Here is a 115,343-nt window from a genome sequence, read left to right on the forward strand (position 1 = left end):
AGCCCAGATAGCGGTCGATGTTTGCCGAAGCCACGCGACCGGCATTGATGGCGCGGATGACGGTGGCGGGGCCGGTCTGGCAGTCGCCGCCGCTAAAGAGGCCATCGAAGTTGGGCACGGCGCCGTCCGAATCGGTGACGACGCGACCCCACTTGCAGGCGATGCCCATGTCCTCAAACGGCTTGGAGTCGATGTCCTGACCAATGGCCACGAACACGCGCTCGCAGGGAATGACCTGCTCGGACGTGGCGGCGGCACGCGGGGCCGGGCGCCCGCGGCGGGGCTCGCCGATAATCTGCGGCTGTACGCGCAGGCCGCTCACGCGACCATCTTCGCCCGTCTCGATGGCGAACGGCGCCGTGAGTTCCAGAACCTCGCAACCCTCGGCCTGGGCGCCGGCAATCTCAGCGTCCTGAGCCGTCATATCGCAGATGCGACGGCGGTAGACGATGCTTACCTTTTCGGCACCGCAGCGCACGGCAGAGCGCGCCACGTCCATGGCCACGTTGCCGCCGCCGATGACGCACACGCGCTGGCCGCTCAGGTCGGGTAGCTCGTCGTCTCCAATGGCACGCAGCATCTTGACGGCCGACTCCACGCCGGGCGCCTCTTCGCCCGGAAGGCCGAGCTTCTTGTCGCTATGGGCACCGATGGCCAGGTAGACGGCATCGAACTCGTCACGCAGGCGGGCAAGCTCCTCGCCGTTCACGGAGTGGTCGAGTTCCACGTCGATGCCGGCGCTCAAGATCCAGTCGATCTCGGCCTGCAGGCGCTCGCGCGGCAGACGGTAGCTGGGAATGCCATAGCGCAGCATGCCGCCCAGGTGGTGGCGCTGCTCAAAGATGGTCACCTTGTGGCCCATCACGGCCAGGTAGTAGGCGCAGGAAAGGCCGGCCGGGCCGCCGCCGATCACGGCGATGCGCTTGCCGGTGTTGTCCACTACATGCGGCTTGTGGTCGTTGAGGTCACTGTGCTCAACGGCAAAACGCTTGAGGGCGAGGATGTTCATGGGGTCGTCGACCATGCCACGGCGACAGTGCATCTCGCAGGGATGCTCGCACACCAGGCCGCAGACGAGCGGCAGCGGGTTGTTCTTGCGGATGACCTTGACGGCATCAGCATAGCGGCCGGCCTCGACGAGCGAAATGTAACCGGGAATGTCGACGTGCGCCGGGCAGCCCGAGACGCACGGAACGCGGGCCTCGCGATCAAAGCCGCAGGAATGCTCACGGATGTGGTGCTCAAAGTCATCACGGAAGCCACGAATAGCTGTGAGCGCCATGGCGCCGGCTTCGTAACCGATGGCGCAGTCGCTCGAAAGATAAATGGTGCGGGCCGTGCGCTCAATCAAGTTGAGCGTGGACTCGTCGGCGCGGCCCTCGAGCACATCGGCGAGCAGATCGCTCAGCGCGCTCAGGCCCACGCGGCAGGGCGTGCACTTGCCGCAGCTCTGCGTCGAACACAGGTTGACGAGCGCTGCCGTAAACTCAACGGGACACGGGGCGAGCGAGCTCACCGCCAGACGGCGTCCGAGCGCATCGTGCAGGTCGTCCATGACGGCCTGAGCGTGGCTGCGTTCCATTACATGCAGTCGAGCCATAAGATCCCCTCTCACATGGCAGCCCGGAGGCGAGGCCGGGCGAAATTGCTACACGCACAACACTGACCTAAAAAGTTGTTAGGTCTCCACGCAGTTCGGCAGGCGGCATGAAATGTCACCCTCAGCGGTGAAATAGAACATTACCGCAGATAAATGCCATATTTGATAAAACGCGTTACCAAATGACAATGCCCCGTCCACGCAATCACGTGGACGGGGCGTTGGTCAAGTTTTACGGTCAGCGGCTCTTTTGTGCCAGCAACCTTCTGTCTTTAGCTAAGCTCGGGCCAGTAACCCTTGTTGGCCTCGATCATGTCGTCGAGGACCTCCTTGGCGACCTTCATCGACGGCACGGTCTTGTTCAGCGTAAAGGCCTTGAGCGCCTTCTCATACGAACCCTCGATCGTAGCCTCGACCACGAGCTTCTCGGAGTTCAGCTGCTGCATCATGAGGCCCTGCTGGAACAAAGGAATGTTGTCGCGGCTGATGACCTCGGGGCCGTTCTTGCCAATGTAGGCAGGCAGCTCGACCATAGCGTCGTAGGGCATATTGGGGATAGCGCCCTTGTTCTCGCAAATGACCAGGAAGCGCTGCTTGGTGTCGTTCTTCAGAGCGATAGCCAGGTCAGCAATCCAGTCGCCGTGGCTGCCCGCATAGAACGTGCTCTCGTCGATCTCGCCCGTCTTCTCGTAGTGGTCGATGCCGTCGAAGAGGTTCTTCTCGCGCGTCTCCTCAACCTCATTCGCACGGGTGCGCTCGGGGTTGGAATGCTCGACGAACTCCTTCTGCTGCAGGTAGTAGTTCAGATACGTGTTAGGCAGGTACTCCGGGAAGCACTCCATGATCTCGTACTCGCCCTTCCAGACGTAGTACCAGCTGCCCTTGGTGTGGCGGTTCTGCTCGGGGTGCTCGTCAGTGGCCTCCTCGGGCTTCTTTGCCATGAGCGAGCCCATGCCCTTGAGGTAGGAGTCGGGCAGCAGGATCTGGTGCTCCTTGATGTACTCGCGCAGCTGCGGGAGCACCTCCTCGCCCTTGTGGCGGATCGAGGTGAACCAGCCAAAGTGGTTGAGGCCAAAGTAATCGTACTCGACATCCTTCTTGTCGATATCGAGCGCGGCGCAAACCACGTCGATGATCGCGATCGGCATGTCGCAGATGTTGATGATGCGAGCGTTGGGACGCAGCACGCGGCAGCCCTCGGAGACGATGGCGGCAGGGTTGGAGTAGTTGAGAATCCAGTAGTCCTTCTTGGCGTACTTCTCAACGTCATCGATCAGCTCGACCATGGGGAAGATGGTGCGCATGCCGTAGGCAAGGCCGCCGCAACCGCAGGTCTCCTGACCAACGCAGCCGTGACGCAGCGGAATCTTCTCGTCCTGCTCGCGCATGGCGTAGCCGCCCACGCGCATCTGGGCAAACACGAAGCTCGCGTCGGTAAAAGCCGTCTCTTTGTCGGTGGTCACCGTGAGCTTGATGTCCAGGCCGAGGTCCTCGTGCAAAATCCAGTCCACGAGCACGCCGATCTTGCGCTGGCGCTCCTCGTTGATGTCGTACAGACGAATCTCGTCAACGTCGAGCTCGTCCTTGCGCAGGGCGATGGACTTGACGATGCCGGGGGTAAAGGTGGATCCGCCACCACACAGAGTAATGATCATTGTTTACTGCTCCTTCTCAATTGCGTTTTCGACCTTGTCGCGCATCTCGGCGACCTTCATGCCAAAGATAATCTGGATATTGTTGCCGTTGCGGTTGATGCCGCTGTTGGGCACGTGGTTGATGAGGTTCTCATCGATGAGGTCCGGGTTCTTAACGTTCACACGAAGACGCGTAAAGCAGTTCTCGAGCTCCTCGATGTTGTCCTTGCCACCAAGACCCGCGACCAGGTCGGCAATACCTGCATCGACGCCCTCTGCGGGAGCTGCGGCAACAGCGCCCTGCTTCACCGCGACAGACGCGGCGGCCTCGCCCTCGGCAACGGACTCAGCAAGCTCGGACTCTTCCTCGCGACCAGGGGTGTGAAGGTTGAGCTTCTTAATAAGGAAGGTGAAGAGGAAGAAGTACAGAGCGGCGTTGACGACTCCAAGCACCAGCATAACCGGCCAGTTGGTCTTATCGACACCGAGAACCAGGTTGGAAACCACGATGTTGATGATGCCGCCTGCAGTCGAAGCGGGCACGGAGAGAACCTTGAGCAGGACCAGGAAGATGCCGGAAAGAACCGAGTGAACGACAAAGAGCACGGGAGCGGCAAAGACAAAGAGGAAGTCCATGGGCTCGGTCACGCAGGAGAGCACGGCGGTGATGATCAGCGGGATAATGACAGCCTTGGTCTTGTCCTTGTTTCCCTTGTAAGCAGTGAAGATAAAGGCGAGGCCGATGCCGATGTAGGGCCACAGGTTGTTGAAGGTGTAGCTGTTGAAGTAGGTGCTATCGGAGAAGGGCTGGCCCGTCATTGCCATCTCGGCAACACGGATGGGATAGGCACCGGCGATAACCTGATCACCCAGCGTAAGGGTGCCGCCCACATCGGAGAACTGGAACGGGGTGTAGATGAGGTGGTGCAGACCGGTGGGAACGAGCAGCTTGTTGAGCATGCCGTAGATAAACAGACCGATGTTGCCCGACTCCTTAATGATGCCGGCGACGGAGGAGATGGCACCCTGAACCGGAGGCCAAACGATGCAGAAGCCAGCGCCCATGATCCAGGAGATGATGATCATGATCAGGAACGGGAAGCGAACGCCCGAGAACATCGAAAGGGCAATGGGGAACTGCTTGTTCGAGTACTTGTTGAACACGGCAACGGTGATGCAACCAAGGATGATGCCGCCAAACACGCCGGTATCGAGCACCTGAATGCCCATAACGGTGGCCTGGCCGGTTCCGGTAAGGCCGAGCATGCCGCTCGCATCGGCAAGAGAGCCGGTGGCGTTGAGCACGATGTTGTTAGCCTGCAGGAACAGGAAGAACGACATCAGGGCGATCAGCGAAGCATGGCCCTTGTTCTTCTTTGCCATGGCGCCGGCGATGCCAACGCAGAACAGAATCGAGAGGTTGTTGATGATAAACATCAGCGACTGATAGACAACGGCGCCCACAAGCTGGAACGGACCGGAGCCCAGTACGGGGACCAAAGCGCAGATGGTCTTGTTGGTCAGAATGATGCCCACGATGAGCAGGATGCCGGCAACCGAGAGATACATCATCGGCTGGACGATCGACTTCGCGAACACCTCCAACGGCGCTTTGAAATTGAACTTCTTTTTTGCGGTCATAGCGGTACTCCCCTTCCTTTTCCGCAAATTAAGACAGATGTGCCCTAGACAAGACTGTGAGCCTTGCCTTATATCAATCGATGTGTGGGCACGTTATGCCTAGAGACCAGGTTCTCCAAGCAGGTTAACAATGTGATATGCGAGATAACTCTTCTCGGCATTGGTAACGACAACGTTATAGGTAGACGACAAGTGAGCGGCTATGGCATCCGCGCACGAGAATGCGCACGGATACGCCGTTTCGTCGATTCGGAACAGCGCGTCGCCACTGATTTGCCCGGCCGTAGGATCGAGTGCTCGCTGTGCGAAAAACTGCAGGTGACGAACGAAGCGTTCGTAAGGCAGCGAGGTGTCATCGAGGGTCGTGGCATAGCGCTCGGAAACAATCGCGAGCACGTCGCGAACAAGCTGGACCGAGATGATTAGACGGTCGGAGCGTTGCGGCATGGTGGCGTTGACGATATGCAGCGTAATAAAACCCTGCTCTTCTTCGCTCATCTGGATGCCCAAATAGTCCTTGATAATCTGAAGGGCACGGCCCGCAAGCGCGTACTCCTTGCGATAGAACTGCTGGATCTCGAGCAGCAGCGGATTCTCGCACGGAACGCCCTTGCGCTCGCGCTCCAAAGCAAGGCTGATATGGTCTGCGAGAGCAATGAGGATCTTATCGTTGATGTCGACATTGAGCTCTCGACGAAGCATCTGAACGATGTCCTCGGAAATCACGAGGTTGACGGTGGGGATGGACTCTAAAAGATGTGCCAAGCGGTCTATCGTACGCGAATCCTGAGAAGTTCCCTCCTGCAACGCGTAGGTCTTTTCGATCGACGCCTCGTCGATGGCATCGCCGGCATGACGGCCAAAGCAGAGGCCTCGACCGATGACGATGAGCTCGGAGCCATCGTCCGAAGTGACCATTGCGACGTTGTTGTTAAAAACTCGCTTGATAACCACGGTACCCACCACAAGTATTTACTCGGAAAGCCAGACGACAGGCTCTTTAACAGCAACAGGGCCGGAAGCATGCTCACGAAGAGTCGAGTTCTCCGAACGCTCGCACACGATAACGAAGACCGTGGGATCGAAGCCGGCGGCGCGGACTGCGTCGAAATCGACCTCGACGAGAGGCTGACCTGCGTCGACATGGTCACCCTGGGCAACAAGCGCATGGAAACCCTTGCCCTCAAGTTTAACAGTGTCGATTCCGATGTGCAGCATCACCTGAGCAGAGCTGTCGTCGGACATAATGCCCAGCGCGTGCTCAGTCGGAAACAGCGCCGCGACGGTACCGGAAACAGGAGCGCACACCGTTCCCTCTTGGGGAACCACGGCAACGCCATCGCCCACGGCACGGCTGCTAAAAGCAGGGTCATTGGTATTTTCTAGATAAACAAGCTCGCCGGAAACGGGAGCGAGGATTTCGAACTCGGAAGCTGCAGTCTTCTGCTCATCCGAACCGCCCATCAGGCGAGAAAAGAAACCCATGGTGGCATGTCCCTTCATAAATATAGCCCAACCAAAATCAAGCGAATGCATCCATAGAGACACACCCGTTCAAAGACTTTGGTTAGGCCCACGTCCGAGGGACTCGGTAACCTTCCGCATTTCTTTTTACGGGAGCTATTGTAGGCAACAGCAAAGCCGGAATAGTCATCATGACCGGTGAGCGGTATTTTTTCTTCGATAAACGGTATTTAGGCGGCACTTAGGGACGTTCCTTTCCCGCCGGCACCCAGGGGCACTCCTTGCAGCAATTTCGTATGCGCTAGATGAAGAGCTCGCATTCCTTCCGCACGACGCAAACCTTGCTCAACATCTGGGAAACAGCGGATAGCTTGTTGGGATCAAGCTTGCGAGCGCCTCGCGGACATACGGCGATGCAGCGCATGCAGGAGATGCACGCCTCGCCAGCTGCTCGCTTGGGGTCGCCCTTGTCGATAGCACAAACGGGGCACGCCGCGGCGCATGCACCGCAGGAGGCGCAATCCTCTGTTGCCTCGGGTGCCATGCGATGACCTCCAGCTTGTTTATAAGGACGATTGCCGGGAATAGAGGGCTCGGATGCGTCCTCAGCCAACAGCTTTTGCTGAATTTGCTGCGCAAACTCTGCGAGCTGCGCCGCATCCTGCGCATCCGGTCGCCCAGCAGCAAACTGACGAGCAACGGAATGCTCAGCAATAGCAGAAACCGCTGCAACCACCCTAAATCCGGCGCGCTTCGCAACGTCCTCCAGCTCTACGAGCGTGTCCTCAAACGCGCGGTTTCCGTATACACAAACCAAAACAGTCCGAGCCCCGTTGCCGCGCACCATGCCCAACCGGTCAGCCACCACAGCCGGGATTCTACCGGCATACGCCGGCGCAGAGATTACGGCCACGTCGTCCTTAGTCATCGAGACAGCGCTGAAATCTAGCCCGCTATCGGTCAAATCGACGGTAACGGTATTCTTGTCCAGCGCCCCGGCCACAAGGCCAGACACCTTCCGCGTTCCGCCCGTCGGACTAAACACAATTTCGAATACGCTCATCGAGGCACCCTCTCCCTACGCCAGGCAACACGTCAAGCCGTTTTCACATTCAGACAGAGTATACGGCGCATGGGGGGGAGCTCCCCGTTTTGGTGCGCTAGGCAGCCCGATACACCAACCCATACTGCCCGCCTTTTCGGTTTGCATAATTCCCGGTACAGATTGCATATATTTACTGGATACCGCCGCGTTCTCCTGAGGTACCCCATCCTGGCCCGTGCAAAAAACGGAGTATTCTGCAACGTGACCGCGCCAGCACCGCCGCGGGCGGGCAAAACTGTAGGGCGCTGCGTCATTTAGGGTTCCGACATAGCGAGAATGACGTACCTTTGCTTCGAAAAACGGCGAAATCTAACTCAAACGCTCATAGGAGATATCTGAAGGCTGCCATTGGCAATACCGAATCGTATGCAGCCAGCTAGAGCTGCTGAATACTCCAAAAAATGCACGGCGCACCCCATAGGACTCATTGTTGCATGGCGGAAAATAGGTCCTCAGCATCCCCCAGATGCATTCCCGAGAAAATCACGTTTGAATTAGCGATGGACACGGCAAACAAAAGGGCCCGAGCGTTGTTTGCTCGGGCCCTTAGCTTGTCTCACGCTAGCGCGCGATGCGCATCTTACTTGCGCTTGCCGCCGCCGTCGCCGGGGCGACGGGAGCTGCCACCGCGCTTGCCGCCACGGCTGTTGCCGTAGCTGCCACGGTTATCGCGACCGCCGGCACGGCCGCCACGGGAGCCGGCCTGGTTGCCGCCACGACCACCACGATAGCCGCCGCGACGCTCTTCGCGGGTATCGTCGTAGTTGCGCCAGTCATCGCGACGATCGCGGCTGGCACGCGGGTCACGACGATCGCGCGACTCGTTAGAACGACCAGCGCCGCCGCGGCCGCCATTGCCGCGAGCGCCCTCGCGACGCTCGCCGCCGCGGCTACCGCGCTCTTCAAAGCGCTTGCCGCCACGGGACTCACCGCCACGGGCAGTACGCTCACCGCGACCCTCGCCGCCGCGACGCTCATCACGGCCACCGCGCTCGTCATCACGACCGGAACGACGGCGGTCGCCCGAACCGCGCTTGCCACCGCGCGAACCGCGGCCCTCGTCCTCGCGCTCGACACGACGACGGCCACCGCGATCCTCATCCTCGCGACGGCGGCGATGTGCCTCGCCCTGGAACTGCTTGGCACGACGCTCGGCACGGTTGCCGCGCGCAGGCTGCTCAGCGGCACCAGCACCAGCGCGCTCCTCGGCAGCCACCTCGCGAGCCACGCTCTCAACAGCCTCGTCCACGCGAGCCTGAACGCCCTCGCGCACGCGGGTCTTCCCGCCGCGCTTGGGACGGCTCGGACGCTCGCCGTCGCCGCGGCGCTCGTCGCGACCGCGGTTGGAACGACCAGCCACGTCGCCGTAATCGTCGCCGTTGCGCTTGCCGTCGCGACGTGCCTGTTCAAGCTTCTTCTTGCTCTTGGACTTGCCACGCTTGGTCTTCTTCTTCACCTTAAAGGCGGCAGGGTCGCGCTCGGGGTCAACCGCGGGCGGGTTGGGACCCACATGCAGGTCGCCGGCCTCGTAGATGTCGGCCGTCTTGTCCATGAGCTTCTCGATCTCGTAGAACTCGTCGACGTCCTGCTCGGTCACAAACGTAATGGCCCAGCCCAGCTCGCCGGCGCGGCCCGTGCGGCCAATGCGGTGGATGTAGTCGGTCGGCTCTGCCGGCACGTCAAAGTTCACGACGTAGCGCACGTCGCTAATGTCGATGCCGCGGGCGAGAACATCGGTCGCCACCAGTACGTCGACGGTGCCGTCGCGGAAGGCCGAAAGTGCGCGCTCGCGCTGAGCCTGGCTGCGGTTGCCGTGGATCGCGGCGGCCTTGATGCCCTTACGCTCCAGACGACGGCAGCAGCTGTCGGCGCGGTGCTTGGTGCGCATAAAGACGATAGTGCGCTCCGGGCCCTCCTTCTTGAGGAACTCGGGCAGCAGGTTGTTCTTGGCCTCGATGGACACCGGGAACACAAACTGATCGATGGTGTCGGCGGTCGACGTGGCGGGCGCAATCTCCACGCGTGCCGGGTCGCTCACCAGGTCGGTGATCTCGCCCACGGCCTCCTCGTCGAGGGTCGCCGAGAACAGCAGCGTCTGACGCTCGGCCGGCGTCTCGCGCACAATGCGGCGGACGGCGGGCAAAAAGCCCATGTCGAGCATGCGGTCGGCCTCGTCGAGCACCAGCACCTTGACCTCGTTCAGGTGGCAGGCACCCTGCTCGATCAGATCGACCAGACGGCCCGGCGTGGCGACCAGGATGTCGCAGCCGTACTTGAGCGCCGCGGTCTGGGGCTTGTAGCTCACGCCGCCCACGACGGTCACGGCAACATGACCGGTGACGTCGGCGATTTTGCTCGCGACCTCGTCGATTTGCTGCGCGAGCTCGCGCGTGGGGGTGATGACGAGCATCACAGGGCCACGGCCGTTGCCCTCGGGCTTTTTAGCACCGCGACGACGGTTGCGACCGCCGCGCTCGCGCACGGGCTTGGGCGGAGCGATGTGCTCCAGGTTGTTCATGGTCGGCAGCAAAAAGGCGGCCGTCTTGCCGGTGCCAGTCTGAGCGGCGGCAAGCAGGTCGCGGCCTTCGAGCACCACGGGGATGGAGCCAGCCTGGACAGGCGTGGGCGCCGTGTAGCCTAGATTCTCGATGGCACGAAGCATCTCGTCCGAAAGTCCCAGCTCGTCAAAGGCGGGCAGACTCTCGGTAGCGGACTCGACGGCCTGGGCAGCATTGGCCTCGTCGGCGGCATCGAAGGCAGCCTGGGTCATGGCCTCGCGGGTCTCGTCCAGGATCTCGGCGTCCGTGACATCGGATACAGAATTACGCATATGTTGTTGTTCCTTATCTGCACGCGCAATGGGCACGGCATGCGGCCGCGCGGGCGTGCTTGGTAGTGCGCTAATACATACAAAAACGGGTGCGCACAGAGAGGACGTTGCTCAGCACGCTGGCGATCGCTTTGGCAGCCCTATCACGCGCCGTCCAGACGCAGCAGCTCTAAGCGATGGAGCAGATTCGCCGCCGGTTAGTATACCCGTACTCCGTATGCCCCCACGTAAACCACAGATGACGAGGCGGACGGGGCCGATCTGGGGCGATTGTCTCAATCTGTAACATCCACAGGGCAAATCTTCCTCTACGTGTTACAGATCGAGACAAACGGTCGACACGGTTCACAAACATCTCAATCCGTAACAGTTACCGAGTAAAATCGGTCCCAATTGTTATAGATCAAGACAGAGGGAGATTTCCGTCCAGTCCAAACCAAATCTCTCGGTCTTCCTGCAATTTCGGACATGTGGCCTATAATGTTGCTTTGGTTACGCTACATGTTGCGCAGCCATTTAATACGTCGCCCACCGGGGGCCATTAATTCCTATCGCCTTATTGGCTAGGAAGCAATCAAAGGAGGTATCCGTGGCAGCAGAGACGCCGTGCTCGGTCCTCTATAACGATATTCGCTCGTTCGGCGGTCTTAAACATCTCGAGATCGCCCGAATGCTCATCAATGGAAACTCTTATCTCGGCAGTACCCTGCTCGAGAAATGCTCTTCCAACCGCTCGTATCTCACCCGTTACATCGTCCATCGCGAGCCTGACCAGTGCGCGCCCGCCATCTACAGCGACTTTGCCGTCACCACGCTCAATCTTTCCGCGGCAATCTGCAGCAAGCTCGGCGGCGACGAGTCCGCCTATCAGGCAATCGCCGAGCACTATCGCGGCCCGGCCGCCAACGAAATGATGTCGGCTCTCGCCAGCTACAAGCTGGACAGCCGCCTATATGCAAATGCCCTCAATCACATCGACAACTTTGACGGCAATGCCGTGCGCGAGAAGAGTACGCTTTACCTTATGCTCTTTGTGGCAACGGGGGCGCTCGCCGACCCCATCCAAGGCGTGGCCACCGTCGAGCGCTTTTGCGACAGCAAGACAGGCGGGCACTTTGGCACCACCGAAACTACCGTCGGACGTGGCTTTATGAGCAGCCTGGAGCAGCCGCGCGCTGTCGCCCCCAACCTCGGTCTGCTCAGAACCCATGCCGACAACTGCGCCGACATGCAAATCCATCCCCTCACACGCGATCCGCGCGGCACGGTAATTGGGTCCTTGCCCAAAACCTCGCCCAGCATCACCGATGTGGGCGCTGATGCATCGCGCGAGCATCTCCGCATTTGGCTCGAAGGTGGACACTGGTACGCCCAGGGCCTTGGGTCGACCAACGGCACAGTGCTCGAATCGGGCGCGGGCGACGGCGATATTGTGATTGAGCCGCCGCGCGACCAACGCGAACCCGGCAAGATCTATCCCCCGGTGGCAATCGAAAACAGCGACAGGCTCCATCTGGGTCTCTACACGACATTCCTTGTCATTGTGGACTAGCGCGGACGGCGATCGAAAGACGGTCGCCGTCCGTCTTTCGTCTTCTACCTTCTGCGTCGTAAACGACAATACTCAGCGGTATACGTGGGCAGCGCGGCTATCATAGTACTTTATCGATATCCGCACTGCCCACGTATACGCGCGGCAACCCATGCCAGACAAAGGAACGCCATGGATACTACCGATAGCGCCTATGGCGACAAACTCATCCGTCTCGATACGTTCGACACCGCCGTGGCGGTCGACCCCAGCGCCGAGGACGACGCCAAGCGTCGGTTTATGACACTTATTCTTCAAACGACCCGTCGCAACAACGGCAACATCGGGCACGTACTGCGCGCGACCAACACGAGCGGCGAGGTCTTTGCCGTCAAGCTACTCAAGGACAACGCCATCCTTTCCGGCCAAGCCCCCGACCGCTCCGCCGAGCAATCGGCCGCGCACCTGGCCAACACCGCCGCGCTGTTCGAGGAGTACCGTCATCTGTGTACCGTCTCGCACCTGCGCGGATTTCCGCGCGTCTATGGCTACGGATCGTGCGAGGACGACCCGCTTATCCTCATGGAGTGGGTCGAGGGCACCTCGCTCAAGCAGGCGCTGCCTCTGCTTCCGCACGACGCCTCGGGCGGGCTGACCACCCAGATGGTGGCCGCCGTCGGAAACGCCGTGCTTCGCGCGCTCTTGATGACCCAAGGCCTCGTGAATCCGGTCGTCCATCGCGACCTTTCGCCTGCCAATATCATGTTCCGTACCGCTAGCCGAACGCTCGAGCAACAGATCGCCGATTGCTCCTTTGACCCCTGCCTCATCGACATGGGCTCCGCGACCATGGCCCTCGGTGACGACACAATCACCCGACGTGCCGACATTTGGCGCTTTGCCACGCCCGCATACGCCGCGCCCGAGATGCTCACGCAGGATATCGAAGGCATCGCGGCCCTTCGCCGCTCGCCCGCGATCGACGTCTATGCGCTTTCGAGCATTCTGTACCAGCTCTACAGCGGTCGCAAACCGTTCGATGTTAAGTCGACGGGTGCCGCGGCAACCGGCTCGTTCTACCTCATAAAGACCAAGGCCAGGCCGGTACCGCTCGAGCCGCGATGCAATGACGACGAGGCGCTCGTCCAGATCATCATGAAAGGCATCTCGGTCGAACAGGGCGATCGCCCTACCGAGCAGCAGATGCTCGAGGTGCTCTCGACATACCTCCCCACTGCAGAATCTGAGGACCGCGAGGGCGCAGGAGACGAGGCCGCGATTGATATCGATTCTGGCACGCACCTTAAGGTCGACGTCGCCGGCGAGCGCGCACGAGAGATCCTGGAGCAGGCCCGTCACGATGCCATGACCCGCCGTCGCTTTATTATCGGCGGCGTCGTTGCAGTCGTTGCGGGGCTCGGCGTCATTGGCGCGGCGACCCGTGGCTTTGGCATCCCCGACTACCTCAATGGCATCCGCAGCTCTCTTGACGACTACACTTGGGCTCAGCTGCAGGAGATTTCGCTTAAGATTAAGGCCGCCGGGACCCGTAGCGAGGCACGCGAGATTGCCAAGCGCTATCATCTGCTCGATGCCGATGGGCATATCCCCTATCCGTGCACCAAGCGCGTGAGGCTCGCCAACGGGCTGCACGTCGGCGCGCAGCTTGTGGGCATCCGTCACGACGAGCTTCTGGACGGGACGGGCAAGGCCGGACTGACGTTTATGTTCAATGCCGGCATTGCCGAGCGCGGTGCTGCGGCTGAACCGCCGAGCGCCGGCTGGGCAGATTGCGAGCTGCGGGAATGGCTCGACAGCGACGGCCTTAAGCTGCTGCCCAACGAGTTGCGCGCGCTCATCAAGTCTGTCAAAAAGATCTCGAATAACGTTGGCGCCGCCAGAAGCGCATCGTGTCTGAGCGAGTTGTCCGCAACCCTTTGGCTGCCCGCCATGGTCGAGCTGTGTGGTACGCAACCGCCCGATTCGTTTGCCGAGGACTTTCACTACCTGGCCGACATCTATAACGGCGAGGGCAAGGAGTACCAACTGTTCCGCGAGCTTAAAGTGAGTCCGTATTCCACGAACGAGACGTTGGTTCGCCAGTGGAAGGGCAAGGACATCTGTTGGTGGGAACGAACGGTGAGTCCCGACACATCGGAGAGCGAAGGCACACTCTATATAAATCGCGTGGGACACGACGGCGACGTCTTTACGTACGCAACGCCTGCGGACAGCCCCAAGAAGCAAACCTGCGTGATCCCCGGGTTCTGCATCTAGGCAGCGGGCACCTTGCCGCGGCGGGTCCCTCCCCGGCAAATGTCTTGATCTGTAACACTAGCTCGGCAGATACAGGTCTAGATGTTACAGAACGAGACAAACCCCAACCCCGCGAGACAACATCTCAATCTGTAACAGTAAGGGGTTAAAAACCGGCCCAGATGTTACAGATCAAGACATTTGAGTTGACCGCGGACGGTTTGTCTCGATCTGTAACAGTTAGAGGTCATATTTGCTGCTAGATGTTACAGATTGAGACATTGAGTTTCCCGCCAACTGTTTGTCTTGATCTGTAACAAATACTCGGTAAAACGGGGTCTAGTTGTTACAGATCGAGATGTTTGACATGAACTGCCAACGATTGAGCAGCCACCCCCATCTGTAGCGAAATGTCATACATTTCTTTCTGCACTGGACACCCCCAGGGGGTATGGGTGTATAGTATCAGCAGGCAAACCTTCTCACCACCGAATTACAGAAAGGAGAAGCCATGGCTCAAGATAAGTTCGACGTGGGCGGCATGACATGCGCCGCTTGCCAGGCGCACGTGGACCGCGCCGTCAGCAAGCTCGACGGCGTCCAAAGCGTCGCCGTCAACCTGCTCGCCGGTTCCATGATGGTCGACTATGACCCCACACAGGTCTCCCCCGACGATATCTGCACCGCCGTCGACCGCGCGGGTTATTCGGCCTCGCCCGTCAGTACGGGCACCGAAACCGCCCCAAACGGCAGCGCACAAGCCAGGTCCGGCGCCACCCATATGGAGTCACCTACCAAAAAGCTGGAGGCCACCGCCTCCGCCATGCGCACCCGTCTCATCATCTCAATCATCTTTCTCATTCCGCTGTTCTACATAGGCATGGGACATATGCTCGGCTGGCCGCTGCCCAGCGTCTTCACCGACCACACCCACAGCATGACGCTCGCCCTCACCGAGCTTGTCCTGCTCATCCCCATCGTCTACGTCAACGACGCGTACTTTATCAACGGCTTCAAGTCGCTCGTACACGGCGCGCCCACCATGGACGCGCTCATCGCCGTGGGCGCCACCGCTTCCATTGCCTGGTCGCTCTACGCCATGTTCATCATGGCCGACCAGCTAGCCGCAGGTCAGATCCACGAGGCCATGATGACGGGCATGGACAACCTGTACTTTGAGAGCGCCGGCACGATTCTGTCGCTCGTCACCGTGGGCAAATACCTCGAGACGCGCAGCAAATCCAAGACCGGCGGCGCCATCGAGGCGCTCATCGACTTGGCACCCAAGACCGCGACCGTCGTGGCCGATGACGGCACCGAGACCACTGTGGACGTCGACGCCATTCTGCCCGGTCAGGTCCTGCGCGTGCGCCCCGGCGAGTCTATCCCTGTCGACGGCGTGGTACTCGAGGGTAGCTCGGCCGTGGACGAGAGTGCGCTCACCGGCGAGTCCATCCCCGTGGAAAAGACTGCCGGCGACACCGTCAACGCCGCCACGGTCAACCGCACCGGATCGTTTACCTTCCGCGCCACGCGCGTGGGCGCCGACACGTCGCTCGCCAAAATCATCCAGCTCGTCGAGGACGCCAACGCCACCAAGGCGCCCATCGCCCGCATGGCCGATAAGGTCGCCGGCGTGTTTGTGCCCGTGGTGTTTGCGATCTCGGCCGTGACCTTTGTGGCGTGGATGGCGCTGACCGGCAGCGTAAACGAGGCGCTCACCTCCGCCGTGGCCGTACTGGTGATCAGCTGTCCGTGCGCGCTGGGCCTGGCCACGCCCGTCGCCATTATGGTTGGTACCGGCAAGGGCGCCGAGATGGGCATTCTGTTTAAGAGCGCCGAAGCGCTGGAGAATCTGCGCAACGTGGGCACCGTGGTGCTCGATAAGACCGGCACCGTCACCCGCGGCAAACCGGCTGTGACCGATATCGTGGTGGCCACGCGTGCCGACGGCTCGCCCGCCATGAGCGAAAAGGCGCTGCTCAAGCTGGCCGCCGCGCTGGAACGCCAGAGCGAACACCCACTGGCCGAGGCGATTATGGCCGAGTGCGAGACGCGCGGAATCGTCGCACGCATGGTCGAGGACTTTGCCGCCGTGCCCGGGCGAGGCGTCACGGCACGCGAGGGGCAGAATGTCATCGCAGCCGGCAACGTGCGCCTGATGAGCGAGCTGGGTATCACCGTACCCGCAGGACTTGCGGAGCGATTTGCTGCCGAGGGCAAGACGCCGCTGTTCTTTGCCAAAAACGGTGAGCTTGCCGGTATCGTCGCCGTGGCCGACGAGGTTAAGGAGACAAGTGCCGAGGCCGTTACCGCGTTGCGCTCGCTCGGCGTCGATGTGCGCATGCTCACCGGCGACAACCGCGTGACGGCCGAGGCCATCGCCCGCCGCGTGGGACTTACCAGCGAGCAGGTTATCGCCGACGTTCTTCCCGCCGACAAGGAACGCCACGTGCGCGAACTGCAGGATGCGGGCAGCAAGGTCGCCATGGTGGGCGACGGCATCAACGACTCCCCCGCCCTGGCGCGCGCCGATGTGGGCCTTGCCATCGGCACCGGCGCCGACATCGCCAAGGAGGGCGCCGACGTGGTGCTCATGCGCAGCGACCTCATGGACGTCGCCCACGCCATCGAGCTTTCGCGCGCCACGATTCGCAACATCAAGCAGGATCTGTTCTGGGCGCTGTTCTACAACGGCATCGGCATTCCACTCGCCGCGGGTGTGTTCTTCCCCCTCACCGGCTGGCAGCTCTCGCCGATGTTTGGCGCCGCGGCCATGAGCCTGTCGAGTGTCTGCGTCGTAAGCAATGCTCTGCGTTTGAAATCCTTTAAGCCTAAAGTGGCAAAATAGGCTCACCATTAAGTCCATTTAGAACGGGTTTTCCAAGTGCCCGAGATTGACCTGAAAGAGGAGCGACGCGTACTTTGGTACGCGAGCGACGGTTTGAAGGTCAAGGTCGGGTGCCTGGGAAAGCCGACACAACAGAGAGGAATACCCATGCGTTTCACAATTAAGACTTCCGGCCTTATGTGCGGCCACTGCGACGCCACCGTCGAGACCGCGCTGCTCAACGTTGCGGGCGTAACCGACGCCGACGCCGACCACGAGACTCAGACCGTCCAGGTGGAGTGCGCCGACACCGTGACCCCCGAGCAGCTCGCCGCCGCTGTCGAGGGCGCCGGCGAGAAGTTCCACGCCCTTTCGGTGACCGCCGCATAACGACCCGCACGTACCCCCGACCAGAAACGAGGACCCGCCATGATGGCAGACCATAAATCGGTGACCCGCATGCTCAAGACGGCACGCGGTCAGATCGACGGCATCCTGCGGATGGTCGAGGAGGACCGCTACTGCGTCGATATCTCCACGCAGCTCATGGCCACACAGGCGCTCCTCGCGCGCATTAACGCCGACGTGCTCAAGGCGCATATCGAGGGCTGCGTGACTTCGGCAATCGAATCGGGCGACGAAGACCTCAAAGCCGCCAAACTCGCCGAAATCGAACGCGTCGTCGACAAACTCTCCAAGTAATTGGGGCATTGGGGACAGGTACGTTTGCACCGTCTTGGTATTCCGGGGACAGGTATGTTTGCACCACATTGGTGCAGATTAACCTGTCCCCCTTGCTCTAAATCGGGTATAAAGGCGTGCAGCATATCGAACGAAAGGCAATTTGCATGAATGACTTTATGAAGGGTCGCAATGGTGCCGATGAACTCACCATCGTGATGGGTTTTGCCGGCATCGTCATCGCGATGATCGGATCGATAGCCCGCATCCAGTGGCTCAGCTGGATTGCCATCGCCGTAATCGTGATTGGCGTGCTGCGCGGCCTGTCCAAAAATATCGACGCACGTCACAAGGAGAACGAGGCCTTTGTCGCCGCGACTGCAAACGTACCCGGCTTGGGCAAGTTTGCAGCTAGCTTGGGCGGCGGAGCTGCAGCGGCCAACGCCTCGCGCGCAGCCAGTACTAGCAAGGAAGACTTTGAACGTGCCAAGCGCACAGCCAAGAAGATGTGGAAGGGCCGCAAGACCACGGCCTATCTTAAGTGCCCCAACTGCGGCCAGATGCTCTCCGTTCCCAAGGGCAAAGGCAAGATCCGCGTCACCTGCCCCAAGTGCCATGCCAAGATGGAGACGCGCTCATAGCTGCCATACCATGGGACAAATAAAAGCCGAGGCCTCGCACTGGGACCTCGGCTTTTTCTGATTATGACAAAAGGATTGTCCCTTTGTCGCATCGCCATATCGCGCGCTTACGCCACGCCATCGCGGGCAAGCTCCTCGGCCAACGCCTCGGCAGGCATGGCCATAATCGCGTCGAGCTCGGCGTCCACCTCGGGAATACGCTTCACCTTGAGCTTGCGCACCAGATCACCGCGACACATCACGTGCGTCGGATCACGCAGTGCGCACAGGTCATCGAGCGGGTTCTCGCGCGTCACCAGGATATCGGCGGCCTTGCCGCACTCGATTGTGCCGGTCTCGCCGCCCAGCCCCAGCAGCTCGGCATTGACCTGCGTGGCCGTATGCAGCGCGAAGGCGTTGCCCACGCCGACATACTTGGCAAAATAGGCCACCTCACGCCACATGTCGTACTGCGTCACGAACGGGCAGCTCGAGTCCGTGCCAAGGCCCACCTTAACGCCAGCTTCCAGTGCGGCACGGGCGCTCTCGATGATGCCCGAGCACACGATGTCACCGTTCTTCTTTTGTGTATCGGTCGAATGGGTCTTTTCCGGGTCGAGCAATACAAACGGCAGCGCCGGGCTGATAGTGCAGGTAACGCTGGGCGCACGCCCCTCGAGCTGCGTGCCCGCGGCGCCACGGTACAGTTCCATGATCTCGGGCGTCAACGGAGCGCCGTGCTCGATCGTATCGACGCCGGCCTGAAGCGCAGCCTTCACGCCTTCGGTGCTCTCGACATGGGCCATAACCGGCAGGCCCACCTCGTGCGCCGCCTTGCACGCCGCCGCGGCAACCTCGACCGGCATACGCAGCACACCCGGCTCGCCCACCTCGGTAGCGTCGAACACGCCGCCCGTCACGAACAGCTTGATGACGTCGGCACCGCGCGCATACAGGTCGCGCACCTGTTCGGCTGCCTCGGCGGGACTGTTGGCCACCTGGGCGAACAAACCCGCACCATGGCCGCCCGGCACCGTGACACCCGTTCCCGGCGCCACCAGGCGAGGACCTTGATACTTGCCGGCATCGATAGCATCGCGCACGGCAAGATCGGCAAACAGCGGGTCGCCCGCGCCGCGCACCGTGGTCACGCCACTTGCCAGTTGTTGTTGGGCGCTGCCCTTAAGAATATGGCGCACGATGGCGCGCCCCACGGGATTATCGAGCTTCTTCATCAGCGCGCCCGCATCGCCCGCCGAAACCGGCTTGCCCGAACCGCACAGATGCACATGCATATTGATGAGGCCTGGCATGAGATGCGCACCCGCCAGGTCGATAACCTCGGCACCCGCAGGCGCCTGCGCCACAGCACTCGGCCCCATCCACGTGATGACACCGCGCTCAACGGCCACGGCCATATCGGGTTGCGGCTCCATATGCTCCGAACCATCCAGAATGGTCGCATTGATAAACAACGTGGAACGATCGGCAGACGCCATATCGAGCTCCTCCCTCACGATTAACATGAACATTTGTCCATTATCACCTAATGCAGCGACCTAAAGTCGAGCATATCGGTTAACGGAGGGACGAGGGGATGTGGGGGACGGAATACGTTGCAGCCCCACCCCAGCAACATCAGGGGAATGTCTCGATCTGTAACAGGTACAGGGTTATTGGGCCCCTTGATGTTACAGATCGAGACATTCGGTCGACGTTTCACCGGTTTGTCTCGATCTGTAACAATTACGAACTCAAACAACTTCTAAACGTTACAGATCGAGACAAAACCTCTCAGCGCCCATACCACTGGCGTCTCCATTCCTCAGCCAGATCGGCCCGCTGTTGAATTCCCGCCAGTCTCATCTTTTCAGCCAGCTTCCCCGGGTTCTTGAGTTCATCAAACGTAAACCGAAGCACCTTGTGCCCGAGCATCGTCAGATGAGACTCTCGCTGACGTTCTGCCACGAATGGGTCGACCGACCCCCGATCCCCACCATCCTGCAGGGTATACTTTCCCTTCCCGTCGAGCTCGCCGATGACACATGTCCCATCCTCGAGCCTCCAGAAATAATCAACCCGAAACACCTGGCTCGAATCGAGCGGATCGCGAAACTCCACCTGCAGCTCCGGAACCGGAAAGCCGTACGCAATAAAGAACGCTCGGAACCGAGACTCGCCGCCGTTTTCGGACAGCCCGTCCGCATACGACGCAATCACCTGTGCCCTGCGATACCCTCGCCTGCCCTCGCAATCGGCGCGGAGGCGCTCGCACAAATCCCCACGTGATACGCCTTTCGCCCGCAGTACAGAATCGGCAATCGCCAATCCGTAGGAGAACGGCGCACGCAGCAAGCAATCATCCACCGTGCGCCAAAACGACGTCACCCGCACGCCATCGACACGCTCGAGCGCGCCCGCCATCTGCGGACGCAACAACCTGCACCCGCTGCTCAACGTCACCGAACAACCCGTCTTAACAAGATAACGCGGCCCGAGCAGATCATTCGGCACCTCCAAACCCCACAAAAGCGCCGCGTCATAGCCCCAAAACGCCCAATCGGGATGAAATTCCGCAAGCCCTTTGATAGTCCTCAGCGCTCGCTCCGCCGGCGTCAATGCATCCCAATCATGCTGAAAACAGAACAGGTACGGCTCGGGCTCCGCGATATCGTCGGTTCCAACATGGCGCCGCAGCCACATGAGCTCGGTGCTGTCATGCGTTGCAAGCAGCGCACCTTGCTCGGTCGTCTCCGTGAGCCGCGCGAGCATCCTATTCCGCGCCAACGTGTTGCGAGTCGTATGCTTGTGTTTGAAAACGGTATTAGACACTTTCATCACCACCACGTCAGACAAATGGACCATCGTCACCGTTGCCTCCGCTGACAAATGTCTTGATCTGTAACAGGAGGACTGTCTTTGAGCCTCTAGTTGTTACAGAACAAGATCTTTCGGCAGCCGCCAACCTTCCGTCTCAATCTGTAACAGTTACGGGCCCAAACAGCCGCCAAACGTTACAGATTGAGACAAAGTCAGGGCTGTAGGGCGGCACCAGTCACATCCCCTACTCCCATTCTTGTTCGTAGATGTTGAGGGACTTCACGTAGCGCCCCTGGGCGCCCATGATGTCGCGGACCAGGCGCAAAAAGAAGCTGACGCACGAGGTGTCAAAGCCGTCCTGCAGATCCTCGGGATGCACCGCACCCGGTCCATCGACCGCCGTGTCACTCAGGCGCGCGATGTCATACAGATAGAGCTGTCCCGCCGTCAGCCAGACATCGTCGACGCAGGCGAGGCGCACCGCGATCGCGCCGTCGCTCCAATGCTCCTTTTGCACGATATGCGGGTCGTAGACATCAAAGCGAAGGTCGGCGCGCGTATCCTTCAGCGCAACCATGCCGTTCGCAGGATCCTTGTCCAAAATGCCAAAGCGCGAGAAATACTGCGTGTCGCGCACCTGCTCGAGCCGCTTGAGCGAGGCAGGCGAAAGCGATGCCGGCGGCTCGTCAACATACAGCTCGAGCAGCGTCTTGCCATGGCGATAGGAGCGCTCGAAGAACAGCCAATCGGTAAATGCCATGTTGTAGGCCATGATTTCGTTTTGCGAAGGCTCGGTGCAATAGCTGAGCCATGGGTCGACAATGATCTCGAACTGCTCGCGTGCCGGCTCCAAAAACTGAAACTTCCGCAGCATCCAAAAATGGGCCATGTCGGCAATATCGTTGCCGACGGCTTCGGCCAGATGCGCTCGGTCTAAAACGTGGTCAGTCATGGCATCCTCCTCAAACTGATAGACCTCAATTTGAGCTTACGAGGAGGGTGGTCGGCCACGGCCAGCGCGGGCAAAATAGGCCTCCGGCTGCAAACCAGATGCTGACCAAACACTTGACGAAAAGCTTGACCGAAAATGCGCACCGCAACAAAACCGCAGGTAAACATAGACGGCCAACCCGCCCTTTTGAGCCAGATACCCACAGCCACCACAGAAACAACAGGTGACCACAGCCCAAGAAGTCGACAAATAAACACCCGTACGTCGACAAACGAGCAAATCGCTCGCAAAGAGTGTCCCCAACGACTAGACAAAAAAATGACTAGTCATTGGGGACGTTCTTAAATGACTACTTTACAGCTCCAGCGCATCGGCGACTTCGGCTGCGCAGGCCAGGGCATCGGCCATGGCGTTCACCACGAGCGAGCTGCCGTTGCGAGCGTCGCCGGCCACATACACCGGCGCGGCATCCGCGGCGACGCCGTCGACACGGGCCGCAAGGTGCGAGCCCTCGGCAGCCATCACCGGCAGCGGACGACCAGCGGTGGCAACAGGCACGCCAACGGCGTCGAACACGCCATGCTCGGGACCCGTAAAGCCGCAGGCGATGAGCACCAGCTGGGCCGGCACCTTGTGCTCGGAGCCCGCGATGCGCTCGGGCTTGCCAGCCGACCAATCCAGATCGACCACGCGAAGGCCCGCGGCCGCGCCCTTCTTGTCCAACAGTACCTCGAGCGTATCCACACCCCAAGCGCGCATCTCGCCGCCCATGGCAGCGATGGCCTCCTGCTGGCCGTAATCGGTCTTCTTCACGTTAGGCCACTGCGGCCAGGGGTTGCTCGCCGCGCGCGCATCAGGCGCCGCCGGCAAGAACTCAAACTGGCGCACGCTGCGCGCACCCTGACGTACCGCGGTGCCCACGCAATCGTTACCGGTATCGCCGCCGCCAATGACCACAACGTCCAGGCCGCGCGCGTTCACCGCGGGCTCGCCGCCATCGAGCACCGAGACAGTCGAAGCCGTCAGGTAGTCCACGGCATACACCACGCCCGGGGCATCAATGTTCGCAGCCGAAAGCCCACGCGGGGCGCGAGCACCGGCAGCCACCACGACGGCGTCAAAGTCGTCGAGCTTGGCGGTAACCTTGGGATCGCTTACATCAGCACCCAGCTCGAACACAATGCCCAGCTCGCGCATAAGTGCCACACGACGCTCGACAACGGACTTCTCGAGCTTCATGTTGGGAATGCCGTACATGAGCAGGCCGCCCGGGCGGTCGTCACGCTCAAACACCGTCACGCGGGCACCGCGACGCGCAAGCTCCCATGCAGCCACCAAACCAGCAGGACCGGAGCCCACCACGGCAACCGTGGGTGCGCCCTCCCCTGCCGGCTCAAAGCGGCGCGGACCGCCGTTGGCCCACTCATGGTCGCTGATCGCGCGCTCATTGTCGTGAATCGTCGTGGGCTGGCCATCGACCGAGCCCAGGTTGCATGCGGCCTCGCACAGCGCCGGGCACACGCGACTCGTGAACTCGGGCATGGGCGAGGTGAGTGACAGGCGCTCGGCGGCCTCGTCCCAGTGGCCGCGGTACACCAGCTCGTTCCACTCGGGAATCAGGTTGTGCAGCGGACAACCGCTCGGACGTGCCTTGCCAAAGCTCGCGCCCATCTGACAAAACGCCACACCGCACATCATGCAGCGGCTCGCCTGGGCACGGCGCGCGTCGTCGTCGAGCTCCACGTACAGCGGATCGAAATCGCGGCTGCGCTCCTCCACGGGGCGCAGCTCATGGGTCACGCGATCGATATCAAGAAAAGCACCGGGCTTACCCATGGCACTTACGCCTCCTTCTTGGTCGAAGCAACAGAGCTGGCAGCCACGGACGCAGCACCCGCAGCACCGCCCGCAACATCGAAGCGAGCAACATCCGCGTCACTCGCGCGACCGATCACAATGTCAAACGCCAGCTCCTCGGCCTGCGCATGCGTCTTGCCGACGGCCTCGGCGGCGGCGACAATCGCCAGCACGCGCTCGTACTCGGTCGGAATGACCTTCACAAAGTGTTTGCTCATCGTCTCAAAGCTGTAGAGCAGCTTAATGCCGCGCGGGCTCTGCGTCACGTCCACGTGCTCCTGGATGAGCTCGCGAATCTGCGCCAGCTCGCCGGTCGACGGGGCTTTAAGCTCAACGCTCTCGTGGTTCACACGGGCATCGAGCGTGCCGTACTGGTCAAAGACATAGGCCACGCCACCCGTCATGCCGGCGGCGAAGTTCTGCCCGACCTCGCCCAGGATGAGCGCCAGACCACCCGTCATGTACTCGCAGCCATGGTTGCCGCAGCCCTCGACCACCACCGTGGCACCGGAGTTGCGTACGCCAAAGCGCTGGCCTGCCAGGCCGTTAATGAAGCCGCGGCCGCTCGTGGCGCCAAAGAACGCAACGTTGCCCACGATGATGTTCTCGTCGAACTTGTAGGTCGCATGCGGATTGGGGCGCACCGACACCTCGCCACCCGAAAGGCCCTTGCCAAAGTAGTCGTTGGCGTCGCCGCACACGTTGAGCGTAATGCCGCGCGGCAGGAAGGCGCCAAAGCTCTGACCGGCCGAGCCATCGCAATCGATGGTAATGGAGCCGGCGGGCAGGCCCTCGGGATGCGCCTTGGTCACCGCGTTGCCCAAGATGGTGCCCACGCAGCGGTTGACGTTGGCAATATCGGCGCGGAAGCGAATCGGACGCAGGTGCGCACGGGCATCGGCCGTATAGGGCACAAACAACGTGGAGTCGAGCGTCTTGTCGAGCTCGCTGTCCGCGGCCATCTGCGGCAGGAAGTGGCGACCGTCGGCACCCGGGATGTGGGCACCAAACTCACAGGTCGCGCTCGCCAGCACGGGCGACAGATCGAGCAGGTTAGCCTTGCAGTTGCCCGGGACCTCGATCTGGCGCAGGCACTCGGGATGGCCGACCATCTCGTCGATGGTGCGGAAGCCCAGGCTCGCCATGACCTCGCGCAGTTGCTCGGCAACAAAGAGCATAAAGTGCTCAACGTGCTCGGGCTTGCCGCGGAAGCCGCGACGCAGACGGCAGTTTTGCGTAGCGATGCCGGCGGGGCAGGTATCCTGCTGGCAGTCGCGCTGCATGAGGCAGCCCATGGAGATGAGCGGCATGGTCGCAAAGCCAAACTCCTCGGCACCCAACAGGCAGGCAACGGCGACATCGGTACCGTCCATGAGCTTGCCGTCGGCCTCGAGCACCACGCGCGAGCGCAGGCCGTTTTGCAGCAGCGTCTGCTGGGCCTCGGCAAGACCGAGCTCCAGCGGCAGACCGGCGTGCCAGATCGAATCGCGCGCCGCAGCACCGGAGCCGCCGTTGTGGCCGCTGATCAAAATCTTGTCGGCGGCACCCTTGGCCACACCGGTGGCGATGGTGCCGACGCCGGCCTCGCTGACCAGCTTGACCGACACGCGTGCGCCGGGGTTGGCGTTCTTAAGGTCAAAGATCAGCTCTGCCAGGTCCTCGATGGAGTAGATGTCGTGGTGCGGCGGAGGCGAGATCAGGCCGATGCCGGGCGTGGACTGACGGACCTCGGCAATCCAGGGGTAGACCTTCTTGCCGGGCAGGTGGCCACCCTCGCCAGGCTTGGCGCCCTGGGCCATCTTGATCTGAATCTCGAAGGCGCTGCACAGGTAGCGGCTCGTCACGCCAAAGCGCGCGCTTGCCACCTGCTTGATGGCGGAGTTCTTGGAGTCACCGTTAGCCAGCGGGGTCTCGCGGCGCGGATCCTCGCCGCCCTCGCCGGAGTTGGAACGGCCGTGCAGGCGGTTCATGGCGATGGCCATGCACTCGTGTGCCTCTTTGCTGATGGAACCGTACGACATGGCGCCGGTGTTAAAGCGGCGGACGATGTTGAGCGCGGGCTCCACCTCGTCGAGCGAAACCGGCGTGCGGCCGCTGGCATTAAAGTCGAGCAAGTCGCGCAGGCGCACGGCACGGCCGGTGCGGTGCAGGCGGGCGCTGTACTCCTTAAAGGTGTCGTAGCTGTCCTCACGGCAGGCGGTCTGCAGCAAGTAGACAGTCTGCGGATCGATGAGGTGATCCTCGCCACCGAGCGGGCGCCACTTGGTCAGGCCCAACGTGGGCAGCTGATCGGGAGCCGGGCTCTTAAGGATAGCGAGCGCGGCGTCATAGCGCTCATTTTGCTCGCGCTCAACGTCCTCGACACCCATACCGCCCACACGGCTCACCGTGCCGGCGAAGTACGCGTTGACGAACTCCGGCGTAAAGCCAACGGCCTCGAAGATCTGCGCGGAGTGGTAGCTCTGCACCGTGGAGATGCCCATCTTGGACATGATGGAGACGATGCCCGCCGTCGCGGCCTTGTTGTAATTGGCGATGCCCTGCTCGGCCGTCACGTCCAGGTCGCCGCGTGCCGCCAGATTGCGGATGCACGCATGCGCGTTGTACGGGTAGATGCCGCTTGCGGAGTAGCCCACCAGCGCCGCAAAGTCGTGCGGAGACACGGCATCGCCGCACTCCACCACGATATCGGCAAAGGTGCGCACGCCGGCACGGATCAGGTGGTTGTGCACGCAGCCCACGGCGAGCAGCGACGGCACGGGCACCTCGCCCGCTCCGGCGCGATCGCTCAGCACCACGATGTTCACGCCATCGCGAACCGCGGCCTCGACGTCTTCGGCAAGCTGCTTGAGCGCAGCCTGCAGCGCGCCCTCACCCGCGTCGCGGCGGTACACGGCACGGAAACGGCGGGTCTTAAAGCCCACGCGGTCGATGGCGCAGATACGCTCGAACTCCTCCTCGCTCAGCAGTGGGCGCTCCAAGCGCACCAGCTGACAGGCCGTACGGGAGTCCTCGAGCAGGTTGCCGTGGTTGCCCAGGTAGAGCGTGGTCGAGGTGACCATATGCTCGCGAAGGGCGTCGATGGGCGGGTTCGTGACCTGAGCGAACAGCTGATAGAAGTAGTCGTAGAACGAACGCGTCTTCTTGGACAGGCAGGCCAGCGGCGCGTCGATGCCCATCGAGGCGAGCGGGGCCTTGCCCTGCTGGGCCATGGGACGCACGACCTCGTCGACGTCATCCCAGTGATAGCCGAGCTTGGCCATGCGCACGGCGGCAGGCACCTCGGCATCCTCGGCGGGCGCGGGCGCGGCGGACTTGTCGAGCGCGTCGACGGTCAGCGTCTCCTCGGCAATCCAGTCGCGGTAGGGCTTTTCCCTGGCATAGCGGGCGCGCAACTCGTCGTTGTAGATGACACGCCCGCGGGCAAAGTCGACCTCGAGCATCTGGCCCGGCCCTAGACAGCCGCTCGTCAGGATGTTCTCGGGGCTCACCTCGATGGTGCCCACCTCGCTTGCCAGCATAAAGCGACCGTCGCGCGTCACATAGTAGCGGGCGGGACGCAGGCCGTTACGGTCGAGGGCGGCGCCCAGCGTGCGACCGTCGGTAAAGGCGATGGCCGCCGGGCCATCCCACGGCTCCATGAGCATGGATTGGTAAGCGTCGTAGGCGCGGCGCTCCTCACTCAGGCTGTCGTTGTGGTCCCACGGCTCGGGCAGCAACATGGACGCGGCACGCGTGAGCGGGCGACCGTTCATGACCAGGAACTCGAGCACGTTATCCAGAATCGCGGAGTCGGAGCCCTCGCGGTTGATGATGGGCATCACGCGCTCAAGATCGTGCTGCAGCACGGGGCTGTACAGGTTGGGTTCGCGGGCGCGAATCCAGTTGACGTTGCCCTTGAGGGTATTGATCTCGCCGTTGTGGATGATAAAGCGGTTGGGATGTGCGCGCTCCCAGCTGGGTGTGGTGTTGGTGGAGTAGCGCGAGTGGACGAGCGCCACGGCCGTTTTGACGGCGGCGTCGTTGAGGTCGATGAAGAAGCGGCGCATCTGCGTGGCCACAAGCATGCCTTTGTACACGATGGTGCGCGAGCTCATGGAGCAGACGTAGAAAATCTTGTCGCGCAGGGCAAACTCGGCGTCGGCCTTCTTCTCGATGGTGCGGCGGCACACGTACAGGCGGCGCTCGAATGCGTCGCCGGCCGGCGTGTCGTCGGGGCGGCCCAGAAAGGCCTGCAGGATGGTAGGCATGCAGGCGCGGGCCGTCTCGCCCAGGTCGTGCGGGTCGACGGGCACCTCGCGCCAAAAGAGCAGCGGCACGCCGGCCTCGGCGCAGCCCTCCTCAAACACGCGACGGGCATCCTCTACGCCCTTGTCGTCCTGCGGGAAGAACAGCATGGCCACGCCATAGTCGCCCTCTGCCGGCAGAATCTGGCCGCACTTTTGGGCCTCTTTACGGAAAAAGTGATGCGGAACCTGGAACAGGATGCCGGCGCCGTCGCCGGTGTTCTTCTCGAGTCCGGTGCCGCCGCGGTGCTCCAAGTTGACCAGAATGGACAGTGCGTCGTCCAGGATCTGGTGATGGCGCTCGCCGTTGATATCGGCAAGCGCGCCGATGCCACATGCATCGTGGTCGAATTCGGGGCGATAAAGGCCCTGCTGCTGAGCGAAATCTGCCTGCATCGCGATCCTCCCCTAGATTATTAGACAGTCATTTGAATAGGCATACTAGGAGCATCGCCGGCCCGTTGTGTTTCCCACCCGTTTCGAAACAATCGCGTAACGCACGCCCTACGAGTGGGTGTCGCCGACCTCAAGGGCGACAACAAGGACCCCAGGTTCGGCCCGTAAGCTCACCGCTTCAAACATCTCAATCTGTAACAGGAAGACCCAATTTTGGCGCCTAGATGTTACAGATTGAGATTTTCTGCAGGACGGTTTTGGTTTGTCTCAATCTGTAACACGAAGGGCCGGTTTTTGCAGCCAACTGTTACAGATCGAGATTTTCCATAGGACCATTTCTTCCTGTCTCGATCTGTAACACCTAGGTCCAATTTCCATCCCTAGTTGTTACAGATCAAGACATTTCGGCAGCCCCCTTCATCATCCTATTCAAATACAACAATTTTGTTAGTCTTGGTTAACTTTTTAGCCTAAAACGGGTATCCTTTGCGGCGTCAAACAAACGGCACGCATGCCGTGCCACATTAAGGAGGCCCCTATGGCAAACCAGACAGACCGGCAGACGATCCAACTCGTCCTTATCCGCCACGGAGAGTCGGAGTGGAACAAACTCAACCTGTTCACCGGCTGGACCGACGTAGAGCTCACCGACACGGGCCGCGAAGAAGCCGCCGCAGGCGGTCGAGCCCTCAAAGAAGCCGGTTTCGACTTTGACGTCTGCTACACTTCGCGCCTCAAGCGCGCGATCCACACCCTCAACATCGTGCTCGGCCAAATGGATCGCGAGTGGCTGCCCGTCATCAAATCCTGGAAGCTCAACGAGCGCCACTACGGCGCGTTGCAGGGTCTCAACAAGGCCGATGCCGCGGCGGAGCACGGCGACGAACAGGTGCTCATCTGGCGCCGCTCCTTCGATATCTGCCCGCCGGCACTCGAGCCGAACGACGCGCGCGATCCCCACACCCAGGAGCAATACCGTGATGTCGCACCCGACCAGCTGCCCTACACCGAGTGCCTCAAGGACACGATAGCCCGTGCCTGGCCTTATTTCGAAGACGAGATTCGCCCCCAGATGCTCGCCGGCAAGCGCGTACTCATCGCCGCACACGGCAACTCCCTGCGCTCTCTCGTCATGAAGTTCGAGCACCTCACGCCCGAGGAGATCCTCAAGGTCAACATCCCCACCGGCGTGCCGCTCGTCTACACCTTCGATGCCGATTTCAACGTCCTCGACAAGCGCTACATCGGCGACCCGGCAACCATCGCCGCCAAGATCGACGCCGTGGCCAATCAGGGCAAAGCGCACAAGTAGCCCCAACCCAAACCCGACGCGTGGCGCCGCACGACCCAGATGCGACGCCACGCCGCCCATACACAGGAGCGCACCATGCTCAACCATCTCAAACAACACTTTGGCTCCCGACGCACCGGTGGTCACGGAGGCCTAGACATTGCGCGGCACATCGGCCCCGGGCTGCTCGTGACCGTCGGCTTTATTGACCCGGGCAACTGGGCCTCCAATATGGCCGCGGGCTCGCAGTTTGGCTACGCGCTGCTGTGGATCGTCACACTGTCCACGATTATGCTCATTGTGCTGCAGCACAACGCGGCGCACTTGGGCATCGCCACGGGCGCCTGCCTTGCCGAGGCCACGACCCGCTTTCTCCCCCGCTTCGTTGGGCGCACGGTGCTCGCCAGTGCCTACCTCGCGACCATCGCCACCGCCATGGCCGAGATCCTGGGCGGCGCGATTGCGCTCCAGATGCTCTTTGGACTGCCCGTGCGTGCCGGCTGCGTCATCGTGGCAGCAGTATCGATGGCGATGCTCATGACGAGCTCCTACAAGCGTGCCGAGCGCTGGATTATCGCCTTCGTAGGCGTGGTAGGACTCTCGTTTTTGGCCGAGCTTGCACTAGTCAAGGTCGACTGGCCGCAAGCCGCCGCAAGCTGGATCACGCCCAGTATGCCCACTGGCTCTGCCGCGATTATCGTGAGTGTCCTGGGTGCGGTCGTTATGCCCCACAACCTCTTTCTACACTCCGAGGTCATCCAATCCATGCATTTCGAAGGCCAAGGCGAGCAGGTTATCGAAGAGCGTCTGCGCTATGAGCTCTTCGACACGCTCTTTTCGATGGGCGTGGGCTGGGCAATCAACTCGGCCATGGTCATCCTGGCCGCAACGACCTTCTTTGCGCACGGCATGGTCGTAGACGACCTCGCCGTCGCAACGGCCACACTCTCCCCCATTCTGGGCCCAGCAAGCTCGACAATCTTTGCGGTGGCGCTGCTGTTTGCGGGCCTCTCGAGTAGTGTGACGGCAGGCATGGCGGCAGGCACCATCACCGCGGGCATGTTCGACGAGGAATACGACATCCACGACCGACATTCCTCGATCGGGGTGGCGGCCTGTTTCGTCGGCGCAGTGGCGGCGTGTCTGGTCGTCCCAAATCCTTTTGAAGGTCTCATCTGGAGCCAGGCGCTGCTGTCGCTTCAGCTGCCGATCACGGTATTCGTGCTTATACGGCTCACCAGCTCACACCGCGTCATGGGCAAATACGCCAACTCGCGCCCGCTCAACGCGTTGCTCGTAGGAATCGGCGTCATCGTAACGGTTCTCGACATCGTGCTGCTAACGGGGATGTAATTGGGATGGCGTGACTGTCCAGGTATAACGTCTCAATCTGTAACACGTAAGGCCGTTTTAAACCGTCAGATAAATCAAAAGGGCCCCGGCCGAGAATTCGACCGGGGCCCTTGGACAGAGCTCTGTATGGCTAATCGCCGTGTGTCTACGAGTTACTCCTCGACGACCTCAAACTCATCGGGGCCGACGCCGCAGACCGGGCATACGTAATCCTCGGGCAGCTCGGGCGTGTCGACCTCAACCTCGTAACCGCAAACGGTGCACACGAACTTATAGGTCTTCTCCTCCTCAGCCATGATGTTCTCCTCTCGAACGCGACTGGTGATGTACTTCGTTTATTAGTATAGATTCTCAATAATATAATGCAAGTATTTTTAGAACATTTCTAGCCTTGATACGACGAAGCCTTGGGCGGCGTCTTGCCCTTCAAGACCTTGTGATAGTAGTCATAGGTCAGCGGGGCCTCGCCGCTCAAGCGCTCGGCGTCCTCCACCTCGCCGATAAAGAGCAGGTGCGTGCCCACATCCACGGTATCAATCAGACGGCAGCTAAACAGCGCCGCCGCGTGCTCGGGCACATAGGGCATGCCCAGAGTGGTCTCGTGGGTCTCGTACTTGGCAAACTTGTCGTAATCGCTGCTGGTGCGAAAGCCAAAGTTGCCAATGTAGAGCATATCGGCCGTCTGATCGATCACGGTCAGCGCAAAGGCCTTAGCCGATACGATTACGCCGGACGTGACATTTTCCTTGTTCACGGCAATCGAGATGCGCGGCGGGGCGGATGTCACCTGCACCGCTGTGTTGATAACGCAGCCGGCACGCAGCCCGTCCGCCGCGGCGCTCACCACGTACAGGCCACTCGGCATGGTAAAGAACGCAGTTTTGTCCATAACGATCACTCCCCTAGCTCGGGTTGGAACCTCATGGATGTATGTACCCACAAAAAAGGCGGCACCCATAACGGACGCCGCCTTTGAGGCATATGTGTCAGAACAGTAAGAAAGATGAGACACCCGCAGTTGCGGTGAAATAGGGACTGAATAGCCCCTCAAACAGGCAAAACAGTCCGTATTCCACCGCGACTCATACAGAGTGCCTAGCGGTTGCGCTCTTTGAGGGCGCGGTCGATCTCGCGTTGGACATCACGCTTGGCCATGTCCTCGCGCTTGTCGTAGAGCTTCTTGCCGCGACCCAGACCCAGCAGCAGCTTTACGCGGCCGTCGGTATTAAAGTAGAGCTCCAACGGAACCAGCGCATAACCACGGTTGCGAAGTTTGCCGTCAAGAAAGTCGATCTCCTTACGGTGCAGCAGCAGACGACGCCGACGGTCGGGATCGCGATTCCACACGCCACCATGGCTATAAGGATGGATATGCAGGCCGACGAGCCAGCACTCGCCGCCACGAATCAGCGCAAAAGTGTCAGTGATCTGACAGGCGCGCTCGCGAATCGACTTGACCTCGGTGCCGCTCAGTTCAATGCCGCACTCAAAGGTCTCATCGATAAAGTACTCGTGATGTGCCGAGCGATTCTTGGAAATGAGCTTGCGTTCACGCTTACTGGGCATCGCCGGCCTCCTTGGCGCCATCGGCGTTTGAGCCCACAGCCTCGCGCTTTGCCTTGCGCTCGGCATTGAGCTCAGCATCGCTCTCGCGCACCAGTTTGATAATCGCCGCGCAGGCTTCCTCGCCCACCAAGTCGCGAGCACGCACCGTCAGGCGCGTCGCCTCCTGCTTGTCGCCGTCGCTTGCAGCATCGGTCGCGCACATAATCAGGCAGATGGCAATCTCGGCCGAAGGTGAGGTCGGAACGCCCTGCAACGCCAGCTCGCCCATCACGTGCTCGTCGCTCTCCTCGGCGGCATTCGGATAGGTAGTATGGATCTTGTTGAGCAGGCGCGTCGTATGCGTATCGTTGGGCGCCAGGCGCAGCGCCAGACGCGCGCAGCCCACGGCAGCCGAAACGTTCTCGGTCTCGGGCTCCAAGAAGTACTGGCCTAGATTGGCGTAAGCGCGGGCGGCGCACTTGCCATCGCTTGCACGCTCCAGCACTGAGAACGAGAGCGATGCCCATTCCTGCTTGTCTTCGAGTGCGCGGAACAGCTCGGCCAAATCCAAGCGATAGTTGCAGTTCATGGGGTCCCAACGCACAGCCTGCATCAGGGCATTACGAGCGCTCACATAATCCTGCTGGCGAATGTAGGCAAACGCCATATCAGAGTACAGGCGGTCAAACGGCACCTCGACCTGCACGAGCTCGCGCGGATCCTTCTCCACGCGGCGATAGGCCAAGCGCTCAAACTTGCTATCAAAGCTAAAGTATTGGCGCTTCTCCTCCGTCTTGCACTCAGCGTCGATATACTCCTCGGCGAGCTCCACCAGGCGCTCCAGCAGCGGCGTCGCCGTAGCCAGGTCGCCCTGCGCCAGATAGTTCTCGGCATACGTGATGTCTTGCAAGCTGATGGGCAGGTCCATGACAACTCCTCGGTCCAGGCGGCAGACTCAACGCGCCTTAAACATCGGTCAATACACAAAACCCGGGTCTCTTGCGAGGCCCGGGCGTTCAATTTTGGTAGCCCGTACCAGATTCGAACTGGTGATCTCCGCCTTGAGAGGGCGGCGTCCTAAACCGCTAGACGAACGGGCCATATGTAGCAAATGCAATGGCTGGGATGGAGGGAGTCGAACCCCCATTGACGGAACCAGAATCCGCTGTCCTGCCATTAGACGACATCCCAATGACTGCATCGCTGCGCTCGGCTGTGCCTTTGCGCAAGAAAGAAATATACGGGAAGTCCCGCCGTGACGCAAGCCCTAATTTTGACTTTTTTGAAATTCAGTCAAATACGGCCAACACGTGAAGGACCTGTGAAGCACCAGCGACACGTACGGCGCCAAAGCCCGTAAAACATCCCACATCTACCGCTGGTAGATTACAACAATGCAGCACTCACGGCTGATGGCACAATCGAACCGTCATCATTGCACGGATATCGAGGCACCATGGACGAAGAGCTTGATTACCTATGGGAGACCCTGGGCCTCGAGATCACTGCTGACCTTTGGCCCGAACGAGACAAAATCCATCCCACACTGCGCCCCGCCATCACGGTGATGCAGGCAAAATACCGCCGTGCATCCTTTTTGATCATGCGGGTGTCATGGCACGCGGGACTCCCCGACCTTAAGCGAATCCAGGCAAGCCTCGTCGAGCTGTCCGGTATGCCGACCGTCATATCCGAGGCGCACCTGGAGCAGCGCCAGCGCGAGCGACTGCAACAGCAGCGGATTCCCTTTATCTGCCCCGGCATTCAGGCATATCTGCCCTTTATGGACGAAGAGTACTGGAGCGGCAAGCCCAACAAGCACGTAAAGGTCTACGATCCGCACGAATGGGCACAGCTCGAGGATTGAGCCGAGCGAGCCCGCCGATGGAAAACACGTCCCGCCCTGAGCACTCAAAACGGGTCGCACTTTCCGCAGCTGCTACAGCAACGCCTCGGCCCAAGCCGCTTCCCTAAAGCCGGGAATCGCAAAGTCGTCGCCCACCAGCAGCGGACGCTTGACCAGCATGCCGTCGGTCGCCAGCAGCTCGTAGCACTCCCGATCCGTCATGCCCGCATCCAGACGCGCCTTCAGGCCCAGCTCTCGATATTTCATGCCCGACGAATTAAAGAAGCGCCGCACCGGCAGCCCCGAACGGGCAATCCAGGTCGCAAGCTCATCAGCCGTGGGATTGTCCAAAACGATATCGCGGTCGATATACTCTACCCCATGTTCGTCCAGCCATGCCTTGGCCTTCTTACAGGTCGAGCACTTGGGATATTCAACAAACAACACCGCCATGGGATTTCCTTTCTTAGAGAAAACAGGTGTCTGGAAAACTGCACATCGACGACCACTCGCGATTGCAGCCGTTATTGTAGTCAATGTCGAAGCATAGGCAGTCGCGATGTCTCGTCTTAAGGCTAGCGCCTCGCATGGGCACCGATCGGCCGAGTCGCATGGCGCACCAACGCCGCCGCCAGCAATACCAACAGCATGGCGGTGACATAGCCCGCAGCGTCGAATCCTAAATCGATAACGTCGAAATGCCTTCCGGGAACAAAGATCTTATGCACCTGATCGCCAACGGAGCAGGCGGCGCAAAAGAGCAATACGGGCACGCAACGGGAGCATACGCTCCACGGACGCCTGGAAAAGCAAACCACGACCACGGAGGCGAACAATCCGACGAAGAAAAACTCTACGGTATGGGCAACGCGACGGACGTTTGTGCCCACCCACATGCGAATGGAAGCAAGTCGGCCAGACCGGACATTCGAGGCAGTCGAATCGGCGCCCCCGGTCATTCCGTACTCCGTCTGGGCTTCACCCGTGGCATCGACAGCCTGAACGCCCGTAGCCTGGCCCTCCACCACACGCGCGGTGGACTCGCTCAGCAACGACGTCTCCACCGCATTTTGCTCCGTCAGCACCCAGATACCCGCCAGCGTTGCAGCGAACAGAACGATCGCGGTCAAACCGATTATTTGTTTTACTCGCGCCAAGGGCCAACCTCCTTTTTTGAATATCAGCGAGTGTAGTCCCAAATGGCATCGTCACCGTATCAAAATTTGAATCGCAACAGGAAGCGACAAAGCGACGCAAACCCCCTACCCCGCCTCGCGCATCCAGCGATCGAACGTCCCCACGCACACGCCCAGGCACTTTGCTGCCTGGCTGCGGGTAATATCGCCTGCCTCATAGCTATCGCGCACCAGCTCAAACTGAGGAGGGCACGGCTTGCGAGGTCGACCGAAACGGACCCCTCGCGCCCGCGCCGCTGCAATTCCCTCCGCTTGGCGCCGATGGATATTCTCGCGCTCCACCTGCGCCACGTAGCTCAGCAGTTGCAGCACAATATCGGCAATCAGGACGTTGGTCACATCCGGCGCGCCGCTGGCCCTAGCGCGCGTGTCAAGCAATGGCATGTCCAACACCACAATGGCAACCCCGAGTTCCTTGGTAATGCGTCGCCATTCCTCAAGAATCTCGGAGTAATTACGGCCAAGTCGGTCGATAGAAAGCACCACCAGCACGTCCCCGTCTCCCAGGACGTGCAGCAGCTCGCGATAACGCGGTCGATCGAAGTCCTTGCCGCTCGCATGGTCGGCATAAATATTCGCCGAGCCCACGCCATAGGCGCCCAGCGCATCCAGCTGCCGATTCAGATTCTGATCGCGCGAACTCACCCGCGCATAACCGTACACCGTCGCCATCTCATCCCCGCTTTCTTGTAAACCTGCCAAAAGGGACAGGTTTATTTTGGTAGGTTTTACCTCTCAAACAGCAGGTAAGCGGGCGGCCGAGCAGACGGCAAGGTAGTCACGATTCAAATGCGGAGGGCGGTCCCGAAAGGCCGCCCTCCGCTCCCCCACCATGAGTCGGGATTTGGCTAATGGATAAGCTTAAAGTCCAAGTGCCCACGCGTGGTATTGACGCGCGAGACCTCGACAATCACGCGCTGACCCAGTTCATAGCGAGTCCCCGTGTCGGCGCCCGTCAGCGTAAGCGCGTCCTCGTCGAACTCGAACCACTCGTTGCCCAGGCTCTTGATCGAAACCAAGCCTTCGACCTGCGTTAGGTCCAAGCGCACAAAGAGGCCCATGCTGCTAACCCACGAGACGGTTCCGGCATAGCGCTCGCCCAGACGGTCCTCATAGTACTGGGCGATCTTGATCTTTTGCGTCGCATGGCTGGCGGCATCTGCCGCGCGCTCGGCATCGCTGCATGCGCGGCAGATCTGCGGCAGAATGCGCGGCAGCGACTCGCGCCCCTTGCCGATCAGCCGCGGCGTACGGACCAAGGCGTCCTTGCCGCCGAGCTGCTCATAGGCCAACTGCAGTTTGAGCACGCGGTGCACCACCAGATCGGGGTAGCGACGGATGGGACTCGTAAAGTGACAGTAGCACGGCGCGGCGAGCGCAAAGTGGCCCTCGTTGCGCGGCTTGTACAGCGCGCGCTGCATGCTGCGCAGAAGCAGCGCGTTAACGAGCGGTGCGTTGGCCGTACCGGCGGCAGCATCGACTGCAGCCTGCAGCTCATCGGGGCTCCCCAGGGCAATACCGGCAGCACGACGATCGTCGATGATGCCTAGCTGCGCCAGCGCAACGGCGGCACCGTGCAGGCTATCGGGGCTCGGATCCTCATGCACGCGATAGCAGGCCTCAATATCACGGTCTGCCAGCCACTCTGCAACGCACTCGTTGGCGAGCAGCATGGCTTCCTCGATAAGCGACGTGGCACACGAACGCTCACGCGCCACAATCTGCACGGGTACTCCGTCCTCATCCAATAGAGCGCGAATCTCGGCCGTGTCAAAATCAACTGAGCCGCGGGCGCGACGAATACGACGGCGAAGTTCGGCGAGTTCGTTGGCGGCGACAAGGAAATCGCCGAGGTCGACGTTGTAGCCGCGGGCGGCCTCCTCGCACGCAAGACCGCGCTCAAGCGCTTCCTCGCGCGAGGTTTCGGCAGCCGCAACATCCTCGGCCGCACCCTCCAGCACCGAATACTCAACCGCACCGGCACGCACCAGCAGCGCCTCGGCGCCATCATAGTCCATACGCACACGCGAGCGAATCACGCTGGGGTACGGATCGTAATGCCGCACGCGGCCCTGCGCATCGAGCTCGATATCGACGGTAAACGCCAGGCGGTCCTCGTCAGGGCGAAGCGAGCACAGGTCACAGGACAGGCGTTCGGGCAGCATGGGAAGCACGCGATCGGCCAGATACACCGATGTCGTGCGATGACGAGCCTCAAGATCGATATGCCCGTCCCAAGCCACATAGTGTGAAACGTCGGCGATATGCACACCCAGCTTGTAGCCACCCTCGGGCGTGCGCTCCAGCGAAATGGCATCGTCAAAGTCGCGCGCGTCGACTGGGTCGATCGTGATGACAAAGCGGTCGCGCAGATCGCGGCGGAGCGGGTCCTTAAGCGCCGCGGACACATCGAGCGAAAGCCCCTCGGCCTCGTCCAGCGCGGCCTCGGGATAGCTATCGGTATAGCCGTAACGCGCCATCACATATTGAACGCCCAAATCGGGCGCGTCATCTCCGCCAATGCGGCGTTCGATCGTCACGGTACCCGATTCCAGACGCGTCGGGTAGGTCAAAATGCGCGCGACAACGGCATCACCCGGGTGAACGCCCAGACGATCCGCCGAGGTATCCTCGGGCAGAATGAAGAAGTCGGCCTTCAAACGCGAATCGAGCGGCTCAATCACACCGAGCGGACCGGCGGTCTGGTACGTACCCACTACGCTTATGGCTGCGCGCTCAACCACACCCTCGATCACGGCGCGCCGCTCACCGTGCGGGCTGTTCTTAATGCTCACGGCAACGGTATCGCCGTCCATGATCTCACGCTTGCCGCGACCCATGACCTTGTAGTCGCCATTCTCGGTTATGACATAGGCACTGTGCTCATGGAGCTGCACGCGCCCGGTCAGGCTCGGACGGCGTTCGCTGCGCACCGGCCCGCGCTTATTGCGAGCTCCACGCTTATGCTTGTTATTGCGCCCCATGGCGCCTCCTAACTATCGATTGCGAACTCCAAAGAGTCTACCCAAATGATTCGCTTTCCTGCCGTCCCCTAGGGATCAAAAAACGGGCCGCCCCATAAGAGACGACCCGTTGGAAGGGATGAATTCCAGGCATGCCTACACGCGCAGGTAGCGACGCATGGCGATGGCAGAACCAAAGAGGCCGATAATCACGCCGACCAGAATCAGCGCAGCATAGGTCACCAGGTAGTACTGCATCGGCAGGGCAAACGACATCCAGCCGATGCTCTCCTGCAGACGCGGAATCATCAGATTGCGCAGCAGCTCCAGAACGTCGATGGAAAGCAGCGAGCCCAAAATGGCCTGCAGTACGCCCTCGGTGATAAACGGGCCGCGAATGAAGCCGTTGCTGGCGCCGACCAGACGCATAATCGCAATCTCACGACGACGCGCCGTGATGGATAGGCGAATCGTGTTGTTGATGAAGATGAAAGCGATAAAGGTCAGAAGGCCAACGAGCACCACGGCGGCGATGCGGATGTAGTTGGTCACCTGGAACAGGCGGCTCACTTCCTCCTGACCGTACAGCACGCTCGCGTTGACGTCCCCGTCATCCGCGATCTTCTGGAAATCGGCATCCTTCTTGAGCTTCTCTGCCGTGCTCTCGACCTTGGACGGATCGTCCATCTCAATTGCAAACGAAGCCGGCAGCGGGTTCTGTCCATCAAGCGCGCTCATGGTGGCGTCGGCGTTGCCCGACATCTTGCTCGTATACTCGGCCAGCGCGTCGTCCTTGTCCTTATAGGTCACGGACTTGACGTTATTCCACGTCTTAAGCTCGGCCTCAAAAGCCTGAACATCGGCCTGATCGGCGTCATCACTAATGAACGCGTTGATGACAACCTGATCCTCGACGGTACCGATCACGGAGTTCAGCATCGCGGAGCCCATGATGAACAGGCCGATGATAAACAGCGAAAGGAAGATCGTGATGACGGCGCCGAGCGAGGTAGTCCAGTTACGGAAGAAGTGGCTGATTGCCTCTTTGAAGGAGTAGCCCACGTTAGTTGGTGCCATAGTTGCCGTAACCTCCCCTCTCCTGGTCGCGGATAACGTGGCCGCCCTCAAGGGCGATCACGCGACGGTGCATGCTATCGACCATCTCGCGGTCGTGCGTGGCGACGATCACGGTGGTGCCGGTGCGGTTAATACGCTCGAGCAGCTTCATGATGCCCAGTGAGATCGCCGGGTCGAGGTTGCCCGTCGGCTCGTCGCAGATCAGCAGCGGCGGACGGTTGACCATAGCGCGGGCGACGGCAACGCGCTGCTGCTCGCCACCGGAAAGCTGGTCGGGCAGCGAGTCCATCTGATCGGCCAGACCGACCAGACGCAGCACCTCGGGCACCTGGCTGCGAATGACGCCCTTGGGCTTGCCGATGCACTGAAGGGCAAACGCCACGTTTTCGTAGGCGGTCTTTTGCGGCAGAAGCTTAAAGTCCTGGAACACGGCGCCAATCTGGCGGCGCAGGAACGGAACCTTGCGGTTCTTGATCTTCATGAGGTCCTGACCGGCAACCAGGATGCGACCGCTCGTCGGCTTGACGTCGCGGTTGAGCGTCGACAGCAGCGTGGTCTTACCCGAGCCGGAGTGACCGACCAGGAAGACAAACTCGCCCGGATAGATCTCGATGTTGATGTCGTCGAGTGCAGGCTTGTTGGGCTGTGCCGGATAGATCTTGGTGACATGCTCCATAAGGATGACGGGCTCGACACCGGCCTGCTTGGCCATCTTCTTGCGGCTGGCCTGCGGATCGATGGGCGCAAACACCGACGTAAAATCGGGGTTGTTGAGCGCGTTATCGAGGCTTGCGACCTCGGCGGCCTGATCGCTCTCGACCACCGGGGCAGCAGGCTGCGTGGGGTCGGGAATAGCGGCAAAGAGACCGGACTGCGCAGGCTGAGGAGCCGGCGTCGCAGGGGCCAAGGGGTCGGGAATGCCGGCCATGGTAGGCTGCGGCGTGGCGGCGCCAGCCTGAGGCTGCTCCACGCGAGCGGTCACGGCCTGAACGGGCTCAAAACCCGCCGTGCCAGAAAGCGCGACATCGCTGGTTGGATTGTAGGCAAAGGGATCGGATGCCGGCTGTGCCTGATCTGCCGGCTGAACGGGGGCCTGAGCAACAGGCTGGCCCTCTGAATCCGGAGTGGCGAAACGACTGCCCTGGACGCCTGTCTGCGTCTTGGGGGCATCATCGCCCGCACCGGAGGTACGGAAGTGGTTACCCACTGGTGCTCCTTATCGTCGTGCGTTTAAACTACATGAGCGCTTAATATTTTAGCAGCATTAGCTTTGCTGCACATAAGAAGCATGGCCGTGTTTGGGTCCCTCCGGCCGGACACAGGGTTGCTTTCCAAATCGTCCTCGGACATGTCGGAGCCTCCGCTGCGCACTACGTGCGGCGGGGGCTCCTCCGTCCTGCGGAAAGATTTGGAAAGCAACCCTGTGTCCGGCCTGCGGCCACTAGGGGGCCGACGCACCAGCTTGAGATGCCGTGCACACAAAGTTGGGAGGGTCTGAATTGCACTTTGCTGGTCTGGGCCCGTTTCCCGGAGAAAGCCCTTACTTGGTGCGGGCCTAATTTGTTTGTTGCCGACAAAAAACAGGGGCGTCCTCTTTGAGGACGCCCCTGTTATGGATTGCATACGGTTGCTGAAGCGATACTTTGCCTCGTCTTGTCCTAGGCCAAGAACTCCTTGGTGGTCGCCATGATGTTGGCGGCGTCCAGGCCGTACTTGTGCAGGAGCTCGGCACCCGGGCCAGACTCACCGAAGGTGTCGTTGACGCCGATCTTCTTGAGCGGCGTCGGGCACTGCTCGCACAGGACGTCGGCAACGGCGCTGCCCAGGCCACCGATCACAGAGTGCTCCTCGACGGTCACGACGTGGCCGGTCTTGGTGGCGCTCTTGACGATCAGGTCGGCATCGATGGGCTTGATGGTGTGCATGTTGATGACCTCGGCATCGATGCCCTCGGCAGCAAGCTGCTCAGCGGCCTCGAGCGCCTCGCCGACCATCAGGCCGCAGGCGATGATGGTGACGTCGGTGCCCTCGCGCATGACGATGCCCTTGCCCACCTCGAACTTGTAGGTCTCGGGGTCGTTGATAACCGGCGAGGCCAGACGGGCGAAGCGCATGTACACGGGGCCGTCGCACTCGTAGGCGGCGCGCGTCACGGCACGGGCCTCGATGTCGTCGGCGGGAACGATCACGGTCATGCCGGGGATGACGCGCATGAGGGCGATATCCTCGCAGCACTGGTGCGTGGCGCCATCCTCGCCCACCGAGATACCGGCGTGCGTGGCACCGATCTTAACGTTAAGGTGCGGATAGCCGATGGAGTTGCGGACCTGCTCAAAGGCGCGGCCGGCGGCAAACATGGCAAAGCTGCTCGCGAAGGCGACGCGGCCGGTGGTTGCGATACCGGCGGCAACACCCATCAGGTTGCTCTCGGCGATGCCCACATCGAAGAAGCGGTCGGGGCAGGCGGCCTTAAACTTGCCGGTCTGCGTGGCGGCGGCCAAGTCGGCGTCGAGGACCACAAAGTCATCGTGCTCGTTGGCGAGCTCGACGAGGGCCTCGCCGTAGCTTACGCGCGTGGCGATTTTCTTGACGTCTGCCATCCTAGAGCTCCTCTCCGGCGGCCGTGAGCTCTGCCATGGCCTGCTCAAACTGTTCATCGTTGGGGGCCTTACCGTGCCAACCCACCTGGTTCTCCATAAAGGAGACGCCCTTGCCCTTCGTGGTCTCAGCGATAATGGCGGTCGGCTGACCCTTGGTGGCGCGGGCCTCGGCAAAGGCGGCGCGGATCTGGTCGAAGTCGTTGCCGTCGGCGAGCTCCACCACATGGAACTTGAAGGCGCGGAACTTGTCGGCGAGCGGCATGGGGTCGTTGACCTCCTCGACGGGGCCATCGATCTGCAGGCCGTTATGGTCGACGATCACGCAGAGGTTGTCGAGCTGCTGGTTGCCGGCAAACATGGCGGCCTCCCAGACCTGGCCCTCCTCGCTCTCGCCATCGCCCAGCAGGGCGTACGTGCGGTAAGTATCGCCCCAGTGCTTGGCGGCAACCGCCATGCCCACGGCGGCGGAGATGCCCTGGCCCAGCGAGCCGGTGGACATATCGACGCCCGGAGTGTCGTTCATGTTGGGATGGCCCTGCAGGTGACTGCCGATGTGGCGCAGCGTCTCGAGATCCTCCTTGGGGAAGAATCCGCGCTCGGCGAGCACGGCGTACAGACCAGGCGCGCAGTGACCCTTGGAAAGCACGAAGCGATCGCGGTCGGCCTTGCGGGGGTCGGCAGGGTCGACGTTCATTTCCTCAAAGTACAGATAGGTCATGATGTCGGCAGCGCCGAGCGAACCGCCCGGATGGCCGGACTTGGCAGCGTGCACGCCGGTGACGATGCCCTTCCTTACCTCGTTGGCAACCTTTTTGAGCTCTTCGTCGCTCATTGTGCCTTCCTTTCATCCTCATTAGACAAAATGCGCACGGCACCGAAGGTAATCCCAACACAGCCGCAATGCACGTACGTCATTCATTATGCTGGAAACTGATGGCTTTACCAGAGTTTTTATCATTATTTGAACAATTTAGCAGGCAGAACCGCTGATGAAACGGTTTATCAATGTGAACGTCTTTTGGATGGAACGCGATCGACCCTACGCGCTAATGTCCTTGAATCCCTCGCCGAAGGCTTCCGTAACGTCAGCGACCGTCACGATGGCGTGAGGATCGCGCTCGCGCACGATCGTCTTGAGGGTATTGAGCTCTCGACGGCTCACGATGACCATAATCACCGGCTTCTCGGCACCCGAATACATGCCAGTCGCCTTAAACTTGGTACAACCACGACCCAGACCATACATGATATCGGCAGCGATATCAGGGAACTTGTCCGAGATGATGAGTACCATACGGCGTTTGTTGCCACCATCGACCACGGCATCGATCACGTAGCCGCTAATGACCATCGAAAGGCCTGCATACAGTGCGTTTTCGATTGAAAAGACCGGAGCCGACAGCGCACACACGGCAACATCGATCGCCATGACGGTCGAGCCCACCGGCAGCGAGGTGTTACGCGAGATGATTTGGCCAATCGTGTCCGAGCCGCCGGTGTTGGCGCCGGCGCGCAACACCATGCCGTAACCGATGCCCGTAATAATGCCGCCCCACATGGCAGGGAGCATCAGGTCCGCATCCGCCAGAGGTGCTACAAACGGGGCGAACAGATCGGTAAAGAAGCCCAGCAGCACAAAGCCCGTCGCGGTCTGCACCACGTAGAACATGCCGCCCTCGCGCATAACGACCAGCAACAGCAAGGCGTTCATCACGATCGTCTGAATACCAACGGGAAGTGACAGGCCGCGCGTTGCGCCGACCGCCTGGATAATGGTGGCAAGGCCCGTAACGCCACCGGCAGCAAGGCCGTTGGGAATCAAAAACAGGTCGGTCGCAATAGCGGCCAGAGCGCACCCCAACATAATCTGGGGCAGGTCGTGAAAGAAGTTCATCGAAAGAATGCGCTTGATGTCCAGACGATATGCCATGCTGCCTCCCTCAAAAAAGCGCACCCCATCGGATGCGCTTTGAACTTCTTCTTGTATTCGATTCTACCGATTCGCCGGACAAAAACCACCCCTGCGCAGGGTTTGCTCTGGATACAAAACCACACTGCTCGGAGGGTTTTAATCCATTTCCACATAAACCCGGGCGGTTTAAGCAGACGGGGTCTCCGCGTCAGCGTTGCCGGTAGCCCAGCGATGGTAGCCAATAACAAACGGGTCCAGGTCGCCATCGTCAAGAACGGCCTCGACATTGCTGGTCTCCACACCCGAGCGCAGATCCTTGACCATCTGGTACGGGTAGAGCACGTAGCTGCGAATCTGGTTGCCGAAACCAATCGTGGTCTTGGGTCCGCGAATCTCATCGAGCGCCTCGGCACGCTTCTCGAGCTCAATCTCGTACAGGCGAGCCTTGAGGATCTGCATGCACGCGGCCTTGTTCTGGATCTGGCTGCGCTCGTTTTGGCAGGTGACCACAATGCCGCTGGGGAAATGCGTCACGCGCACGGCGGAGTCGGTGGTGTTAACGCCCTGGCCGCCCGGGCCGCTCGCGTGGTACACGTCCACGCGGATGTCATCGGGACTGATCTCGATGTCGATATCATCGGGTAGCACGGGGATGACCTCGACGCCGGCAAACGTGGTCTGGCGGCGCTTCTTGTCGTCGGTGGGGCTGATGCGAACCAAGCGGTGGACGCCGGCCTCGGCGCGCAGCATGCCAAATGCGTCCTTGCCCTCGACAGTAAAGGTCGCGCGGTCGATGCCGATGACCTCGGCTGCGGGACAGTCGTTGATGGTGACCTTCCAGCCGCGACGCTGGCAGTACTTCATGTACATCTTAAAGAGCATGAAGGTCCAGTCCTGGGCCTCCAGACCACCCTGTCCGGGCTTGATGGTCACAATGGCATCGCCGTGATCGAACTCACCGGTAAACCAGCTCGAAAGCTCAAGCTCATCGATGGCACGGGCCAGGCGCTCAGCCGTGGCTGTAGCCTCCTCGCGAAGGGCGACGGCGTCGGGGTCATCCCCCATCTCCTCGGCAAGCTCCAGCGCGGCGCGGGCATCGGAAAGCTCGCCGCGCGCGGTGTCCACGGCAGCGATATCTTCCTTGGTACGCGCGATCTCCTCCATGGTGGCACGGGCGGCGTCGGCGTCATCCCAAAAGCCAGGGGCAACACTTTTGGCCTCGAGCTCGGTCACACGGGTACGCTTCTCGTCCAGGTGGAGATACGACTCGACCTCGCCGAGCCGGTCCGCGAACGCGTCCAGCTCGGCGGGCGTTATCTCTAAAGCCTCAGCCATTAACGATTCCTGCCGTGGCAGTACTTAAACTTCTTGCCGCTACCGCAGGGGCACGGGTCGTTGCGGCCCACGTTGACGTACGGATCGTCGCTCTCGGACTTGCGATAGGTGGTCACCTTGCCACCGTTGTTGACGGCAGCCGGACCACCCTGGACAGCCGTGCGGGCCTGCACCTGCGCCTGCTTGCGCAGCACCGAGTCGCCGTTGTCACCATCGACCTCGGCAGGACCGGAAAAGCGCGCACCCTCGAGCGCGGGCTCCTCCTTGTGCTCCACGGCACGCGGGGCAGCCTTGATCTCGATGCGCAGAACCGTACGCAGGTAATCCTCGTACATGGTGTCGACGAGCATCTGGAACGCGCCGTAGGCCTCGGTCTTGTACTCGACCAGCGGGTCGCGCTGGCCAAAGCCGCGCAGGCCGATGCCGGTCTTGAGGTAGTCCATCTCCTGCAGGTAGTTCATCCAGCGGGTATCGATGACGCGCAGCATGACCTGGGTGTTGAGTTCGCGCATCAGGTCCTCGCCCAAGCGCTCGGCCTTCATGTTGTAGCACTTCTCTACGTAAGCCAGGACATCGGCAGCCAGGGCCTCATAATCCTCGTCGGGGAACTTCGGCGTATCGATGTGGCCGGTGAGCTCCACAACCCACTTGCGCAGGCCCTCCAGGTCGCGCTCGCCATCGTGACTGTCCTTGGTGCAGAACTCCTGCACGCAGCGGTACACGGTGTCGTGCATGACCTCGGTGATGTGGTCGGTCAGGTCCTTGCCGTCCAGAATCTTATTGCGCTCGGCGTAGATGACCTGCCGCTGCTTGTTCATGACGTCGTCGTACTCAAGGACGCTCTTACGCATGGAGAAGTTGATGCTCTCGACCTTGTGCTGGGCGCTCTCGACGGCCTTGGAGATGATCTTGTGCTGGATGGGCATGTCGTCGCCCATGTCGGCCGTGACCATCATCTTGGAGACGCGGTCCATCTTGTCGCCGCCGAACAGGCGCATGAGGTCGTCCTCGAGCGACAGGTAGAACTGGGTCTCGCCCGGATCGCCCTGACGGCCGGAGCGGCCGCGCAGCTGGTTGTCGATACGACGGGACTCATGGCGCTCGGTGCCGATGACGGTCAGGCCACCGGCGGCAAGCACGCGCTCGCGCTCGGCCTTGCAAGTCTCCTTGGCCTCGGTGTTAAACTGCTCGAGCTGCTCGGGCGTCACGTCCTCCATGGTCAGGCCCTCGTACTCCAGGCGCTCGCGCACCAACTCGTCGGGGTTGCCGCCCAGCAAGATGTCGGTACCACGGCCGGCCATGTTGGTGGCGATGGTCACGGCGCCATAGCGACCAGCCTGGGCCACGATATGGGCCTCGCGTTCATGGTGCTTGGCGTTGAGGACCTCGTGTGCGATGCCGCGCTTGGTAAGGGCGGCGGACAGCTTCTCGGAGCTCTCGATGGAGACGGTGCCCACCAGGACCGGCTGGCCCTTGGCGTGGCGACGCTCGACATCGTCGGCGACGGCGTTGTACTTGGCCTGAATGGTGCGGTACACCAGGTCCTCGTGGTCCACGCGCTGCACGGGCTTGTTGGAGGGGATAACCTCGACGGGCAGCTTGTAGATCTCGCGGAACTCGGCATCCTCGGTAAGTGCCGTGCCGGTCATGCCGGAGAGCTTGTCATACAGACGGAAGTAGTTCTGCAGGGTGATGGTGGCCAGGGTCTGGTTCTCCTCGCGTACGAGCACGCCCTCTTTGGCCTCGATGGCCTGGTGCAGGCCCTCGGAGTAACGGCGGCCTTCCATAATGCGGCCGGTGAACTCGTCGACGATCTTGACCTCGCCGTTGGTGACCACGTACTGCTTATCGCGGTGGAACATGTACTGGGCCTTCAGCGCCTGCTGCAGGTGGTTGACCAGCTGGCCGGAGAGATCGGCATAGATGTCATCGATACCCAGGCGGCGCTCGATTTTCTTAAGGCCGCGCTCGGTGGCGGCAATGGTGTGCTTGGCCTCGTCCATGACATAGTCGCCCGTGGGTTCAACGTCCTCGGTGGCGGTAAGCATGTCGTGCGACACGTCCTCGCCGCGCTCAAGGCCACGCACGGCACGCGCGAAGTCCTTGTAGGTACTGGCGGACTTGGTGCCAGCGCCCGAGATGATGAGCGGCGTTCTGGCCTCATCGATCAGGATGGAGTCAACCTCGTCGACGATGGCGTAGTTGTGGCCGCGCTGCACGCGCTGCTCGGGACGGGTAACCATGTTGTCGCGCAGGTAATCAAAGCCGAACTCGGAGTTGGTACCGTAGGTGACGTCGGCCTGGTAGGCCGGGCGCTTGAGCTCGAGCGGCATGTTGTTCTGGAGCAGACCGACGGTCATGCCCAGGTACTTATAGATGCGGCCCATCCACTCGGAGTCACGCTTGGCAAGGTAATCATTGACAGTAACGACGTGCACGCCCTTGCCGGCAATAGCGTTGAGATAGCCGGCCAACGTGGAGACGAGGGTCTTACCTTCGCCGGTCTTCATCTCGGCGATGTGGCCCTCGTGCAGTGCCATGGCGCCAATGAGCTGCACGTCAAAGTGGCGCATACCCATGGTGCGCTTGGAAGCCTCACGCACGGTGGCAAAGGCCTCGGGGAGCATGTCGTCGAGCGACTCGCCGTTGGCGTAACGCTCGCGGAACTTATCGGTCTGGCCGCGAAGCTCCTCCTCGGTCATCTTCTCAAACTGGGGCTCAAGACCGTTGATCTGGTCGACGATCTTGTAGTAGCGCTTAAGGTCCTTATCGGATCCAAAGGACAGCAGCTTTGACATGAATCCCATGTGGTTTTCCTTTTTGGCCATCGCCCACGCCGTGCAGCTGCGGGCGAGTTAAACACAGATGATTGTACTTTAGCCAAACAAGACGCGGCCTATACGGTCGACCTCGACCGCCACGTAATAACTACGACCAACCTGCCACAATGGGACAGGTTAATTATGCCAGGTTTTATCTGGGCAAACGCTGCCTCTCTGCCATTTGGTGCAATGGAGGCAGGTTGGTTTGCACCGATAAAAAGAAAAGGGCCGCGCACCCAAACGGATGCACGGCCCTTATGCCATGAATGCGAGCGATTCCTCGGCGAGCTATTTACTCAGCAGCCTCGGTGGTCTCGGCCTCGGCAGCGGCCTCCTCGACGGGAGCCTCTGCGGGAGCCTCGGCGGCCTGCTTGGCAGCCTCCTCGGCAAACTTAGCAGCACGCTTGGCCTTCTCGGCAGCCTTAGCCTCAGCGGCGGCCTTGCGAGCGGCCTCGGCCTCAGCAGCCTTGGCAGCCTTGGCAGCCTTGGCCTCCTCGGCCTTCTTGAGCTGGGCGGCAGCGGCGCCACCGAACTTGTCGGCGAAGCGCTGGACGCGTCCACCGGTGTCGACGAACTTCTGCTGGCCGGTGTAGAACGGGTGGCACTCGTTGCAAAGCTCGACCTTCATCTCGGACACGGTAGCGTGCGTCTTGAAGGTGTTGCCGCAGGAGCACGTCACCGTGCACTCGACATACTGGGGATGGATACCCTGCTTCATGGTAGGACTCCTTATTGGTCAGGCGCTGGTTACCGATCAGCGCATAAGGCGTCTTGGTTTCCGACCAAGACAACAAACTCGGCTATGGTACCACGGCACCACGTGTCCCACAAAAGGTTCACGGCCTTTCCGCTCAATGTGTTCGGCTGAGATCGGAAATCAACCCAACACGAGCCGGACACGCGCCAGACGGCTCTTCCCCGTACGGCCTTCCCCCTTACGCTCATGTTGCAGGCATGTAACGCCGCAGCGAGCGCGCCTTTTTTGCGCCAGACAGGTACAATGATGAACACTGTACCGTAGCGGAGCGCCCCGCGCGCGCCGCAATCACGCGAAAGGGTTTCCCATGGCCGAGATCTCGTCCTCCCGTATCGTCATCACCGTCCTTGGCAAGAACCGCCCCGGCATCGTCGCCGGCGTCACCCGTGTTCTGGGCGAGGCCAACGTCGACATCCGCGACATTACGCAGTCCATTATCGAGGACATCTTCACCATGACCATGCTGGCCGATACCGCCGAGTCCAAGCTCGACTTCGCCGAGCTGCAGAAGGCGCTGGCCGAGGCCGGCGAGCTTTCGGGCGTCAACGTGTCCATCCAGCGCGAGGACGTCTTCAACTTTATGTACCGCCTGTAGCGAGCAAGCCGCTCGGGGCAGCTTGACGTCATATCGTCCAAGCGCGCGGCCCCAAAGCGGACCGGAGAGGAGCGCGCATGGCCTACGACGCCAAGAAAATCTACTACCGCTTCGACGATCACCTGAGCCGTCTGGTTCTGGATTACGAGGCGAGCCGTCAGATTTCGCCCGAAAGCGAAAACCTCTACCACGGCCTGCCGACCGCCCCGTACGACGAGGACCTGTTCGTAGAGCACAATGTCAAGCGCGGCCTACGCAATGCCGACGGCTCGGGCGTGGTCGCGGGTCTCACTCGTATCTCGGATGTGCACGGCTACAACAAGGTCGACGGAAAGGTCGTGCCCGATCAGGGCAAGCTCACGCTTCGCGGCTACAGCATCGAGGATCTGGTCAACAATGCCCAGGCCGAGAATCGCTACGGCTACGAGGAAGTCGCCTATCTGCTTATCACGGGTTCGCTCCCTAACAAGGAAGAGCTCGACGGCTTTTGCGAGCGCCTGGGCGCCTTTAGACATCTGAGCGACGAGTACGTTAAAGAGTTCCCGATGACCACGGTGTCGTCGAGCATCATGAACGTGCTCCAGCGCGCCGTACTGCTGCTCTACGCCTTCGATGCCGAACCAGACGTGATCACGCCCGAGCATGAAATCGACGTCGCCATTTCCATGCTCGCACGTCTCCCGCGCATCGCCGCCTTCGCACACATGGCCTCGGTCGCCAAGCTTCGCGGCTCCGAGGTTCACGTGCCGCACCCCACGCCCGGTCTCTCCACCGCCGAGACCATCCTACAGGTCCTGCGCGGTGGCATGGCATTCACCCGCGATGAGGCGATGCTGCTCGACGTGATGCTCATGCTGCATGCAGAGCACGGCGGCGGCAACAACTCCACGTTTGCTTGCCGCGTGCTGTCCTCCTCGGCCACCGACCCGTATTCCGCTTATGCCGCGGCCATCGGCTCGCTCAAGGGCCCGCGCCACGGCGGTGCCAATGCCAAGGTCGTGTCTATGCACGAGGACATCCGCGCGCATGTCTCCAACTGGGAGGACGAGGACGAGGTCGCGGCCTACCTGGGCAAGATCCTCGACAAGCAGGCCTTCGACGGCACGGGTCTCATCTACGGCATGGGCCACGCCGTCTACACGCTGAGCGACCCGCGCGCCGAGGTGTGCCGCCGTTACGCGCGCACACTTGCCGCCAAGAAGGACCTGGGCGATGAGTTCGCGCTCATCGAGCGCATTGAGCGCCTGGCACCGCAGGTGATGCGCGACCACGGCATGACCAAGCCCATCTGCGCGAACATCGACCTGTACACGGGCTTTATCTACAAGATGCTCGGCGTACCCGAGACGCTTTTTACGCCGCTATTCGCCGTCGCCCGCATGGCCGGCTGGTCGGCACACCGCATGGAAGAGCTCTTCTGCGCGCACCGTATTATTCGCCCGGCCTATCGTCCGGTGATCGAGCCGCTGGAGTACAAGCCGCTCGCCGACCGCTAGGACGCGGACCGTTATAGAACTCGAGCGTGGCCAGGGCATCACCGCCCTCGGCCACGCTTTTTATGCCAGTAGAAAGGGCTGCATCAAATGATTGTGTTTTCCGATATGGATGGGACGCTGCTGACGAGCGATAAGCAAATGAGCGATGCCACCTGGGCGATGCTCGACGAGCTCGCACGTCGTGGCATCGAGTTTGTACCGTGCACGGGACGTCCGCTGTCGGGCATCTTTGAGCCCATCCTCGCCCACCCCGCCGTGCACTATGCCGTCTGCGCTAATGGCGCCAGTATCTGGCAGCTCGACGACGATGTGCCCACCGACGCCTCGCGCGCCACGTGCATTTTGAGCCGTCCGCTCGATCGCGGCATCGCCCACCGCATCTATCGCATCGCCGCCGGCCATGACGTCACCTTCGATATCTTCGCGGATGGGCAGTGCTTCCTCCCCCGCTCGCTATACGGGCGTCTGGATGAGTTCTGCGGCGGCGACCCCCACATCGCGGCTTCGCTCAAGCGCACACGAACGCCGATCGACATGAATATCGACAGCAAGATCGACGAGGTCGAGACGCTCGAACGCATCGCCATGTACTGGCACGACCCGGCCGATCGCGATGCCATCGCGGCGGTGCTCGACACGCTCGGAGGCATTGAGGTCACGCGTTCGTACGCCATGAATATCGAAGTCATGGGTGAAGGCGCCACCAAGGGTACGGCCCTCACGTGGCTATGCGAGCACCTGGGCGAGCGTCTCGCCAACGCCTGGGCGTTCGGCGACAACATCAACGACATCCCCATGCTGCAGGCAGCGGGCCACGGCATGGCCATGATCAACGCCGAGCCCGAAGATCGCGAGGCCGCCGACGCCATCACCGAATACGACAACGACCACGACGGCGTCGCCCGCGCCATCATGACCGCCCTCGCCTAGTCATTGGCCAGTCATCGGGAACGTTCTTGAATGACTAGTCGTTGGGGACAGTCTTCGCAAAAAGCTGCAAGGACTGGCCCCCACTGCCGGCGGAAAAGGAACGTCCCCAACTGCCGGATCAGGCGAGGCTCTCCAAAACGTGGCGGAGCTCCTGCTGGACGGCGTGGTCGCGGTTGCGCCCCACCACGCGATCGGCAACGGCCTTGAGCGCGGGGCGTGCATTTTCCATCGCACAACCCGTGCCGACAAAGCGAATGATCTCGTAGTCGTTCATCGAGTCGCCAAACGCCATAACCTCATCGCGCCCAATGCCATAATGCTCCGCGAGCTGTGCGATACCCGAAGCCTTCGACACGCCGGGCTGCATAGCATCGATCCACGCGTTACCCGAAGGCGCAAAAGTAAAGAGCTGACCGAGTTCGCGCTGCAGCACGTACGCACTGTCCATAACGGCACCGTCGTCGCAAAAGATACTCGCTTTGATGATCTTTACGCTGGGATCGGGCAGCTCCCAAATGCGCTCGGCATTGGGAAGGTCCTTATCGACCTCACGCACGAACTTGCACTCGTCATCGAGCAGGAAGGACTTGGTTCGGTCAAAAAGCGCAAGATGCAGATTGGGAAACGTCGCGACAGCCTGGGCGAGCCTTCGAATCGCCAGGTGTGAATACACCTCACGGTCTACCATTTTGCCGTCGGCGAAGACCTGGGCGCCGTTGGCGGCGACAAAGTCCATCTTGTCGCGAACGGGCGCAAAGAACTCGCACAGGCGATCGTAGCGACGACCTGACGATGCGGCGAAATGCACGCCATGCTCGTGTAGCGCTAGAATCAGTTCGTAGGTCTCGGGAGGCACCTGGCCGTTTTCGTCAAGCAACGTGCCGTCCATATCGGATGCAATCAGTTTAAACATAGAAAAGCTCCCTTCGGGCTTGATGGAATCGGACGTATATCCGATTCCAACGTACCCAAAGGGAGCTCAGATAAGACTCCGCGGGCGCAAACGTTACAAGGACCTAGCAAATAGCTCACACATGCCAAAGGCCTCATGGTCGCGGCGTCAGGCGACACGTCAAAGAGTGTCCCCGACGACTAATCGTTGAAGAACATCCCCGATGACTAGTCGGCGTAGGTGAAGGTGGTGACGTCGAACATGCCCTCGGCGCGGATGCGGAGCGTCGGGATCACCGGCAGGGGCAGGAAGATGATGCCCATGATGGGGTCGAGCGGCGGCTCGATACCCATGGCGCGCGCCTTGACCATAAAGTCGTCGTGCTGCGCGGCGACATCCTCGGCCGTGCCCTCGCTCATAAGGCCACCGAGCGCCAGCGGAATGCGCGCCACGACCTCGCCGTTGCGCACCAGCACGTGGCCGCCCTGGCCCACGGCCTCAACGGCAGCCATCATATCCGCCGCATTGTCGCCCACCACGCACACGTTGTGCGAGTCGTGGCCAATCGTGGAGGCAATGGCGCCACCCGTGATGGTAAAGCCGCGCACCCAGCCGCGACCGATATGCTTGCCAACCAAGCCCAGACCCGCGGGGCCGTCACTGTCGGCGCCCTCGGCCTGCAGCGACACGCCGCGGCCGTGGCGCTCAATCAGCATAATGCGGCGCAGGCCCTCGGCACTCTCGGGGCGAGCCACGCCCGTGATGGCCTTACCCGGTACCACGTCAATCACGGCCTCGCCCGGCTTAAAGGCATAGTCGAACACGTCGAGCGATAGCTTCGGCAGCTTAACGGAAGCACGCAGCTCATCGGCAAGCGCTGCGACCTCGGCCATCTCGGGTGCAATCTCGCCCACAAAGGTGCCGTCCTGCGCCACCAGAGCACCGGCGGCATATACGCGATGCGGAGCCGTGGCAAACGTCAGGTCATTGAGCACCAGCAGGTCGGCACGTTTGCCCGGGGCAATCGCACCGCGTAGCTCGTGTGGGTCGCGGCAGCCGTGATCTAGCCCAAACGCCTCAGCCGTGGAAAGGGACGCCATAGAGATGGCGACCACCGGGTCGACGCCGGCCTCGATGGCCACGCGGCAGGCGTTGTCGATCATGCCGGTCGAAAGCGCGTCGGAGGGAGCGCGGTCGTCGGTCGCAAAGCAGCAGCGGCGGGCGCGGGCGGGGTTTTCCAGCAGCATCGGAGACAGGTTGGCCAGGTCATGGCTGCACGTGCCCTCACGCAGCATCACATACATGCCGCGGGACAGTTTATCGAGCGCCTCCTCGGGAATCGTTGACTCGTGGTCAGCGATAATACCCGCCGCGGCATAGGCGTTGAGGTCCTTGCCGGCAACGAGCGGCGCGTGGCCGTCAACCTGCTTGGACGGCGTCTGGTTGGCAGCATCGATGCGAGCACAGGTCTCGGGGTCGGCCATAAAGACGCCCGGCAGGTTCATCATCTCGCCCAGGCCAAAAACATCGCCCGGATGCTCGGCAAAAAACGCCTGCATGTCAGCGGCGGTAATCACAGCGCCCGCTTGCTCATCGGGCAGCGCGGGCACGCACGAGGGCATCATGTACTTGATGGAAATGGGCGCGCGGCGACCGTCCTCGATCATAAAGTGCAGGCCGTCCAGGCCCGCCACGTTGGCGATCTCGTGACTGTCGGCAATGGCGGTGGTAGTACCGCGCGTCGCGGCCATGCGAGCATACTCGGCGGGGCGGATGTTCGAGGACTCGATATGCAAGTGTCCGTCAATAAAACCGGGGGCAAGATAGTAGCCCTGGCAGTCGACGACCTCAGTTGCCTCGTAGGTGCCAGCGGCATCGTCGCGACCATCGTAGAGCACGCCGACGATCACACCGTCCTTGACGGCAACGCTACCGGGCGCCACGCGCTGACCGTACACGTCGACGATTTGCGCATTGGTAAACAGCGTATCGACGGGTACGCGACCCTCGGCGGCCTCGATCACAGACCTCATGACCTCAACGGACATACATTCTCCTTTAACCGTAGAAAACAGCTGCGGAGCGGACAGGCCTTCACCGCAGCAAGCCAATAGCCATTGTATGCCCAAAAGAAAGTCCCGCTAACACCCCTTCCGCTTAACGGCACCGCCAAATGATCCCTCCGTCCCCAAGGGATCGTCGTAACCAAAAAGGCCGCAGTCGGGAATCCCGGCTGCGGCCTTGCTGCACTTGTGAGGTCAACTTGCTCGTTAGACCAATTTAAAGCCCTTGCGCTTGCCTACGGAGAGGGTGTCGCCCAGCTTGAGGGCGCTGGGATCGATGTTATAGCTCTTGGGAGCCACAGCCTTGCCGTTGATCTTGACGCCGCCGCCGTCGATGTCGCGGCGGGCCTGACCGGCGCTGGCCGAAAGGCCCAGGTCCTTGAGCAGGCCGGCGAGGTAAATCTGGCCCTCGTCGTTGACGGTCAGCTCAACGTGCTTCTCGGGGAAGTCGGCAAGCTGGCCCTCCTTGAACACACGGTCGAACTCGGCCTGGGCCTCGTCGCCGGCGCCGGCGCCGTGGTAGGTATCGCACAGGTCGCGGCCCAGAGCGCGCTTGAGCTCGTAGGGGTCGGCAGAACCGTCGGCCAGGGCGGCGTCGATCTTGTCGACCTCGGCCGGGGCGAACGAGCTGGCCAGACGATAGTACTTGCCGATCATCTCGTCGGGGATGGACATGGTCTTGCCGAACATATCCTTGGGAGCGTCGGTCAGGCCGATGTAGTTGCCATAGGACTTGGACATCTTGCGCACGCCGTCGGTGCCCTCGAGCAGCGGCATGGTGAGCGCGATCTGCGGCTCCATGCCCATCTTCTCCATGAGCTCGCGACCAGCGAGCAGGTTGAAGAGCTGGTCGGTGCCGCCCATCTCCACGTCGGCCTTGATCTGAACGGAGTCGAAGGCCTGCATCACGGGATACAGGAACTCATGCAGGGCGATCGGCGTCTGAGACTGGTAGCGCTTGGTAAAGTCATCGCGCTCAAGAATGCGGGCGACGGTGAACTTGGAGCACACCTGAAGCAGACCGGCCAGATCCATCGAAAGGATCCAGTCGCCGTTGTGCACGATGGTGGTCTTCTCGGGATCCAGGATCTTCATGGCCTGGCTCACATAGGTCTCGGCATTGGCCTCAATCTGCTCCTGCGAAAGCTGCGGACGGGTGGAATTCTTGCCCGAAGGGTCGCCAATCAGCGCGGTACCGTTGCCGATGATGAGGGTGACGTTGTGGCCCAGGTCCTGGAACTGACGCATCTTGCGCAGCGGCACAGCGTGGCCCAGGTGCAGGTCGGGGCTGGTGGGGTCGACGCCGAGCTTGATGTTGAGGGGCTCGCCCTTCTCAAGCTTCTTGCGAAGGTCGGCCTCGGGAACGATCTGCGCGGCGCCCGAGGTGATGATACGCATTTGCTCGTCAACAGACAGCATTGGGTATCCTCCTTTTGCTATAGCACCCTCGCCGAAAACGGCGGTGCTGGAAGTCCATAAACTCTCTTATGATAACAAACTGACGCGACGCGGCACTTACGACAGGAAAATCCTCGTCCTGCCGCATGCGTCAATGGCAACTGGCAGACGTGTACCGTCACGCTCGACCAGATAGCGTACCTGCCGACGACGCAAGCAGTCGCGGCAACGGACCTGCCCCGTCGCATCGGTGGCGCAGACGCCCTCGGCAGTCAGCAGGCAGTGCTCGCACACCATGAGCTCGGGACGGTCGGCGTCGACAGGCCCCAAGACACCGGGACAAGCGGCAAGCTCGGCAACACGCTCCGCATCATTGCTGAGCAACTCGGCCGACAAGTACACCCGCCCCGCCCCGAGTCCGCGCAGCCAGGTAAGCGTGACCCGATTCGCGCAGAACACCGGCGCCGCCACGTCAAACGTCATGCCCAGCTCGCGAGCGATCACCACCTGTCCCAGGTTGCGGCAGACGACGCGCCCGGCACGCTGCATAAGCGAGCGGGTCCGGTCAGCGTCACCCGTGCGGCACACCTCGTCCAGCACCACAACGGCGTCGGACAAATCGAGTTCTCCGCGCGGATCGGCATCCATCAGCTGCCAAGCAAAAACCATGTGAGCGGGAACCGCGCGCTCCACCAACTCCGTCGACGCACCGCCATCCACCGCAACGTCCTCAAAGGGCAGCACCTCAACGGCGCGCGCAACGGGCGCAATCGCATCCGCCTCGGCCCGCATGCACTCCAACACCGCCGCCGTCTGATCCAACACGCCGGCGCTGCGAATCAGGTATACCTCGCAGCCCGTGTCCACCTTACGCTTGCAATGCACGACGACGCGCTTCCCCGCCGCGGCATCCACCGGGCAGGGCACCTGCGGCCAGCGCTTGGGCACATCGGGACGCGCGTCGGCACCCGGATAGAACCGAATCTCGAGCGTGTCACCCGCCGCCACGGCAGCATCGAGCTCAACGGTCACCTCTTCGTGGCCCACAGCGACCAAGCGCCCCACGCGCACGCCCTGGTTAATTGCACGCTCAAAGCTCATCAGCTCGGCACCCGAACGCCCTCGCAGGTACGCATCGGTAAACCCACGGTTAAACGACCTTCCCAGCTCGCGCTCAAGCTCTTCCACGGCACCGGAGTCCCACGCGCCGTCGCGCAGCATATCGAGCGCCCGGCGCCAAACCCGCACCACGTTGAATACGTAATCGGGGTTCTTCATGCGCCCCTCGATCTTGAGCGACGCAACGCCGGCATCTACAAGCTCGGGCAGATGCGCAATACCCAGATAGTCATGCGGACACAGCAGGCGATCCCCCTCGACGGCGACAACGCTCTGTCCCGCCTCGTCCACTAGGTCATACGCCAGACGGCACGGCTGTGTGCAGTCGCCGCGCATTGCCGATCGTCCACGCCGCAGGGCCGAGAACTCGCACGCCCCCGAATAGCCGATGCAAATCGCACCGTGGCAGAATACCTCGATGGGCACGCCCGTGGCACAGAGCGCCGCAATCTCGTCGACCGTCAGCTCGCGCGCCGTCGTCACGCGCACGACCCCCAACTCATCGGCGGCAAGCCGCACGGCGCCTTCGCTATGAGCGCCCGCCTGCGTAGACAGGTGAATCTCGACCCCGGGAATCGCCGCGCTCAGCGCGCAGGCCAACCCGGCATCGGCCACAATCAGAGCATCGGCGCCCAGCTCCAGTGCATGAGCTCCCAACGCCACCGCGTCGGACAACTCATCGTCAAACACGAACACGTTGAGCGTCACGTACACACGCACGCCATGGGCATGCGCCACGGCGCAGCCGCGCGCAAACTCGTCATCCGTAAAGCCATGGGCGCTCACACGGGCGTTAAAGCCGCCCAACCCCGCATAGATGGCATCGGCGCCCGCGGCGATGGCCGCAAGCATCTGGTCGAGTCCGCCCGCCGGCGCCAGCAACTCGGGCAGCGCCGCACCGGCAGCATCCAATCCAGTCTCGTATTGTCCGCTCGGCCCCATCGCCCGAATCGCCATCGGCAAACTCCTTACCAAGGTATGCATTCACTCTGAAAAATGCCGTCTTCCAGCATACACGAGGCCTCGCGCGCCCCGTTTGGTTTATCGTGTAATAACTTATGTCCATCCTGCCCCGACGGCACATCCACCGTCCGGCACGACATACCTGGAGGTCAATATATGGGTCCTCGCCAACGACAGGGACACAGCCGTTCAAAGACGCACGCCCTGCCCATAATCCTGCTCTCGTTTTTGGGCTTTCTGCTGATTGCGGGCGTGGCGTTTGGCATCGGCATGGTCGGCAACGTCAACCGCTGGCTGTCCGATCTGCCCGACTACACCGACGCCAACGCGTATCTGGTGAGTGAGCCCACCGAGATCGTCGACTGCAACGGCAACAAGATCGCGAGCTTCTACACGCAAAACCGCAAGTCCATCACCAAGGACGAGGTCTCCCCCTACGTGCTGCAGGGCACCGTTGACGTCGAGGACGAGCGCTTCTACGAGCACGGCGGTATCGACCTGTGGGGTATCGCGCGTGCTGCGGTGGCAACCCTCGGCGGCGGGCACGAAGGCGCCTCGACTATCACCCAGCAGCTTGTGCGCAACACCATCCTGCAGGAGGAGCAGTTCGACTCGACCATTGAGCGTAAGGTGCGCGAGGCCTACATCGCCATCAAGATGGAGGACATGTACTCCAAAGACGAGATCCTCATGATGTACCTCAACACCATCTATTACGGCCACGGCGCCTACGGCATCGAGGCCGCAGCCGAGACCTATCTGTCCAAGAGCGCCGCCGACCTCACCCTGAGCGAGGCCGCGCTACTCATCGGCCTTCCCAACTCGCCTTCGCAGTACGACCCCACGGTCAATCCCGATCTGGCACTGTCCCGCCGCAACAAGGTTCTCGACAACATGCTGCGCCTGGGCCACATCACCCAGGAGGAGCACGATGCCGCACAGGCCGAGGCCATCACCCTCAACGTGACCGAAATCTCGGGCAGCGGCGTCGACGTATACTCGCAGCCCTACTTTGTCTCCTACGTCAAGCAGCTGCTGGAGCAGGAGTTCTCGACCGACGTGCTCTTTAAGGGCGGCCTGACCGTCAAGACCACCATCGACCCCACGATGCAGCAGGTGGCAGAGAATGCCGTCCGCGAGCAGCTCGACACGCTCTCGCTTGACGGCCTGGACATGGGCATGGTCGTCGTCGACCCCAAGACCGGCTACATCAAGTGCATGGTGGGCGGCTACGACTACAACGCCGACGAGAACCACGTAAACCATGCCACGGCCAAGCGTCCCGTCGGCTCCACCTTTAAGGCCTTTACGCTGGCAACTGCCATCCAAAACGGCATGAACCCCAACGTCACCCTCAACTGCAACTCGCCGCTCAAGGCCAAGGGCACCACAACCGAGGTACAAAACTACGCCAATCAAAGCTACGGCACCATCACGCTTAAGCAGGCGACGGCATACTCCTCCAACACCGGCTACATCCAGGTGGCGGAAGCCGTCGGCAACAGCAAGATCATCTCGCTCGTCAAAAAGCTCGGCATCGACCCCGCCAAGGACAACATCGAGGACGTTCCCGTCATGACCCTCGGCACCGGCTCGATCTCGCCGCTCGAGATGGCCGCCGCCTACGCGACGTTTGCCAACGGCGGCTACTATCGCCAGCCGATCGCCATCACCGAGATTGACTCTCGTACCGGTTCGGTGCTGTACCAGCACACCGACAATCCCTCACAGGTGCTTACCGAGGGCGAGGCCGCCGCGGTCACCGATGTTCTGTCCGGCGTCATGAAGGGCAGCGGTACGGGTGCTGCCGGCGCCCTGAGTGTCAACCAGCCCTATGCCGGCAAGACGGGCACCACCGACAACACCACCAACCTGTGGTTCTGCGGCTATACCCCGCAGCTGGCATGCGCCCTGTGGACCGGCTATTCCGCGGGCGAGATCCCCATCCAAAAGTACGGCACGGACCTGCTGGGCGACAGCACCAACCTGCCTGTCTTTAAGCGGTTTATGAACACCGTTCTGACCGGTACCGAGCGCGAGGAGTTTGCGACCGGAACGGCGCCCACCTACAAGAACAACAGCGTCTGGAAGTTCTACGGCACCAACAACACCAAGAAGTCGGAGAACGACGACAAGGACGAGGACGAGGACGAAGAGGAAGAGGAAACCACCACAACGACTACCACGACGACCACGACCACCGAGACCACGGGCGGCGACACCACCGGCGGCACCGGTACGACCGGTGGCTCGACGGGCGGCTCCACTGGTGGTTCGACCGGCGGCGATGGCGGCACGCCTACGCCTACGCCTACGCCTACACCCACTCCCGACCCCTCGCCCACGCCTGACGATACGGTCGGCTAGAAATCATCCGGCCATAAGCAACAAGGCCCCCGAGCAGCTTATTGAACTGCTCGGGGGCCTTTTAATTTGAAACGACCAGGCGGGCGGTCTTTATACCGGCAAACAAAAAAGGGGTACCGACCAACGTCGATACCCCCTTACAAGCCACCATGTCACGCACACAGTGCCGAGCGCACGACCCGCACGCCTACTTGCGAGAATTGCTCAGCTTATTGATCAGCGCCTCAAGACGCTCGCCGTCCTCGGCCGTCTGGGCAATAACCAAAATCGTATCGTTGCCGGCAAGCGAGCCAAGCACATCGGGCAACTCTGCCGCATCAACGGCGGCGGCGATGCCGGAAGCCGTGCCAGGCTGAGCCTTGATCATGACCAGATTATCGGTACGTAGAACGCCCGTTACGAGCTCGGAAACCATACGCTGCAGGTGCAGGTCCTCTGCCAGAACATAGATACCCTCAGGGAGCTTACGCAGCCCCATGTCGGCAATATCGCGAGAGACAGTCGCCTGCGTGCAATCAAAGCCCATAGCGCGGAGCTCATCGACCAGCACGCGCTGCGTACGGACGTCCTTATTGCGCACAATATCTCTAATGGCATCCTGGCGCCCATTGCGTTTTTTAGCCATACAAACCCTCTCTCCAAAAGATGGCGGAGACAATCAATCAGTGATTGAATAGTTTAACGCTATTTGAAGGCTTTTGTGTATAAGAACGCATTACGAAACAATTCTATGCAAGTTTGTTTCGTAATGAGCCGTTTAGGCGGTTTTTGCGCCCGTCCGGTTAAGAAAAGCTGCCAGATGCGTACACATCACGCAGCGCGCGGGCTTGGCGCTGGCAATCGGCCCAAACAACAGACCGAGTCCCCGATGGTTGTCCTTGAGCGCGGCGACCATCTGACGGGTTCGAGGCGCATCGAGCATATCACGCATGCGGGCGGAACGCTCGATTGACGACAACCCATGCGGGCTCAGGCACAAATTCTCGATGCAGGCGACCAGTCCGGCAAAGTAGAACTTTTGGCTTGCCAGCTTGAGCCGACCACCGCTATCTGCTTCCGAGAGTGAGTCCGCAAGCTCGTCGAGTGCTCGGATGTCATCGGATACCTTGGCATACATGGTGGGATCAAAGGCATCTGTAAGCTTAGGTGCCACCGCGTGGAAACAAGCGTCGCCGCAGCCGGACACGAATCGTGCCTGCGAGAGCGCATAAGCCATAAACTCAACCGTACGGTACGCCTTGCCGCGCGACAGGCATGCCTCAAACAGCGAGCGGCTGTACATCACGCCAGAGGTCTGAACGACAAGGCCGCCTAAAATCAACTGGGGCAGCCCGGTCACCATCGAGGATTTGCTATCAATGGAAATATGAGCAGCATCCAAGACGCGCGAATGGCGCTCTCGATGTGCATCATAGCGGTCGAGCGACACCGTGGGGAGCACTATGTCTGCCGTAGTATCGCACGCGATATCGACCATCTTGGAAAGGGACTGCGGAGCAAACCACTCATCGGCGTTCATAGCGATGATTTGAGAGCCACGCGAGGCAGCAAAACCGGCACGAAGGCAAGCACCGCGCTTCGCGTCCTCGACGTCAATCAAATCAATATGGATGTCCCTGTCGGCAGCAACCTGAAGCGAATGGCGCACACCGGGCGCAGCATCGCGGCAGACAACGACAATCTGCAAATCGTAGAGGTCTTGGTTCTGGATACTCTCGAGCGCACGCATCGCATAGCTGGGCGAACCTTCTACCACAAGGATCACCGAAAGTCGCGGATGCGAGCCACGTCGAACCAAGTTATCCGTCCTCTCGACAGCAATGAATCAAACCGTGGTTCATGGTACACCCCATAAATAAAAGCAATGAGACACCGGTTGCACTGCACGCCAAGAACAGATGTTGCACACGCGCAGCCCACAGATGACAGATGCCGACGAACGGCGCGTCAAGCCCTCCCCTAGTCGAGCACGACAAGCTCGGCGGGATCGTAATCCACGCCCATAAACGTAAGGCCGCAGGCAGGAGCCGTGGGGCCCGCAGCGGTACGATCGCAAGCATCGATGACCTCGCGCATCCACTCGGGTTTACGGCGATGCATGCCAATCTCGACAAGCGTGCCAACGATCGTACGGACCATCGAATGCAGAAACGCATTGCCCTCGATGGTAAACGTCAGGATGTCCTCGCCAAACGCAACCTCATGGCCAAACTCGGCCCGCATCACGCAGCGGTGCGTGGGCTTGCCCACGGCAGACGCCACCTTGCAAAAGCTCTTGAAGTCCTGCTCGCCCAGCAGCGCGGGACAGGCCGCAGACATCGCCTCAACATCCAATGGGTAGCGATGCCACCACACCGCACCGCGCGAAAGCACAGGGCGCGCGTCGCGATCGGCAATACGGTACGTATACGTACGGGAACGCGCGTCAAAGCGTGCAGAAAAGCCCTTACGGGCCCTGTAGACCTCGTTTATGGCGATATCTTTAGGCAGCAGGGCATCCATAGCCCGCAGCCACCTACGGCGCGTAAGGGCGAGCTCAGCGTCCGTTACGGGCACGCTGATGTACTGAGCCACGGCATGCACGCCGGCATCGGTACGACCTGCGCACGTCAGATCGATCGGGCGGCGAAGCAGCGTCTCAATGGCTCGACGTAGCTCACCCGCAACCGTCGTCTGTCCCGGCTGCTCGGCAAATCCGCTATACGACGAGCCATCATAGGCCACGCGAAATACGAGTGTGGCGTCAAGCTCGGAAATCGAATTGAAATCAGACGGCGCAGTCATGGGCGCTCCCAACAAACAAGCAACGGTATCGCGACAAAAAAAGAGGGGTACGCGAACGTACCCCTCGAATATAGCCTATGTAGACGGAATGTCTACTCAGCGCTCTCCTCGGCAGCAGTCTCCTCGACAGCCTCGACCTTCTTGGGAGCAGCGGCCTTCTTGGGGGCCGGAGCAGCCTTCTTGGCCTTAGGCGTGCAAGGCTCGGTGACGAGCTCCATGATAACGATGGGAGCGTTGTCACCCTTACGGTTGCCGAGCTTCATGATGCGGGTGTAACCGCCGTTGCGGTCCTGCCACATGCCCTGGGCAGCCTTGTCGAAGATCTCGGCAACGAGCTGCTTATCGCCGAGCTTGGCGATGGCCAAACGACGAGAGTGCAGGTCGCCCTTCTTGGCCCAGGTGATGATCGGATCGACGACCGAACGCAGCGCCTTAGCGCGGGTCTCGGTGGTCTTGATGCGGTCGTTCTCGAAGAGGGCCTTAGCAAGGCTCTTCTTCATGGCCTTGGTGTGGCTCGCATCGGTGCCGAGCTTCAGGCCCTTCTTAACGTTGTGACGCATGGTCTAGTTTCTCCTCAAATATGCGAAGCATTAAGCCTTCAGGCTCAGGCCCATGGACTCAAGCTTGTCCTTCACTTCCTCGATCGACTTAACACCGAAGTTACGGATGTTGAGCAGATCGTTCTCCGAGAACTCAACGAGCTGACGGACCGAGTGAATGCTGGCGCGCTTAAGACAGTTGTAGGAACGGACAGAAAGGTCCAGATCCTCGATCTGCTTGTCCAGCTCGGCGTTGTCGTTGGTGACCTCGGGAGCGAAGATCGAAGCCTCCTCCTCGACCTCGGGGGTCTCGGCAAGGTTCATAAAGGCGGCCATATGCTGGTTGATGATATTGGCAGCCTGGACCACGGCGTCGCGCGGGGCGATGGAGCCGTTGGTCTCGATCTCGAGGACAAGGCGGTCGTAGTCGGTGTGCTGACCGACACGGCAAGCCTCAACGAGCTTGGCGCAACGGGAAACCGGCGAGTACAGCGAGTCGACGTGGATCACACCGATGGGATCGTTGTCGCGCTTGTTGGCCTCGCCAGAAACATAGCCGCGGCCATAGCCGATGCGCATGCTCATGGTGAGATGGCCACCCTCGGTGAGCGTAGCAATGTGCTGCTCGGGGTTGACCAGCTCAAACTCGGACGGAATAAAGAAGTCCGCACCGGTGACCTCGCAGGGGCCGTCAACCGAGATGGTGGCGGTCGCCTCGTCGGTCGTGCCGAGAGCCCTGAAGACAAGACCCTTGACATTCAGGACGATGTCGGTGACATCCTCGACCATGTTAGGGATGGTCATGAACTCGTGCTGCGCACCATCGATCTGAATAGCCTCGACGGCGGCACCCTCGAGCGAGGACAGAAGAACGCGACGAAGGGAGTTACCCAGCGTATCGCCGTAACCACGCTCGAGCGGCTCGACGGAGACACGAGCAGACGTCTCGTTGATCTCTTCGACCTGAACCTGAGGCCTAATGAATTCTGACATGTATTACCTCCAGCCTCAGCAGCCCGGATGGACTACTTAGAGTAGAGCTCGACGATGAGCTGCTCGTTGATATCACCGCTGATCTGCTCACGCGTCGGCAGAGCGAGCACGTTACCAGACAGCTTCTCGATATCGACCTCGAGCCAGCCAGGGACCTCAAAGCGCTCGGAGGAAATCAGGGCCTCCTTGATGGGGAGGAGGTCACGGAACTTCTCGCCGACAGCGACGACGTCGCCGGCCTTGACGCGGTAGGACGGGATGTCCACGCGCTTGCCGTTCACGGTGAAGTGACCGTGACGGACGGACTGACGAGCCTCTTTGCGGGTGCGGGCGAAGCCAAGACGGAAGACGACGTTGTCGAGGCGAGACTCAAGAATGATCATGAGGTTCTCACCGGTGACGCCGTTCATCTTACGGGCCTTGTTGAAGTAGCCGTGGAACTGCTTCTCCAGAACGCCATAGATGAACTTGACCTTCTGCTTCTCGCGCAGCTGCATGCCGTACTCAGATTCCTTGCGACGGCGCTTGGGCTGACGGATAGATTCCTTCTTGCTGCTGTAACCGAGCTCAGCGGGATCGATCCCGAGCTGACGGCAGCGCTTAAGAACAGGAGTCCTGTCGATTGCCATATTGATACGATCCTTTCAGTTACACGCGGCGACGCTTCTTGGGGCGGCAGCCGTTGTGCGGAATGGGGGTCTTGTCCTGGATGCTCGAGACCTCGAGGCCAGCAGCCTGGAGGGAGCGGATGGCGGTCTCACGACCGGAGCCGGGGCCCTTGACGAAGACGGAAACCTTCTTCATACCGTGCTCCATGGCCTGCTTGGCAGCAGCCTCGGCAGCCATCTGGGCAGCGAACGGCGTGGACTTACGGGAGCCCTTGAAGCCCACCTGGCCAGCCGACTTCCAGGAAATGACGTTGCCCTGGGGATCGGTGATCGAAACGATCGTGTTGTTGAACGTAGAACGAATGTGAGCCTGGCCCACGGAAATGTTCTTACGGTCCGCGCGCTTCAGACGGGCAGCGCGAACGTTCTTCTTAGCAGTAGCCATCTATCTAGCGCTCCTTATTTCTTCTTCTTAGCACCGATCTGACGCTTCGGGCCCTTGCGGGTACGAGCGTTAGTGTGGGTGCGCTGGCCGCGGACCGGGAGGCCCTTGCGGTGACGAAGGCCGCGGTTGCAGCCGATGTCCATAAGGCGCTTGACGTTCTGGTTGCGCTCACGGCGGAGGTCGCCCTCAACCATGATCTGGTTCTTATCGATATAATCGCGGATGGCGTTAACCTCATCCTCGGTGAGGTCCTTAACGCGCGTATCCACGTTAACGTTGCACTCGACGCAAATCTTCGTCGCAGTGGTGCGGCCGATGCCGTAAATGTAGGTCAGACCGATCTCAACGCGCTTCTCACGCGGGAGGTCGACACCATTAATACGGGCCAACGTAGTCTCCTCTCTTAACCCTGACGCTGCTTATGACGGGGGTTCTCGCAAATGACGAGGACCTTGCCATGGCGCCTAATGATTTTGCACTTATCGCACATCTTCTTGACCGAAGGACGTACCTTCATCGTTCTTCCTTTCGGTAGCGCTCAAACTACTTCCCTACTATCTACTCGCCCAGCCGCAGGCGTTTAAAACTATGGCTGGTCTTCACACACAATCCGACCGTAGGTTGAGCTAAGCCTGCAGTCGGAAATGGAGTGCGTGTATGCGTGCCGCTATTTGTAGCGATAGGTGATGCGGCCGCGGGTCAGGTCGTACGGGGAAAGCTCCACGACAACCCTGTCACCGGGGAGAATACGGATGTAATTCATTCGGATCTTGCCAGAAATGTTGCACAGAACCGAATGACCGTTCTCGAGCTCGACCTTAAACATGGCGTTGGGCAACGGTTCCTTTACCGTACCCTCGAGCTCAATTGCGTCTTCCTTCTTCACAAGCAATCATCTTTCTCTAGAAAACGACAGCGATTGAGTATTCTACAACACGTATGCACGCATCGTAATAACTTCGTAATGGCTCCACAACTAAATGGAACTTGTTACATTTCTCCGCCTTGGAGGGAGCACCAAGCACCTTGGGCATCCGTGGTGAGAATCACCGGACCGTCATTGGTAATGGCGACGGTGTTCTCGTAGTGCGCGGCGGGCAGGTGATCGTTGGTCGTAACAATCCAACCGTCGGAGCCCGTGCTCACATGGTTGGAACCCATCGCAACCATCGGCTCGATGGCAATGACCATGCCGGCCTGGAGGCGAACGCCCCTCCCCTTCTTTCCATAGTTAGGAACGTTGGGGTCCTCGTGCATCACGCGGCCAATGCCATGGCCTACATAATCACGAAGCACACCGTAACCGTGAGACTCGGCGAGGGACTGAACGGCATAACCGACGTCCCCGATATGGTTACCGGGAACAGCCTGCTCGATGGCAGCCTTAAGGCAATCGCGCGTGACCTCGCACAAAGCCTTGGCTTCGGGCGTGGGGGTGCCGACGAAAAACGTCCAAGCGTTATCGCCGACCCAACCGTCGACAACGGCTCCCGTATCGATGGAGATGATATCGCCATCGCGCAGGATCATGTCGGGGTTGGGAATACCGTGGACCACGGCATCGTTGATCGATGCGCAAATGGTCCCCGGGAACCCGCCGTAACCCTTAAAGGCCGGGGTGCCGCCATGCATGCGGATAATCTGCTCCGCGAGCTGATCGAGCTCAAAGGTGGAAACGCCGGGGCGCACCATGGCTCCAACGTGGCGGAGCGCCATCTTAGATAGCGCTCCTGCCTTCTTCATCTGCTCGATTTGCGTTGCAGACTTAATCTTGATCATAGACCGAGAGCCTCTTTGACATCCCCGTACACGGTCTCGCGAGCCTGGTCACCGTTGACCGACTTGAGCAGACCCTGGCCACGATAGTAGTCGACGAGCGGGCTCGTGGACTTCTCGTAGACGTCGAGACGGTTCTTGATGGTCTCGGGCTTGTCGTCGTCGCGCTGATACATCTCGCCGCCACACTTGGGGCAGGTAGCATCGGCAGCGGTGCCGGTGTAACCGCATGCGCGGCAGGTGCGACGCGAAGACAGACGATCGATAATGACCTCGGGGGCCACATCGACCAGAAGGGCGCAGTCGATCTCGCGACCCATGGCGGAGAGCTCGGAATCGAGCGTCACAGCCTGGGCGGTGTTGCGCGGGAAGCCGTCGAGGATGAAGCCCTGCTGGGCGTCATCGGCGGCAAGGCGCTCCTTGACAAGGTCGATCACGAGCTGGTCGGGAACGAGCTCGCCAGCGTCCATGTACTTCTTAGCCTGAATACCAAGCTCGGTGCCACCCTTGACGGCAGCACGCAGCAGGTCGCCCGTGGAAATGTGGGCGACGCCAAACTCGGCGACGAGCTCCTGTGCGACGGTGCCCTTACCGGCACCCGGAGCTCCGAGCAATACGAGGTTCATGAGCAATCCTCCTCTAGCCTATTTAAAGAATCCATCGTAATCATACATCTTGATCTGGCCTTCGAGCTTATCGACCGTGTCGAGCACGACGCCGACCATGATGAGGATGGACGTGCCGCCAAATGCCTGGATCAGATGGTTACCCGTGAAGGAGAAGATGATCGAAGGCACGATGGCGATGAGCGCCAAAAAGACAGCGCTGGGAAGCGTGATCTTGTTGAGCGCGTTCTTGATGTAGGCCGCGGTAGCCCTACCCGGACGCACGCCCGGAATAAAGCCGCCCTGCTTCTTAAGGTTATCGGCCGTGTCATCGGGGTTGAACACCATGGAGGTGTAGAAGTACGCGAAGAACACGATGAGGACAACGTTAAGCACCCAGTTGAGCCAACCGGTCGAAAGCGCGGAGGCAACTGCCTGAATCCAGCCGATGCCGGGGAAGAACACGGCAATCTGAGCCGGGAAGTACAGCAGCGCCGAAGCGAAGATGATCGGCACGACACCCGCGGTGTTGACCTTGATGGGCAGGTAGGTGGTCTGGCCACCCATCATGCGACGGCCCACGACGCGCTTAGCGTAGGAGACCGGGATGCGGCGCTGGCCGCGCTCAAGGAAAACAATCAGCGGGATAACCAGCAGGATGATGGCGCAGATGATCACCATGGTGATGATGCCACCGGCATTGCCCTCGGTGCTGGAGAAGATAGCCTGCGGCAGACCGGCCATGATGTTCGCGAAGATGATCAGCGACATGCCATTGCCGATACCGCGCTGGGTGATGAGCTCACCAATCCACATGATCAGCATGGCGCCCGCGGTGAGCGTACCGACGATCATGAGGTCGAAGATGATCTCGGGAGCGCCGGCGCCATTGAAGCTGATGCCGAAGCTCTTAAAGAGGAAGAGGTAACCCACGGAGTTGAGGATTGCCAGAGCCAGGGTGAGGTAACGCGAATACTGCGTAATCTTGGTCTGACCGACCTCGCCCTCGCGGGCAAGCTCATGCAGGGAAGGCACGACGGCCTGGAGCATCTGGAGGATGATCGAGCTGGTGATGTAAGGCATGATGCCCAGCGAAAACACCGACACATAGCTCAACGCGCCGCCAGAGAAAAGATTCAGGAGGGCCATAGCACCTGCGGCGACCGAATTGTTATCGGTCGAGAAAAGGCCCAGCATCCCCTGGAAGGGAATGCCGGGCACAGGAACGTGCGCACCAATGCGGTACACGACGAGCATAGCTATGGTAAAAAGAATCTTTTCGCGCAATTCTTTGATGCGGAAAGCATTCTTAAGACCATTTAGCACGGCAGCTCGACCTTTCCGCCGGCGGCCTCGATCTTGGCCTGCGCAGAAGCGCTGACCTTGTCGACCTTGACCGTGAACTTCTTGGTGAGCTCACCATTGCCGAGCACCTTGACGGGCTCGAACTCGCTCTTGGTGATGCGAGCGGCCTTAAGAGCGGCACCGTCGATCACAGCGCCGTCCTCGAACTTACGCTCGAGACGCTCAACGTTAACGGCGGTGTACTCGATACGACGGGGGTTGCGGAAGCCCGGAAGCTTGGGCAGGCGCATAGCCAGCGGAGTCTGGCCACCCTCGAAGCCGGCACCCTTGGTGCCGCCAGAGCGGGAACCCTGGCCCTTCTGGCCGCGGCCAGAAGTGGTGCCGTGACCCGAAGAATTGCCACGGCCGACGCGCTTGCGGTTCTTGGTGGAACCGGGCGCGGGAGTAAGATCGTGAAGCTGCATTTGCTACTCCTCTACAATCTCGACAAGGTGCTTGACCTTGAAGATCATGCCGCGGACGGACTCGTTGTCAGCAATCTCGCGAACCTCGCGGATCCTGTGGAGACCGAGGGCACGGACAGTACGGACCTGGTCCTGCTTGCAACCGTTGGTGCTGCGGACCTGCTTGATCTTGATGGTGTCAGCCATGCTTAGTTCTCCTTACCGACGAACATCTCGGAGACCGTCAGGCCACGGCGAGCCGCGACGTCCTCAGGGCTGGAGAGCTCCTTGAGGCCCTCGACGGCAGCCTTGATGATGTTGAGGCCGTTGTCGGTACCGAGGGACTTGGACAGGACGTTCTTGATGCCAGCAAGCTCAAAGAGGGGACGCACAGCGCCGCCGGCGATAACGCCGGTACCCTCGACAGCGGGCTTGATGATGATGCGGCCGGCACCAAAGTGGCCGAGAACCTCGTGCGGGATGGTGCCCTGCTCGGTCACCGGCACGTGGAACATGTTCTTCTTGGCATCGAGAGATGCCTTGGAGATGGCCATGGGCACCTCAGCGGACTTGCCCATGCCAACGCCGACGTTGCCCTTGCCGTCGCCAACGACGACGAGAGCGACGAGGCTCATGCGACGACCACCCTTGACGGTCTTCGACACGCGGTTGATGTAAACGACGCGCTCCTCGAACTCGGAGGCCTCGCGCTGCTGCTTCTGATTACGAGCCATGTGCTACATACCTCCTAGAACTCGAGACCGGCGGCACGAGCACCGTCGGCGAGGGCCTTGACGCGGCCATGGTAGATACGGCCACCGCGATCGAAGGCGACCTTGGTGATGCCGGCCTCGATGGCGCGCTTGCCAACGAGCTGACCGACCTTCTCCGCAGCCTCCTTGTTCGAGGTGTGGGTGCCCTTGAACTCGGCCTCGAGGGTCGAGGCAGAGACGAGCGTCAGGCTGGAGCCCTTGCTGTCGTCGACGATCTGGGCATAGATGTTGGCGTTAGTACGGGTCACGCGAAGACGCGGACGCTCGGAGGTACCCGAGACCTTGCCGCGAACACGACGCTGACGACGCTTGAGGCCTTCCAGCTTCGCCTTATGCTTGTTCATACGTAAACTCCTAAAAAGGTTGATCTTGCCAGCACCTGACGGGGTGCTGGTCTTATGCGAGTGAGTCGGTTACGACTACTTGGCGGCCTTACCCAGCTTGCGGCGGATGTGCTCGCCAACGTAGTGGATACCCTTGCCCTTGTAAGGCTCGGGAGGACGATGGCCGCGGATCTCAGCGGCGATCTGACCGACCTGCTGCTTGTTAATACCCTTGACGTTCACGTGGGTGTTGTCGGGAACCTCGAAGGTGATGCCCTCGGGAGCCTCGACGATCACGGGGTGCGAGAAGCCCAGGGAGAACTCGAGGTTCTTGCCCTTCTGCTGCACGCGGTAACCGACGCCGGCGAGCTCGAGCTTCTTCTCGAAGCCCTCGGAAACGCCAACAACCATGTTGTGGATGAGAGCGCGGGTGAGGCCGTGGCGGGCACGGGTCTCACGCTCGTCGTCGGGACGGGAAACGGTGAGGACGTTGTCCTCGACGTTGATAGCGAGCTTCTCAAAGACATCGAGCTCGAGCTGGCCCTTGGGGCCCTTGACGACAACGTTGTTGCCGTTGACTGCCACTTCGACTCCGGCGGGAATCTGGACAGGCTTATTACCGATACGAGACACGGTGATCTCCTTTCCTTCTACCTACCGAGCGAATTACCAGACGTAAGCGATGATCTCGCCGCCGACGTTGTGCTTGCGAGCATCGCGGTCGGTCATGACGCCATGGCTGGTGGAAATAATGGCGGTACCAAGGCCACCGCGGACGCGGGGCATGTCGGCAACGCCGGTGTACTTACGCAGGCCCGGCTTGGAAATGCGGCGGATGCCGTTGATGACCTTAGCCTTCTTGGAACCATACTTAAGCGTGATGTGCAGAGTCTTCTGGGGAACGGTGTCCTCGACATCGTAGCCCTCGATGTAGCCCTCCTCGTGCAGAACACGAGCGATCTCGACGAGCTTCTTGCTGCTCGGCATGGAGACCGTGGCCTTGTTCACAGAGTTAGCGTTACGGATGCGCGTAAGCATATCTGCGATCGGGTCTGTAAGGTTCATACAGATTCTCCTTCGTTCTTGATGAACACGTGCTCTTGGTTCTTCGCCGCCCTTAACGGCAAAGCCTTTTTAGCGCGTTTTCCCTGTTCCAAACTGATGCTTGAAACGCTGGTAGTGACTTACCAGCTGGCCTTCTTAACGCCGGGAAGCTCGCCCTTGAGTGCAAGCTCGCGGAAGCAGACACGGCACAGGCCGAACTTGCGGTACACAGAGTGCGGACGGCCGCAGCGCTGGCAGCGCGTGTACTCACGAGTAGAGAACTTCTGCTTGCGATTGCACTTGACGATCATCGATGTCTTAGCCACTTATATCCTCCTCACATAGAGTATTGTTCGCCCCAAGCGCCGCCCCCTTGTGGGAACGGCGCTTATAGGGCAGGTGAACCTATTTCTTGAACGGGAAACCGAAGGCGTCCAGAAGGGCCTTGGCCTCCTCATCGGTGTTGGCGGTGGTCACGAAAGTGATGTCCATACCGCGCTGGTGATCGACGGAGTCGAAGTCGATCTCGGGGAAGATGAGCTGCTCGGTGACGCCCATGGAGAAGTTACCACGGCCGTCGAAGCTCTTGGCGGAGATGCCGCGGAAGTCGCGGATACGGGGGATCGCGACGGAGGTCAGACGATCGAAGAACTCCCACATACGGTCGCCACGCAGGGTAACCTTGCAGCCGATCGGCATACCAGCGCGCAGGCGGAAGGTAGCGATGGACTTGCGGGCACGGGTGATCATCGGCTGCTGGCCGGTGATGGCGCGCAGGTCGCGCACGGCACCGTCGATGGCCTTGGAATCGGTAGCGGCCTCGCCGACACCCATGTTCACGACGATCTTCTCAAACTTGGGGATCATCATGACGTTCTCGTACTGGAACTTGTCCTGAAGCTGCTGCTTGACCTCGTTGTTGTACTTGGTCTTCAGACGCGGCACATACTTCTCTTCTGCCATTGTTCACTCCTTCTTGGGGTTTTAAGCACGGGGCGTGGCCACGATGGGTTGTCCTCGTGCCTCCTGGCTGCATCCGCGCCGCTCATGGCATTTCGCGGTTTGGACTCGACGCAGCAGGAGCCGACAAAACAATCGGTACTATACGCGCATCGGGAGCGTATTTCCAGAAAAACCTCGTCTGCCTGCACAACTCCACAACTCCCCCGCACATATTGATCCCTAGGGGACGGAGGAAAATGGCAGTTGCGGTGAATTAGGGACTGTTTGACGGCTTAACAGGCTTAAACAGTCCGTATTTCACCGCAACTCATATATGGGGATGCGATTAGCGCTTGCGGGGGACGAGCTTGGTGCGGCGCAGGTGAATCATCTCGGCAGCGATGGAGATGGCGATCTCCTCGGGGTCCTCGGCCTCGATGGCGACACCGATCGGCAGGTGCAGCTCGTCGATTTGCTCCTGCGTAAAGCCCTCCTGCTCCAGGCGGGCGCGCACAAAGGCCGTCTTGCGGCGCGAACCCAGGCAACCCAGATAGGCAGGCTTGGCACGCATGGCCTGAATCACCACGTCGATATCGGACTTGTGACCTGCTGTGGCGACGACCACTAGGTCGCGCGGGCCGATGGGGCACTGCTCGCCCAGGTTCTTGTAGTCGACCAGACGACGGTCGTAGACACCGGGCACCCATTCGGGGGTCAGCGTGCCGGGGCGGTCGTCGCAAGCCACGACGGCAAAGCCCGCCGCCGTGAGCACCCGCGCCGTCGCAGCACCCACGTGGCCGCAGCCAAAGATATAGGTCAGGCCCTCGGGGCAGAGCGTCTCGATGTGCGCCGCGGGAATCTCGGAGGCCGCGTTGGTGTAGGTGACCTTACTCCCCTCCTCCACCAGCGAAAGCTCGGGGCAGCCTGCAATGGTATGGCGCGATGCCTCGCCATGGTACTCGGCCACATCGCCCTCGAGCGCGCTCGCGATAAACGGCTCAAAGTCGATGACGAAGTCGCCGATGCGTCGATACGCCAAGACGTCGGCAATCTCCTGGAACAACGTTGCCTTGGTCGCGTCCAGGTGCAGGTAGCACAGGCAGATGGCTCCGCCGCAGATCATACCGGTATCGGAGTTCTCGCCGCCCATGGTGTAGCGGACCAGACGCGACTGTCCCGCGCTCAGGAGCTCGCGTGCCTCATCCAGCGCAAAGAGCTCAATCTTGCCGCCGCCGATAGTGCCCGCCTGGCTTCCATCGGCAAAGACAGTCATCCATGCGCCCACACCGCGCGGCGATGACCCCGCCGTACCGGCCACGACCACGAGCTCGCACGTCTCGCCAGCACGCAGGGCGGCAAGCGCCGCATTCACCACATCGAGCTTTTCCATTGCCGCCTTCTATCCTCTAAAGACACCGGTAAGCATAGCGAGTGCCTCGAGCACGCCGCCTCCGACCGACGTCGCCTTGTCCGAAATATAGTTGATATAGCTGGCATCGCCGCGCGGATCGACATCAGCGCATTTAAAGCCCTCAGTCACCTGAACGCCGTCGGCCAAAAGGCCGCGCAAGCAGCCGTCAATCTGCGTGACCATGGGAGTATCGTCCGCATAGCCAATCACGTCACCGGCGTGCACGATGTCGCCGATGGTGCGGTCAGATCGAAACACGCCGGCGGCGGGGCTGTGGATAACACGCTCCTTGCCATAGCCGGCGATAATGCCCGGCACGCCCGTGTTGGGCTGGGGCGAACCTTGGGTAATGACACGGCCGAGAAAATGCCCGCGCATGGTCTCGACCACGGCGTCGCAGTCAACCGGCGCGGTAAAGCCCGGCCCCACGGCGATGACGACAGGCGCCATATCACGCGCGGTGCCCAAGTTGCGCTTGGCCAGAATCGCGTCGACCACGGCAGCGGGTTTCAGTTCGTCGAGCATCTTGGCCTGGGGGTCTACCACGACGGCGACATCTCCAGCCTCGGTAATCGCCAGCGCCTCGGCCGGCGTCTGCGCCAAGCGAGCGCGAATGCCCTCGACCTGGACCTCGCCCAGGCGAATGGCCTCGCAAAAACTGATTGTGCGGCGGATGCACGTGGGAACCGCGATATCGGCCATAACGACCGACACGCCAGCGCGTACCAAACGGGCGGCGACGCCCGTGGCGATATCGCCGGCGCCGCGAACATAAACGAGCATTCCCGGGGCACCTCCCTGTGCTACGGTTTGAGCAGAGCAAAAGCGGTTCGACCGCTACTCTGATGATTATTTATTATCACAGTATTATACGGCGGTGAACAGATGGAAACAGTTAGCGGCAATCTTGCCTCGGCGCTCAGGATCGAGCCGGGCATTACCGCGATTATCGGCAGTGGCGGCAAGTCGACGCTGCTGAAAACGCTGGGTCTCGAGCTCATGCGCGCTGGCGGCCGCGTGCTCCTCTGTACCACCACGCACATGTTTCCCGTCGCCGGCGTGCCATGGGGCGGGTCGAGCCGTCGCCTGGACGCCGCGCCTTGGAAGCCGGGGACCCTACATGTTCCCGGCTGCACCTGCGAGGCATGCGCGGGACTTGTCCGCGGAAGTATCTGCCAGGCGGGTGTTTTGAACCCGGAGACAGGCAAGCTCTCCGCCCCCGCCGAGCCGCTCAACGAGCTGGCGCAGCGCTTTGACTACGTCCTGGCCGAGGCGGACGGCAGCAAGCGGCTCCCGCTCAAGGCCCACGCCCCGTGGGAGCCGGTCGTTCCCGCCGGCACGGCCAACGTCATCTGGCTCGTCGGCGCCTCGGGGCTCGGCAAGCCCATCAACGAAGCCGTCCACCGCCCCGAGCTCTTTTGCGAGCGTTGCGGCTGCGAGCTCACCGACATCGCCACGCCCGAGCGCGTCGCCCAGGTGCTCAATTCCGAGATGCAGGCGCTGGGACTCAGCACCGCACGCGTCATGCTCAACCAAGTCGACGCACTCAGCGACCCCACGATGGCCGACCGCTTCGAGGCAGCCCTCGGCCGCCCCGTCGTCGCCAGCAGCCTCCGATAGCCGGCGCTGCCCCAGCAGACCTATAAGTTGCGGTGAAATAGTTCCCGAAACGGCCTATTTGGCGGCTAAACAGGAACTATTCCACCGCAACTGCGGAGGGGAATCCGGTGATCTTCCTGCTAGCGGGGGACGTAGCGGCCGGGTTGGGCTCCGGTGGGCTCGCCGTCGCGCGCAGCCAGTACGCCGTTCACAAACACGGCCTTGGCGCGGCCGTGCGCCTCAAAGCCCTCGAGCGGCGTGTAGTCCACGGCCTGATGCTGCGTCGCGGCGCTAATCGTCCAGCGCGCCTTGGGATCCCACACGCACACGTCGGCATCGGCGCCCTCGGCAAGACAGCCCTTGTGCGGATACATGCCAAAGACGCGCGCCGGGTTCTCGCTCATCAGGCGGCACAGATCCTCGGGACCCAGCTGTCCCTCAAAGCTCGTAGCGATCGCGACGGGGCGATGCTCCACGCCGGGTCCGCCGTTGGGAATCGCGCGGAAGTCGTCGCGCCCGCGGTCCTTTTGCCCGTGCAGGTTAAAGCTACAGTGGTCGGTCGTAATCGTATCGATCTCGCCGGCCACAAGCGCCTCGCACAGTGCCGCACGGTCGCCGGCATGGCGCAGCGGCGGACTCATCACGTACTTGGCGCCCGCAAAGCCGTCCTCGCCCTGCTCCAGATAGCAGGTGTCGTCGAGCATCAGATACTGAGGGCATGTCTCGACATAGATGTTCTTCTGCCCGCGCGCTTTGGCAGCGCGAATGGCCTCGAGCCCCAGCTTGGTCGAAAGGTGCACCACGTTGACCGGAGCGTCCCCGGCCAAGTGCGCCAGATACAGCAGGCGGCTCACGGCCTCGGCCTCACACACGTCCGGACGGCTGAGCGCATGGCCCTCGGGCCCGTGGATACCCTGCTCAAACACGCGCTTCTGCAGCGCGTTGACCAACGTGCCGTTCTCGCAATGCACGCACAGGATACCGCCCACGCGCTTGAGCTCCTCCAGCACCTCGAGCGTCTCGGCATCGTCCAGGCGCAGATGGTCGTAGGCAAAGTAGGTCTTAAACGACGACACGCCCGCCTCGCGCATGGCCGAAAGATCGGCGCGGTTGCGCTCATTCCACTCGGCAAGCGCCATATGGAAGGCATAGTTGGCGGTGCAGGTGCCGTCGGCGCGATGATGCCACTCGGCCAAGGCATCGGGCATGGTCACGCCGCGATCGGCCGTCGCGTAGTCCACAATGGTCGTCGTGCCGCCGCAGGCAGCCGCGCGCGTGCCGGTCTCAAAGCTATCGGCTGTCCAATCCATGCCGGTCCAGCACTGCATGTGCGTGTGCCCATCGATAAAGCCCGGGAACACCCAGCAGCCCGCAGCATCCTCGACGGTATCGCCCTCGGCCGGCTCAATCGCCGCGGCAATCCGCACGATCTTATCGCCATCCATGGCAAGATCGGCGCGGCGAAGCCCCTGGGGCGTCACGAGTGCGCCGTTTTTGATGATGATCATAATTGCTCCTTATTGATTGATGCAGTTGGCCACGCGATCAAAATACGAGCAGGCGGCGATATGCTCCGTTATGCGTCGCTGTCCCTTGACGGTATCGACGTCCCACAGCTCGTAGGCACGCGCCTCGACCAGCACCACGTCGGTACGGTCCTTGAGGATCGAACCGCCGCCGTCCTTACCCTCAAGACACATAAGTGCATCGAACAGTTCCGCCGGAAAGAGCACCGGGCTCGAAGGCTCACCGTTGCACGCAAGACGCACCGGATGCTTGCGGCCACGCTCGTCAAATGCACGAACCATAGCCTCAAAAGAATCCGAACTCACGAGCGGCTGGTCGCCCGGCAAAAAGAGGCAACCTTTCCAGTTGCGTTCGACTCCCCACGAAAGGCCCGCACGGACGCTTTCGCTGCGCAGCTCGCCATCGTGCAGCACGCACGGGCAATGCTTGTCATCACAAATCTGAGCGACCTCGGGCCAACGCGTCGAAACCACAACGTCAAAGCCCCGGGGAACCGAATCAATGGTCCGGGCAATCAGCGGCTCGCCATAGATATCGGCGAGCATCTTGTTAGAGCCAAATCGCTTGCCCTCGCCCGAAGCCATAATGACACAACCAAGTTTCATGGCGATACCTCCCCTGAAACCATCGTACCCATAACTCGCGTCGCGGGGCATCTACATCGAAAGCGCTTATCCCGCACGCCCACGATGCAAAAAGGGGCACCCCGCCGGTTGGCAGAGCGCCCCCTTTACATGGCTTACCTCAACCCAGCTTTAGGCCTGGAACCAACGGGCGGTGTTGCGCTCGTCGAGGGCCTTGAGGGTAGCGGCGGGATCGGCAACCTTCTGCAGGAACATCATGGCTGCGATGGCGTACGGCTTGTAGCTGGCCTCCTTGTACATGCCCACGCGGTGCATGTCGAAGACGTCGGCGTTGACCTCGCCGTGCTCGCAGGAGACACCGGAGATGTCGGCGGGCAGCGGATGCATAAAGATGGTGTCTTGGCCGTTGGCGGTCTTCTCCATGAGCTCGGTCGTAGAGCACCAATCCTGATGCGTGGCGTTCTGAGCGAGCAGCTCCTTCTCGAGTGCAGCGATGCCGGCGTCGTCGCCCTCGGCGTACAGGTTGGTGCGCTTCTCCATGGCGGCAAACGGAGCCCAGCTCTTCGGGATCACGATGTCGGCGCCCTCGAAGGCCTCGGCCATGGTGTTGACCTGCTTAAAGGTGGTGCCGGACTCGGCGGCATAACCCTTGGCGCGCTCGACGACCTCGGGCATGAGGTCGTAGCCCTCGGGGTGGGCCAAGGTGACGTCCATGCCAAAACGGGGCAGCAGGCTGATCAGCGACTGCGGGCAGGACAGCGGCTTGCCGTAAGAGGGCGAGTAGGCCCAGGTGACGGCAACCTTTTTGCCCTTGAGGTTCTCAAGACCGCCAAACTCGTTGATGAGGTAGAGCATGTCGGCAGAGGACTGCGTGGGGTGATCGGAGTCGGACTGCAGGGAGATGAGCGTGGGACGGTGATCCAGAACGCCGTCCTCGTAGGCCTGCTGGACAGACTCGGAGACCTCGGCCATGTAGGCGTCGCCCTTGCCGATGTACATGTCGTCGCGGATGCCGATGACGTCGGCCATGAAGGAGATCATGGTAGCGGTCTCGCGGACGGTCTCGCCGTGAGCGATCTGGGACTTCTTCTCGTCCAGGTCCTGCAGCTCAAGGCCGAGCAGGTTGGCTGCCTTAGAGAAGGAGAAGCGCGTACGGGTGGAGTTGTCACGGAACAGGGAGACGGCCAGACCCGAATCGAAGATCTTGGACGAAACGTTGTTCTCGCGCAGCTCGCGCAGGGCGTCGGCGACGATGTAGAGCGCCTTGAGCTCATCGGTGGTCTTATCCCAGGTGTGCAGGAAGTCGCTGCCGTACATGCCCTTAAAATCGAGGCCGTTCAGCTGCTCGACGAGCTCGGTAAACTTGGCGTCCATGTAAATATCCTTTCCAAAGATGAAACGATTGCAATGAGTAGATGTGCTCCGGCATGCGCGTGTGGCTAGAACATGCAGAGCACTATGACGAGGACCCGCTACCGTCGAGGAAGCATGGGAGATAACGACCGCGGGCCCCAAGTCAACAGGGGGTGCCGGGGACACGAGCTGTCCCCGGCTCAACAAGATCGAGGAATGGGACTAATCGATCTTGTTGTTGGTCAGACCGGCGCGGAACACGGTGGCGTCGCCATCGGCCTGGCTCGGATCGTAGAGGTTCAGGGCAGCCACATACATGGCGGCAGCGGTGACCAGGTCGTCCTTGTAGGTGACCTCGTTGGGAGCGTGAGCCTGAGACTCGGCACCCGGGCCGAAGCCGACGCAGGGGATGCCATAGCGGCCCTGGATGGAAACGCAGTTCGTGGAGAAGGTCCACTTGTCGCACAGCGGGCGACCGGTGCGCTTGTCCATGCTGGGCTCGCAGCCGATGCGCTCGTCACCGAACATGGCCTTGTGGGCGTCGACGAGGGCCTTGACGTGCGGAGCGGTCTCCTTGTTGATCCACGTGGGGAAGTAAGCCTCGGTCTCGTAGACCTCGCCGGTCCAGGACGGACGGTCGTACATGTACATGGAGACCTTCACGTCGTCGCCGTACTTCTTGGCGGCCGGCAGGTTACGGATCTCGTCCAGGCAGGACTCCCAGGTCTCACCGGCGGTCATGCGACGGTCGATGGAGATGGCGCAGGAGTCAGCGACAGCGCAGCGGCTGGGGCTGGTGTAGAAGATCTGGCTGACGGTGCAGGTGCCGCGGCCCAGGAAGCGGGCGTCCTCGAAGTGCTCGGGGTTGTACTTGGGGTCGAGCATCTTGACGAGGCCCTTGATGTCGGTCGACTCGTCACAGCCGTTGTTGTTGAGGGCGCGGACGTCGGCGATGATGTCGGCCATCTTGTAGATGGCGTTGTCGCCGCGGTCGGGAGCGGAGCCGTGGCAGGAGGTGCCGTGAACGTCGACGCGGATCTCCATGCGGCCGCGGTGACCGCGATAGATGCCGCCGTCGGTGGGCTCGGTGGAAATGACGAACTCGGGCTTAATGCCGTCCTTGTTGTAGATGTACTGCCAGCACATGCCGTCGCAGTCCTCTTCCTGGACGGTGCCGACGACCATGATCTTGTAGCCCTCGGGGATGAGGCCCATGTCCTTCATCATCTTGGCAGCATAGGTAGCAGAAGCCATGCCGCCCTCCTGGTCGGAGCCGCCGCGGCCGTAGATGATCTCGTCGGTTTCGTAGCCCTCATAGGGATCGGCATCCCAGTTCTCGATGTTGCCGATACCGACGGTGTCGATGTGGGAGTCGATGGCGATGATCTTGTCGCCCTCGCCCATAAAGCCCATAACGTTGCCCAGGCCGTCGACCTTGACCTCGTCATAGCCAAGGCTCTCCATCTCGGCCTTGATGCAGGCAACAACCTCACCCTCCTCGCAGGACTCAGAGGGGTGAGAGATCATAGCGCGCAGAAAGCGAGTCATATCAGCACGATGAGACCCAGCAGCAGCCTTGATTGCGTCGAAATCGAGTTCTTTAGCCATTGTTCATAACCTTTCAAACGAAGGAATCTACCTGTGAGGTGGCGGAGCGATACCTATTTACTCCGCCCCAACGATTAGCAAGTGGGATATTCGCCTTCCCAAACAATGCGGCGATACTGGTCGGGATCCGTATCGCCCTCGGTGGAGAAGCAGAGCACGGAGCTCGTCTTGTCCAGGCCGATGAGTTCCTTGAGCTCAGCGTACTCGGGATCGAGCATGAGGGTCTCGACCAGGCCGGTGGTCACAGCGCCGGACTCGCCGGAAATGACGCGCGGGTCGCCCTTCTCGGGAGCGCCCAGGGTGCGCATGCCGCGAGCGGTGACCCAGTCGGGGCAGGACACGAAGGCGGTGGTGTGGTTGCGCAGGATATCCCAGCCCAGGATGTTGGGCTCGCCGCAGCACAGGCCGGCCATGATGGAGGGCATGTCGCCGTCCACGATGCGCGGATCGCCGTCGCCGGCGGCAGCGCCCTTGTACAGGCAGGCGGCAGGAGCGCACTCGACCACGACGAAGGTGGGCGGGTTATCGGGATACAGGTTGGTGAAGTAGCCCACCACGGCGCCGGCAAGCGAACCCACGCCAGCCTGGACAAAGACGTGCGTCGGACGGTTGATGGCCATCTCGCGCAGCTGCTCGGCAGCCTCGGAAGCCATGGTGCCGTAGCCCTCCATGATCCAAGACGGAATCTTCTCGTAGCCCTCCCACGCGGTGTCCTGAACGATGACGCCGCGCTCGCAGGCGTCGGCCTCGGCGGCGGCCATGCGCACGCACTCGTCGTAGTTGACCTCTTCGATGGTCACCGTGGCGCCCTCGGCGGCGATGTTATCGAAGCGGGGCTTGGTGGAACCCTTGGGCATGTGCACGACGGCCTTCTGGCCCAGCTTGTTGGCAGCCCATGCCACGCCGCGGCCATGGTTGCCGTCGGTGGCGGTAAAGAAGGTGGCCTGGCCAAAGTCCTCGGCCAGCTGATCGGAGGTCAGGTAATCGAAGGTGCAGTCGGCAACGTCCTTGCCGGTCTCGTCGGCAATGTAGTTGGCCATGGCAAACGAGCCGCCCAGAACCTTAAAGGCGTTGAGGCCAAAGCGATAGCTCTCGTCCTTAACGCACAGGTTGGAAAGGCCCAGGCGCGCAGCCTGACCATCCAGGCGGGCAAGCGGAGTGACAGTATATTGCGGGAACGACTGGTGGAAGGCGCGGGCCTTCTTCACGTGGTCGAGGCTCATGATTCCCAAGTGCTTGTCATCGCTCTTGGGCATCGTGTTGCCCGCCCACTGGATCTTATCGGCCATACGGCGAACTCCTTAAGTCCTCTCTTGCCGGCCCCCGCATACGCGTTTCAGCCCATTCCCATTCATGCGACTGAACTTTTATGTGGATGCCAAACAAAAAGTTTGTTAGCACTGTTCTATCACACTTTTTGATTGGTATACCTAACAAATTGTTTGTTGCCGTAATCGGTATCTTTTCGCCGCCGAACGGTCACATAACGCAGCGACACTTTCGTTATTTGCGAACAAGTGGGGTTTATGGCAAAGTGAGCCCAAACTAATTTTTAGGAAGGCACCCATGACCCCCGCACAGATTGAGTTTTACAAGCGCCTTGCACACGGCCTGGCGCTCCAGTTTGGCCCCAACTGCGAAGTCGTCGTCCACGACTTGGAGACCGAGGACGTGGACCACTCCATCGTAGTGATCGAAAACGGCCACGTCAGCGGGCGCAAACTGGGTGACGGCCCCAGCCATATTGTGCTTGAGTCCATGCACGAGGGCACCACCGACGTGCACGACCGCGAGCCATACCTCACCAAAACTGCCGATGGCAAGCTGCTCAAGTCCTCGACCATCTTTATCCGCAACGACGAGGGCAAGCCCGTCGGCATTTTGGGCATCAACTTTGACATTACGCTTATGAAGGCTTTTGAGCGTTCGCTCGACGCCTTTACCGGCACCGGCGGCACGGGCTATACCGAGCCCGAGCCCATTACCAAGAACATCGGCGACCTGCTCGAGGACCTGCTGCACGAGTGCGAGCAGTTTGTGGGCAAGCCCGCGGCACTCATGACCAAAGACGAGCGCATTCGTGCCATTGGCTATCTCGACCGTCGCGGTGCCTTCCTCATTTCCAAGTCGAGCGAGCGCGCCTGCGAGTTCTTTGGCATCTCCAAGTACAGCTTCTATAGCTACCTCAATGAGGCCAAGGCGGCGGCCGGCGACAAGTAGGCACTCGCCTGGATTGCCCCTCCCCTTTTGGGCGCGAGTTCTGGAAAGCACGAATCCAAGACCGAGCCGCTTGGGAAGTTCCATATAATCGATGTCATTAGTATTTCGAAAGGATGGGACAGAATGGCGTTGAGCAAGGCATCATGCACCGGTCGCGGATTGATTCCGGCAATTGGTGGACATGTGCACCGCATGTTCGATGAGGGTGAAGACGACCTGTTTTCGCTGAGCCTTGACGATGTGATGGATGATCGCCCGTGGACCGCCGACGAACTCATGGGCGGCGGGGCTCGCCCGTCAAACCCCAATCCCGCACTTGCGCCTAAGCCCGCATCTGCGCCGACTCCTGCGCAGTCGGCTGTTTCGACGCCCGCGCCTACACCCGCACCCACTTCGGCGCCCACGCCCGCTCCCCGCCCCGCAAGCGACCCGTCCGAGACGGCGGCATTTCTCGCAGCAGCGACGCAGGGCAAATCGGCCGACAGCACTGTTATGTACAGCGCCCAGCAGTTGCCTGTTCCTGCGGCACGCAAGCCTCCGGTCACAAGGCTCGATGAGCCCGTTGCCCATCAGGTTGTCCACGATTCCTGGGCTGCAGCCGATCTGGATGAGACCTCTACCGGCATGCCGGCGCTCGATGTTCCAGTTAACCCGCTTTTTGCCGCCAACACGAGCGCCGCGGGCTATGAGGGCGGTGCGGCATATTCCGATTATTCCGATGGCTATGCTGGCACCGGTCGCATCGAGACCGAGGATTATGGCACCGCATCGAGCGATTATCTCAACGATCCGTACGCTGCCACGCCTGCACCGGAATATGACCCGGAGGCCGCGTCCGCACCGGCGTATACCAAAAGCACGGGCGAAGAGCGCTTCGCCGATTATTACGCCGAGGAAAAGGCGCTGCGTTTCTCGGAATTTCCGCAGGCAGTCAAGGTTGCCTTTATCGCCATTGTCATTGCCCTGCTCGGCGCCATTGCGTTTGAGGGATTCCAGCTGTTCCGCGGCCCCACCGCGTCCGAATCGGCAACGCAGCAAAAAGAGGACGACAACCAGTACCTGGACATCAACACCCTCAAGGGCGACCCCAACGACGGGGACGACGAGTAGCGAGGGCTGAAGGCGGCCGCAGGATCCCGCATCCAGCACCGGCTTCTAAGTGCTGTTTTGTCATCCAGCTACACTTTTCCGAAGTTTTAAGGTGCCTATTTCGACTCTTTTCCGTACTTTTACACGGCTGATTTCGACACTTTTCCGAATGAAAGCCGAATAATCACTTGGAAAACCAACGCCGTTCACGCGTCATTTCGCAGGCGGCGCTTGATTTCTGTCCGTGCGCGCTGATAGACTCCATCTTGCCCGCAAGGAGCGGGCGCGTTTTATCCAGAGTCGGGGTAGAGAGTTGGCTCCACGATCCCGACGCCAACCGGCCAAGAGGCACGGTGGCCCTGCCAACATCGATGAAAGGAGTCCGTATGGACAATTTCTCCGTGCGCAGTGAGCGCAACTTCCACAACCTGGTCGCACAGCCAAAACGCATGCATCTTCTGGACAAGCCGAACGGCTACGCCTCGGCCATGGTCAAGAGCAGTCTCTCCCACCAGATGCGCTTTACGGTGCAGCAGCTCGAGGAAGAGCTCCGTGCCGCCGGCGGCCCGCACGTACTGCAGATCAGGCTGTCCGGCGACAACTCGCGCGAGCCGTCCAGCTGGAAGCTCTTCGCCGACGGCGTATGCGTTGCGGACGGATCTGGCACCTTTGCCCGTGAGTGCTTCTGCGAGGGAGCCAAGGTGTTCCTGGATCTGTGTCGCGATGCCGTCGAGACTGCCGAACTGCGCCAGCGGAGCCAGAGGGAGTATGAGCTGCTGAGTGCCACCCGCGGGATTGCGGGGGGTGTAGGAACAGAAGCCTCATGACGGTGGCCTCAGCTGGAATGACGTATCGCTCGATGAATGATCTCAACAACGTAGCCGATGCGCCGCATTTCACCTCAAAGGCATTGAGCGATCGGGAGACGTCCAGCATTTCTTTGATATCCCCAATTGATTGTTCCGAGAAAGTCTCTTCATGTCCTTATAATCGCCCTTACGAGAAACGTGGACGAGACAGGCGTCCATATGCCGTCTCTAAACTAACGAGCCGTTCGCGGAAAGAACATCTGGCTAGCATGGGCCAAAGATATACTGGTATCGCTGCAACAATTATGGAAGATCGGCACCACCAATGACCTCCTTGAAATTCTCCAGGCGCTTCGCGCTTAGCCTGCTCGCCTCGCTGTCCACCACCGTAGCGCTTGCTTTGCCCTCAACCGCCCTAGCCGCGTCGGACCCGAACCCGCCCAGCATCTCCAACGTGACGATATCCGCGACGACAGTCACGGCCGGCTCCACGCTGCATGTCGGCTATAGCGTCGATGACCCTGACGGGGTACGGTCCGTCACGCCCATAGTCGAAGTCGTTGTCGAAAACGATACCGGAGACCATGGAATCAGTTCCCGTCTCGCCTTCTCGTCGACCGGCAACACGACCGCGGGCTTCGATATCTCCACCTCCCCGAGCGACCGGCCCTGCAGGTACCGGATCATCGGCCTCGGCGTGACCGATAGTCTTGGATGGGTTACCGATGTCTACGACACGACGTATGCCGAGGAGAAGGGGCTCGACTGTCCGACCTTCACCACCGACCCCCTCGAGTATGAGGTGACCGAGGGACCCGAGGACCAAAACCCGCCGACCGTGTCCTCCGTGTCGCTCTCGAGCAGGGAGGTCGCAACCGGTGCCGACTTCCACATCTCTTGGACCGTCTCCGATGCCGACGGCGTTCGTTCCGTTTCCCCCATACTGCGGCAGGGCTGGGAGAATTCGGACGACGGCTGCTCTGTTTCGTCAGCCTATTATCACGGAGGCTCGTCTATCGACGGGTTTGACCTCACATTCGACAGCAATAGGATCGGAAGGCACAGGCTGATCGGCCTTTCGGTCACCGATGGCCTAGGGTTCGAGACCGATGTGTACGAGAGTTCCTACGCCAGGGCCAACGGCATTTCGGGCGCGACTTTCTCGGTTGGCGACCCGAGCGAGCTGTGCTTCGAGGTGACCGGCAGCGCGATCGACCGGAACCCGCCCACGGTCTCGAACGTTTCCATCTCCGCGAAGAGGGTCCCCGTCGGCGGGATCCTCCGTATCTATTGCAATGTAGGCGACGCGGACGGCGTAAAGTCTGTCTCCCCGATCCTCGGCGACCCCGGCTATGTCGAGGACCCGAACTCTTTAAAGACCCGCAAAACGTTGAGCTGCAGCTACGATGCGGCAAGGGGCTATATCGAAATCGAGTTCCCCACGTCGCTCTCGATGGGCTCGTTTGAAATCCAAGCCCTCGCGGTCCTCGACAAGACGGGCCACGAGACCTTCGTCTACAGCTCCGCCTACGCCGAGCGTAACGGCAAGACCGGCGTTCAGACCTTTGATGTCGACGACGCGGGGGACGTCACCTTCGACGTGACCGCTCCGCTGTATGCCGCCACCAAGGGCGACGGGCAGGCGTATGCAAAGGACGGCGAGGCCGGTCTGACCTTCCGCTTCAGCGGTCCTCTCGATGAGTTCACGCGTCTCCTCGTGGACGGAACTGAGGTCTCCGCCGAGAACTACACCGCAACCAGGGGCAGCACGATTATCGAGCTCAGGCCGTCCTACCTGGACACGCTCGCCGCCGGCGGACACACCGTCACGGCCGTCTGGAAGGACGGGACGGCAACCGATGCGTCCTTCACCGTGGAGGGGAAGGCCCAAGGGGAGCAGGCGGGCGGAAAGACCGACGTAGATTCACCCGGCGACAACAAAAGTGATCCTGCCACTCCTGAAAAGGACGCCGACGAGGCGGCTACAAAAAAGTCGGGACGCACGACAGCCGATGAACCAAATCTCGCTGCAACCGGCGACTCCACTTGGATGGCCAGCATCGCATTGGCCATGGCGGCCACGACCTGCTTCACGGCAGCGAGAAGGCTTGAGCCCAAGCAGCATAGGCACGAACAGTAGCTCAAAGCGAACTCAACTGGGAAGGGCAGATGGATAGCCGTCCTTCTCTTATAATCAACCCAATCCGCTGAAATGCAATCAGTTAACGAGTTTCGCCAGACGCTCGGCCTCTACCTCGCTCTAGCAAGCCACCAGGCGATGAGATAATGCCCACGACTATCAACGTAAGCAAGGAGCGCGCTATGGCAGACAACGAGACCAAACCCTCGGCGAACGACGGCCGAGAGGAGCTCGTGGCAAAACAGCTCGCATCGACCAAAATCCACCTCGCGCTCACTCAGAAGCGGGTGGACGTCTCCGGCGCCATCAAGCTACCGCTCGAGCGAATTCCCCAACTCGGCGTGGCGTTCGCCTCGCTCCCCTCGATGTTTCGCACCGTCACCAACACGGTGAGCGTGCCCACGCTGCTCCAGGCGACTGACAAATATGGTAACCCGCTCGATCCGTCGAAACTCAACTCGTTCAAGGACGGCAGCGGTCTCACAGGGGGCTACCGCGACGCCGCCAAGGGCCTTGGGCAGGCGCGCTTCCACGTAGTCGAGGGCGACATCGCCACGAGCGTCACGCAGGTGCCTTACGATCCAACATCGCTATTCATGGCAGCCGCAATCGCGCAGATAAACCAAAAGCTCGACTCCATCCAGGAGTCCGTCGACGAAATGTTCGAGTACATGCGTCAGCGCGACAAGGCCAACATGCGTGGCAGCCTCAAGACGCTCGCAGACATCCTCAACGGTTACGGACTCAACTACGGCAACGCCACCTACATGGCAAACGCCCATATGAAGGTGCTCGACATCAAGCAGTCGTCCGCGCAGGACATGGAACTCTTCCGCTCGCAGGCACAGGCAGATCTGAAAAAGAAAGGGTTCATCGAGGTGCGAGACGGCTTGGGCAGACGCCTCGACAAGGTGCTCGACTACCTCAAAGACTGCCAGCTCGCCACCTACATCCACGCGTTCTCGCTGTTCCTCGAACCCATGCTCGCCCAGAACTTCGAGCCCGCAAAGCTCGCGGACGCCACTGCGAAGATCGAGGCTGATTCGATCGCGTACCGCGAGCTCTACACCGACTGCTACAACGCACTCGAAGCGGGGGCTGTCGACACCGTCGATGCGGCACTGCTGGGCGGTATCGCGTCCGCGGGCAAATTGCTCGGTCACGCCATCGCAAAGACCCCCGTGGGCGACCATACACTCATCGACGAGGCGCCCGAAGGCGCAGGAGAGAGCATCGGAAAGTTCAACGACAAGCAATCCGAGAAACTCCTCGAAAAGCTCCATCAGGCAAAGACGCCCGACGTCACGCCGTTCAAGCAGAGCGTAAAGGAGATCGACACCCTCTACAACCGCCCCGCGCAGATCGCCGTGGACGCCGAGAACGTCTACATCTTGCCTGCCAAGCAGCAGGAAGAGTAACGATACGCGACAGGCACGCGCCATGCAGACAGCTAACGCCCCTACCTTCCCGCCGCCTTCAGCTTCAGCAGCAGGTCGCCCAGCTCGGGGCACTTGCTAGAAAGGCGCGTCTGAGCTCGCTCGCCCATCCCCCACCGCTGGCGGACTTCCTGGGCGCGCGGGCTCACGCGGTAGTCCCCGTCCATCACCTGCTTGAGCAGCTTGGCGGTCACGCGCGCATCGGCAAGGGCGCTGTGGGCGTGACCCGTCGGCTCGTCGAACTCGATGCCAAACCACGTCGCCGCGTCACTCAAAGAGACGCACCCGTGGCTGCCCACGTCCATGATCGAGGTGTAAAACGCCTGCAGGTCGGCCCAGTCCGTAGGAAATGCGGAAAGATCAATGTGCTTTGCCTGGCACTCGGTCAAAAGCTGTCGACGGTCCGCCCCGCTCCAGCAAACCACCTGTGCGGAGTAGCGACCGATCCAATCGCTGAGCCTTTTGATTACCATGTAGAGCGGATCGGCCATCGCAGTGTCCACGGCCGATATCCCCGTAAGCTCGCGGACGGAAAACGCAACGCCTTCGGTAAATTCCGTCTGCACAAACTGCGAGAACTCGCCCATAACGTTGCCGTGGTAATCGAGCTTGACGGCGCCGACCTCGATAATCTCATTGCGCAGCCCACGTCGCTGGCGCTGCTTTGGCACCGGCGCAAACTCAAAGTCCAGCACAATCTGGCGCGCAAAGTTCGTCGTATCGATAGCCGAGATATCCGGCGTCTTTTTGTCTGGCACGGTCAGGGCCTTTCTCCGTCAACTGCCGCTCGTTACATAGGCGGCTACATTGCCGTAAGGATAGGAACCCGTGCGGACATGAAAGCGGGACGCAATATACCATGCGCCAAGCACACGCCATGCAGACGGCCCCAAGAGAGTCGACCGCTCTATTCAAATGCATGAAAAAGATTTAGGCCCGGTGACTTGAATCAGCGGTCATCCCGGGCCCATCAGAGCTCGTAGAGCTCTTGGTTGCTTTGGTCTTGCTCTTCACGGCGCTTATCGAACTTTCCGAGGCACTCAAGCAGCATTCGAAGCATAACAAGTCGCTGCCATTAAGGCACTGACCTCTTGACCAAGCAACGGCGCTGCCCAGCTCCACTCTACTTGGGCTGCCGTCGATTTTATTTTACCCGCGGACGCCAGGTCTAACAAATGGATTTTCGGTAATGGAAGCACGGCGCCCCGCAAAACCACTACGTCCCAAGTGCCGCCAAGGGGATCACTGCCACGCCATCGTCGCGTGTGTTGGCAGTGCTTCCCTTTCCAACCACAACCGCCAAAAACGCCGGCGCGGCATTCTGGGCGGCAGGATTGGAGAGCACTTTCCTCTCCAGCGCCTTAAGATTTCTCGCTCCATCGTCTGCTTTCGCATCACTCAGCTTGACCTCGATGGCTCCCCAGCGCCCGTCGTGCTCAACGATCAGATCGACCTCAAGGCCCTTCTCATCTCAGAAATAATGGACACTGTTGTCGACACCGCCGTAGGTGGAAAGGAACACGCGCACGTCGCGCAGAACGAGGTTCTCAAAGAGCATCCCCAACGTTTGCATATCGCCAAGCAACCGCCCAGGGGTAGCCCCCAGCAACGCCGCCGCAAGTGACGGGTCACAGAAGTAGCGCTTGGGGCGCACGCGAACGCGGGCCATCGAGCGCACATACTGGCTTGCTCTCTCGCACAAGCTCGTCCGAAAACCCAAGGTTTGCAGGTCACCGCTCCTGCAGCACCAGCGGGCGACGTCATCCTGCGAAATTACGCCATTCTCAATGCAGTTTTTACGCCGTTTTCATTGTAGGTTTTACGCTCGGCATCCTTGGCGCGGCGCTTGCTCAACCACCGGACCAGCGAATTGCCCGGATTCTGGGACGTGCTTTCCGCCAAAGGGAAAGCGCGTCCCATTCCGAGCATCACATCAGAGCGCGCTTGGTTATTTCCGCTCGCACATCTCGGCAAACGAAATCAGCTTGGCATCTCCCCTGCTCGCCGCAGCTTCCTGACATCCTTGCGTAAAGCCACGCTTCGAAAAGATCACGTAGCTTTTATGCTGCCGCCTAAAGAGCTCGCTTCGGTACACGAGCTTTTCCAGAACATCCTCGCCTACCGGTTCATTGCGCCATTTGCACTCCGCAAACAGCGCATCGCCCTCGCCATCGTCAACAATCAAGTCGATTTCTTCCTGCGTATGCGTACGATTATCCGTCCCCCACCAGCGCCCGACGCTCGCCGGAACCACATCGAGCTGGCCCGCCCGCGCGAGTTCGTACACGTATTGTCTGCATATGAGCTCAAAGACCGTACCCATGTAATCCGATACGTACGGCTCAATGCGCTTATACGCCATCTCGGCCATATCGTTTTGAATCAGCCCGATGTTCTGCGGAACAAACTTGTACCAGAACCTAAACATCTGATCGCTCAGCAGATACACGGCTCGCTTATTGCTCGTCTCGTTTAGGGGCAGCTCGCGCTCGACAATCCCAAGCGACGCCAGCTTATCCACATAGCTCTTTACGTTGCTCGCAGGGATTCCCGTAGAGCTCGCAATCTCCGAGATCTTCGAGCGCCCCTGAGCAATTGCTTGCACGATTGCATCATATTGCTCGGGATTGCGGCACTCTTGCAATAGCAGGTTACTCGGCTCCTCAAAGAGATAGCCCGTAGGAGTAAGAAAAAGACGTTTGATGTTGTCCTTGAGCGGTGCGGCAGGATCGACTTTCTCGATATATGCAGGAATGCCGCCCGTCATGCCATAGCAAACTGCAGCGTCTTCGCGACCCATGCTCTGCCACAGGCCGAGGGTCGTCATAAAATCGAGCGGCAAGATCTTAAACTGGGCCGTACGCCTACCGTATAGTGGGCTCTCGTAGCCCAACACCTGTTCCTCCATAAACGAAAGAGACGAGCCGCACAGGATAAGCATGAGCTTGGTCTCTTTGTACAAGTGATCGATCTTGTCTTGCAGCAACGAGCTGATCTCGGGATTCGATTGGGCGAGATAGGGATACTCGTCAATCACAACAATCAAACGTTCCGTGCGAGCCATGGTGGCCAATGCATCGAACGCCTCGTCAAAACTACGAAACGACACGCCTGCAGCACCAACCGAACCCGCAAGTATCGCCTGGCTAAAGCCGTGCAGGTTTGCCTCTGCATTGGTACGACGAGCTTGAAAGTAAATAGCCCTCTTGCCTTGGATGAACTCTGTGATAAGGCGCGTTTTACCCACGCGACGGCGGCCGTAAATCACAGGCATCTCAAAGGAGCCCGTGCCATACAGTCGATTGAGCTCGGACATTTCCGCTGTTCTTCCGATAAACATAGGGCCATCCTTCCTTTACGTTATAGCTAGCTATATTATACCTTCCTATAATATAGCTAGCTATAACGTAATTCGACAGGCAGCGCACGCAAAAGGGGCGGTACACCACCGCACGTGGACCGTTCCGGAAAATGCATCCCGTTCTGGAGCCAAAACTGGGCCGTAGTTTCCGCCAAGCATCCCATCCGGAAAGCGTGTCCCGTTCTGAGTGGCAATTCCGGGACACAGTTTCCGCATGCGGCCCGTTGGGAAAGTTCATCCCGCTCTGAAGGCTCGTTCCGGGATGCAATTTCCGTTTGAGGCCCGATCTGGAAACGGCATCCCACTCTGAGGCCGAAATCTGGGGTGTAGTTTCCGCTTGAAGGGCTGTCCGGAAAGCGCGTCCCATTCCGAGTGGCAATTCCGGGTCACAGTTTCCGCAGATACAAGGCGACAGTCCGCCGCCCTTATCACATGCCTTCAAATATGCGATCCAGAAACACAAAACAGCAGATAGAATGCTCTTTTTCAAAAAGTACACGTCCCGAAACTTACCAAGACTTCATATCCAGTTACCGTTCACGGTCGCCGATTACCGCCCACCGATTCAAACAAGAAATATGTTGCCAAAAGCAGGTCATCTACCTGCATGGTTAGATTTTGGTCAGCTTTTGGTCAGCTGAGCGGCAAGTTCCAGCTGATACGTTTTTGCTAACCAAAAGGAGGCGGTAGCTCATGACCCATTGCAATGACCAGCTCATCGACCAACTGCTCACTCAAGCCGAACAAGAGGGGCGCTGCCTGATTCCCCCGAGCACGGCGATCCGAAAAGCGCTCCTTCGGCGCACCGGCGGCACGGTTGTCTCGCCCATGCCGGGGTTGTTTGCGCGAAAAACGCGCTGGGATGAACTCAACCGAGCGCAACGCCATTGCGAAATCCTCCGCGCCCTTGCGATCATCCACCCCGATTGGACGTTCTGCTCGTTTTCGGCCGCCTGTCTGCTGGGGCTCGAGGTCTCGTGGCGACACCTGAATGTCGTGCATGTCTGCAGTACCACCAAGCCGTCGGCTCGTCCGGGCGCACATATTCAGCGGCACCAGATTGAGCCGGCCGGAGCAAAACGCAGAGCCGGCATATCGGTAACGCCGCCCATCCAAACGGTTACAGATTGCCTGTTGCAGACCGGTTTTGCCGACGGTATGCCCATTGCCGATTCGGCGATCTCAAAGCTCGTCCTTGTGCGGGAACAGCTGATGGAGGCCGTCGAGCAACGAGCAACTGCCCGCAATGGTCGCGCGATTCGTACGGCTCTCACAACGCTTCGATATGCCGACGCCCGCGCCGAGAGCGGCGGGGAATCGGTCGCCCGAGCCGTCATGATCGAGACGGGCTTTGCGCCCGATTGGCTTCAATACGAGCTGACGGACCCCTTCAATTCGGCCAAGCCCATACGAACGGACTTTGCCTGGGAGCGCCAGGCGCGGGAACTCACGCTGGGCGAGCTCGACGGGCTCATCAAATATACCGACCAGACCATGCTGGCCGGACGCACCACCGCCGAGGCGCTCGTTGCCGAACGACAGCGCGAGGCGCACCTATCGCTCTACGGTCACCCTCTGCTGCGCTTTACCATCAGCGAGGTCCGCTCGGCAGGAGTGCTCGCCAAAAAGCTACAGACGGCAGGCATCCGGCAGACCGCGCTGCCGACATGGCTCAACGAGGTGGACCTGTAGGAGCTGTTGAGCTTATGCCCGCCTGCCCATCAAACTGGGGCACACTTTCCAGTTGGCGGCACCGCGGAAACCATATCTCAGATTGAGTGCTCAGAATGGGATGCGCCTTCCATATGGCATACCTAGCGGAAACCGTGTCCCGGAATCAAGGCCCAGAACGGGACACGCTTTCCGGCTGAAGCGCCCAGCGGAAACTGCATCCCGGAATAGACGCTCAAACTGGGACGCAATTTCCGCTGAGGTTCCATCCGGAAACTGTGTCCCACTCCGAGCGTCAATTCTGGGATGAACTTTCCGCCAGAGGGTTCAGCCGGAAACGGCATCCCACTCTGAAGCGAAATTCTGGGACGCAGTTTCCGCATGCGGAGGCGCTCCAAACAAAAGGCCCCGACTCACGATGGAGCTGGGGCCAAAGGTGCAGCATATGCAGTTGATGTTGAGCGCGAACAGCTCGTCAGCAATGACCGTCCGCGCTCTACCCTACCCGCGGTGACGGGCGCGGCTGTACGGCGTATCCACCATGGGCAGATCTGGACGCAGCTTGCCGTCAAACGCGCGATAGGCGTTCTGCACGGCGGGCGCCGTGGGGATCGTTGCGATCTCGCCGATGCCCTTGCCGCCGTATGCCACGGGCAGCAGCTCGTCCTTCTCCACGTAGATGGCGTGGATATCCGGAATCTCGGGCGCACGGAACAGCCCGAGCGTACCGTACCTTGCCTGGGGTACGCAGTCCTTGAGCAGCCAGTCCTCGGTAAGCGCATAGCCCATCCCCATGAGCACGCCGCCTTCGATCTGACCCTGGATGGAGATGGGGTTGACCACCTTGCCGGAATCGTGCGCAGCATAGACCTCGCTCACGCGGCCGTCATCATCCAGAATGACCACATGCGTGGCAAAACCGTAGCAGATGTGGCTCTTGGGATTGGGAACGTCGGCACCCAGTTTGTCGGTCGGCTCCAGGTACACGTAGCCAAACTCGCGGCCCTCGAGCGCCTTGATGGCAGCCGCGGGATCCTGAGGATGCATACCCTGGCCGGCAACGAGTTCCTGTGCGCGCAGCTGATAGGCGCGACCGTCGTCGTACTCGATCTTGACGCCATCACCATGCGCACTCACAGGAGCCTCGGGTGCGGACTTGCCGGCCTCGATGTCAAGCATGGCATCGCGCAGCAGGAAGGCGGCGCCGCGCACGGCCTCGCCGGTCACGACCGTCTGACGCGAGCCAGACGTGGTGCCGGAGTCGGGTGCGTTCTCGGTGGAGCACTCGCCATTGGCAATGCAGCTCAGCGGCAGACCGCAGGCCTCGGCAACGTCCTGCAAAAAGACGGTGTTGCAGCCTTGGCCGATGTCGGACGTGGCGGCGTAGACCACGGCGCGGCCATCCTCGACGCGAATCTTGCAGCGGCCGGCATCGGGCAGGCCCACGCCCACACCGGCGTTCTTCATGGCGCAGGCGATACCGGCGTGTCCGGGATGCGCGTAGTAGGCATCCTTGACCTCGAGCAGCGTCTCCTTAAGCGCCGTGGAGCAGTCGGCAATCTGGCCGTTGGGCAGAACCTCGCCCGGCTCGATAGCGTTACGGTAGCGAATCTCCCACGGATCCAGGCCGACTTTCTCGGCCAGCAGGTCGATCAGGCTCTCGAGCGCAAACTCGGACTGGCACACGCCAAAGCCTCGGTACGCGCCGGCGGGCGGGTTGTTGGTGTAGTAGCCAAAGCCGCGGATGTCGGTGTTCTGGTACTTGTAAGGGCCAACGGCATGCGTGCAGGCGCGCTCGAGCACCGGACCGCACAGCGACGCGTAGGCGCCGGTGTCAAAGTTGATCTCGCAGTCCAGACCGGTAAAGTTGCCCTCGGCGTCGCAACCCAACGTAAAGGTGCCGTCCATGGCATGACGCTTGGGATGGAACGCGAGCGACTCGGCACGTGTAAGCTTGCACTTCACAGGACGCTGGAACTTATATGCGGCGAGCGCAGCCAGGTGCTGGATGGACACGTCTTCCTTGCCGCCAAAGCCGCCGCCCACGAGCATGGTCTCGACGACCACGCGCTCGGGTTCGTTATCCCAGCCAAACATGTGGGCACACTCTTTGCGCGTGTCGTAGGCACCCTGGTCGGTCGATTGCACCTTGACGCCGTTCTTGTACGGGAAGGCGACGGCGCACTCGGGCTCCAAGAAGGCATGCTCGGTAAAGGGCGTGGTAAAGCGCTGCGTCACGGTAAACGCGCTCTCTGCCAGCGCCTTGGCGGCATCGCCGCGCGTCACGTGACGGCTCTGGCACACGTTGTCCTTGAGCTCCACCGTGTTGCCAAAGGCAAAGAAGCTGTCGTGCAGGCGCGGTGCGTCGGCGGCCTTGGCCTCGGCGATGTTGCGCACAGGCTCCAGAGGCTCGTAATCGATCTTGACGAGCTTATTGGCCTTCTCGAGCGTCGCCTCGTCCTCAGCGACCACCAGCACAATGGCATCGCCCACGCAGCGGGTGATATCACCTTGGGCGATCATGACGTCCCAGTCCTGGATAAGGTGGCCGACCTGGTTGACCGGCACGTCCTCGGCGCGCAGGATGCCCACCACACCGGGCAGGGCCTCGGCCTTGGAGGTATCGATGGAGAGCACACGGGCGCGCGGATACTTGGAGCGCACGGCGCTGGCATAGGTCAGGCCCGGCTGATCGAGCTCGTCGATGTCGTCGGGATACTTGCCCTCGCCGAGCACCTTCTTGCGCACGTCGATGCGGAAGGCTCGCTTGCCCACGCCGTAGTCATCGCCGCGCTCCAGATCCTCGTCGATCTGCTTTTCGCCGCGGAGCACCGCAGCTGCCAGCGAAATGCCCTCGATAATCTTCTTGTAGCCGGTGCAACGGCAGACGTTACCGCGGATGGCGTACTTGATCTGCTCCTCGGTGGGCTCGGGGTCCTCGGCGATGAGCGCCGCACCCGCCATGACCATGCCGGGGATGCAAAAGCCGCACTGCACGGCGCCCACGGCGCCAAAGGCGTACACAAAGGCCTCGCGCACGTCCTCGGGCAGGCCCTCGACGGTCACGATGTTGCGACCGGCGGCAAGCGCGGTGGTCAGCACGCACGCCTTGACGGCCGCACCGTCCACATGGATGGTGCAGGTACCGCACGCGCCCTCGGAGCAGCCGTCCTTGGCGGAATGGATATGCAGGTCGTCGCGCAGGTAGCGCAGCAACGGTTTGTTTTGGGTCGTCGTGCACTCGACGCCGTTAACGGTAAAAGTGAATTCCTGTGCCATGGTGATTCCCTTCTACACGCCGGCGGCAATGCCGGTGCGGTCGTGGATGGCGCCATGCGGGCAGACGACGGCGCACATGCCGCACGACAGGCAGTCCGCGCCGTCGATATGGGCGCAGTTGTCCTCGATGCGGATAGCGCCGGCAGGGCACTTTTTGGCGCACATGCCGCAACCGATGCAGCTCGTGTCGCAGATCTTGCGCGCAATGGCGCCCTTATCGGTGTTGTTGCAGCGCACCAGAATGTTCTGATAGCCGGGAACAAAGGCAATCACGCGCTGTGGACACGCCATGCCGCACAGGCCACAGCCCGTGCACTTGGAGCGATCCACGCGGGCGATGCCATCGGCCAACGCAATGGCGCCGTGAGGGCAGGCCGTGACGCAGGCGCCACAGCCAATGCAGCCTTCGCTGCAGCGGGCGTCGCCGCCTGCGGAGGCACAACCGCTTCCGCAGGCAACGTAGGCCACGTTATGTTGAATGGATTTAGCCATAAGAGACTCGCCTATTTCTTAAGAAGGTACGAATAGTTGTCGCGCACGGCCTTGATGGTCAGGCGGACGGCCTCGGGAAGGCCGGTGTTGACGGCATCGACCGAGACGGTGCGGACCGTGCCGGCGACGCGGACCTTAAAGTGATCCTCGTCCACGGCCAGGAAGCCCTCGTTCTCGGAGTTCTCCATGTCCTGCTCGCTCCAGAACAGGGTGAGCTTGTCCTTGTAGGGACGACCCTCCTGGTAGGGGCAGAACACGGCGCAGTTGCCGCACTCATTGCACATGCCGTCGACATGGACGACCTGATGCTTGGCCAGGCCCGGCACCTTGATGGCAACGTTGGCGCGGTTGGGGCACACGTCACAGCAGACCTCGCACACCGAACCGCAGCCCAGGCAGCGGGTCTTGGTGCAGTTGCGCTTGTCGCGGCACAGCGACCCCTTGCGCTCGTAGCAGGTGCCCTCGCGGCCGGCCTGCTCGTTGCAGTCGGCGTACTTGTTAAAGTCCACGCCGGCGATGGCGCGGGCGACTTCGGCGGCGTCGGCAATAGCCTCGACCACGGTGGCCGGACCGCGACGGCAATCGCCTGCAGCCCAGACGCCCTCGACGCCGGTGGAGGTGGCGGCAAGGCGGCCACGACGGTCGTGCTCGACGCCCGCAGCATCGTACAGGCTGGCATCGATGCCCTCGCCCACGGCGCAGATCACCGTGGTGGCGGGAAGCTCGACGGTCTCGCCCGTGGCGACGGGGCTGCGACGGCCGCTTGCATCCGGCTCGCCAAGCTCCATAACGTCACAGGTCAGCACGGCGCCGTTAAGTACCTTGGGCGCCAGCAGTTCGCAGAACTCAACGCCGTCGGCAAGAGCAAGATCGAGCTCTTCCTCGTCGGCGGGCATCTGCTTCTTGGTACGGCGATACACCAGGCGCACGTTCTTCACGCCGGCCAGGCGCCTGGCCACGCGGGCCGCGTCCATGGCGGTGTTGCCGGCGCCAATAACCACGACGTCCTCGCCCAGCTCGAGCTTCTCGCCCTTCTTGGCGGTCTCGAGGAACTCCAGCACGTCGAGCTCGGCACCCTCGCCCAAGCCCGCAGAGCCGGGCATCCAGGCACCGGTGGCCACGACCACGTCGGTAAAGCCCTGGGCCTTGAGCTCTTCAATGGAATCCACGCGAGCGTTGAGCTGAACCTTGGCACCAAAGGCCAGGCAAAGCTCGGCGTCGTGCGAGATATCGTCGCTGGCGATACGGAACTCGGGGATCACGTGACGGACCACGCCGCCGAGCGAATCGCGGGCCTCAAAGATGGTGACGGGCACGCCGGCGCGCGTCAGGAAGAACGCCGTCGCCAGACCGGCCGGGCCGCCGCCGATAACGGCAACGTTGCGCTCGCCGTCGTTGGCGATGGCCTGGGCGCGCAGCTTGGGCAGCACGGCGGTCATGGCCTCGCGGGCGGCCTTGAGCTTGCTGGCGCGAATCTGGGCGCCCTCGGGCTCGTAGAATGCGCGCTCGCAGGCACGGCCGCAGGGATGCGGGCAGATGGTGCCGGTGATGAACGGCAGGGCGTTGCGCTCGATGATGATGTTGAGTGCGTCCTCGTAGCGGCCCTCGTCAACAGCCGCCAGGTAGGCGGGAATATCCTGCTGGATGGGGCAGCTCGTGCGGCACGGCGTGGTAAAGCAGTCGGAAAGCGGGCTCTTGCCGGCGACCTTGCGGTCGGGCAGCGGGCGCAGCGGCTTCTTGTAGAGCGGGTTGGTGAGCGAGTCGACCTGGATCGCGGTCACGGCCTCGAGCGAGACGCCCGCGAACGGCTTGCCATCCAGGTCGGTAAACTCGCCAGCCATCTGGCTAAAGCGCTCGTAGCCACCGGGCTTGAGCACGTCGGTCGCCAGGGTAACGGGCCAAATGCCGGCATCGTACAGGGCGCGGATGTTGTAGACCGTGGCACCGCCAGAGTAGCTGATGCGCAGCTTGCCATCGAACTGCTCAGTAATGCGGCGGGCAGCCTCGATGGTCAGCGAGAACAGCGAACGGCCCGACATGTACATCTCGGTGGAGGGCAGCTCGTTTCTCGTCACGTCGACGGGGAACGTGTTGGTGAGCTTGACGCCAAACTCAAGACCGCGCTCGGCGCACAGGGCAATCAGGCGCTCGAACATAGGCACGGCATCGGCCCACTGCAGGTCCTCGCGGAAGTGCGTGTCATCGAAGACGATATAGTCAAAGCCCAGCTCGTTGAGGCGCTGGCGGGCAAACTCATAGCCCAGCAGCGTGGGGTTGCACTTGATGTAGGTATTGAGGCCCTTCTCGGTGATGAGGTAGGTCGCGATGCGCTCAATCTCCGCCGGCGGGCAGCCATGCAGCGTAGACTCGGTAATGGAGTTGGAGACGCGTGCCGGAATGGACTCGACAAACGCGGCGTCGACATGCTCAAACTTGTCCAGGTTGGCGAGAGCCCATGCGCGGCACTCGTTCCAGACGTCGGAGCCGCTGGCATCCTTCATGCCCTCGATGTAGGCATCGACCTTGGGGCTCTTGATGCCCTCCAGGTCATAACCCACGGACATGTTGAAGACAAAGCCGTCCGGGCTTCCCAGGCCGTACTCGCGAGCGATCAGATGGCAGGCGAACCATGCCTTCACGTACTCGGCAAAGGCCTGCGGAACCTCAAGCTCAGTCGACCACTCGCAGTTGTAGCACTCGTCCTGTGCCACAATGCAGGGCTTGTTCACACACTTGGAGAGCTCCTCGCCGTCCATGACCTGAACGGTCTTGAGCTCAAAAAAGCGAGAACCGGCCACGTAGGACGCCACGATGTTCTGGGCAAGCTGCGTGTTGGGGCCAGCGGCCGGGCCAAACGGGGTCTCGATGCGCTCGTCAAAAATGGGAAGCGCACCCTCCTGGTTGGTCGTGACCATCTTGCGCACGCCAAAGATGGCGTCCTGGGTCTTGTGCTCCTCGATGATCCAGTTCATCAGCTGCGAAAACGGGATCGGCCTCATGATGTCGCTCATAGTGAGCTCCTCTCTGTAACGCCCGGCGAGACCGCGCGGCGGGCGCAAATACGGTGTAGCGCTAGCACAGCGCCGGCGACCCCGCGGAGGTCGCCTATACGCGCGTCGGATGCGACGAAACATCCGACGCGCGTGAATCTACTTGTTATTAGTAGGTGCGATCGTTGAGCGTGCTCCAGAGCTTCTTGGACTCAGCCATGGTCCACGCATTGATCTTTTCCTCATCAATGCCCACAAACTCGCGATCCTTGTACAGGACGCGGCCGTTGATGATGGTGGTGCGGCAGTTTTTGCCCATCATGCCAAAGAGCATGTGGCCGTCGATGTTCTCCTCGCTCAGCGGCGTAAAGGGCTTGTAGTCCATAACGATGACGTCGGCGGCGGCGCCGGCCTCGAGCACGCCGAGTTTGCGATCGAAGTACTTGCTCGCCATCTTGGCGTTGTTCTCAAACAGCATGGTCATGGCCTCGCACCAGCCCACGTTGGGCATGGCGGCGTTGTGGCGCTGAATGATCAGGAAGACCTTGAGGCTCTCGAGCATATCGTGGGTGTAGGCGTCGGTGCCCATGCACACGGGGATACCGCGGCGGAAGAACTCGAGCACGGGGGCGCAGCCCACGGCGTTGCCCATATTGGATTCGGGGTTGTTGACGAGCCAGGTGCCGGACTCCTTGACGATATCCATCTCGGCAGGCGTCACGTGGATGCAGTGGCCGAGCATGGTGTCGGGACCCAGCAGGTTGTGCTGCAGTAGGCGCTCGACGGGGCTGATGCCGCCGCGGTTGAGGCGGGAGTCCCACACGTCGTTCATGCCCTCGCACACATGGATGTGGAAGCCGGTCAGACCGTTGTTGGCCTCGGCCATCTTGTCCATGGTCTCGTCCGAAAGCGTAAAGGTGGCATGTCCGCCAAACATGGCGGCGATCATGTGGTTGTCGTTATCGCGACGCTCCTTGGCGGCCCACTGGGCAAACTCGGCGTTCTCGGCAATGGCCTGGTCGCATTTTTCCTGGCCGCGGCGATCGGAGACCTCGTAGCACAGGCACGAACGCATGCCCAGCTCCTGAGCTGCATCCTTAATGGTAAAGAGGCTTCCCGGGATCTCGCAGAAGCTCGCATGGTGATCGAAGATCGTGGTGACGCCATCGCGGATGGAGTCAAGGATTGTGGCATAGGCGCTGGCCTTGGTGCCGTCGAGTGTCAGGTTGTCGTCGATCTTCCACCACTGCTGCTCAAGATTCTCCAGGAAGTTAGTGGGGTTGCAGCCCTTAATGGCAAGGCCGCGGGCCAGACCCGAGTAGATGTGGGTGTGGCAGTTGATGAGTCCGGGCATGATGAGGTTGCCCCGGGCGTCGACGTACTCGGCATCCGGGTACTTGGCCTTGAGCTCGCACTCGGGGCCCACTTCGACGATCGTATCTCCGTCAATGGCGACCGCACCGTTTGGAATGAACGGGGTCTGAGCGTTGCGGGTAAAGACGGAACCGTTAGCGACCAGAAGCATTAATGCTCCCTTCAGCATCAGGGGCGGGGTTTGACACCTCTGACATGGCGGAGTGCGAAGCGCCGGCCTACACCGGAAACGGGCCCTCTCCCGTCAACGCTTCACCAAAGGGACAAACCCTTTGAAGTGCGGCTTGGCGCCGCATGACGTCGGCGGACGAGGCGATGCGTCCGCCGACGAATAGCACCGAATTGGTTACTTCTTGCTCTCGGGCAGGACCAGATCAACAGCGGCATCCTTGGCGGCATCGATGTGCTGAGCCACGACCGGCGTCTGCGGAAGGATCAGGTTGAGCACGATGGCCATGATGGCGGTGGGGGTCACGGCGTTGGAGCCGATGACGGTGGACACCCAGGTGGGCATGCCCTCGCCGGCGAGGCAGCCGCTGGCCATCCAAATACCCAGGCCAAAGACGACGGAGGTGCCGACGATAGTGGTAGTGCGCTGCGTGAGGCCCTCGCGGGTGAACATGCGCACGCCGTTCATGGTGATGGTGCCAAAGACGCCGACGGTCGCGCCGCCGATGACGGGCTGCGGGATAGCGGAAAGGACGGCAGAGAGCTGCGGGAACAGACCGGCGATGGCAAAGACGGCCGCGATGATCACAAAGACCCACTTGTTGACGACCTTGTTGGAGCAGATGATGCCCACGTTCTGGCCAAGGGCGCTGGTGGGAAGACCGCCCAGCAGGCCGCCGACCATAGAAGTGAGGCCCTGGGACACGATAGCGCCAGAGAGCTCGCGCTCGGTGGGCATACGGTCGATGGAGCCCAGGCAGGCGGCGGAGACGTCACCGATAACCTGGATGGCAACCATGGGGAACACGACGGCGAGGGTAATGCAGACCTCGGGATCAAACTCGAGCGCGTAGGGCATGAGCTTGGGAAGGGCGAAGACCTGAGCGGTGGCGACGCTGGAGAAGTCGATCATGCCAAAGGGGATCGAAACGATCATGCCAACGATCATGCCAAAGAACACGGATCCCAGCTTGAGCGTGCCCTTGCCAAAGTTGGCGAGCGCAAAGACCACGGCGAAGGTGATAAGAGCGACGCACCAGGCCTGCGGGGTGCCCCACAGCGGCGTACCCATACCGCCGGCCATATACTTGACGGCCGTGGGATACAGCGAAACGCCGATGGAGAAGATGACCGTACCGGTCACGACGGGCGGGAACAGCCACTTGATCTTGCTGTAGGCCAGACCAAAGAGGACCGCGACGGCGCCGCCGACGATCTCGCCACCCAGCAGCGCACCAAAGCTAAAGCCCGAGGCACCCATGGCCTGCAGGGCCGGCAGGAACGCGAACGAAACGCCCATGACGATGGGCAGGCCGCCGCCGATGCGACGGAAGGGAGCGAAGGCCTGAAGGGCCGTATCGATCGCCGAAAGAATGAGGGCGACCTGGATGATGTCGGTGCTCTGCTGGCTATTAAAGCCGTAGACGCCGGCCATGATGACCGCCGGGGTAATGATGCCGGCAAACGATGCCAGTACGTGCTGAAGGGCACACGGGATCATTTCCTTAACGGGAGGCATGCCTTCGCGAGTGAACAGGGCTTCAGTGCCGTTCGTAACCGTCTCCTGGGTCATTTGACCACCAATCCTCGAAGTAGTTGTTTTCGCATCTAACGCTCTATTGTGACGCAGTGCGGGGTTGAGGTTGTGCCTTCATTGCATATCGTATTAAAGATGATTCTCATTCTCAATAATAATTTTTTGTTATCAGACTATTCTTCAGCTGAAATAACGCATTTCCGCAGGTCAGGAAAGTGTTTGGTCAAAATAACATCTAACATTTCTTTTGGTCAACCGTTTACCGCTAAATTCCTACCGTTCGTCTGCATTACGCAATGTACCTGCGGATATACGAGATGATGGGCAGCGTGTTACCATGAGAAAAAATTGTTATGAACATTTCCGATTTCACCCAAAGGAGTTGCCCGTGAACGAGACCGTACGCCGCTTTTTGCCGATGGTCGATTTCCTGGAGCAGATACTCGGTAAGAACAGCGAGATCGTGCTGCACGATTTCTCGGATCCCGACCACGCCATCGTCGATATTCGCAACGGCATCGTGAGTGGCCGCAAGGTCGGCGGTCCCGCCACCGATCTGGCGCTCAAGATCATGCACGACCCCAAGTATCGCGACCTGCCGTTTATTACGGGCTACGAGGGCCGCGGCGCCGGAGGCAAGACGCTGGAGTCCGCGACGTTCTTTATCCGCGAGGATGACGAGATCGTCGGTATGCTCTGCGTCAACACCGACCTCTCGACCGTACGCTCCATCAACGCCATGGCGCAGCAGCTCATGGCGTGCTTCGACGCGGCGCCAACGCGCACGGAGCCCGCCCCTATCGAGGTCGAAAGCCTTTCGGAGTCCACACAGGAGCTCATCGACCGCAGCATTGCCGAGTTGCTGAGCGCGCGTGGGCTGGATGTAGCGTCGCTTGGTCAGAGCGACCGCGTGGACGTCATTCGCCACCTCAACGGCAACGGGGTGTTCATGCTCAAGGGCGCTGTTGCCTGCGCCGCCACCGCGCTGGGCATCTCGGAGCCCAGCGTCTACCGCTACCTGCAAAAAGTCCGAAAGGAAGGCTAACGAGCAAAATGAAGCGCGGCTCCACAAGCGATCCGTCACTTAACAAAAGACCCTGCAGCTCGCACTGCAGGGTCTTTTTGCATGTCATGTTTAGTTGTGGCCAACGCCTTAGAGAGCGGCAACGACCTCGATCTCGACCAGACCGCCAGCCGGAAGGGCGGCAACCTGGAAGGCGCTGCGCGCGGGGAACGGGGCCTCAAACTTGGAGGCGTAGATCTCGTTCACGGCGGCGAAGTCGGCGATGTCGGCCAGGTAGACCGTGGTCTTGACGACATCGGCAAAGGTAGCGCCGGCAGCGGTCAGCAGGGCCTCGACGTTGGCGAGGGACTGCTTGGCCTGGGCCTCGACGCCCTCGGGCATCTTGCCGGTCGCGGGATCGATGCCCAGCTGGCCGGACAGGAACACCATGTTGTCGGCCTGGATACCGGGGGAATACGGGCCGATGGCTGCGGGTGCGTTATCGGAAGACACGACGGTCTTGCTCATGTTTTTCTCCTTACGATCAATTGAGAGAGCGTGAGCGCGGTGTTCACACCGGGAGGCACAGTTCGGTCTGAACACCGCGCTTGATTGGGATAGTACTCAAGGTTTCTGTTTGATGCAAGAATATTATCAGCTTGCGAGAATATTTTATCGCCCAACGGTTTCCCCGAACCGCTGAACGGTTCTCATGTGGAGCAGCCAGTCCAAGCTGCTGAAGACTTTGTCCTGCTTAGGCTGCGGGCATCGTCCATCGCAGCGACGCCACTATACTTTTGAATATCTGAGCATTTTGAAAGGCAGGATATGACCGCAACCGCCAGCCGAACCACTAACCGCAGGCCCGAGCTTTTGGCCCCCGCCGGAGGCCCGGAGCCCTTTGCCGCCGCGCTCGCCGCCGGGGCAGACGCCATCTACTGCGGCATGGGCAGCTTCAACGCCCGCCGCAAGGCAACCAACTTTACCGACGAGGCCTTTGAGCAAGCCTGCCGCGCCGCGCATCTAGCCGGGTCGCGCGTCTACGTCACGGTCAACATCGTCATCAAGCAGTCCGAGATGGGCGATGCACTGCAGCTCATTCATCGCTGCTCCACGCTGGGCGCCGATGCCTTCATTATCCAGGACTGGGGTCTGTTCTTTGAGGTCAAGCGCACCATGCCCGGCATCGAGACACATATCTCGACCCAGGCGAACATCCACGACGACCGCGGAACCCTTTGGTGCCGTGAGCAGGGCGCCGACCGCGTGACTCTCTCGCGCGAGCTCTCCATCGACGAAATCGCCGCCATTCACGACGCCGCGCCCGATGTGGACCTTGAGGTCTTCAGCCATGGCGCCATCTGCTTTTGCTACTCGGGCCTATGCCTGCTCTCGAGTTTTGCCATGGCGGGCCGCTCGGCCAACCGCGGCATGTGCGCTCAGCCCTGTCGCCTGCCTTACGAGCTGATCAACGAGAACGGCCGCTCGCTCTCCCCCGCCGGTCGCGGGCGCGCGCTGTGCCCGCGCGACACCAACACGTCGCAGCTTGTTCGCCGTCTGTATGACGCCGGCGCCGCATCGCTCAAGCTCGAGGGCCGCATGAAGGCGCCCGATTACGTGTACTCCATCGTTGATGTGTATCGTCATCAGATCGACGACATGCTGGCCGGGGTCGCCGTAGATAAGGACGAGGACGCCGCTCGCCAGCGCCAACTCAAGCGCTGCTTTAACCGCGACTTTACGCACGCCTATCAGGACGGCACCTCGGGCGACGAGATGATGAGTTACGAGCGCTCCAACAACCGCGGCCAGATTGTGGGCACGGTGCTGGGCAGCCGTCTGGCCAACCGCGACGTGCGCGGGCTCAAACCCGACGACCGTCGTCGCCGCGCCGCCATCGCCCGCATTGAGTTGTTTGAGCCCGTGGGCAAGGGCGACCTGCTGGAGCTTCGTCACGACAATGAGTTTGACCAGTTCCTGACCACCATCGCTGCCGAGGATGCCGCTGCCGGCGACATCATCGAGTGCCGCGTGCCCCGCAGCATGCCCGAGGGCTGCCGCGTCCGCGTGATTCGCAGTCAGCGCGCCATCGACGCCGCCGGCGCCGCGCTCAAGCGCGATGTGCTGCGCCGCCGAGCTGTTGACGTGTCCGTCGTGGCGCGCCTGGGCGAGCCGTTTACCGTTACGCTCACCTGCTGCGACGACCCTTCGCTTACGGCCACTGCCACGGGCTTTACCGTCGAGGCTGCCAAGACCCGCGCCGTCGAGGCATCCGATCTGGTTGAGCACGTCGGGCGCATGGGCTCCTCTCCCTTTGAGGCCGCAAGCTTTGACGTTTCGCTCGACGCCGGCTGCGGTATGGGCTTTTCCGCCGTGCACAAGGTGCGCGCCGCCGCTTGTAAGGCGCTGGAAGAGGCCATTCTGGCACCGTACGAGGAGCGCGCGAAAACGCTCGAGCTGCCGGCGATTGTAACCAGTGATTCCCGCCCCGCGCCCGAGCACTACCGCGATGAGCCGCAGATCTGCGCCACCGTCACCTCGCTCGAGGCCGCCGAGGCCGCTCGTGCCGAGGGTGTAACGCGCATCTACATGACCACCGACGCGCTCGATGCGGCCGAGCTCTCCCCCGCCGATGCATTTGAGCAGGGCATCGTACCCGTGCTCGATGAGGTCTGCCGCGCCGTTGACCACGTACGCGTCGACCCGTGGGTTGTTGCCGGCGCCACGGTCGCTATTGGCAACATCTCTGAGCTTGCCCTGGCCGCCCAGGTTGGCGCCACGGCCGAGATTCGCTCTTGCCTGCCGGTGCACAACACGCCCTGCATGGAGGCGCTTGCCGAGCGCGGAGCCGGTGCGTTTTGGCTCTCGCCCGAGATCACACTCGACGAGATTGTCTCGCTCGGCGCCGCTGCGCCCGCGGCTCTGGGCATCACCGTCTTTGGCCGCCCGCGCGTTATGACGAGCGAGCACTGCATCCTGCAGGTGGCCAATGGCTGCATCCACGATTGCGCCAACTGCCGCCTGCGCGCCCGCAAGCTGTCGCTCAAGAATATCGACGGCAAGGTCATGCCCGTGCGCACCGACATCCATGGCCGCTCTCGCTTGTACGACGCCTACCCCATCGACCTTACGCCGCAGGTACCGCAGTTGCTCGACGCCGGCGTCCGTCGTCTCATGGTAGACGGAACGCTGCTCGAGACAGATGAGGTGGGCCGTGCCGTCGCCCGCGTCCGTCGTGCCATCGAAGCAGCGCATGCCGGCCGCAAGCCCGCCGCCCGCCTGCGCGGGGCGACCTCGGGCTGCATGTTTGTGGGAATCAGCTAACCGAAAGGCTTACACGTGAACGAAGAACCTCAAGTCCTCTACTGCGACGCCTGGCTCATGGCCATCGACAAGCCCGCTGGCATGATCGTCCACGGTGACGGCACCGGCGAGCGCACACTTACCGACTACGCTAGCGACCTTTTGCTGGCGATGGGCGACGGCTTTGCCGCGACTGACATGCAGCCGCTCAACCGCCTGGACCGCAACACCACCGGCGTGGTGTTGTTCTCGCTCGACAAGCAGACGCAGCCCGCTTTTGACCAGATGATCATCGACCACGCATTCGAAAAGCACTATCTGGCGCTCGCCGAGGGCAAGATCGACTGGAACGAAAAGCTCATCGACAAGCCCATCGCCCGCGACCGCCACGACAGCCGCAAGATGCGCGTTGGCGCCAGCGGCAAGCCGTCTCAGACGCGCGTCAAGGTACTCAAACGTCTTAAGAGCCGTCGTGGCCTGCCCGCGCGCTCGTATATCGATGTCGAGCTACTCACCGGCCGCAAGCATCAGATTCGCGTGCACCTGGCGAGTGAGCGTCATCCCCTGGTTGGCGACGACCTGTACGGAACGCCGCGCCCCTGCGGCCTCATGCTCCATGCCCATAGCGTGTCCTTTACGCATCCCGTAACCGGCGAGCACATCCACATCGAAGCCCCCTGCCCCTGGGAGCCCTAAACCACCACAAAGGGGACAGGCACCTTTGTGGTGGTTTTGCCGCAATGGCTCAGCCGCGGTCCCAAAACGTCTCGATCTGTAACAGTTAGAACCCATTTTCCGGTCTATCTGTTACAGATCGAGACATTCGAATCCCCCTCAAGGGAAAATCTCAATCTGTAACAGTAACTCGGCAAAATCAGCCTCAGATGTTATAGATTTAGACAAACCACCAGCGTCGCCCCAAGCAATCTCAATCTGTAACATCTAACCCACTTTTAACGGTCTAGTTGTTATAGACTTAGACAAAACCGGCAGACAACGAAAGCGGCAACGCCCGTAATGGACGTTGCCGCTTTTCTATTGAGAAAAACTAAATGGTTTTGACCTTGCCCCGCCGCTAGACCGTGACGACGTTGTCCATTGCCCGGTACTTGGCTGGGACCTCGCCTGCGGTAATAATCGTTGCGTCGCGGAAGTCCGCGAACTTGACGGGCGCCACCATGCCAAATTTGCTGGCATCCGAGATTACGAAGCGTTTGGCCGTATGGCGCATCGAGATGCGCTTGACCTGTGCCTCCTCGATATCGGGCGTCGTAAAGCCCTGCTCGGCGGCAATGCCGTTGGAACCCCAAAAGCCGCAGTTGAAGTTGTAGCGGTCTAGAGTTGCCAAGGCATCGGGGCCAACGAGCGCCTCGGTCTCGGGTTTGAGCTCGCCGCCCAGCACCACGGTACGCATGCCGCGCAAAGCGAGATGCTGAGCATGGAGCACGGAATCAGTCACATAGGTGACCCTTTCGAGATGCGGAAGATGCTCGATGAGCCTGAGCGTCGTCGAACCCGAATCGATGTACACAAAGCTCTCGGGCTCCACCAGCGCCGCCGCACGGGCGCAGATACGTTCCTTGTCGTCGTTATGGAGATCGCTGCGCTCATTAAGCGTCAGGTCGCGCGTCACGTGCGCGCGCTCAAGGCTTGTCGCCCCACCGTGCACCTTGGCGATACGGTGTGCGCGATTGAGCGTCTGCAGGTCGCGCCGAATGGTAGACGCCGTCACGCCCAGGGCCTCAGCAAGCTCCGGTACGGTTACCGAGCCCGTCTGCTGCACCATCGACACGATTGCGTTGAGCCTATCTTCCGCAAGCATCGCTTACTCCTCCTCGGGGTACACGACTCCCCAATCGGCGCGAAGCTTGGTCATAAGCTCCATAACATCAGAAGCATAATCCAGAAGCTCGCGCTTGGAGTCGTCGCCGGCAACGGCCTTCTCAAGATCGGCCATCTCATAACACAGGGCGTAAGCCTCGGTGCCTGCGTGGACCTCCTCGCGGTGGCCGTCCGCAGTCCACACGATGGTCGCGTGATCGGCACGCGGATATTCGTTGACCTCGATGTAGCACTTGTCAAAGCTGATGACCGAGCGCTTGGGCTGCTTGGAGTGGAGCGTAAGGCTCACGACGCCCAGCTGCTGCTCGGCATTGCGGCAGACGATGCCGCCCGCAACATCGACGCCAGTCTCGCAGGTGTTGCCTAGAGACACGACCTCGGCGGGCTGGCTCGCCATAAACAGGCGCATGACGGACAGGGCATACACACCAATATCGAGCATGGCACCGCCGGCAAGGTTGCGATTGTAGAAACGGTTGGTCAGGTCGCCGTACTCCTTGTAGCTACCAAAGTTAAGCTGAGCGAGGTTCATGCGGCCGAACTCGCCGGCATCCATGCGGCGGCGCAGCTCTTGATACAAGGGCATGTGGAGCACCGTGGTAGCGTCCATAAGGACCACGTTGTGCTCGGCGGCAATGGAACGGGCCTCATCGAGTTCAGCGGAATTGAGGGTAATGGCTTTCTCGCAGAGCACGTGCTTGCCGGCGGCCAGCGCGTCACGCAGATAGGTGATATGCGTGTTGTGCGGCGTGGTGATATAGACGGCGTCGATGCCCGGATCGGCGTAGAGGTCCTCAACCGTTTCATAGACCTTCTCGATGCCATACTGCTCGGCAAAAGCCTGAGCCTTGGACAGCGTACAGTTGGCGACGCCCGCAAGCTTGCGGCCGGCAAGAGCGAGAGACTGGGCCATCTGGTTGGCGATAACGCCGCACCCGATCACAGCCCAACGAAGCTCGGGAGCCGTAAAAATATCGTCGGGGAACTGCTTGTCCTGGACCGAAGCGAACGCTGCCTTGGCGGCTGCCGCGGCGTCGAGCGGAGCCTGCTTGGAATCTACCATATGTGCCTCCTGAATCATGGAGCGTCTTGCAATTCTGCCGTTTCCATATTCGCACAAATACGCGCGTGCATGCTCGTATTTGCGTATTTATTTGCTTTACAGTCATTATTTAGCCATAGTTTACACATGTTTGCGCGAGTACACGCAGTATCGCGCAATGGTATGCGCGTAAATGCGCATGCAACGATCCGTCTTAAACATAAGGGAGCGGGACACCAAAACCCTAAAAGACAGAGTAGGCCGTAATACTCCACCCCTCTGGGGGGGGCATCAGACATCAAGGGACTGTCCCAAACTGCCGACAAAAAAGGAATGTCCCAAGCTGCCGGCACCTGGGGACGTTCCCCATGTAACGCTTTCTATGCAAGACTGTCCCCAACGACTAGTTGTTTAAGAACGCCCCCAACGACTAGTACGACCACTCATTTAAGTCTGTCCCCAATGAGTAGGGATAGAAAAAGGCCCGGGTGCCTTGGGGCATCCGGGCCTTTGCTAGCAACTTGATGTTGCGGGGCAGCTTAGAACTTGTGGCCGCACTTCTTGCAGACGCGCAGCTTGTTCTTGCCGTCCTTCTCGTGACCGACGCGGGTAACCTTACCGCACTCGGGGCAAACGAGATTGACGTTGGAGGCGTCGATAGGAGCCTCCTGCGAAACGATGCCGCCCTGCTGGTTGGCAGCGTTGGGCTTGACGGCCTTCTTGACGACCGAAACGCCCTCGACAACGACCTTGTTCTCGGCGGGGAGAGCACGCAGGACAACGCCCTGCTTGCCGCGATCCTTACCAGAGAGAACCTGGACCTTATCGCCCTTCTTGATATACATATATCTCCCCTAACTACAGAGTCTCGGGAGCGAGCGAGACGATCTTCATGTACTTCTTGTCACGAAGCTCGCGAGCGACGGGCCCGAAGATACGGGTACCGACGGGCGAACCATCGTTGTTGATGACAACGCAGGCGTTCTCATCAAAGCGAATGTAGGAGCCATCCTTGCGGCGGATCTCCTTAACGGTGCGAACGACGACGCAACGGACAACGTCCTTCTTCTTGACGTTGGCGCCAGGGGTAGCCTCCTGGACAGCACCGATGAACACATCGCCGATGCCTGCATAACGACGCTTGGAACCGCCAAGCACCTTGATGCAGCGAATCTTGCGAGCGCCGGAGTTGTCGGCGACGTTCAGCATGGTTTGCATCTGAATCATGGTAGATGTTCCTCCGAACTAAGAACCGAAGAGAGGTGCGCAGCCTTTATACGGCCCGTGGTATGCAAGCCAGGCATACGCACATCTTCGGAAACGTACAAGTCGTAAGAGCGACTGCTTATTTAGCGCGCTCGACGACCTCGATGAGGCGCCAACGCTTCATCTTGGACATAGGACGGGTCTCCATAACGCGGACGGTATCGCCCACGCCAGCCGTGCACTCCTCGTCGTGAGCGTGCAGCTTCTTGGAGCTGGTCATCATCTTGCCGTACTTGGGGTGACGCTTGCGCTCGGTGATGGTGACAACAATGGTCTTGGCACCGGAGACGGAGGTAACGACACCCGTACGGACCTTACGCGAGTTACGCGAATCAGTCATGTTCTCTCCTTAGGTCCTACTCGGCGACAGCGGACTTCTCCGCTGCGATCTCGCGGGCGCGCTGCTCCGTGAGGACGCGAGCGATGTCCTTCTTCACGGTGTTGACGCGAGCGGTGTTGTCCAGCTGGCTGGTGGCCATCTGGAAACGAAGGTTAAAGAGCTCGGCGCGCATTTCCTTCAGCTTCTCAACGAGCTGAGCGTCCGAGAGCTCACGAATCTCTGCGGGCTTCATTAGTTCTCCTCCTTGGCGGCGGCGTCCTCAGCAGCCCACTTGGCCTCGAGAGCGGCCTCCTCAGCCATTTCCTTCTCGATGCGCTGCTCAGCGTTCTTGGCAACCACAATCTTGGTCTTGATGGGGAGCTTGTGCTGAGCAAGACGCAGAGCCTCGCGAGCGACCTCCTCGGGCACGCCCTTGACCTCGAACATGATGCGGCCGGGCTTGACGACGGCCACCCACTCCTCGGGGTTGCCCTTACCAGAACCCATGCGAGTCTCGGCAGGCTTCTTGGTGATGGGCTTATCGGGGAAGATCGTGATGTAGACACGACCGCCACGCTTCATGTAGCGGGTCATGGCAATACGAGCGGCCTCGATCTGACGGTTGGTGATCCAATGGGCCTCGAGAGCCTGGATACCAAACTCGCCGAAATGCAGCTCGGTATTACCCTTGGCCTGGCCCTTCATGGAGCCACGCTGCACCTTGCGGTGAAGAATACGCTTAGGGGCAAGCACTACTGACCCCTCCTCTCGGAGTTACGACGACGAGGACGGGAAGAGCCCTCGAGTGCAGGGTTGGGAACAGGCTGGCCCGGGAGCTTCTCGCCCAGGTAGATCCAGACCTTCACGCCGCAAGCACCCATGGTGGTGCTGGCGACAGCCGTGCCGTAGTCGATCTTGGCACGGAGGGTGTGCAGAGGCACGCGACCCTCGCGGTACCACTCACGACGGCCCATCTCGGCACCGCCGAGACGACCGGAGCACTGGATACGGATGCCCTTAGCGCCGGCCTTGCGGGCGGACTGGACAGCCTTACGCATAGCGCGACGGAAGGCAACGCGGCCCTCGAGCTGCTCGGCGATAGACTGAGCAACGAGGTTGGCGTCGAGCTCGGGTCGCTTGATCTCGACAACGTCGACGGAGAGCTGGCCCTTGGAGACCCCAGCGACCTTCTCGAGCTCGGTGCGGAGGGTATCGATCTCGGCACCCTTCTTACCGATGACAACGCCGGGGCGAGCGGTGAGGATGATGACCTTCACCTTGTCGCCAGCGCGCTCGATCTCGACACGGGAGACAGCTGCGCGGGAAAGACGCTTCTCGAGGTACTTGCGGATCTCGAGATCGTTACCGAGGGTCTTAGCGTAATCCTTCTCTGCGAACCAGCGGGAGCGCCAGTTCTCGGTGATGCCAAGACGGAAGCCGGTGGGGTAGACTTTCTGACCCATACAGCTTTACGCCTCCTTTCGAGGAGCAACGACGACGGTGATGTGGGAAGTACGCTTCAGAATACGAGAAGCGGAACCCTTGGCGCGGGGACGGATGCGCTTAAGCGTCGGACCCTCGTCAACATAGGCAGCGGCGACAACCAGGTTGTCGGCACGCAGACCGTTGTTGTTCTCGGCGTTCGCAACGGCGGAACGGAGAACCTTCTCGACATCCACGGCGACGGCGCGGTCGCAGAAGTGGAGGATGTCGAAGGCCTGAGCGACAGGCTTGCGGCGGATCAGATCGACCACCAGGCGGGCCTTGCTGGGGGAAACACGCACGTACTTAGCGACGGCGCGAACCTCGGTGGCCTCAGTTTCAATAGACTTAGTTGCCATTTACGGTTAACCCCCTATTTGGCCTTGTGGCCACGGAACGTACGAGTCGGCGCGAACTCGCCGAGCTTGTGACCAACCATGGACTCGGTAACATACACGGGCACATGCTTGCGGCCGTCGTGGACGGCGATGGTGTGACCAACCATCTCGGGGAAGATGGTGGACGCGCGGGACCAGGTCTTCACGACGTCCTTCTTGCCAGCCTCGTTCATCGCGGTGATACGCGAGAGAAGGCGAGTCTCCACGAACGGGCCCTTTTTGAGACTTCTGCTCATAAGTGCTTTCTCCTAAAACTCGGTATCCGAAATTACTTCTTACGGCGACGAATGATGTGCTGGTTCGAGACCTTCTTCTTCTTGCGCGTACGAAGGCCCTTCGTCGGCTTACCCCAGGGGGTAACAGAGGGACGACCAGAGGTGTGGTTCTTGCCCTCGCCACCGCCGTGCGGGTGGTCGACAGGGTTCATGACGGTACCG

General features: G+C 60.9%; 102 protein-coding genes, 2 tRNA genes, 1 pseudogene and 1 riboswitch (2 of these 106 only partly in view). Of the genes and pseudogenes, 23 read left to right on the forward strand and 82 right to left on the reverse strand.

The genetic code is table 11. The features are described from left to right. From I2D57_RS00260 to I2D57_RS00290, 7 genes are all read right to left on the reverse strand, one after another. A protein-coding gene (locus tag I2D57_RS00260) for an NAD(P)-binding protein (protein ID WP_195361085.1) crosses the window boundary here: on the reverse strand, positions 1-1,600 show its 5' portion. Its footprint begins 233 nt before the window's first position; 1,600 of the gene's 1,833 nt are visible here — the first part of the coding sequence; the start codon lies at positions 1,598-1,600; its stop codon lies beyond the left edge, outside the window. 272 nt (positions 1,601-1,872) lie between these two features. After that, the gene (locus I2D57_RS00265; protein WP_195361086.1) at positions 1,873-3,255 is read right to left on the reverse strand and encodes a 6-phospho-alpha-glucosidase; all 1,383 of its coding nucleotides are present in this window, start codon (positions 3,253-3,255) and stop codon (positions 1,873-1,875) included. A gap of 3 nt (positions 3,256-3,258) precedes the next feature. Beyond that, positions 3,259-4,875 (reverse strand): PTS transporter subunit EIIC, encoded by a 1,617-nt coding sequence (locus I2D57_RS00270; protein ID WP_195361087.1) that lies wholly within the window; start codon positions 4,873-4,875, stop codon positions 3,259-3,261. A gap of 99 nt (positions 4,876-4,974) precedes the next feature. Next, the gene (locus I2D57_RS10020) at positions 4,975-5,829 is read right to left on the reverse strand and encodes a PRD domain-containing protein (RefSeq protein WP_195361088.1); all 855 of its coding nucleotides are present in this window, start codon (positions 5,827-5,829) and stop codon (positions 4,975-4,977) included. Positions 5,830-5,847: 18 nt separating this feature from the next. Next, positions 5,848-6,360: a PTS sugar transporter subunit IIA gene (locus tag I2D57_RS00280; protein WP_195361089.1), complete on the reverse strand. Its 513-nt coding sequence runs from the start codon at positions 6,358-6,360 to the stop codon at positions 5,848-5,850. Positions 6,361-6,640: 280 nt separating this feature from the next. After that, entirely contained in the window at positions 6,641-7,342 is a 702-nt protein-coding gene (locus tag I2D57_RS00285) for a 4Fe-4S dicluster domain-containing protein (RefSeq protein ID WP_253274640.1), read from the reverse strand. A gap of 682 nt (positions 7,343-8,024) precedes the next feature. Next, positions 8,025-10,274 (reverse strand): DEAD/DEAH box helicase, encoded by a 2,250-nt coding sequence (locus I2D57_RS00290; RefSeq protein ID WP_195361090.1) that lies wholly within the window; start codon positions 10,272-10,274, stop codon positions 8,025-8,027. A 589-nt stretch (positions 10,275-10,863) separates the two neighbouring features. On the opposite strand from I2D57_RS00290, the gene I2D57_RS10025 reads away from it, so the two are divergent. From I2D57_RS10025 to I2D57_RS00320, 6 genes are all read left to right on the forward strand, one after another. Further along, the gene (locus I2D57_RS10025) at positions 10,864-11,826 is read left to right on the forward strand and encodes an FHA domain-containing protein (protein ID WP_156064620.1); all 963 of its coding nucleotides are present in this window, start codon (positions 10,864-10,866) and stop codon (positions 11,824-11,826) included. Positions 11,827-11,997: 171 nt separating this feature from the next. Continuing rightward, on the forward strand, positions 11,998-14,082 hold the full coding sequence (locus I2D57_RS00300; RefSeq protein ID WP_195361091.1) for a protein kinase domain-containing protein: 2,085 nt from the start codon (positions 11,998-12,000) through the stop codon (positions 14,080-14,082). 490 nt (positions 14,083-14,572) lie between these two features. Next, complete coding sequence (locus tag I2D57_RS00305) at positions 14,573-16,912, forward strand: heavy metal translocating P-type ATPase (RefSeq protein ID WP_195361092.1); 2,340 nt, start codon at positions 14,573-14,575, stop codon at positions 16,910-16,912. Positions 16,913-17,059: 147 nt separating this feature from the next. Beyond that, positions 17,060-17,281 carry a heavy-metal-associated domain-containing protein gene (locus I2D57_RS00310; protein ID WP_195234708.1) on the forward strand — a complete coding sequence of 74 codons (222 nt, stop codon included), beginning with the start codon at positions 17,060-17,062 and terminating at the stop codon, positions 17,279-17,281. Positions 17,282-17,323: 42 nt separating this feature from the next. Continuing rightward, complete coding sequence (locus I2D57_RS00315; protein WP_226812542.1) at positions 17,324-17,593, forward strand: metal-sensing transcriptional repressor; 270 nt, start codon at positions 17,324-17,326, stop codon at positions 17,591-17,593. Between the two features lie 146 nt (positions 17,594-17,739). Further along, on the forward strand, positions 17,740-18,213 hold the full coding sequence (locus I2D57_RS00320) for a hypothetical protein (protein WP_195361093.1): 474 nt from the start codon (positions 17,740-17,742) through the stop codon (positions 18,211-18,213). Between the two features lie 107 nt (positions 18,214-18,320). On the opposite strand, the gene I2D57_RS00325 is transcribed toward I2D57_RS00320, so the two are convergent. The 5 genes from I2D57_RS00325 to gltB all read right to left on the reverse strand — a co-directional run bounded on the left by I2D57_RS00325 (position 18,321) and on the right by gltB (position 28,503). Next, positions 18,321-19,718: an amidohydrolase family protein gene (locus tag I2D57_RS00325; protein WP_229055539.1), complete on the reverse strand. Its 1,398-nt coding sequence runs from the start codon at positions 19,716-19,718 to the stop codon at positions 18,321-18,323. 268 nt (positions 19,719-19,986) lie between these two features. Then, positions 19,987-21,063 (reverse strand): hypothetical protein, encoded by a 1,077-nt coding sequence (locus tag I2D57_RS00330; RefSeq protein WP_195361095.1) that lies wholly within the window; start codon positions 21,061-21,063, stop codon positions 19,987-19,989. Between the two features lie 193 nt (positions 21,064-21,256). Next, entirely contained in the window at positions 21,257-21,964 is a 708-nt protein-coding gene (locus I2D57_RS00335; RefSeq protein WP_195361096.1) for a hypothetical protein, read from the reverse strand. A 354-nt stretch (positions 21,965-22,318) separates the two neighbouring features. Then, a complete protein-coding gene (locus I2D57_RS00340) occupies positions 22,319-23,800 on the reverse strand; it encodes a glutamate synthase subunit beta (protein ID WP_195361097.1) in 1,482 nt (493 codons plus the stop codon). Between the two features lie 5 nt (positions 23,801-23,805). Next, positions 23,806-28,503: a glutamate synthase large subunit gene (gltB, locus tag I2D57_RS00345; protein ID WP_195361098.1), complete on the reverse strand. Its 4,698-nt coding sequence runs from the start codon at positions 28,501-28,503 to the stop codon at positions 23,806-23,808. Positions 28,504-29,041: 538 nt separating this feature from the next. On the opposite strand from gltB, the gene gpmA reads away from it, so the two are divergent. Together gpmA and I2D57_RS00355 are read left to right on the forward strand one after the other, a co-directional pair. Then, on the forward strand, positions 29,042-29,815 hold the full coding sequence (gpmA, locus tag I2D57_RS00350) for a 2,3-diphosphoglycerate-dependent phosphoglycerate mutase (protein WP_195361099.1): 774 nt from the start codon (positions 29,042-29,044) through the stop codon (positions 29,813-29,815). Between the two features lie 75 nt (positions 29,816-29,890). Continuing rightward, positions 29,891-31,147: an Nramp family divalent metal transporter gene (locus I2D57_RS00355; protein WP_195361100.1), complete on the forward strand. Its 1,257-nt coding sequence runs from the start codon at positions 29,891-29,893 to the stop codon at positions 31,145-31,147. A gap of 152 nt (positions 31,148-31,299) precedes the next feature. On the opposite strand, the gene I2D57_RS00360 is transcribed toward I2D57_RS00355, so the two are convergent. The 6 genes from I2D57_RS00360 to I2D57_RS00385 form a co-directional block, all read right to left on the reverse strand. Beyond that, positions 31,300-31,443 (reverse strand): rubredoxin-like domain-containing protein, encoded by a 144-nt coding sequence (locus I2D57_RS00360; RefSeq protein WP_195361101.1) that lies wholly within the window; start codon positions 31,441-31,443, stop codon positions 31,300-31,302. 89 nt (positions 31,444-31,532) lie between these two features. Next, positions 31,533-32,036: a flavin reductase family protein gene (locus I2D57_RS00365; RefSeq protein WP_195361102.1), complete on the reverse strand. Its 504-nt coding sequence runs from the start codon at positions 32,034-32,036 to the stop codon at positions 31,533-31,535. A gap of 206 nt (positions 32,037-32,242) precedes the next feature. After that, on the reverse strand, positions 32,243-32,713 hold the full coding sequence (gene smpB, locus I2D57_RS00370) for an SsrA-binding protein SmpB (RefSeq protein ID WP_006235325.1): 471 nt from the start codon (positions 32,711-32,713) through the stop codon (positions 32,243-32,245). Then, complete coding sequence (locus I2D57_RS00375) at positions 32,703-33,620, reverse strand: tetratricopeptide repeat protein (RefSeq protein ID WP_195361103.1); 918 nt, start codon at positions 33,618-33,620, stop codon at positions 32,703-32,705. Before I2D57_RS00375 ends, smpB begins: the two co-directional genes overlap by 11 nt. Positions 33,621-33,715: 95 nt before the next feature. Then, a tRNA-Glu gene (locus I2D57_RS00380) sits at positions 33,716-33,792 on the reverse strand. A 17-nt stretch (positions 33,793-33,809) separates the two neighbouring features. Further along, positions 33,810-33,883 (reverse strand) — tRNA-Gln (locus I2D57_RS00385). A 265-nt stretch (positions 33,884-34,148) separates the two neighbouring features. On the opposite strand from I2D57_RS00385, the gene I2D57_RS00390 reads away from it, so the two are divergent. Next, a complete protein-coding gene (locus tag I2D57_RS00390; RefSeq protein WP_195361104.1) occupies positions 34,149-34,559 on the forward strand; it encodes a hypothetical protein in 411 nt (136 codons plus the stop codon). Between the two features lie 72 nt (positions 34,560-34,631). Here I2D57_RS00390 and I2D57_RS00395 read toward each other — a convergent pair whose 3' ends face one another. From I2D57_RS00395 to rpmE, 12 genes are all read right to left on the reverse strand, one after another. After that, positions 34,632-34,991 (reverse strand): arsenate reductase family protein, encoded by a 360-nt coding sequence (locus I2D57_RS00395; RefSeq protein WP_055251871.1) that lies wholly within the window; start codon positions 34,989-34,991, stop codon positions 34,632-34,634. 122 nt (positions 34,992-35,113) lie between these two features. Beyond that, positions 35,114-35,695 carry a VanZ family protein gene (locus tag I2D57_RS00400; protein ID WP_195247216.1) on the reverse strand — a complete coding sequence of 194 codons (582 nt, stop codon included), beginning with the start codon at positions 35,693-35,695 and terminating at the stop codon, positions 35,114-35,116. A 105-nt stretch (positions 35,696-35,800) separates the two neighbouring features. Further along, the gene (locus tag I2D57_RS00405; protein ID WP_055285671.1) at positions 35,801-36,406 is read right to left on the reverse strand and encodes a recombinase family protein; all 606 of its coding nucleotides are present in this window, start codon (positions 36,404-36,406) and stop codon (positions 35,801-35,803) included. Positions 36,407-36,582: 176 nt separating this feature from the next. Further along, positions 36,583-38,718 carry a ribonuclease R family protein gene (locus tag I2D57_RS00410; RefSeq protein WP_195361105.1) on the reverse strand — a complete coding sequence of 712 codons (2,136 nt, stop codon included), beginning with the start codon at positions 38,716-38,718 and terminating at the stop codon, positions 36,583-36,585. Positions 38,719-38,853: 135 nt separating this feature from the next. Continuing rightward, positions 38,854-39,774 carry a permease-like cell division protein FtsX gene (gene ftsX / locus I2D57_RS00415; RefSeq protein WP_195361106.1) on the reverse strand — a complete coding sequence of 307 codons (921 nt, stop codon included), beginning with the start codon at positions 39,772-39,774 and terminating at the stop codon, positions 38,854-38,856. Beyond that, positions 39,761-40,981: a cell division ATP-binding protein FtsE gene (gene ftsE / locus I2D57_RS00420; RefSeq protein ID WP_324249175.1), complete on the reverse strand. Its 1,221-nt coding sequence runs from the start codon at positions 40,979-40,981 to the stop codon at positions 39,761-39,763. The genes ftsX and ftsE overlap by 14 nt, the downstream gene beginning before the upstream one ends. A gap of 451 nt (positions 40,982-41,432) precedes the next feature. Further along, positions 41,433-42,374, reverse strand: coding sequence for a transketolase family protein (locus tag I2D57_RS00425; RefSeq protein ID WP_195361107.1), 942 nt, complete (start codon positions 42,372-42,374; stop codon positions 41,433-41,435). 1 nt (position 42,375) lies between these two features. Further along, positions 42,376-43,206: a transketolase gene (locus I2D57_RS00430; RefSeq protein WP_118079460.1), complete on the reverse strand. Its 831-nt coding sequence runs from the start codon at positions 43,204-43,206 to the stop codon at positions 42,376-42,378. Positions 43,207-43,413: 207 nt separating this feature from the next. After that, positions 43,414-44,304, reverse strand: coding sequence for a YitT family protein (locus I2D57_RS00435; RefSeq protein ID WP_055310352.1), 891 nt, complete (start codon positions 44,302-44,304; stop codon positions 43,414-43,416). Positions 44,305-44,472: 168 nt separating this feature from the next. Then, complete coding sequence (gene prfB / locus I2D57_RS00440; protein ID WP_118206011.1) at positions 44,473-45,621, reverse strand: peptide chain release factor 2; 1,149 nt, start codon at positions 45,619-45,621, stop codon at positions 44,473-44,475. Next, the gene (secA, locus tag I2D57_RS00445; protein WP_152068343.1) at positions 45,621-48,428 is read right to left on the reverse strand and encodes a preprotein translocase subunit SecA; all 2,808 of its coding nucleotides are present in this window, start codon (positions 48,426-48,428) and stop codon (positions 45,621-45,623) included. Before secA ends, prfB begins: the two co-directional genes overlap by 1 nt. Before the next feature lie 307 nt (positions 48,429-48,735). Next, complete coding sequence (gene rpmE / locus I2D57_RS00450; RefSeq protein ID WP_006235303.1) at positions 48,736-49,161, reverse strand: 50S ribosomal protein L31; 426 nt, start codon at positions 49,159-49,161, stop codon at positions 48,736-48,738. Between the two features lie 346 nt (positions 49,162-49,507). On the opposite strand from rpmE, the gene I2D57_RS00455 reads away from it, so the two are divergent. The 3 genes from I2D57_RS00455 (at position 49,508) to I2D57_RS00465 (ending at position 52,221) form a co-directional block, all read left to right on the forward strand. Further along, on the forward strand, positions 49,508-49,795 hold the full coding sequence (locus tag I2D57_RS00455; RefSeq protein WP_006235289.1) for an ACT domain-containing protein: 288 nt from the start codon (positions 49,508-49,510) through the stop codon (positions 49,793-49,795). 77 nt (positions 49,796-49,872) lie between these two features. Beyond that, on the forward strand, positions 49,873-51,291 hold the full coding sequence (locus I2D57_RS00460; protein WP_195361108.1) for a citrate synthase: 1,419 nt from the start codon (positions 49,873-49,875) through the stop codon (positions 51,289-51,291). 87 nt (positions 51,292-51,378) lie between these two features. Further along, positions 51,379-52,221: a Cof-type HAD-IIB family hydrolase gene (locus tag I2D57_RS00465; RefSeq protein ID WP_195361109.1), complete on the forward strand. Its 843-nt coding sequence runs from the start codon at positions 51,379-51,381 to the stop codon at positions 52,219-52,221. 118 nt (positions 52,222-52,339) lie between these two features. Here the strand turns inward: I2D57_RS00465 and I2D57_RS00470 are convergent, their stop codons facing one another. From I2D57_RS00470 to I2D57_RS00485, 4 genes are all read right to left on the reverse strand, one after another. After that, the gene (locus I2D57_RS00470) at positions 52,340-53,134 is read right to left on the reverse strand and encodes a Cof-type HAD-IIB family hydrolase (protein ID WP_195361110.1); all 795 of its coding nucleotides are present in this window, start codon (positions 53,132-53,134) and stop codon (positions 52,340-52,342) included. A 206-nt stretch (positions 53,135-53,340) separates the two neighbouring features. After that, entirely contained in the window at positions 53,341-55,161 is a 1,821-nt protein-coding gene (locus tag I2D57_RS00475; RefSeq protein ID WP_195361111.1) for an adenine deaminase, read from the reverse strand. A gap of 222 nt (positions 55,162-55,383) precedes the next feature. Next, positions 55,384-56,595: a tyrosine--tRNA ligase gene (gene tyrS, locus I2D57_RS00480; protein WP_195361112.1), complete on the reverse strand. Its 1,212-nt coding sequence runs from the start codon at positions 56,593-56,595 to the stop codon at positions 55,384-55,386. A gap of 96 nt (positions 56,596-56,691) precedes the next feature. Beyond that, positions 56,692-58,650, reverse strand: a complete 1,959-nt coding sequence (locus I2D57_RS00485; RefSeq protein ID WP_195361113.1) for a U32 family peptidase — start codon at positions 58,648-58,650, stop codon at positions 56,692-56,694. Positions 58,651-58,812: 162 nt separating this feature from the next. On the opposite strand from I2D57_RS00485, the gene I2D57_RS00490 reads away from it, so the two are divergent. Beyond that, positions 58,813-61,023 carry a transglycosylase domain-containing protein gene (locus tag I2D57_RS00490; protein ID WP_195361114.1) on the forward strand — a complete coding sequence of 737 codons (2,211 nt, stop codon included), beginning with the start codon at positions 58,813-58,815 and terminating at the stop codon, positions 61,021-61,023. Between the two features lie 187 nt (positions 61,024-61,210). On the opposite strand, the gene I2D57_RS00495 is transcribed toward I2D57_RS00490, so the two are convergent. From I2D57_RS00495 to yqeB, 23 genes are all read right to left on the reverse strand, one after another. Continuing rightward, positions 61,211-61,648 carry an arginine repressor gene (locus tag I2D57_RS00495; RefSeq protein ID WP_006235280.1) on the reverse strand — a complete coding sequence of 146 codons (438 nt, stop codon included), beginning with the start codon at positions 61,646-61,648 and terminating at the stop codon, positions 61,211-61,213. Positions 61,649-61,780: 132 nt separating this feature from the next. Beyond that, positions 61,781-62,779: a glycosyltransferase family 2 protein gene (locus I2D57_RS00500; RefSeq protein ID WP_195361115.1), complete on the reverse strand. Its 999-nt coding sequence runs from the start codon at positions 62,777-62,779 to the stop codon at positions 61,781-61,783. Between the two features lie 203 nt (positions 62,780-62,982). After that, entirely contained in the window at positions 62,983-63,807 is an 825-nt protein-coding gene (gene truA, locus I2D57_RS00505) for a tRNA pseudouridine(38-40) synthase TruA (RefSeq protein ID WP_195361116.1), read from the reverse strand. A gap of 92 nt (positions 63,808-63,899) precedes the next feature. Beyond that, the gene (gene rplQ, locus I2D57_RS00510) at positions 63,900-64,367 is read right to left on the reverse strand and encodes a 50S ribosomal protein L17 (protein WP_099432038.1); all 468 of its coding nucleotides are present in this window, start codon (positions 64,365-64,367) and stop codon (positions 63,900-63,902) included. A gap of 30 nt (positions 64,368-64,397) precedes the next feature. Then, positions 64,398-65,339 (reverse strand): DNA-directed RNA polymerase subunit alpha, encoded by a 942-nt coding sequence (locus tag I2D57_RS00515; RefSeq protein ID WP_006235276.1) that lies wholly within the window; start codon positions 65,337-65,339, stop codon positions 64,398-64,400. A gap of 32 nt (positions 65,340-65,371) precedes the next feature. Then, positions 65,372-65,968, reverse strand: a complete 597-nt coding sequence (rpsD, locus tag I2D57_RS00520; RefSeq protein WP_006235275.1) for a 30S ribosomal protein S4 — start codon at positions 65,966-65,968, stop codon at positions 65,372-65,374. A 19-nt stretch (positions 65,969-65,987) separates the two neighbouring features. Beyond that, positions 65,988-66,392: a 30S ribosomal protein S11 gene (gene rpsK, locus I2D57_RS00525; RefSeq protein ID WP_006235274.1), complete on the reverse strand. Its 405-nt coding sequence runs from the start codon at positions 66,390-66,392 to the stop codon at positions 65,988-65,990. A gap of 14 nt (positions 66,393-66,406) precedes the next feature. Next, positions 66,407-66,781, reverse strand: a complete 375-nt coding sequence (gene rpsM / locus I2D57_RS00530; RefSeq protein WP_022094275.1) for a 30S ribosomal protein S13 — start codon at positions 66,779-66,781, stop codon at positions 66,407-66,409. A gap of 14 nt (positions 66,782-66,795) precedes the next feature. Further along, the gene (gene rpmJ / locus I2D57_RS00535; protein WP_006363204.1) at positions 66,796-66,909 is read right to left on the reverse strand and encodes a 50S ribosomal protein L36; all 114 of its coding nucleotides are present in this window, start codon (positions 66,907-66,909) and stop codon (positions 66,796-66,798) included. A 150-nt stretch (positions 66,910-67,059) separates the two neighbouring features. Further along, positions 67,060-67,278: a translation initiation factor IF-1 gene (infA, locus tag I2D57_RS00540; protein WP_035137443.1), complete on the reverse strand. Its 219-nt coding sequence runs from the start codon at positions 67,276-67,278 to the stop codon at positions 67,060-67,062. Between the two features lie 104 nt (positions 67,279-67,382). After that, a complete protein-coding gene (gene map / locus I2D57_RS00545) occupies positions 67,383-68,171 on the reverse strand; it encodes a type I methionyl aminopeptidase (protein ID WP_195361117.1) in 789 nt (262 codons plus the stop codon). After that, complete coding sequence (locus I2D57_RS00550) at positions 68,168-68,794, reverse strand: adenylate kinase (RefSeq protein WP_006235269.1); 627 nt, start codon at positions 68,792-68,794, stop codon at positions 68,168-68,170. The genes map and I2D57_RS00550 overlap by 4 nt, the downstream gene beginning before the upstream one ends. A gap of 18 nt (positions 68,795-68,812) precedes the next feature. Then, positions 68,813-70,099, reverse strand: coding sequence for a preprotein translocase subunit SecY (secY, locus tag I2D57_RS00555; protein WP_035137447.1), 1,287 nt, complete (start codon positions 70,097-70,099; stop codon positions 68,813-68,815). Next, complete coding sequence (rplO, locus tag I2D57_RS00560) at positions 70,093-70,542, reverse strand: 50S ribosomal protein L15 (protein WP_006235267.1); 450 nt, start codon at positions 70,540-70,542, stop codon at positions 70,093-70,095. Before rplO ends, secY begins: the two co-directional genes overlap by 7 nt. A 3-nt stretch (positions 70,543-70,545) precedes the next feature. Next, positions 70,546-70,728 (reverse strand): 50S ribosomal protein L30, encoded by a 183-nt coding sequence (rpmD, locus tag I2D57_RS00565; RefSeq protein ID WP_006235266.1) that lies wholly within the window; start codon positions 70,726-70,728, stop codon positions 70,546-70,548. Positions 70,729-70,730: 2 nt separating this feature from the next. Further along, on the reverse strand, positions 70,731-71,255 hold the full coding sequence (rpsE, locus tag I2D57_RS00570; protein WP_006235265.1) for a 30S ribosomal protein S5: 525 nt from the start codon (positions 71,253-71,255) through the stop codon (positions 70,731-70,733). A 14-nt stretch (positions 71,256-71,269) separates the two neighbouring features. Beyond that, positions 71,270-71,638, reverse strand: a complete 369-nt coding sequence (gene rplR, locus I2D57_RS00575) for a 50S ribosomal protein L18 (protein ID WP_195361118.1) — start codon at positions 71,636-71,638, stop codon at positions 71,270-71,272. Positions 71,639-71,713: 75 nt separating this feature from the next. Next, entirely contained in the window at positions 71,714-72,250 is a 537-nt protein-coding gene (gene rplF, locus I2D57_RS00580; protein WP_006235263.1) for a 50S ribosomal protein L6, read from the reverse strand. Between the two features lie 33 nt (positions 72,251-72,283). Beyond that, complete coding sequence (rpsH, locus tag I2D57_RS00585) at positions 72,284-72,682, reverse strand: 30S ribosomal protein S8 (protein WP_195361119.1); 399 nt, start codon at positions 72,680-72,682, stop codon at positions 72,284-72,286. 119 nt (positions 72,683-72,801) lie between these two features. Further along, positions 72,802-72,987, reverse strand: a complete 186-nt coding sequence (locus tag I2D57_RS00590; protein ID WP_022094280.1) for a type Z 30S ribosomal protein S14 — start codon at positions 72,985-72,987, stop codon at positions 72,802-72,804. A gap of 79 nt (positions 72,988-73,066) precedes the next feature. Further along, a complete protein-coding gene (rplE, locus tag I2D57_RS00595) occupies positions 73,067-73,624 on the reverse strand; it encodes a 50S ribosomal protein L5 (RefSeq protein ID WP_006235260.1) in 558 nt (185 codons plus the stop codon). Positions 73,625-73,949: 325 nt separating this feature from the next. Next, positions 73,950-74,993 (reverse strand): XdhC family protein, encoded by a 1,044-nt coding sequence (locus I2D57_RS00600; protein WP_195361120.1) that lies wholly within the window; start codon positions 74,991-74,993, stop codon positions 73,950-73,952. A gap of 9 nt (positions 74,994-75,002) precedes the next feature. Continuing rightward, complete coding sequence (gene yqeB / locus I2D57_RS00605; protein ID WP_195361121.1) at positions 75,003-75,797, reverse strand: selenium-dependent molybdenum cofactor biosynthesis protein YqeB; 795 nt, start codon at positions 75,795-75,797, stop codon at positions 75,003-75,005. Positions 75,798-75,899: 102 nt separating this feature from the next. Between yqeB and yqeC the strand changes: the two genes are divergently transcribed. Beyond that, complete coding sequence (yqeC, locus tag I2D57_RS00610; RefSeq protein WP_195361122.1) at positions 75,900-76,634, forward strand: selenium cofactor biosynthesis protein YqeC; 735 nt, start codon at positions 75,900-75,902, stop codon at positions 76,632-76,634. A 119-nt stretch (positions 76,635-76,753) separates the two neighbouring features. Here yqeC and hydA read toward each other — a convergent pair whose 3' ends face one another. The 5 genes from hydA to dpaL form a co-directional block, all read right to left on the reverse strand. Beyond that, complete coding sequence (gene hydA / locus I2D57_RS00615) at positions 76,754-78,121, reverse strand: dihydropyrimidinase (protein ID WP_195361123.1); 1,368 nt, start codon at positions 78,119-78,121, stop codon at positions 76,754-76,756. A 9-nt stretch (positions 78,122-78,130) separates the two neighbouring features. Then, a complete protein-coding gene (locus I2D57_RS00620) occupies positions 78,131-78,745 on the reverse strand; it encodes a nucleotidyltransferase family protein (RefSeq protein ID WP_158551151.1) in 615 nt (204 codons plus the stop codon). Positions 78,746-78,895: 150 nt separating this feature from the next. Further along, positions 78,896-80,098, reverse strand: coding sequence for a knotted carbamoyltransferase YgeW (gene ygeW, locus I2D57_RS00625; RefSeq protein ID WP_055252229.1), 1,203 nt, complete (start codon positions 80,096-80,098; stop codon positions 78,896-78,898). Positions 80,099-80,299: 201 nt separating this feature from the next. After that, positions 80,300-81,685: a YgeY family selenium metabolism-linked hydrolase gene (locus tag I2D57_RS00630; protein ID WP_195361124.1), complete on the reverse strand. Its 1,386-nt coding sequence runs from the start codon at positions 81,683-81,685 to the stop codon at positions 80,300-80,302. 74 nt (positions 81,686-81,759) lie between these two features. Further along, positions 81,760-82,974 (reverse strand): diaminopropionate ammonia-lyase, encoded by a 1,215-nt coding sequence (gene dpaL / locus I2D57_RS00635; RefSeq protein WP_117583046.1) that lies wholly within the window; start codon positions 82,972-82,974, stop codon positions 81,760-81,762. A gap of 277 nt (positions 82,975-83,251) precedes the next feature. Here dpaL and I2D57_RS00640 point away from each other — a divergent pair, with 277 nt between their 5' ends. From I2D57_RS00640 to I2D57_RS00660, 5 genes are all read left to right on the forward strand, one after another. After that, complete coding sequence (locus tag I2D57_RS00640) at positions 83,252-83,905, forward strand: helix-turn-helix transcriptional regulator (protein ID WP_195361125.1); 654 nt, start codon at positions 83,252-83,254, stop codon at positions 83,903-83,905. A 123-nt stretch (positions 83,906-84,028) separates the two neighbouring features. After that, on the forward strand, positions 84,029-85,015 hold the full coding sequence (locus tag I2D57_RS09970; RefSeq protein WP_195361126.1) for a hypothetical protein: 987 nt from the start codon (positions 84,029-84,031) through the stop codon (positions 85,013-85,015). A gap of 266 nt (positions 85,016-85,281) precedes the next feature. Next, positions 85,282-85,372: riboswitch (SAM riboswitch) on the forward strand. An 8-nt stretch (positions 85,373-85,380) separates the two neighbouring features. Then, positions 85,381-85,821, forward strand: a complete 441-nt coding sequence (locus I2D57_RS00650) for a hypothetical protein (RefSeq protein WP_195361127.1) — start codon at positions 85,381-85,383, stop codon at positions 85,819-85,821. 307 nt (positions 85,822-86,128) lie between these two features. After that, positions 86,129-87,943 carry a hypothetical protein gene (locus tag I2D57_RS00655; RefSeq protein WP_195361128.1) on the forward strand — a complete coding sequence of 605 codons (1,815 nt, stop codon included), beginning with the start codon at positions 86,129-86,131 and terminating at the stop codon, positions 87,941-87,943. A gap of 182 nt (positions 87,944-88,125) precedes the next feature. After that, on the forward strand, positions 88,126-89,361 hold the full coding sequence (locus I2D57_RS00660) for a hypothetical protein (RefSeq protein ID WP_195361129.1): 1,236 nt from the start codon (positions 88,126-88,128) through the stop codon (positions 89,359-89,361). Between the two features lie 41 nt (positions 89,362-89,402). Here I2D57_RS00660 and I2D57_RS00665 read toward each other — a convergent pair whose 3' ends face one another. The 3 genes from I2D57_RS00665 to I2D57_RS00675 all read right to left on the reverse strand — a co-directional run bounded on the left by I2D57_RS00665 (position 89,403) and on the right by I2D57_RS00675 (position 92,719). Continuing rightward, positions 89,403-90,137 (reverse strand): exonuclease domain-containing protein, encoded by a 735-nt coding sequence (locus tag I2D57_RS00665; RefSeq protein WP_195361130.1) that lies wholly within the window; start codon positions 90,135-90,137, stop codon positions 89,403-89,405. A gap of 713 nt (positions 90,138-90,850) precedes the next feature. Further along, on the reverse strand, positions 90,851-91,081 hold the full coding sequence (locus tag I2D57_RS09825; protein ID WP_229055540.1) for a DUF4143 domain-containing protein: 231 nt from the start codon (positions 91,079-91,081) through the stop codon (positions 90,851-90,853). A 246-nt stretch (positions 91,082-91,327) separates the two neighbouring features. Next, positions 91,328-92,719 carry an ATP-binding protein gene (locus tag I2D57_RS00675; protein ID WP_195361131.1) on the reverse strand — a complete coding sequence of 464 codons (1,392 nt, stop codon included), beginning with the start codon at positions 92,717-92,719 and terminating at the stop codon, positions 91,328-91,330. A gap of 714 nt (positions 92,720-93,433) precedes the next feature. Between I2D57_RS00675 and I2D57_RS00680 the strand changes: the two genes are divergently transcribed. Further along, positions 93,434-94,432, forward strand: coding sequence for a hypothetical protein (locus I2D57_RS00680; protein WP_117769392.1), 999 nt, complete (start codon positions 93,434-93,436; stop codon positions 94,430-94,432). A 480-nt stretch (positions 94,433-94,912) separates the two neighbouring features. Here I2D57_RS00680 and xdh read toward each other — a convergent pair whose 3' ends face one another. From xdh to I2D57_RS00705, 5 genes are all read right to left on the reverse strand, one after another. Then, on the reverse strand, positions 94,913-97,690 hold the full coding sequence (xdh, locus tag I2D57_RS00685) for a selenium-dependent xanthine dehydrogenase (RefSeq protein WP_195361132.1): 2,778 nt from the start codon (positions 97,688-97,690) through the stop codon (positions 94,913-94,915). 12 nt (positions 97,691-97,702) lie between these two features. Further along, positions 97,703-98,182, reverse strand: a complete 480-nt coding sequence (locus I2D57_RS00690) for a 4Fe-4S binding protein (RefSeq protein WP_195361133.1) — start codon at positions 98,180-98,182, stop codon at positions 97,703-97,705. Between the two features lie 11 nt (positions 98,183-98,193). Then, positions 98,194-101,193, reverse strand: coding sequence for a putative selenate reductase subunit YgfK (ygfK, locus tag I2D57_RS00695; protein WP_195361134.1), 3,000 nt, complete (start codon positions 101,191-101,193; stop codon positions 98,194-98,196). 148 nt (positions 101,194-101,341) lie between these two features. After that, positions 101,342-102,697: a putative aminohydrolase SsnA gene (ssnA, locus tag I2D57_RS00700; RefSeq protein ID WP_195361135.1), complete on the reverse strand. Its 1,356-nt coding sequence runs from the start codon at positions 102,695-102,697 to the stop codon at positions 101,342-101,344. 195 nt (positions 102,698-102,892) lie between these two features. Then, the gene (locus I2D57_RS00705; protein ID WP_035137475.1) at positions 102,893-104,287 is read right to left on the reverse strand and encodes a uracil-xanthine permease family protein; all 1,395 of its coding nucleotides are present in this window, start codon (positions 104,285-104,287) and stop codon (positions 102,893-102,895) included. 352 nt (positions 104,288-104,639) lie between these two features. On the opposite strand from I2D57_RS00705, the gene I2D57_RS00710 reads away from it, so the two are divergent. Continuing rightward, the gene (locus tag I2D57_RS00710) at positions 104,640-105,296 is read left to right on the forward strand and encodes a helix-turn-helix transcriptional regulator (protein ID WP_232049564.1); all 657 of its coding nucleotides are present in this window, start codon (positions 104,640-104,642) and stop codon (positions 105,294-105,296) included. Positions 105,297-105,404: 108 nt separating this feature from the next. On the opposite strand, the gene I2D57_RS00715 is transcribed toward I2D57_RS00710, so the two are convergent. Continuing rightward, complete coding sequence (locus tag I2D57_RS00715; RefSeq protein ID WP_195361136.1) at positions 105,405-105,782, reverse strand: RidA family protein; 378 nt, start codon at positions 105,780-105,782, stop codon at positions 105,405-105,407. A gap of 300 nt (positions 105,783-106,082) precedes the next feature. Between I2D57_RS00715 and I2D57_RS00720 the strand changes: the two genes are divergently transcribed. Together I2D57_RS00720 and I2D57_RS00725 are read left to right on the forward strand one after the other, a co-directional pair. Then, positions 106,083-108,578, forward strand: a complete 2,496-nt coding sequence (locus tag I2D57_RS00720; RefSeq protein WP_195361137.1) for a U32 family peptidase — start codon at positions 106,083-106,085, stop codon at positions 108,576-108,578. Positions 108,579-108,593: 15 nt separating this feature from the next. Further along, a complete protein-coding gene (locus I2D57_RS00725) occupies positions 108,594-109,253 on the forward strand; it encodes an RluA family pseudouridine synthase (RefSeq protein ID WP_324249176.1) in 660 nt (219 codons plus the stop codon). Between the two features lie 379 nt (positions 109,254-109,632). Here the strand turns inward: I2D57_RS00725 and I2D57_RS00730 are convergent, their stop codons facing one another. The 11 genes and pseudogenes from I2D57_RS00730 to rplB form a co-directional block, all read right to left on the reverse strand. Continuing rightward, on the reverse strand, positions 109,633-110,379 hold the full coding sequence (locus tag I2D57_RS00730) for a DeoR/GlpR family DNA-binding transcription regulator (protein WP_195361138.1): 747 nt from the start codon (positions 110,377-110,379) through the stop codon (positions 109,633-109,635). 3 nt (positions 110,380-110,382) lie between these two features. Beyond that, the gene (locus tag I2D57_RS00735; protein ID WP_195361139.1) at positions 110,383-111,462 is read right to left on the reverse strand and encodes a Gfo/Idh/MocA family protein; all 1,080 of its coding nucleotides are present in this window, start codon (positions 111,460-111,462) and stop codon (positions 110,383-110,385) included. 518 nt (positions 111,463-111,980) lie between these two features. Next, on the reverse strand, positions 111,981-112,286 hold the full coding sequence (gene rplX, locus I2D57_RS00740) for a 50S ribosomal protein L24 (RefSeq protein ID WP_006235043.1): 306 nt from the start codon (positions 112,284-112,286) through the stop codon (positions 111,981-111,983). A gap of 13 nt (positions 112,287-112,299) precedes the next feature. Continuing rightward, a complete protein-coding gene (rplN, locus tag I2D57_RS00745; RefSeq protein WP_006235041.1) occupies positions 112,300-112,668 on the reverse strand; it encodes a 50S ribosomal protein L14 in 369 nt (122 codons plus the stop codon). A 118-nt stretch (positions 112,669-112,786) separates the two neighbouring features. Beyond that, a complete protein-coding gene (rpsQ, locus tag I2D57_RS00750) occupies positions 112,787-113,047 on the reverse strand; it encodes a 30S ribosomal protein S17 (protein ID WP_006235040.1) in 261 nt (86 codons plus the stop codon). A gap of 16 nt (positions 113,048-113,063) precedes the next feature. After that, positions 113,064-113,279 (reverse strand): 50S ribosomal protein L29, encoded by a 216-nt coding sequence (rpmC, locus tag I2D57_RS00755; protein ID WP_006235039.1) that lies wholly within the window; start codon positions 113,277-113,279, stop codon positions 113,064-113,066. A gap of 101 nt (positions 113,280-113,380) precedes the next feature. After that, a pseudogene (rplP, locus tag I2D57_RS00760) lies at positions 113,381-113,779 on the reverse strand (50S ribosomal protein L16); the annotation flags it as partial. Then, positions 113,779-114,489 (reverse strand): 30S ribosomal protein S3, encoded by a 711-nt coding sequence (rpsC, locus tag I2D57_RS00765; protein ID WP_006235037.1) that lies wholly within the window; start codon positions 114,487-114,489, stop codon positions 113,779-113,781. The pseudogene rplP and the gene rpsC, both read right to left, overlap by 1 nt. 6 nt (positions 114,490-114,495) lie before the next feature. After that, positions 114,496-114,867 (reverse strand): 50S ribosomal protein L22, encoded by a 372-nt coding sequence (gene rplV, locus I2D57_RS00770; protein WP_006235036.1) that lies wholly within the window; start codon positions 114,865-114,867, stop codon positions 114,496-114,498. A gap of 14 nt (positions 114,868-114,881) precedes the next feature. Further along, on the reverse strand, positions 114,882-115,142 hold the full coding sequence (gene rpsS, locus I2D57_RS00775) for a 30S ribosomal protein S19 (protein WP_006235035.1): 261 nt from the start codon (positions 115,140-115,142) through the stop codon (positions 114,882-114,884). Positions 115,143-115,174: 32 nt separating this feature from the next. Then, positions 115,175-115,343 carry the final stretch of a 50S ribosomal protein L2 gene (gene rplB / locus I2D57_RS00780; RefSeq protein WP_022094198.1) on the reverse strand. Its footprint extends 662 nt past the window's final position, so the window shows 169 of its 831 coding nt (coding positions 663-831); its start codon lies beyond the right edge, outside the window; the stop codon is at positions 115,175-115,177.

It is taken from the genome of Collinsella aerofaciens, assembly GCF_015553355.1.
GTDB classification, from domain to species: Bacteria; Actinomycetota; Coriobacteriia; order Coriobacteriales; family Coriobacteriaceae; genus Collinsella; species Collinsella aerofaciens_V.

What these genes read in the sequence shown, in the direction of transcription:
- yqeC (WP_195361122.1), top strand. Translation starts at nt 75,900, where the DNA reads ATGGAAACAGTTAGCGGCAATCTTGCCTCGGCGCTCAGGATCGAGCCG.
- I2D57_RS00475 (WP_195361111.1), bottom strand. Translation starts at nt 55,161, where the DNA reads ATGTCCGTTGAGGTCATGAGGTCTGTGATCGAGGCCGCCGAGGGTCGC.
- I2D57_RS00360 (WP_195361101.1), bottom strand. Translation starts at nt 31,443, where the DNA reads ATGGCTGAGGAGGAGAAGACCTATAAGTTCGTGTGCACCGTTTGCGGT.
- rpsH (WP_195361119.1), bottom strand. Translation starts at nt 72,682, where the DNA reads ATGAACCTTACAGACCCGATCGCAGATATGCTTACGCGCATCCGTAAC.
- ftsX (WP_195361106.1), bottom strand. Translation starts at nt 39,774, where the DNA reads ATGGCACCAACTAACGTGGGCTACTCCTTCAAAGAGGCAATCAGCCAC.
- yqeB (WP_195361121.1), bottom strand. Translation starts at nt 75,797, where the DNA reads ATGCTCGTTTATGTTCGCGGCGCCGGCGATATCGCCACGGGCGTCGCC.
- rpmC (WP_006235039.1), bottom strand. Translation starts at nt 113,279, where the DNA reads ATGAAGCCCGCAGAGATTCGTGAGCTCTCGGACGCTCAGCTCGTTGAG.
- I2D57_RS00655 (WP_195361128.1), top strand. Translation starts at nt 86,129, where the DNA reads ATGACCTCCTTGAAATTCTCCAGGCGCTTCGCGCTTAGCCTGCTCGCC.
- I2D57_RS00410 (WP_195361105.1), bottom strand. Translation starts at nt 38,718, where the DNA reads ATGGGGCGCAATAACAAGCATAAGCGTGGAGCTCGCAATAAGCGCGGG.
- I2D57_RS00390 (WP_195361104.1), top strand. Translation starts at nt 34,149, where the DNA reads ATGGACGAAGAGCTTGATTACCTATGGGAGACCCTGGGCCTCGAGATC.
- I2D57_RS00320 (WP_195361093.1), top strand. Translation starts at nt 17,740, where the DNA reads ATGAATGACTTTATGAAGGGTCGCAATGGTGCCGATGAACTCACCATC.
- I2D57_RS00290 (WP_195361090.1), bottom strand. Translation starts at nt 10,274, where the DNA reads ATGCGTAATTCTGTATCCGATGTCACGGACGCCGAGATCCTGGACGAG.
- I2D57_RS00730 (WP_195361138.1), bottom strand. Translation starts at nt 110,379, where the DNA reads ATGCTTGCGGAAGATAGGCTCAACGCAATCGTGTCGATGGTGCAGCAG.
- rplN (WP_006235041.1), bottom strand. Translation starts at nt 112,668, where the DNA reads ATGATTCAGATGCAAACCATGCTGAACGTCGCCGACAACTCCGGCGCT.
- tyrS (WP_195361112.1), bottom strand. Translation starts at nt 56,595, where the DNA reads ATGCTGTCTGTTGACGAGCAAATGCGTATCATCACCTCGGGCGCCGCG.
- gltB (WP_195361098.1), bottom strand. Translation starts at nt 28,503, where the DNA reads ATGCAGGCAGATTTCGCTCAGCAGCAGGGCCTTTATCGCCCCGAATTC.
- I2D57_RS00425 (WP_195361107.1), bottom strand. Translation starts at nt 42,374, where the DNA reads ATGGCAGACGTCAAGAAAATCGCCACGCGCGTAAGCTACGGCGAGGCC.
- I2D57_RS00720 (WP_195361137.1), top strand. Translation starts at nt 106,083, where the DNA reads ATGACCGCAACCGCCAGCCGAACCACTAACCGCAGGCCCGAGCTTTTG.
- rpmJ (WP_006363204.1), bottom strand. Translation starts at nt 66,909, where the DNA reads ATGAAGGTACGTCCTTCGGTCAAGAAGATGTGCGATAAGTGCAAAATC.
- I2D57_RS00315 (WP_226812542.1), top strand. Translation starts at nt 17,324, where the DNA reads ATGGCAGACCATAAATCGGTGACCCGCATGCTCAAGACGGCACGCGGT.
- rpsS (WP_006235035.1), bottom strand. Translation starts at nt 115,142, where the DNA reads ATGAGCAGAAGTCTCAAAAAGGGCCCGTTCGTGGAGACTCGCCTTCTC.
- secA (WP_152068343.1), bottom strand. Translation starts at nt 48,428, where the DNA reads ATGGGATTCATGTCAAAGCTGCTGTCCTTTGGATCCGATAAGGACCTT.
- smpB (WP_006235325.1), bottom strand. Translation starts at nt 32,713, where the DNA reads ATGCCCAGTAAGCGTGAACGCAAGCTCATTTCCAAGAATCGCTCGGCA.
- I2D57_RS00355 (WP_195361100.1), top strand. Translation starts at nt 29,891, where the DNA reads ATGCTCAACCATCTCAAACAACACTTTGGCTCCCGACGCACCGGTGGT.
- I2D57_RS00460 (WP_195361108.1), top strand. Translation starts at nt 49,873, where the DNA reads ATGGCCTACGACGCCAAGAAAATCTACTACCGCTTCGACGATCACCTG.
- I2D57_RS00715 (WP_195361136.1), bottom strand. Translation starts at nt 105,782, where the DNA reads ATGAGCAAGACCGTCGTGTCTTCCGATAACGCACCCGCAGCCATCGGC.
- I2D57_RS00485 (WP_195361113.1), bottom strand. Translation starts at nt 58,650, where the DNA reads ATGGCGATTCGGGCGATGGGGCCGAGCGGACAATACGAGACTGGATTG.
- I2D57_RS00430 (WP_118079460.1), bottom strand. Translation starts at nt 43,206, where the DNA reads ATGAGCGACGAAGAGCTCAAAAAGGTTGCCAACGAGGTAAGGAAGGGC.
- rpsC (WP_006235037.1), bottom strand. Translation starts at nt 114,489, where the DNA reads ATGGGTCAGAAAGTCTACCCCACCGGCTTCCGTCTTGGCATCACCGAG.
- rpmD (WP_006235266.1), bottom strand. Translation starts at nt 70,728, where the DNA reads ATGGCTGACACCATCAAGATCAAGCAGGTCCGCAGCACCAACGGTTGC.
- I2D57_RS00470 (WP_195361110.1), bottom strand. Translation starts at nt 53,134, where the DNA reads ATGTTTAAACTGATTGCATCCGATATGGACGGCACGTTGCTTGACGAA.
- I2D57_RS00735 (WP_195361139.1), bottom strand. Translation starts at nt 111,462, where the DNA reads ATGGTAGATTCCAAGCAGGCTCCGCTCGACGCCGCGGCAGCCGCCAAG.
- rplE (WP_006235260.1), bottom strand. Translation starts at nt 73,624, where the DNA reads ATGGCAGAAGAGAAGTATGTGCCGCGTCTGAAGACCAAGTACAACAAC.
- I2D57_RS00640 (WP_195361125.1), top strand. Translation starts at nt 83,252, where the DNA reads ATGACCCCCGCACAGATTGAGTTTTACAAGCGCCTTGCACACGGCCTG.
- hydA (WP_195361123.1), bottom strand. Translation starts at nt 78,121, where the DNA reads ATGATCATCATCAAAAACGGCGCACTCGTGACGCCCCAGGGGCTTCGC.
- I2D57_RS00265 (WP_195361086.1), bottom strand. Translation starts at nt 3,255, where the DNA reads ATGATCATTACTCTGTGTGGTGGCGGATCCACCTTTACCCCCGGCATC.
- xdh (WP_195361132.1), bottom strand. Translation starts at nt 97,690, where the DNA reads ATGGCACAGGAATTCACTTTTACCGTTAACGGCGTCGAGTGCACGACG.
- map (WP_195361117.1), bottom strand. Translation starts at nt 68,171, where the DNA reads ATGATCAAGATTAAGTCTGCAACGCAAATCGAGCAGATGAAGAAGGCA.
- I2D57_RS00340 (WP_195361097.1), bottom strand. Translation starts at nt 23,800, where the DNA reads ATGGGTAAGCCCGGTGCTTTTCTTGATATCGATCGCGTGACCCATGAG.
- rpsQ (WP_006235040.1), bottom strand. Translation starts at nt 113,047, where the DNA reads ATGACTGATTCGCGTAACTCGCGTAAGGTCCGTACGGGTGTCGTTACC.
- I2D57_RS00675 (WP_195361131.1), bottom strand. Translation starts at nt 92,719, where the DNA reads ATGTTTATCGGAAGAACAGCGGAAATGTCCGAGCTCAATCGACTGTAT.
- rplR (WP_195361118.1), bottom strand. Translation starts at nt 71,638, where the DNA reads ATGAACAAGCATAAGGCGAAGCTGGAAGGCCTCAAGCGTCGTCAGCGT.
- I2D57_RS09970 (WP_195361126.1), top strand. Translation starts at nt 84,029, where the DNA reads ATGGCGTTGAGCAAGGCATCATGCACCGGTCGCGGATTGATTCCGGCA.
- I2D57_RS00325 (WP_229055539.1), bottom strand. Translation starts at nt 19,718, where the DNA reads ATGTTAATCGTGAGGGAGGAGCTCGATATGGCGTCTGCCGATCGTTCC.
- gpmA (WP_195361099.1), top strand. Translation starts at nt 29,042, where the DNA reads ATGGCAAACCAGACAGACCGGCAGACGATCCAACTCGTCCTTATCCGC.
- I2D57_RS00495 (WP_006235280.1), bottom strand. Translation starts at nt 61,648, where the DNA reads ATGGCTAAAAAACGCAATGGGCGCCAGGATGCCATTAGAGATATTGTG.
- I2D57_RS00280 (WP_195361089.1), bottom strand. Translation starts at nt 6,360, where the DNA reads ATGGGTTTCTTTTCTCGCCTGATGGGCGGTTCGGATGAGCAGAAGACT.
- I2D57_RS00395 (WP_055251871.1), bottom strand. Translation starts at nt 34,991, where the DNA reads ATGGCGGTGTTGTTTGTTGAATATCCCAAGTGCTCGACCTGTAAGAAG.
- dpaL (WP_117583046.1), bottom strand. Translation starts at nt 82,974, where the DNA reads ATGGCCGATAAGATCCAGTGGGCGGGCAACACGATGCCCAAGAGCGAT.
- I2D57_RS00620 (WP_158551151.1), bottom strand. Translation starts at nt 78,745, where the DNA reads ATGAAACTTGGTTGTGTCATTATGGCTTCGGGCGAGGGCAAGCGATTT.
- rplQ (WP_099432038.1), bottom strand. Translation starts at nt 64,367, where the DNA reads ATGCGTCACAACGTTAAGAAGGGCCTGAAGCTCGGCACCGATGCGAGC.
- I2D57_RS00465 (WP_195361109.1), top strand. Translation starts at nt 51,379, where the DNA reads ATGATTGTGTTTTCCGATATGGATGGGACGCTGCTGACGAGCGATAAG.
- I2D57_RS00305 (WP_195361092.1), top strand. Translation starts at nt 14,573, where the DNA reads ATGGCTCAAGATAAGTTCGACGTGGGCGGCATGACATGCGCCGCTTGC.
- ygfK (WP_195361134.1), bottom strand. Translation starts at nt 101,193, where the DNA reads ATGAGCGACATCATGAGGCCGATCCCGTTTTCGCAGCTGATGAACTGG.
- rplX (WP_006235043.1), bottom strand. Translation starts at nt 112,286, where the DNA reads ATGTATATCAAGAAGGGCGATAAGGTCCAGGTTCTCTCTGGTAAGGAT.
- I2D57_RS00490 (WP_195361114.1), top strand. Translation starts at nt 58,813, where the DNA reads ATGGGTCCTCGCCAACGACAGGGACACAGCCGTTCAAAGACGCACGCC.
- ygeW (WP_055252229.1), bottom strand. Translation starts at nt 80,098, where the DNA reads ATGGACGCCAAGTTTACCGAGCTCGTCGAGCAGCTGAACGGCCTCGAT.
- I2D57_RS00705 (WP_035137475.1), bottom strand. Translation starts at nt 104,287, where the DNA reads ATGACCCAGGAGACGGTTACGAACGGCACTGAAGCCCTGTTCACTCGC.
- I2D57_RS00660 (WP_195361129.1), top strand. Translation starts at nt 88,126, where the DNA reads ATGGCAGACAACGAGACCAAACCCTCGGCGAACGACGGCCGAGAGGAG.
- rpmE (WP_006235303.1), bottom strand. Translation starts at nt 49,161, where the DNA reads ATGAAGCAGGGTATCCATCCCCAGTATGTCGAGTGCACGGTGACGTGC.
- I2D57_RS00270 (WP_195361087.1), bottom strand. Translation starts at nt 4,875, where the DNA reads ATGACCGCAAAAAAGAAGTTCAATTTCAAAGCGCCGTTGGAGGTGTTC.
- I2D57_RS00650 (WP_195361127.1), top strand. Translation starts at nt 85,381, where the DNA reads ATGGACAATTTCTCCGTGCGCAGTGAGCGCAACTTCCACAACCTGGTC.
- ssnA (WP_195361135.1), bottom strand. Translation starts at nt 102,697, where the DNA reads ATGCTTCTGGTCGCTAACGGTTCCGTCTTTACCCGCAACGCTCAGACC.
- I2D57_RS00310 (WP_195234708.1), top strand. Translation starts at nt 17,060, where the DNA reads ATGCGTTTCACAATTAAGACTTCCGGCCTTATGTGCGGCCACTGCGAC.
- I2D57_RS00515 (WP_006235276.1), bottom strand. Translation starts at nt 65,339, where the DNA reads ATGTCAGAATTCATTAGGCCTCAGGTTCAGGTCGAAGAGATCAACGAG.
- I2D57_RS00600 (WP_195361120.1), bottom strand. Translation starts at nt 74,993, where the DNA reads ATGGAAAAGCTCGATGTGGTGAATGCGGCGCTTGCCGCCCTGCGTGCT.
- truA (WP_195361116.1), bottom strand. Translation starts at nt 63,807, where the DNA reads ATGACTGCGCCGTCTGATTTCAATTCGATTTCCGAGCTTGACGCCACA.
- rplO (WP_006235267.1), bottom strand. Translation starts at nt 70,542, where the DNA reads ATGCAGCTTCACGATCTTACTCCCGCGCCCGGTTCCACCAAGAACCGC.
- I2D57_RS00405 (WP_055285671.1), bottom strand. Translation starts at nt 36,406, where the DNA reads ATGGCGACGGTGTACGGTTATGCGCGGGTGAGTTCGCGCGATCAGAAT.
- rpsK (WP_006235274.1), bottom strand. Translation starts at nt 66,392, where the DNA reads ATGGCTACTGCTAAGAAGAACGTTCGCGCTGCCCGTCTGAAGCGCGCG.
- I2D57_RS00550 (WP_006235269.1), bottom strand. Translation starts at nt 68,794, where the DNA reads ATGAACCTCGTATTGCTCGGAGCTCCGGGTGCCGGTAAGGGCACCGTC.
- I2D57_RS00335 (WP_195361096.1), bottom strand. Translation starts at nt 21,964, where the DNA reads ATGACTGACCACGTTTTAGACCGAGCGCATCTGGCCGAAGCCGTCGGC.
- I2D57_RS00300 (WP_195361091.1), top strand. Translation starts at nt 11,998, where the DNA reads ATGGATACTACCGATAGCGCCTATGGCGACAAACTCATCCGTCTCGAT.
- rpsD (WP_006235275.1), bottom strand. Translation starts at nt 65,968, where the DNA reads ATGGCAATCGACAGGACTCCTGTTCTTAAGCGCTGCCGTCAGCTCGGG.
- I2D57_RS00630 (WP_195361124.1), bottom strand. Translation starts at nt 81,685, where the DNA reads ATGGCTAAAGAACTCGATTTCGACGCAATCAAGGCTGCTGCTGGGTCT.
- prfB (WP_118206011.1), bottom strand. Translation starts at nt 45,621, where the DNA reads ATGGCTGAGGCTTTAGAGATAACGCCCGCCGAGCTGGACGCGTTCGCG.
- I2D57_RS00680 (WP_117769392.1), top strand. Translation starts at nt 93,434, where the DNA reads ATGACCCATTGCAATGACCAGCTCATCGACCAACTGCTCACTCAAGCC.
- I2D57_RS00365 (WP_195361102.1), bottom strand. Translation starts at nt 32,036, where the DNA reads ATGGACAAAACTGCGTTCTTTACCATGCCGAGTGGCCTGTACGTGGTG.
- I2D57_RS00455 (WP_006235289.1), top strand. Translation starts at nt 49,508, where the DNA reads ATGGCCGAGATCTCGTCCTCCCGTATCGTCATCACCGTCCTTGGCAAG.
- I2D57_RS00690 (WP_195361133.1), bottom strand. Translation starts at nt 98,182, where the DNA reads ATGGCTAAATCCATTCAACATAACGTGGCCTACGTTGCCTGCGGAAGC.
- I2D57_RS00435 (WP_055310352.1), bottom strand. Translation starts at nt 44,304, where the DNA reads ATGGCATATCGTCTGGACATCAAGCGCATTCTTTCGATGAACTTCTTT.
- I2D57_RS00375 (WP_195361103.1), bottom strand. Translation starts at nt 33,620, where the DNA reads ATGGACCTGCCCATCAGCTTGCAAGACATCACGTATGCCGAGAACTAT.
- rpsE (WP_006235265.1), bottom strand. Translation starts at nt 71,255, where the DNA reads ATGGCTCGTAATCAGAAGCAGCAGCGCGAGGCCTCCGAGTTCGAGGAG.
- rplV (WP_006235036.1), bottom strand. Translation starts at nt 114,867, where the DNA reads ATGGCAACTAAGTCTATTGAAACTGAGGCCACCGAGGTTCGCGCCGTC.